At 63.5% G+C, this 112,226-nt stretch carries 108 protein-coding genes and 2 pseudogenes (1 of these 110 running past the window's edge); 56 read left to right on the top strand and 54 right to left on the bottom strand.

The genetic code is table 11. The features are described from left to right. The 3 genes from BLT08_RS20105 to BLT08_RS20095 all read left to right on the top strand — a co-directional run. A protein-coding gene (locus BLT08_RS20105) for a hypothetical protein (RefSeq protein ID WP_090311593.1) crosses the window boundary here: on the top strand, positions 1–91 show its 3' portion. 1,745 nt of this gene lie to the left of the window's left edge; 91 of the gene's 1,836 nt are visible here — the last part of the coding sequence; its start codon lies off the left edge, out of view; it ends in the stop codon at positions 89–91. 15 nt (positions 92–106) lie between these two features. Next, a complete protein-coding gene (locus tag BLT08_RS20100) occupies positions 107–958 on the top strand; it encodes a metallophosphoesterase (RefSeq protein WP_090311591.1) in 852 nt (283 codons plus the stop codon). Between the two features lie 71 nt (positions 959–1,029). Then, on the top strand, positions 1,030–1,269 hold the full coding sequence (locus BLT08_RS20095) for a hypothetical protein (RefSeq protein ID WP_090311589.1): 240 nt from the start codon (positions 1,030–1,032) through the stop codon (positions 1,267–1,269). A 13-nt stretch (positions 1,270–1,282) separates the two neighbouring features. Here the strand turns inward: BLT08_RS20095 and BLT08_RS20090 are convergent, their stop codons facing one another. Beyond that, complete coding sequence (locus BLT08_RS20090) at positions 1,283–1,630, bottom strand: hypothetical protein (protein WP_090311586.1); 348 nt, start codon at positions 1,628–1,630, stop codon at positions 1,283–1,285. A gap of 99 nt (positions 1,631–1,729) precedes the next feature. Continuing rightward, complete coding sequence (locus tag BLT08_RS20085) at positions 1,730–2,098, bottom strand: hypothetical protein (RefSeq protein WP_090311794.1); 369 nt, start codon at positions 2,096–2,098, stop codon at positions 1,730–1,732. A 192-nt stretch (positions 2,099–2,290) separates the two neighbouring features. Here BLT08_RS20085 and BLT08_RS20080 point away from each other — a divergent pair, with 192 nt between their 5' ends. After that, complete coding sequence (locus BLT08_RS20080; protein WP_090311584.1) at positions 2,291–2,524, top strand: MarR family transcriptional regulator; 234 nt, start codon at positions 2,291–2,293, stop codon at positions 2,522–2,524. 211 nt (positions 2,525–2,735) lie between these two features. Here BLT08_RS20080 and glnA read toward each other — a convergent pair whose 3' ends face one another. Then, the gene (glnA, locus tag BLT08_RS20075) at positions 2,736–4,091 is read right to left on the bottom strand and encodes a type I glutamate--ammonia ligase (protein ID WP_090311583.1); all 1,356 of its coding nucleotides are present in this window, start codon (positions 4,089–4,091) and stop codon (positions 2,736–2,738) included. Between the two features lie 267 nt (positions 4,092–4,358). Further along, positions 4,359–4,694 (bottom strand): DUF8106 domain-containing protein, encoded by a 336-nt coding sequence (locus BLT08_RS20070; RefSeq protein WP_090311582.1) that lies wholly within the window; start codon positions 4,692–4,694, stop codon positions 4,359–4,361. A 294-nt stretch (positions 4,695–4,988) separates the two neighbouring features. Here BLT08_RS20070 and BLT08_RS20060 point away from each other — a divergent pair, with 294 nt between their 5' ends. Then, positions 4,989–5,351, top strand: a complete 363-nt coding sequence (locus BLT08_RS20060) for a thioredoxin family protein (RefSeq protein ID WP_090311579.1) — start codon at positions 4,989–4,991, stop codon at positions 5,349–5,351. Between the two features lie 41 nt (positions 5,352–5,392). Here the strand turns inward: BLT08_RS20060 and BLT08_RS20055 are convergent, their stop codons facing one another. From BLT08_RS20055 to BLT08_RS20045, 3 genes and pseudogenes are all read right to left on the bottom strand, one after another. After that, complete coding sequence (locus tag BLT08_RS20055) at positions 5,393–5,683, bottom strand: hypothetical protein (protein WP_090311577.1); 291 nt, start codon at positions 5,681–5,683, stop codon at positions 5,393–5,395. A 227-nt stretch (positions 5,684–5,910) separates the two neighbouring features. Then, positions 5,911–7,259, bottom strand: a pseudogene (locus tag BLT08_RS20050) (RNA-guided endonuclease InsQ/TnpB family protein). A gap of 113 nt (positions 7,260–7,372) precedes the next feature. Then, on the bottom strand, positions 7,373–7,786 hold the full coding sequence (locus BLT08_RS20045; RefSeq protein WP_090311575.1) for a hypothetical protein: 414 nt from the start codon (positions 7,784–7,786) through the stop codon (positions 7,373–7,375). 190 nt (positions 7,787–7,976) lie between these two features. On the opposite strand from BLT08_RS20045, the gene BLT08_RS20040 reads away from it, so the two are divergent. After that, positions 7,977–8,180, top strand: a complete 204-nt coding sequence (locus BLT08_RS20040; RefSeq protein ID WP_090311573.1) for a hypothetical protein — start codon at positions 7,977–7,979, stop codon at positions 8,178–8,180. Positions 8,181–8,220: 40 nt separating this feature from the next. On the opposite strand, the gene BLT08_RS20035 is transcribed toward BLT08_RS20040, so the two are convergent. From BLT08_RS20035 to BLT08_RS20015, 5 genes are read right to left on the bottom strand one after another with little or no spacing between them, the layout of a single operon-like run. After that, positions 8,221–9,276 carry a glycosyltransferase family 2 protein gene (locus BLT08_RS20035; protein ID WP_090311572.1) on the bottom strand — a complete coding sequence of 352 codons (1,056 nt, stop codon included), beginning with the start codon at positions 9,274–9,276 and terminating at the stop codon, positions 8,221–8,223. After that, positions 9,269–10,762, bottom strand: a complete 1,494-nt coding sequence (locus BLT08_RS20030; RefSeq protein WP_245724300.1) for a nucleotide sugar dehydrogenase — start codon at positions 10,760–10,762, stop codon at positions 9,269–9,271. The genes BLT08_RS20035 and BLT08_RS20030 overlap by 8 nt, the downstream gene beginning before the upstream one ends. A 50-nt stretch (positions 10,763–10,812) precedes the next feature. Continuing rightward, positions 10,813–11,802, bottom strand: coding sequence for a Gfo/Idh/MocA family protein (locus BLT08_RS20025; RefSeq protein WP_090311568.1), 990 nt, complete (start codon positions 11,800–11,802; stop codon positions 10,813–10,815). Next, positions 11,799–13,028: a DegT/DnrJ/EryC1/StrS family aminotransferase gene (locus BLT08_RS20020; protein ID WP_090311566.1), complete on the bottom strand. Its 1,230-nt coding sequence runs from the start codon at positions 13,026–13,028 to the stop codon at positions 11,799–11,801. The genes BLT08_RS20025 and BLT08_RS20020 overlap by 4 nt, the downstream gene beginning before the upstream one ends. Further along, positions 13,025–13,603, bottom strand: coding sequence for an acyltransferase (locus BLT08_RS20015; RefSeq protein WP_090311564.1), 579 nt, complete (start codon positions 13,601–13,603; stop codon positions 13,025–13,027). The genes BLT08_RS20020 and BLT08_RS20015 overlap by 4 nt, the downstream gene beginning before the upstream one ends. A gap of 418 nt (positions 13,604–14,021) precedes the next feature. Here BLT08_RS20015 and BLT08_RS20010 point away from each other — a divergent pair, with 418 nt between their 5' ends. Beyond that, positions 14,022–14,549 carry a DUF7344 domain-containing protein gene (locus BLT08_RS20010; RefSeq protein ID WP_090311562.1) on the top strand — a complete coding sequence of 176 codons (528 nt, stop codon included), beginning with the start codon at positions 14,022–14,024 and terminating at the stop codon, positions 14,547–14,549. A 510-nt stretch (positions 14,550–15,059) separates the two neighbouring features. Here BLT08_RS20010 and BLT08_RS20005 read toward each other — a convergent pair. The 3 genes from BLT08_RS20005 to BLT08_RS19995 all read right to left on the bottom strand — a co-directional run bounded on the left by BLT08_RS20005 (position 15,060) and on the right by BLT08_RS19995 (position 17,091). Then, positions 15,060–16,043: a DUF1616 domain-containing protein gene (locus tag BLT08_RS20005; RefSeq protein WP_090311561.1), complete on the bottom strand. Its 984-nt coding sequence runs from the start codon at positions 16,041–16,043 to the stop codon at positions 15,060–15,062. A 212-nt stretch (positions 16,044–16,255) separates the two neighbouring features. Next, the gene (locus BLT08_RS20000) at positions 16,256–16,531 is read right to left on the bottom strand and encodes a PadR family transcriptional regulator (protein ID WP_006091066.1); all 276 of its coding nucleotides are present in this window, start codon (positions 16,529–16,531) and stop codon (positions 16,256–16,258) included. Positions 16,532–16,758: 227 nt separating this feature from the next. Then, positions 16,759–17,091 (bottom strand): winged helix-turn-helix domain-containing protein, encoded by a 333-nt coding sequence (locus tag BLT08_RS19995; RefSeq protein ID WP_090311559.1) that lies wholly within the window; start codon positions 17,089–17,091, stop codon positions 16,759–16,761. A gap of 596 nt (positions 17,092–17,687) precedes the next feature. Between BLT08_RS19995 and BLT08_RS23185 the strand changes: the two genes are divergently transcribed. After that, positions 17,688–17,849, top strand: a complete 162-nt coding sequence (locus BLT08_RS23185; protein WP_175529395.1) for a DUF7563 family protein — start codon at positions 17,688–17,690, stop codon at positions 17,847–17,849. A 368-nt stretch (positions 17,850–18,217) separates the two neighbouring features. Then, positions 18,218–18,721, top strand: a complete 504-nt coding sequence (locus BLT08_RS19990) for a DUF7344 domain-containing protein (RefSeq protein WP_090311557.1) — start codon at positions 18,218–18,220, stop codon at positions 18,719–18,721. 177 nt (positions 18,722–18,898) lie between these two features. On the opposite strand, the gene BLT08_RS19985 is transcribed toward BLT08_RS19990, so the two are convergent. From BLT08_RS19985 to BLT08_RS19970, 4 genes are all read right to left on the bottom strand, one after another. Further along, entirely contained in the window at positions 18,899–20,362 is a 1,464-nt protein-coding gene (locus BLT08_RS19985; protein WP_090311555.1) for a DUF7282 domain-containing protein, read from the bottom strand. A gap of 235 nt (positions 20,363–20,597) precedes the next feature. Then, positions 20,598–21,104: a helix-turn-helix transcriptional regulator gene (locus BLT08_RS19980; RefSeq protein ID WP_090311554.1), complete on the bottom strand. Its 507-nt coding sequence runs from the start codon at positions 21,102–21,104 to the stop codon at positions 20,598–20,600. Positions 21,105–22,312: 1,208 nt separating this feature from the next. Next, positions 22,313–22,666 (bottom strand): hypothetical protein, encoded by a 354-nt coding sequence (locus tag BLT08_RS19975; RefSeq protein WP_090311552.1) that lies wholly within the window; start codon positions 22,664–22,666, stop codon positions 22,313–22,315. 245 nt (positions 22,667–22,911) lie between these two features. Next, complete coding sequence (locus tag BLT08_RS19970; RefSeq protein ID WP_090311551.1) at positions 22,912–23,892, bottom strand: NAD-dependent epimerase/dehydratase family protein; 981 nt, start codon at positions 23,890–23,892, stop codon at positions 22,912–22,914. Between the two features lie 243 nt (positions 23,893–24,135). On the opposite strand from BLT08_RS19970, the gene allB reads away from it, so the two are divergent. Further along, entirely contained in the window at positions 24,136–25,503 is a 1,368-nt protein-coding gene (gene allB / locus BLT08_RS19965; protein WP_090311549.1) for an allantoinase AllB, read from the top strand. 143 nt (positions 25,504–25,646) lie between these two features. Beyond that, positions 25,647–25,877, top strand: coding sequence for a hypothetical protein (locus BLT08_RS19960; RefSeq protein WP_090311548.1), 231 nt, complete (start codon positions 25,647–25,649; stop codon positions 25,875–25,877). Between the two features lie 49 nt (positions 25,878–25,926). Here BLT08_RS19960 and BLT08_RS19955 read toward each other — a convergent pair whose 3' ends face one another. The 7 genes from BLT08_RS19955 to BLT08_RS23510 all read right to left on the bottom strand — a co-directional run bounded on the left by BLT08_RS19955 (position 25,927) and on the right by BLT08_RS23510 (position 32,732). Further along, the gene (locus BLT08_RS19955) at positions 25,927–26,997 is read right to left on the bottom strand and encodes a quinone-dependent dihydroorotate dehydrogenase (protein WP_090311546.1); all 1,071 of its coding nucleotides are present in this window, start codon (positions 26,995–26,997) and stop codon (positions 25,927–25,929) included. A gap of 130 nt (positions 26,998–27,127) precedes the next feature. Next, complete coding sequence (locus tag BLT08_RS19950; protein ID WP_090311544.1) at positions 27,128–28,492, bottom strand: MmgE/PrpD family protein; 1,365 nt, start codon at positions 28,490–28,492, stop codon at positions 27,128–27,130. A 61-nt stretch (positions 28,493–28,553) separates the two neighbouring features. Further along, positions 28,554–29,735 carry a thiolase family protein gene (locus BLT08_RS19945; RefSeq protein ID WP_090311542.1) on the bottom strand — a complete coding sequence of 394 codons (1,182 nt, stop codon included), beginning with the start codon at positions 29,733–29,735 and terminating at the stop codon, positions 28,554–28,556. 108 nt (positions 29,736–29,843) lie between these two features. Beyond that, entirely contained in the window at positions 29,844–30,452 is a 609-nt protein-coding gene (locus BLT08_RS19940) for a MaoC family dehydratase (protein WP_090311540.1), read from the bottom strand. Between the two features lie 5 nt (positions 30,453–30,457). Next, the gene (locus tag BLT08_RS19935) at positions 30,458–32,125 is read right to left on the bottom strand and encodes a class I adenylate-forming enzyme family protein (RefSeq protein WP_090311538.1); all 1,668 of its coding nucleotides are present in this window, start codon (positions 32,123–32,125) and stop codon (positions 30,458–30,460) included. A 58-nt stretch (positions 32,126–32,183) separates the two neighbouring features. Continuing rightward, a complete protein-coding gene (locus tag BLT08_RS19930; protein WP_090311537.1) occupies positions 32,184–32,555 on the bottom strand; it encodes a (2Fe-2S) ferredoxin domain-containing protein in 372 nt (123 codons plus the stop codon). 3 nt (positions 32,556–32,558) lie between these two features. Then, positions 32,559–32,732 (bottom strand): hypothetical protein, encoded by a 174-nt coding sequence (locus BLT08_RS23510; protein ID WP_245724289.1) that lies wholly within the window; start codon positions 32,730–32,732, stop codon positions 32,559–32,561. A 246-nt stretch (positions 32,733–32,978) separates the two neighbouring features. On the opposite strand from BLT08_RS23510, the gene BLT08_RS19925 reads away from it, so the two are divergent. The 9 genes from BLT08_RS19925 to BLT08_RS19885 are packed head-to-tail and all read left to right on the top strand — an operon-like array spanning position 32,979 to position 41,470. Further along, complete coding sequence (locus BLT08_RS19925) at positions 32,979–34,016, top strand: monovalent cation/H+ antiporter subunit E (RefSeq protein WP_090311535.1); 1,038 nt, start codon at positions 32,979–32,981, stop codon at positions 34,014–34,016. Beyond that, a complete protein-coding gene (locus BLT08_RS19920) occupies positions 34,013–34,300 on the top strand; it encodes a cation:proton antiporter (protein WP_090311533.1) in 288 nt (95 codons plus the stop codon). Before BLT08_RS19925 ends, BLT08_RS19920 begins: the two co-directional genes overlap by 4 nt. Then, entirely contained in the window at positions 34,297–34,629 is a 333-nt protein-coding gene (gene mnhG, locus BLT08_RS19915; protein WP_090311531.1) for a monovalent cation/H(+) antiporter subunit G, read from the top strand. The genes BLT08_RS19920 and mnhG overlap by 4 nt, the downstream gene beginning before the upstream one ends. Further along, on the top strand, positions 34,626–35,174 hold the full coding sequence (locus BLT08_RS19910) for a DUF4040 domain-containing protein (protein WP_006091089.1): 549 nt from the start codon (positions 34,626–34,628) through the stop codon (positions 35,172–35,174). Before mnhG ends, BLT08_RS19910 begins: the two co-directional genes overlap by 4 nt. Beyond that, complete coding sequence (locus tag BLT08_RS19905) at positions 35,174–35,680, top strand: MnhB domain-containing protein (protein WP_090311528.1); 507 nt, start codon at positions 35,174–35,176, stop codon at positions 35,678–35,680. Before BLT08_RS19910 ends, BLT08_RS19905 begins: the two co-directional genes overlap by 1 nt. Continuing rightward, the gene (locus tag BLT08_RS19900) at positions 35,673–36,053 is read left to right on the top strand and encodes a cation:proton antiporter subunit C (RefSeq protein ID WP_090311526.1); all 381 of its coding nucleotides are present in this window, start codon (positions 35,673–35,675) and stop codon (positions 36,051–36,053) included. The genes BLT08_RS19905 and BLT08_RS19900 overlap by 8 nt, the downstream gene beginning before the upstream one ends. Continuing rightward, entirely contained in the window at positions 36,046–37,650 is a 1,605-nt protein-coding gene (locus tag BLT08_RS19895) for a proton-conducting transporter transmembrane domain-containing protein (protein WP_090311792.1), read from the top strand. Before BLT08_RS19900 ends, BLT08_RS19895 begins: the two co-directional genes overlap by 8 nt. Further along, a complete protein-coding gene (locus tag BLT08_RS19890; protein ID WP_090311524.1) occupies positions 37,647–39,617 on the top strand; it encodes a proton-conducting transporter transmembrane domain-containing protein in 1,971 nt (656 codons plus the stop codon). The genes BLT08_RS19895 and BLT08_RS19890 overlap by 4 nt, the downstream gene beginning before the upstream one ends. After that, positions 39,614–41,470, top strand: coding sequence for a Na(+)/H(+) antiporter subunit D (locus BLT08_RS19885; protein ID WP_090311522.1), 1,857 nt, complete (start codon positions 39,614–39,616; stop codon positions 41,468–41,470). Before BLT08_RS19890 ends, BLT08_RS19885 begins: the two co-directional genes overlap by 4 nt. A gap of 172 nt (positions 41,471–41,642) precedes the next feature. Here the strand turns inward: BLT08_RS19885 and BLT08_RS19880 are convergent, their stop codons facing one another. After that, on the bottom strand, positions 41,643–42,788 hold the full coding sequence (locus BLT08_RS19880) for a tyrosine-type recombinase/integrase (protein ID WP_090311520.1): 1,146 nt from the start codon (positions 42,786–42,788) through the stop codon (positions 41,643–41,645). A 288-nt stretch (positions 42,789–43,076) separates the two neighbouring features. Here BLT08_RS19880 and BLT08_RS19875 point away from each other — a divergent pair, with 288 nt between their 5' ends. From BLT08_RS19875 to BLT08_RS19860, 4 genes are all read left to right on the top strand, one after another. Further along, on the top strand, positions 43,077–43,907 hold the full coding sequence (locus tag BLT08_RS19875) for a DUF4097 family beta strand repeat-containing protein (RefSeq protein ID WP_090311517.1): 831 nt from the start codon (positions 43,077–43,079) through the stop codon (positions 43,905–43,907). A 263-nt stretch (positions 43,908–44,170) separates the two neighbouring features. After that, a complete protein-coding gene (locus BLT08_RS19870; protein ID WP_090311790.1) occupies positions 44,171–45,811 on the top strand; it encodes a hypothetical protein in 1,641 nt (546 codons plus the stop codon). Positions 45,812–45,814: 3 nt separating this feature from the next. Beyond that, entirely contained in the window at positions 45,815–46,618 is an 804-nt protein-coding gene (locus tag BLT08_RS19865; RefSeq protein WP_090311516.1) for an ABC transporter ATP-binding protein, read from the top strand. A gap of 390 nt (positions 46,619–47,008) precedes the next feature. Beyond that, positions 47,009–48,103 (top strand): tyrosine-type recombinase/integrase, encoded by a 1,095-nt coding sequence (locus BLT08_RS19860; RefSeq protein ID WP_090311514.1) that lies wholly within the window; start codon positions 47,009–47,011, stop codon positions 48,101–48,103. A 43-nt stretch (positions 48,104–48,146) separates the two neighbouring features. On the opposite strand, the gene BLT08_RS19855 is transcribed toward BLT08_RS19860, so the two are convergent. After that, complete coding sequence (locus BLT08_RS19855) at positions 48,147–48,380, bottom strand: hypothetical protein (protein WP_090311512.1); 234 nt, start codon at positions 48,378–48,380, stop codon at positions 48,147–48,149. 183 nt (positions 48,381–48,563) lie between these two features. Here BLT08_RS19855 and BLT08_RS19850 point away from each other — a divergent pair, with 183 nt between their 5' ends. Then, complete coding sequence (locus BLT08_RS19850; protein WP_245724288.1) at positions 48,564–48,881, top strand: hypothetical protein; 318 nt, start codon at positions 48,564–48,566, stop codon at positions 48,879–48,881. Between the two features lie 15 nt (positions 48,882–48,896). Here BLT08_RS19850 and BLT08_RS19845 read toward each other — a convergent pair whose 3' ends face one another. Continuing rightward, a complete protein-coding gene (locus tag BLT08_RS19845; protein ID WP_245724287.1) occupies positions 48,897–49,148 on the bottom strand; it encodes a hypothetical protein in 252 nt (83 codons plus the stop codon). Between the two features lie 144 nt (positions 49,149–49,292). Beyond that, complete coding sequence (locus tag BLT08_RS23180; RefSeq protein WP_175529393.1) at positions 49,293–49,457, bottom strand: hypothetical protein; 165 nt, start codon at positions 49,455–49,457, stop codon at positions 49,293–49,295. A gap of 114 nt (positions 49,458–49,571) precedes the next feature. On the opposite strand from BLT08_RS23180, the gene BLT08_RS19840 reads away from it, so the two are divergent. From BLT08_RS19840 to BLT08_RS19815, 6 genes are all read left to right on the top strand, one after another. Further along, complete coding sequence (locus BLT08_RS19840; RefSeq protein WP_090311509.1) at positions 49,572–50,282, top strand: alpha/beta hydrolase family protein; 711 nt, start codon at positions 49,572–49,574, stop codon at positions 50,280–50,282. 173 nt (positions 50,283–50,455) lie between these two features. Beyond that, a complete protein-coding gene (locus tag BLT08_RS19835; RefSeq protein WP_006091105.1) occupies positions 50,456–50,803 on the top strand; it encodes an ArsR/SmtB family transcription factor in 348 nt (115 codons plus the stop codon). Next, complete coding sequence (locus BLT08_RS19830) at positions 50,800–51,111, top strand: DUF7521 family protein (protein WP_090311506.1); 312 nt, start codon at positions 50,800–50,802, stop codon at positions 51,109–51,111. Before BLT08_RS19835 ends, BLT08_RS19830 begins: the two co-directional genes overlap by 4 nt. A 465-nt stretch (positions 51,112–51,576) precedes the next feature. Next, positions 51,577–51,963: a universal stress protein gene (locus BLT08_RS19825; protein WP_090311504.1), complete on the top strand. Its 387-nt coding sequence runs from the start codon at positions 51,577–51,579 to the stop codon at positions 51,961–51,963. A 147-nt stretch (positions 51,964–52,110) separates the two neighbouring features. After that, entirely contained in the window at positions 52,111–53,286 is a 1,176-nt protein-coding gene (locus BLT08_RS19820; RefSeq protein WP_090311501.1) for a DegT/DnrJ/EryC1/StrS family aminotransferase, read from the top strand. 183 nt (positions 53,287–53,469) lie between these two features. Continuing rightward, the gene (locus BLT08_RS19815; protein WP_139171341.1) at positions 53,470–54,939 is read left to right on the top strand and encodes an NAD-dependent epimerase/dehydratase family protein; all 1,470 of its coding nucleotides are present in this window, start codon (positions 53,470–53,472) and stop codon (positions 54,937–54,939) included. A 77-nt stretch (positions 54,940–55,016) separates the two neighbouring features. Here the strand turns inward: BLT08_RS19815 and BLT08_RS23505 are convergent, their stop codons facing one another. Beyond that, the gene (locus tag BLT08_RS23505) at positions 55,017–55,727 is read right to left on the bottom strand and encodes a hypothetical protein (RefSeq protein ID WP_245724286.1); all 711 of its coding nucleotides are present in this window, start codon (positions 55,725–55,727) and stop codon (positions 55,017–55,019) included. A 409-nt stretch (positions 55,728–56,136) separates the two neighbouring features. Between BLT08_RS23505 and BLT08_RS19805 the strand changes: the two genes are divergently transcribed. Together BLT08_RS19805 and BLT08_RS23665 are read left to right on the top strand one after the other, a co-directional pair. Continuing rightward, positions 56,137–56,376 carry a hypothetical protein gene (locus BLT08_RS19805; RefSeq protein WP_090311498.1) on the top strand — a complete coding sequence of 80 codons (240 nt, stop codon included), beginning with the start codon at positions 56,137–56,139 and terminating at the stop codon, positions 56,374–56,376. Further along, positions 56,373–56,489, top strand: a pseudogene (locus BLT08_RS23665) (type II toxin-antitoxin system PemK/MazF family toxin); the annotation flags it as partial. The gene BLT08_RS19805 and the pseudogene BLT08_RS23665, both read left to right, overlap by 4 nt. A 164-nt stretch (positions 56,490–56,653) precedes the next feature. Here the strand turns inward: BLT08_RS23665 and BLT08_RS19795 are convergent. The 4 genes from BLT08_RS19795 to BLT08_RS19780 form a co-directional block, all read right to left on the bottom strand. Further along, entirely contained in the window at positions 56,654–56,938 is a 285-nt protein-coding gene (locus BLT08_RS19795; RefSeq protein ID WP_090311496.1) for a type II toxin-antitoxin system RelE family toxin, read from the bottom strand. Continuing rightward, positions 56,931–57,215: a ribbon-helix-helix domain-containing protein gene (locus BLT08_RS19790; protein ID WP_090311494.1), complete on the bottom strand. Its 285-nt coding sequence runs from the start codon at positions 57,213–57,215 to the stop codon at positions 56,931–56,933. Before BLT08_RS19790 ends, BLT08_RS19795 begins: the two co-directional genes overlap by 8 nt. Positions 57,216–57,318: 103 nt before the next feature. Beyond that, positions 57,319–57,645, bottom strand: coding sequence for a chorismate mutase (locus BLT08_RS19785; RefSeq protein ID WP_090311492.1), 327 nt, complete (start codon positions 57,643–57,645; stop codon positions 57,319–57,321). After that, positions 57,642–58,514 carry a shikimate kinase gene (locus tag BLT08_RS19780; RefSeq protein WP_090311490.1) on the bottom strand — a complete coding sequence of 291 codons (873 nt, stop codon included), beginning with the start codon at positions 58,512–58,514 and terminating at the stop codon, positions 57,642–57,644. Before BLT08_RS19780 ends, BLT08_RS19785 begins: the two co-directional genes overlap by 4 nt. Positions 58,515–58,683: 169 nt before the next feature. Here BLT08_RS19780 and BLT08_RS19775 point away from each other — a divergent pair, with 169 nt between their 5' ends. Then, positions 58,684–59,205: a DUF5796 family protein gene (locus tag BLT08_RS19775; RefSeq protein WP_090311480.1), complete on the top strand. Its 522-nt coding sequence runs from the start codon at positions 58,684–58,686 to the stop codon at positions 59,203–59,205. 4 nt (positions 59,206–59,209) lie between these two features. After that, a complete protein-coding gene (locus BLT08_RS19770) occupies positions 59,210–59,455 on the top strand; it encodes a DUF7508 domain-containing protein (RefSeq protein ID WP_090311478.1) in 246 nt (81 codons plus the stop codon). A 46-nt stretch (positions 59,456–59,501) separates the two neighbouring features. On the opposite strand, the gene BLT08_RS23660 is transcribed toward BLT08_RS19770, so the two are convergent. Then, entirely contained in the window at positions 59,502–59,636 is a 135-nt protein-coding gene (locus BLT08_RS23660) for a DUF7128 family protein (RefSeq protein ID WP_281245278.1), read from the bottom strand. A 123-nt stretch (positions 59,637–59,759) separates the two neighbouring features. Next, positions 59,760–60,668 carry a ribonucleotide-diphosphate reductase subunit beta gene (locus tag BLT08_RS19765; protein ID WP_090311467.1) on the bottom strand — a complete coding sequence of 303 codons (909 nt, stop codon included), beginning with the start codon at positions 60,666–60,668 and terminating at the stop codon, positions 59,760–59,762. Positions 60,669–60,754: 86 nt separating this feature from the next. Between BLT08_RS19765 and BLT08_RS19760 the strand changes: the two genes are divergently transcribed. From BLT08_RS19760 to BLT08_RS19735, 6 genes are all read left to right on the top strand, one after another. Continuing rightward, positions 60,755–61,390 carry a helix-turn-helix domain-containing protein gene (locus tag BLT08_RS19760; RefSeq protein WP_090311466.1) on the top strand — a complete coding sequence of 212 codons (636 nt, stop codon included), beginning with the start codon at positions 60,755–60,757 and terminating at the stop codon, positions 61,388–61,390. A 65-nt stretch (positions 61,391–61,455) separates the two neighbouring features. Next, positions 61,456–63,702, top strand: a complete 2,247-nt coding sequence (locus BLT08_RS19755) for an AAA family ATPase (RefSeq protein ID WP_090311465.1) — start codon at positions 61,456–61,458, stop codon at positions 63,700–63,702. Between the two features lie 93 nt (positions 63,703–63,795). Beyond that, positions 63,796–64,767, top strand: a complete 972-nt coding sequence (locus tag BLT08_RS19750; protein WP_090311463.1) for a DUF7283 family protein — start codon at positions 63,796–63,798, stop codon at positions 64,765–64,767. Positions 64,768–64,831: 64 nt separating this feature from the next. After that, a complete protein-coding gene (locus BLT08_RS19745; protein WP_090311462.1) occupies positions 64,832–65,791 on the top strand; it encodes a DUF7284 family protein in 960 nt (319 codons plus the stop codon). Next, on the top strand, positions 65,788–68,847 hold the full coding sequence (locus BLT08_RS19740; RefSeq protein ID WP_090311460.1) for a DUF7286 family protein: 3,060 nt from the start codon (positions 65,788–65,790) through the stop codon (positions 68,845–68,847). Before BLT08_RS19745 ends, BLT08_RS19740 begins: the two co-directional genes overlap by 4 nt. 107 nt (positions 68,848–68,954) lie before the next feature. Continuing rightward, a complete protein-coding gene (locus BLT08_RS19735) occupies positions 68,955–70,898 on the top strand; it encodes a DEAD/DEAH box helicase (protein WP_090311459.1) in 1,944 nt (647 codons plus the stop codon). Between the two features lie 19 nt (positions 70,899–70,917). On the opposite strand, the gene BLT08_RS19730 is transcribed toward BLT08_RS19735, so the two are convergent. Together BLT08_RS19730 and BLT08_RS19725 are read right to left on the bottom strand one after the other, a co-directional pair. Then, positions 70,918–71,406, bottom strand: coding sequence for a DUF7970 domain-containing protein (locus BLT08_RS19730; RefSeq protein WP_090311457.1), 489 nt, complete (start codon positions 71,404–71,406; stop codon positions 70,918–70,920). Further along, positions 71,399–72,229 (bottom strand): ParA family protein, encoded by an 831-nt coding sequence (locus BLT08_RS19725; RefSeq protein WP_175529392.1) that lies wholly within the window; start codon positions 72,227–72,229, stop codon positions 71,399–71,401. Before BLT08_RS19725 ends, BLT08_RS19730 begins: the two co-directional genes overlap by 8 nt. Positions 72,230–73,289: 1,060 nt before the next feature. Between BLT08_RS19725 and BLT08_RS19720 the strand changes: the two genes are divergently transcribed. After that, positions 73,290–75,023: an ATP-binding protein gene (locus BLT08_RS19720; protein ID WP_175529391.1), complete on the top strand. Its 1,734-nt coding sequence runs from the start codon at positions 73,290–73,292 to the stop codon at positions 75,021–75,023. Positions 75,024–75,073: 50 nt separating this feature from the next. Here the strand turns inward: BLT08_RS19720 and BLT08_RS19715 are convergent, their stop codons facing one another. Continuing rightward, complete coding sequence (locus tag BLT08_RS19715; RefSeq protein ID WP_090311450.1) at positions 75,074–76,186, bottom strand: DegT/DnrJ/EryC1/StrS family aminotransferase; 1,113 nt, start codon at positions 76,184–76,186, stop codon at positions 75,074–75,076. A 225-nt stretch (positions 76,187–76,411) separates the two neighbouring features. On the opposite strand from BLT08_RS19715, the gene BLT08_RS19710 reads away from it, so the two are divergent. Together BLT08_RS19710 and BLT08_RS19705 are read left to right on the top strand one after the other, a co-directional pair. Then, positions 76,412–78,037, top strand: a complete 1,626-nt coding sequence (locus tag BLT08_RS19710; RefSeq protein WP_090311448.1) for an alkaline phosphatase family protein — start codon at positions 76,412–76,414, stop codon at positions 78,035–78,037. Between the two features lie 2 nt (positions 78,038–78,039). Then, positions 78,040–79,050, top strand: a complete 1,011-nt coding sequence (locus BLT08_RS19705) for a lipid II:glycine glycyltransferase FemX (protein WP_090311446.1) — start codon at positions 78,040–78,042, stop codon at positions 79,048–79,050. A gap of 81 nt (positions 79,051–79,131) precedes the next feature. Here the strand turns inward: BLT08_RS19705 and BLT08_RS23175 are convergent, their stop codons facing one another. Beyond that, on the bottom strand, positions 79,132–79,404 hold the full coding sequence (locus BLT08_RS23175) for an ATP-binding protein (protein WP_175529390.1): 273 nt from the start codon (positions 79,402–79,404) through the stop codon (positions 79,132–79,134). A gap of 624 nt (positions 79,405–80,028) precedes the next feature. After that, on the bottom strand, positions 80,029–80,238 hold the full coding sequence (locus BLT08_RS19690) for a DUF7563 family protein (protein ID WP_006090878.1): 210 nt from the start codon (positions 80,236–80,238) through the stop codon (positions 80,029–80,031). A gap of 391 nt (positions 80,239–80,629) precedes the next feature. Here BLT08_RS19690 and glmU point away from each other — a divergent pair, with 391 nt between their 5' ends. Then, positions 80,630–81,811: a bifunctional sugar-1-phosphate nucleotidylyltransferase/acetyltransferase gene (glmU, locus tag BLT08_RS19685; RefSeq protein WP_090311440.1), complete on the top strand. Its 1,182-nt coding sequence runs from the start codon at positions 80,630–80,632 to the stop codon at positions 81,809–81,811. 432 nt (positions 81,812–82,243) lie between these two features. Here the strand turns inward: glmU and glmS are convergent, their stop codons facing one another. Beyond that, positions 82,244–84,058, bottom strand: a complete 1,815-nt coding sequence (glmS, locus tag BLT08_RS19675) for a glutamine--fructose-6-phosphate transaminase (isomerizing) (RefSeq protein WP_090311435.1) — start codon at positions 84,056–84,058, stop codon at positions 82,244–82,246. Between the two features lie 853 nt (positions 84,059–84,911). On the opposite strand from glmS, the gene BLT08_RS19670 reads away from it, so the two are divergent. Both BLT08_RS19670 and BLT08_RS19665 read left to right on the top strand, forming a co-directional pair. After that, positions 84,912–86,975 carry a cation:proton antiporter gene (locus BLT08_RS19670; RefSeq protein ID WP_090311432.1) on the top strand — a complete coding sequence of 688 codons (2,064 nt, stop codon included), beginning with the start codon at positions 84,912–84,914 and terminating at the stop codon, positions 86,973–86,975. A 248-nt stretch (positions 86,976–87,223) separates the two neighbouring features. Next, on the top strand, positions 87,224–87,415 hold the full coding sequence (locus tag BLT08_RS19665) for a DUF5786 family protein (protein WP_090311430.1): 192 nt from the start codon (positions 87,224–87,226) through the stop codon (positions 87,413–87,415). 201 nt (positions 87,416–87,616) lie between these two features. Here BLT08_RS19665 and BLT08_RS19660 read toward each other — a convergent pair whose 3' ends face one another. The 6 genes from BLT08_RS19660 to BLT08_RS19635 all read right to left on the bottom strand — a co-directional run bounded on the left by BLT08_RS19660 (position 87,617) and on the right by BLT08_RS19635 (position 94,670). Next, positions 87,617–88,330 carry a helix-turn-helix domain-containing protein gene (locus BLT08_RS19660; RefSeq protein WP_245724285.1) on the bottom strand — a complete coding sequence of 238 codons (714 nt, stop codon included), beginning with the start codon at positions 88,328–88,330 and terminating at the stop codon, positions 87,617–87,619. A 272-nt stretch (positions 88,331–88,602) separates the two neighbouring features. Then, the gene (locus BLT08_RS19655) at positions 88,603–91,812 is read right to left on the bottom strand and encodes a bacterio-opsin activator domain-containing protein (protein WP_090311425.1); all 3,210 of its coding nucleotides are present in this window, start codon (positions 91,810–91,812) and stop codon (positions 88,603–88,605) included. A 255-nt stretch (positions 91,813–92,067) separates the two neighbouring features. Continuing rightward, entirely contained in the window at positions 92,068–92,493 is a 426-nt protein-coding gene (locus tag BLT08_RS19650; RefSeq protein WP_090311423.1) for a universal stress protein, read from the bottom strand. Positions 92,494–92,770: 277 nt separating this feature from the next. Further along, positions 92,771–93,151 carry a type II toxin-antitoxin system VapC family toxin gene (locus BLT08_RS19645; RefSeq protein WP_090311421.1) on the bottom strand — a complete coding sequence of 127 codons (381 nt, stop codon included), beginning with the start codon at positions 93,149–93,151 and terminating at the stop codon, positions 92,771–92,773. Between the two features lie 7 nt (positions 93,152–93,158). After that, the gene (locus tag BLT08_RS19640; protein ID WP_090311419.1) at positions 93,159–93,410 is read right to left on the bottom strand and encodes a hypothetical protein; all 252 of its coding nucleotides are present in this window, start codon (positions 93,408–93,410) and stop codon (positions 93,159–93,161) included. 150 nt (positions 93,411–93,560) lie between these two features. Further along, the gene (locus tag BLT08_RS19635; protein WP_090311417.1) at positions 93,561–94,670 is read right to left on the bottom strand and encodes a DUF354 domain-containing protein; all 1,110 of its coding nucleotides are present in this window, start codon (positions 94,668–94,670) and stop codon (positions 93,561–93,563) included. Between the two features lie 481 nt (positions 94,671–95,151). Between BLT08_RS19635 and BLT08_RS19630 the strand changes: the two genes are divergently transcribed. The 3 genes from BLT08_RS19630 to BLT08_RS19620 all read left to right on the top strand — a co-directional run bounded on the left by BLT08_RS19630 (position 95,152) and on the right by BLT08_RS19620 (position 97,224). Continuing rightward, positions 95,152–96,117 (top strand): glycosyltransferase, encoded by a 966-nt coding sequence (locus tag BLT08_RS19630; protein ID WP_090311415.1) that lies wholly within the window; start codon positions 95,152–95,154, stop codon positions 96,115–96,117. 83 nt (positions 96,118–96,200) lie between these two features. Then, positions 96,201–96,794: a DUF7342 family protein gene (locus BLT08_RS19625; protein WP_090311413.1), complete on the top strand. Its 594-nt coding sequence runs from the start codon at positions 96,201–96,203 to the stop codon at positions 96,792–96,794. Next, complete coding sequence (locus BLT08_RS19620) at positions 96,787–97,224, top strand: toxin-antitoxin system TumE family protein (protein WP_090311411.1); 438 nt, start codon at positions 96,787–96,789, stop codon at positions 97,222–97,224. Before BLT08_RS19625 ends, BLT08_RS19620 begins: the two co-directional genes overlap by 8 nt. A gap of 27 nt (positions 97,225–97,251) precedes the next feature. Here the strand turns inward: BLT08_RS19620 and BLT08_RS19615 are convergent, their stop codons facing one another. The 4 genes from BLT08_RS19615 to BLT08_RS19600 form a co-directional block, all read right to left on the bottom strand. Then, the gene (locus tag BLT08_RS19615) at positions 97,252–98,223 is read right to left on the bottom strand and encodes an NAD-dependent epimerase/dehydratase family protein (protein WP_090311410.1); all 972 of its coding nucleotides are present in this window, start codon (positions 98,221–98,223) and stop codon (positions 97,252–97,254) included. Next, positions 98,220–99,161 carry a DUF362 domain-containing protein gene (locus BLT08_RS19610; protein WP_090311408.1) on the bottom strand — a complete coding sequence of 314 codons (942 nt, stop codon included), beginning with the start codon at positions 99,159–99,161 and terminating at the stop codon, positions 98,220–98,222. The genes BLT08_RS19615 and BLT08_RS19610 overlap by 4 nt, the downstream gene beginning before the upstream one ends. Beyond that, a complete protein-coding gene (locus BLT08_RS19605) occupies positions 99,158–100,261 on the bottom strand; it encodes a Gfo/Idh/MocA family protein (protein ID WP_090311406.1) in 1,104 nt (367 codons plus the stop codon). The genes BLT08_RS19610 and BLT08_RS19605 overlap by 4 nt, the downstream gene beginning before the upstream one ends. Positions 100,262–100,419: 158 nt before the next feature. Beyond that, the gene (locus tag BLT08_RS19600) at positions 100,420–101,370 is read right to left on the bottom strand and encodes a polysaccharide deacetylase family protein (RefSeq protein ID WP_090311404.1); all 951 of its coding nucleotides are present in this window, start codon (positions 101,368–101,370) and stop codon (positions 100,420–100,422) included. Between the two features lie 287 nt (positions 101,371–101,657). Here BLT08_RS19600 and BLT08_RS19595 point away from each other — a divergent pair, with 287 nt between their 5' ends. From BLT08_RS19595 to BLT08_RS19580, 4 genes are all read left to right on the top strand, one after another. Beyond that, positions 101,658–103,250: an alkaline phosphatase family protein gene (locus tag BLT08_RS19595; RefSeq protein ID WP_090311402.1), complete on the top strand. Its 1,593-nt coding sequence runs from the start codon at positions 101,658–101,660 to the stop codon at positions 103,248–103,250. Positions 103,251–103,480: 230 nt separating this feature from the next. Then, a complete protein-coding gene (locus BLT08_RS19590) occupies positions 103,481–104,701 on the top strand; it encodes a GNAT family N-acetyltransferase (RefSeq protein ID WP_090311400.1) in 1,221 nt (406 codons plus the stop codon). A gap of 29 nt (positions 104,702–104,730) precedes the next feature. Continuing rightward, on the top strand, positions 104,731–105,936 hold the full coding sequence (locus BLT08_RS19585; RefSeq protein ID WP_090311398.1) for a carboxylate--amine ligase: 1,206 nt from the start codon (positions 104,731–104,733) through the stop codon (positions 105,934–105,936). Between the two features lie 220 nt (positions 105,937–106,156). Beyond that, positions 106,157–106,486 carry a hypothetical protein gene (locus BLT08_RS19580; protein WP_090311396.1) on the top strand — a complete coding sequence of 110 codons (330 nt, stop codon included), beginning with the start codon at positions 106,157–106,159 and terminating at the stop codon, positions 106,484–106,486. A gap of 118 nt (positions 106,487–106,604) precedes the next feature. Here the strand turns inward: BLT08_RS19580 and BLT08_RS19575 are convergent, their stop codons facing one another. Next, positions 106,605–107,909: a hypothetical protein gene (locus tag BLT08_RS19575; RefSeq protein WP_090311393.1), complete on the bottom strand. Its 1,305-nt coding sequence runs from the start codon at positions 107,907–107,909 to the stop codon at positions 106,605–106,607. A gap of 468 nt (positions 107,910–108,377) precedes the next feature. Here BLT08_RS19575 and BLT08_RS19570 point away from each other — a divergent pair, with 468 nt between their 5' ends. After that, the gene (locus tag BLT08_RS19570; protein WP_090311390.1) at positions 108,378–110,168 is read left to right on the top strand and encodes a hypothetical protein; all 1,791 of its coding nucleotides are present in this window, start codon (positions 108,378–108,380) and stop codon (positions 110,166–110,168) included. Positions 110,169–111,074: 906 nt separating this feature from the next. Further along, positions 111,075–112,022: a hypothetical protein gene (locus tag BLT08_RS19560; protein WP_090311386.1), complete on the top strand. Its 948-nt coding sequence runs from the start codon at positions 111,075–111,077 to the stop codon at positions 112,020–112,022. The last annotated feature ends 204 nt before the right edge of the window (positions 112,023–112,226 follow it).

The raw sequence follows: 112,226 nt of genomic DNA, 5'->3' as shown, positions 1-112,226 counted from the left end.
GTCCGAAGACGAGGTCGAAGACGCCATCCAAGACGCGCTGATGGGCGGCCAGTGTTACGAACCGAACGACGAGACGCTGAAGCCGATCTAACGCCTCGAGCCCACGATGTCCGAGGAGTCCCGTCGACCGGCCGCGGCGCGCGTCGAACCGGTTCCCGGCGAACCGGCCGCGGTCGCCACCGTCGGCGCCGAACGCGCGCTGCTCGTCGCCGACTACCACGCGGGCTACGAGGCCGGACTGCGGTACGAACGCGGCGTCGACGTGCCGAGCAAGGCCCCCGAGCGCCGCGAGCGGCTGCTCGACGTACTCGAGGAGTCCGACCCCGACCGACTCGTCGTCCTCGGAGACCTCATGCACTCCATCGGCGACCCGGGCGGGGCCGAACGCGGCGAACTCGAGGTGCTGTTCGAAGCGTTTCCGTCGACGCTCGCCGTCACGGTCGTCAAGGGCAACCACGACGGCGGGATCGAGAGCTGGCTGACCCCCGAAACCCCACGCGAGGCGGCCGCACTCGAGTTCGACACCGACGCTGTAACCGTCGTCCCCGGCAGCGGGATTGCGCTCGGGGATCGGGCCCTCGGTGTCTGTCACGGCCACACCTGGCCCGCGCCGGCCGCGCTCGAGTGTGACGTGCTCTGTCTGGGCCACGAACACCCCTGCGTCCGACTCGAGGACGAGGTCGGCGGGAGTCGCGTCGAACGGGCGTGGCTCCGGGGACGGCTCGATCCGACGCCGTTTCGCGACCGTCCCGAGTACGACGAGGTCTCGTGGCTCGTGAATTCGGACGTCGCGCCGCCACGAGTCGTCGTGATGCCGGCGTTCAACGACCTCGTCGGCGGGACGTGGGTGAATCTCCCGAATCAGTCGTTTCTCTCGCCGTTTCTGCCCGCCGGCCTGGCCGACGGCGAGGCGTATCTGTTAGACGGGACGCGACTCGGTTCGTACGAGTCGGTGTAGGATCGTTCCCAAGCGCCAACGAACGTACGCCGAATCGCCATCCTGTGGAGTCAAGAACGTGACGTGTGACGATGGAAGCCTCCCGTCTCAAGGTGCGCAAAACCGAGACCAGCGGAATCGATGTCGACGTCTTCGATGCGGACGAACTGATCGAGGAATCGACGCGTGTCTTCTCCGAGAACGACGATCTCGAGTCGCGACTCGTGGGCGGAGTTGCCGTCTTCCAGCGAGGAGATCACGGCCGACGAGTGGGATCTGAACTGATAATCGGCGGGTGTCGAGAGGGGCCGACGCTACCCGCCCGTCGGTGACTGGGTCCGGGGGTCAGGGATCGGAGTAATTGAATTTTCGAGCGACGGCGCTTTCGACCCGCTCGGTCAGCGGACTCCGATCGACCGCGAGTCGCTTGTGGAGTCGGTACTGCACGAGACACGGCAGTGCGGAGACGGCGGGCAGCAGTATGCCGGCGGTCCAGACGTTTCCGCCGACGAGAATCCACGCGAGGCTGACGAGTCCGACGACGGACAGCAGGAGCCCCGAGCCGAAATACGCTCGGACGAGTCGTGGCGCTCGGGCCCGCTGCTCGTCGGTGTACGAGCGCGCATCGTACGCACAGACGACACCCCCGAGGACGAACACGAACGCGACCGAGCCGTACAGGGCGCTGAGCATAGCTGACAGTTGTTCGTGCTGTCATATAGCTGTTCTCCATCCGACAGCTCGAGCGGTGGGGTCGACGGTCGATACGGACGATCGATTCGGCCGACGCCGTCACCGTTCGACCGTCTTCGACTCGATCCGGTCGCCGTCGCGCCACTGGTAGTAGTGATAGGTCGTTCCGGCGATCTCCTTGACCGTGACGCTCGCTCGCGCCGGCACGTCCGACGGGTACTCGAGGTCGTCGTCGACACTCGTCTCGGGTTCGTTTTCGTCTCGAGTGATATCCCCGTCTCCAGATTCCGCGTCTGTAGCCGGCCGCCGCTGCTCGTCGGTGTCGGCTGCCTTCCACGCCGCGAGATCCTCGAGGTAGCTACTGACGGCGCGAAGCGTGTCGGCGTCTCGACGCTCGAGTCCGTCCAGCAGGTCGTCGAGCTCTCGATCGATATCGGTCGGGGGCTGGGGTCGATCGCGCGTCGTCATCGTTCGCCCGGCGATTTGGGAGACGGCCTCAAACGTCCACCGGTCCCGTTCGGATCCCGTCTCCACGTCTCGATCGCGTCGCGTTCTCTGGAGGCTGATAGTCCGCCGAATGGCCTACTAGAGCCCTCCGTGAGATATATACACAACCTACGAGGGAATTTATATACGCGACCGAGGACGGTGCTGATGACAATGAATCCACAGCAATACCGTCCGCGGTCAGCGATCGAACCGGTTCCTGACGACCTCGATTCGGCGCAGGCGAAACTCGTCTACGTCTTCCTCGAGTCGACCGGTGGCGCGACCGTCGAGGAGTTGGGCGAGACGCTGGCGCTGAAGAAACTCTCGGTTTTGAGCATCCTGAACACGCTCTCGAGCGCCGGGTTCGTCGATCGACGAGCGAACGAGTACGTCGTCGCGAACTGAAGCGGCGGAGCGAGCAACGGAGTCGGCGGTCGTCGTCACTGTTCCTCGAGAGCCGTTTTTCGCGGACGGGACCGGTTGCCCGATCGGGAAACGACGCAGTGAGTGTTCACGTTGAGTCGTTCGTGGCGGGACGCGTCGTCAGTATTGGGTTCTCGAACCGATCGTTCGCAAAACAAGCGGGACGTTCGCGAAGTGATCGCGCCGGGCGTCGTCAGAACGTCTCGAGGTAGCGGTCCAGTTCCCAGTCCGAGACGTCGACGAGATAGTCCTCGAACTCCTGGCTCTTCGCTTCGACGAACTTTGGCCCGATGTGCTCGCCGAGTGCGTCGTAGACGACTTCGTCCGCCTCTAAGGCGTCGACGGCCTCGCCGAGGTTCGACGGCAGCGTCTCGATGCCGTACTCTTCGCGTTTTTCCTCGTCGAACTCGTAGATGTTTTCCCGAACCGGATCGGGTGCTTCGAGGTCCTTTTCGATGCCCTCGAGACCGGCGTGGATCATGACGGCGAACGCGAGGTAGGGGTTACACGACGGGTCCGGCGAGCGAAGCTCGATTCGCGAGGCGGCCGGGACGCGGGCGGCCGGCTTGCGGACGAGCGCCGAGCGGTTACGGTCGGACCAGGCGACGTAAACGGGCGCTTCGTAGCCCGGAACCAGGCGCTTGTAACTGTTGACCGTCGGGTTCGCGACCGCCGTGATCGCCGGCGCGTGCTCGAGGACGCCGGCGAGGTAAGCGTGAGCGGTGTCGCTGAGGTTGAACTCGTCGTCCTCGTCGTGGAAGGCGTTCTCGCCGTCCTCGGTCATCAGCGACATGTGGGTGTGCATGCCCGAGCCGTTGATTTTCGGGATCGGTTTCGGCATGAACGTCGCGTGCAGGTCGTGTTCGGCCGCGATGGCGCGAACGACGGTGCGGAACGTGCCGACATTGTCCGCCGTCGTCAGCGCGTCGTCGTACTCGAAGTTGATCTCGTACTGCCCGCGAGCAACCTCGTGGTGGCTGGCCTCGATCTCGAAGCCCATGTCCTCGAGGCCGTAGATGATGTCGCGGCGGACGTCGCTGGCGAGGTCTTTCGGTGCGAGGTCGAAGTAGCCGCCGTGGTCGGCGGTCTCGGTCGTTGCGCGACCGTCTTCGTCCTCTTGGAACATGAAGAACTCCGGTTCGGGCGCGAAGTTGATCTCGTAGCCCATCTCGTTGGCGCGCTCGATCGCCTGTTTGAGGACGTAGCGTGGGTCACCTTCGAACGGTTCGCCCGTCGAGGTGTCGTAGACGTCACAAATCATCCGGGCCGAGGCGCCGTCTTCGCGCTGTCTCCACGGGAGGACGGCGAACGTGTTCGGATCCGGAACCAGACGCATGTCCGATTCCTGGATGCGCACGAAGCCTTCGATCGAGGAGCCGTCGAAGTAGATGCCGTCGGTAAACGCCTTCTCGGCCTGCCGTGCCGGCACCGAGACGTTCTTCACTGTTCCCAGGATGTCGGTGAACTGGAGTCGCAGGAAGTCGATATCTTTCGATTCGATCTCGTCCAGCACGTCTTCTTCTGTGGTGGTCAGATTTCCGCTTGTCATCTTTTTCTCGACTCAAACAATGGATTCTACTATTAAAGCTCTGCTGTTGTGGGCGAATATCTCTATGGAGTATAATGAGTGGACGAATGGTGATTAATATAGGTCGTATGAGGGTGTGTGGCTGACAACGACAGGAAAACTGTAGGAAAAATGGATGGTTGTACGCGTCACCGCTCGAGACCGGGTGATCGGGTCCGGTGGGAGAGCAGCATCGCCGCTGGGGTCACTCGCTCTCGAGGTGGTCGGTCGGTGACGACGGACGGCGTCTTACCGACCGTTTCCGATCGGATAGGGGGGCATCGCTGCGACGCTCGAGACGCTGATATCGACGCTCGCGCGCCAAACCCGCATCGTGGCTCGAACTGCTCGGCGCCACGTGACCGACGGCCGTGGCGGTCGGTGATCGCGCGTGACGTCGTCGGGGAGTGGACGTTTTGCGATCGTCGTCTCGCAAACGGGGCAGACGTACTCCTCGTGGCGATCCCGCGTCCAGCGGACCCAGTCGCCGTCGATCGGGCTCGCGTGATCACAGCCCCAGCAGAAGAGGGTGGACTTTTGGGGGACTTGCGTCCGCTCGTCGTGGGTAGTTACGGATCGAGTCATCGCGCCTCCCTACCGTCCCGGGATATAAAGCCACCCGCTATGCTTGTGGGTGGTCCGGTCGAATATACGAACGATTACGGCAGAAACGACGCTCCCGATTCGACTGAGAAGCGGCTTCGATGGGGCGTTTGTCCATCGTTTGGCGACTCGGTTACGGACCGTTCGAACTGGCCGATCAGCCTGACGGTTCAGGTGAGTTCACTCGAGTGGTGTCCCGAGAGGTCGTTCACTGCAGGCGATCTCCCCTCGGTGTGCCAACAGTATCGGTTTTAGGCTTCGGGGGCTACGAGGGGTATGGACGAGACACTCAGACCGACCCGGCTCGAGGACGGTGCCGATCTCGACGCGTTTCTCGAAGACCGTACCGTCGCGCTCGTGGAGTGCTACACCAGCGGCTGTTCGAAGTGCCAGGCGATGGAGCCGGTGTTAGGAAACGTCGCTCGAGCGACCGGGATTCCCGTCGGGTTGGTGAATCCCGGCGACGATCTCTCCCTGGTCGACCGGTTCGAGATCGACTCGGTGCCGACGTTGCTGTGTTTCGAGAACGGACGGGAAGTCGGACGGCTGGCCGAAGGGTTCGTCGGTGCGGACGCCGTCGTCACGTTCCTCGAGGCGACCGTTCCAGGCGCCGTCGACATCGAGGCAGCCGATACGTGATACTCGAATTGGGTGCGTGAGCGTTCGTCGCCGACGGATCGTTACTCGTCGTCGGCCTCGAGCTCGGTCGGATCGATCTCGCCCGCGAGATACTGTTCACCCAGCTCCGTAATGTCGTACATGCCGATCGCTTGCTTCTTCAAAAGTCCACGTTTTGCGAGCTCTCGACAGCGATAGGCGGCGTCCGGAGCGCGACAGACGTCCTCTTCTTCGATGTGGTCTGGGTCGAAGATGTGGTTCTCGGTCATCAACTCGAGGATATCGTCGTCGACGGGGGTCATCCACTCGGCGGGGACGTCCCACTCGTACTCGTCGGGATTCGTGTTGTCCATACTGTCTCTCCGTTCACCAGGGTGGCGTTGTGCGACAGAAGGTCGTCGTGCTACATGATCCTGTTGGATCGACTGCTCGAGCGGTCCCTGCCGATCGTGATCGCATCTACTTGCTGCCGGCGGTGTCGTACGTGACACTGGAGGCGTTATCGTACGTTTCCGCGGCCGACCGGAGTTGTCTCGACTCAGGGTCGTGACTGTTTCGGGGCGGAGTGAACTACCCCACCCTACTCAGCCGCTGACGCGGCTTCCTTGAGGGTGGGGCTTCCTGTTTCCACGACGTTGTCAGACTACGTCTGACAGCCTGTCGAGGTTCCCTCGACAAACGCGCTTTGCAGACACCGAGGTGGTGTCCGTAGGGAGCGCAGTCTTCACAGGCTTGTCTTCGGGCCATCCCAGCCCTAATTCAGAAAAACCGCGTTGCAAGACGTTCATCGCGGCATTCGCGTCACGGTCACACTCGAACCCGCACGAGGGACAGGAGTGTTCCCTAACCCAGATGGGTTTCGCCGTCTCCACGCCACACGACGCGCACTCTTTCGTCGTTCCTCGTGCTTCGACCTGAACGACGTGCGTGCCATACAGGTTGGCTTTGTATTCGAGGAGGGTGATGAACTGTCGCCACGCCGCATCCTGCTTGTTCCGAGCGTTATGCGACTGTTCGAGCATCCCCTTCACGTTCAAGTCCTCGACGAATACCGCGTCGTACTCTTTGACGAGCCACGTCGTGAGTTTGTGCTGGTAGTCCAGCACCTTCCGTCGGATGTGGCGCTTAACCTTCGCAACCTTCTGGCGTTGTTTCTCATAGTTGTTCGAGCGTTGCTCCTTCCGTGAGAGTTTGCGTTGCTCGCGGCGGAGTCGTTCGTACTCGTCTTCGAGGTCGAGCCAATCTACGGTCTTGCCATCAGAAGTGTGGATGTAGTTCAGGATGCCGAGGTCAATCCCGACGCTGTTGGTCGCGTCTAGTGAGTCCACGTTAGGTTTCTCGGGCAAGTCGGCGTCATCAGTTTCCAGCCCGAAGGAGACGAACCAGTCGCCGGTCGTCTCCTTTTTGACCGTGACTTCCTTGATGGCCGCCTTGTCGGGTATTTCGCGGTGATCGCGGATCGGGATGTCGCCGATTTTGGAGAGCCAGAGTGTCGCGTGTCGGCCACTCGTGTTTTTGAGTTTGAAACCGTCATCAGAAATCGAAGATTTCTGATTGCCCATCAGACGTAGTCTGATGACCGGACTGCGAATACGTCATACTCTGGAACTCCCTCGGTGACTTCCACCTGAGTTTTCCGACCTTGCGCCCGTTCTGTTTCTGCTCGGAGAGGCCGTTGAGGTTCTGGTAGAATCGCGTGATGGTTCGTTGCAGAGCCTTCGAATTAACCGCCGAGAAAACGGGAAACTCGTCTTTCCAGCCGGGAAGTCGGGAGTGGTGTTTGTACGCAGAGCCGATATCGTCGCTATCCACGTTTTCGTACTCGTACAGAGTGTAGTTGTACGCTTGGCGATGAACGTCGATATGGTATTCCAGTTGCTCCGCTACCTGTTGTGTCGGGTATGCGGGGTAGCGGTGACTGTACTCCATCGCTATCTATTGGTTCAAAATATATTCATTTAATGGTTTGTATCTCGTACGGCGATTCATCCCCTCCCTACTCGCTCCCATTGGTCGCTCCTTGAGGAAGGGGCATTCTCGCCTCAATTCTGGTAATCCACGTGGACGTTCGGGGCAGCAGCGGGTGACAGACCCGTGATCTCGCGATCGACGAAGGTCACGTCGGTGAGATCGCCGGTGAACTGGAATCTGATGGTTCCGTTCTCGATCGTGCCTTCGACGGTTGATCCCGAGACGACGGTGGCGTTTGTGTCACTGTCGTCCGTGAGCAGTTCGATCTCGCCGTCGACGGTGATCTCGAAACTCGAGGGGGTGTCGCGGCCGATGATCGTCAGCGTGTTGATGCGGGATTCGACGTTCTCGGCCCGGGTCGGTCGCGTCGCTGCGATCGTCGCCATCGGCGTTCCCGCGAGCGTCGGTGAGACGGCTCGATCGACTGCAGCGGCCTGCTCGTCGGATTCAGTCTCGGAATCGACCGTCGCGTTCGTGCGTCCCATATACTGGATGAAGCCGAGTATGACAGTATAAGCCTTCTCACTGAACCAACGGTTAGTTGTCGTGAAATATATCCTCTCGATACACTCTTTGTCAGCACTTTGGCCGGACGCTCGCTCGAGGAGCCGGCTCGAATACTCGATCACGAAACACTTATACCGAGATCGATTGAACAATCGATAAGCCCATTCTATGAGTCTTTCTCGTCTCCTCTCCGGCCTCTTTGCCGACTCGGAACCGAGCACCGAATCACCCGCGACGACACAGAACTCCGGCGAGCCCGAGGAGTCGACGACGGTCGTCCACGAGTGTCGAAACTGCGGAACGAACGTCTCGGAAGAGACGACGTGCTGCCCGGCGTGTGAGTCCGAAGATATCGTCCGCTATTCGATATAAGTCTCAGCTGAAACTGTCCTCTTGGCCTGAAAGCCGTTGACTAGCGGCGATCCGGTAGCTGCTCGCTACTGCTCCGTTCGGTACTGTACTCGTAGCCGGTCACCTCGAGATCTTCGTCCTCGTCCGCGTCGAGCCAGATGCCGATGCCGAGTGCGACGACGCCGACCAGCAGCGTCGCGAACGACGCCATCGCACTGGTGAAGCCGTCCTTTCCGCGAAGGGTTCGGAAGAACGAGCCGGCGATACCGACGGTGCCACCGGCCAGTCCGGCGGAGCCGGCGCCGTAGAAGACGACGCTCGGGTGGAACTCCTGGACGACGAACCGCGTTTTCAGCCGCCAGATAAAACTCCGGAGCAACAGCAATGATACGAACCGAATGAACGGGACATATCGAATGCTGCTCTCTTCCTCGCCGTAGACCGCCGTCATCGGCACATCTGCAACGCGCTGTTCGTTGACGTTGAGGTGGGTGAGGAGGTGGTTGAGGAAGCCGTACTCGTCCGTAACCGAGTCGAGATCGAGTTCTTCGATCGTCTCGCGCGAAATCGCCGTGTAGCCGTTCTGCGGGTCGCTGATCGCCCAGTAGCCCGAGGCGAACTTCGAGAGCCCGGTGAGCATGGCGTTGCCGACGAATCTGAACGTCGACATATCCTGTCGATCCTCGGGATCGAGGAGGCGATTCCCCTTCGCGTAGTCGGCTTCGCCTTCGACGACGGGATCGATGATTCGATGGAGGATATCGGGGTCCATCTGCCCGTCGCCGTTCAGTACGGCGACGACGTCCATCTCGTCTTCGACGGCGTGTCTGTACCCCGTCTTGACCGACGCGCCGTAGCCCCGGTTCTCCTCGTGCTGGATCGGGACGACGCGTCGTCCCTCGCCGCCGTCGGTGACCGCGAGTTCGGGTCTGGGTTCGGCGGTCTCGTTGACTTGCGATGCGACCTGCTGGATCACCGCCCAGCTATCGTCGGGTGACGCGTCGTCGACGGCGTAGATTCGGTCGACGAAGTCGGGAACCGTCTCGATGACGGTTCCGACGAACGCCTCCTCATCGTAGGCCGTGACGACGACGCCGATTCGGTTGCCCTTATACATCGTCTCCTCCGTCGGTTGTCGTGCCGTCGACCGCGTCCGAACCGCTCGCTCGTTCGATCGTGCCGCCGTCCGCGGTCACCGACTGTCCGTCCGTCGACACCGCGTCGCTTCCATCTGCGTCCGTCGGCGGTCGGCCGCTCGCTGCACCGCCGAGTGTGTACGCTCGGTGGTGCGTCTCCGAGAGGTCGACCGCGTCTCGGCCGTCGACGACGACCATCGGCTCGAGATCGGCCCACGGAATCTCGTCGAACTCCTGGTGGGGGGTGACGATCACGGCCGCGTCGAAGGACTCGTCTACGAGGTCGTCGATACTGACCGCTCGAGCGCCGTACTCCTCGGGATCGACGAGCGGGTCGACGCCGGCGACGTTCGCGCCGCGATCGGCTAACTCGTCGATGACGCCGATCGCGGGTGAGGCGCGAGTCTCCTCGACGCCTGGCCGGTACGTGATGCCGAGGACGACCACGGCGGCGTCCGCGAGATCGGTACCGGTGTTCGACAGTTCGTGCTCGAGTCGCTCCACGACGACCGTCGGCATCTCGTCGTTGATCCGTCGGGCGGTCCGCGTGAGATCCATCGGTTCCTCGTTTTGCGAGAGCAGGAAATGTGGGTAGTAAGGGATGCAGTGACCCCCGACGCCCGGTCCCGGGTCGTGGAGCTGACACATCGGCAGATCGTTGGCCGTCTCGATCGCTTCGCGGACCGAAATGCCGAGTTCGTCGGCCAGCCGCCCCAGTTCGTTGGCCAGCCCGATGTTGACGTCGCGGTAGACGCCCTCGAACACCTTGACAGCCTCCGCAGTCGTCGCGTCCGAGACGGGATGGACGTCGTTGTCCGAAAGCTCGTCGTAGACGACCGCGGCGGCTCGCGTACTTTCGTCGTCGATGCCGCCGACGACCTTCGGGTACTGGCCGCGGATGTCACGCAGCGCCGTCCCGGAGGAGGTCCGCTCCGGACAGAACGCGAGGCCGAACTCGTCGGCCGCGAGTCCGCTTTCCTGTTCGAGGTGTGGCTGGATTACGTCTCGGCAGCTCGTCGGCGGCAGTGTCGACTCGGCGATGACCAGGTCGCCGGGCTCGAGACCGGCCGCGATGTCATCGACTACCGACTCGACCGTCGTCAGGTTCGGTTCGTCGTTCTCGTCCAGCAGCGTCGGGACGATGATGACGTGGATCCGGGCGTTCGCGGCCGCTTCGGCGCCGTCGGTCGTCGCCTCGAATCGATCGGTTTCGACCTGCTCGGCGACGAGATCGTCGAGTCCCGGCTCGCCGACGACGTGGCTCTCGCCGCCGTTGATCGTCTCGACGACGTCGGGATCGATGTCGACGCCCGTGACGTTGCCCGTCGTCTCCGCGTAGACGCCCGCGAGCGGGAGTCCCATCTTCCCGAGGCCGTAGACTGCGACCGGGAGCTCGCCCGACGTGAGCAGTTCCCGCTGCCGATCCGGGGAGTCGCTCGAGTCGTAGAGACCGCCGTTCGGGTCGATATCGGTTTCAGCGCCGTCGTCGGACCCCGGCTCACCAGCTGTCTCTCGGTTCACCGGACTTGCACCTCCGTTTTCTTGACGTCCTCCTCGACGAGTGCTTCGATCGTCTGGACCGTCTCGAGGGCCGCGATCCCGTCTTCGGCGGTGACGACCGGTTCGGAGCCGGTCCGAACGGCGTCGATGAACGCCTCGAGTTCGTGGCGCAGGGGTTCGCCGTTGTCGACTCGCGGACGTTCGATGACGCTCTCGTGGCGGTACCGGCGCTTGCCGTCGTCCACGACGTACTCCGGATAGGAGTTCCGGTGGATCAGCACGGACTGCTCGAGGTAGTCGACTTCGACCAGACACTCGCGAGCGGTCACGGTGAGTTTCCGAACCTTCTTCTGGGTCACCCGACTCGCGGTCAGCGAGGCGACGACGTCGTCGTACTGCATCGTTGCTGTGGCGTACTGGCCGTTTTCGGCACTCATTGCGGTCATCGTGTCCGGCTTCGCGTCGAGCACGGAGCCGACGACGTCGATGTCGTGGACCATCAGATCCGAGACGACGTTCCCGAGGGCGTCTCGATCCAGCGGCGGACCGAGGCGTTCGGCCTCGAGGCTGATGACGTCCAGGTCGTCGATCAGGTCGGTTACCGTCTGGACGGCCGGGTTGAACCGTTCGATGTGCCCGACCTGAAGGACGAGCCCTTCTCTGTCCGCCTGTTCCGCCAGCGCTCGCCCTTGCTCGGTCGTTTCGGCGATCGGCTTTTCGACGAGGACGTGGAGGCCCGCCGCCAGACAGTCCGAGACGACGTCGTAGTGGGCTTGCGTCGGGACGGCGACCGTCACGACGTCACAGCGATCGAGGACGGTTTCGAAGTCGACGGCCTCGGTGCCGTACTCGTCCGCGACTCGCTGTGCGATCGCTTCGTCGTGATCGGTGATGCAGGCGAGATCGACGTTTTGTAGTTCGCTATACACGCGCGCGTGGTTTTCGCCCATGGAACCGACGCCGATGACGCCGGCTCGAATCGGTCGTGAGGAGGGTGTTCGACTCATTGGGGGTGGAAGTGGTCCTGTACCGCGTCGACGACGGTTCGCCGATCGCGCTCCGACAGTGACGGATGGACGGGAAGTGAGAGGACCGTCTCGGCCGCCCGTTCTGCGTTTGGCAACGTTTCTGCAGCCGTACTCACTGTCTCGTAGGCCGGCTGACGGTGAATCGGCGTGTCGTAGTAGACGGCGGTGTCGACGCCGTGTTCGTCGAGCGTTGCTGCGAGGGACTCCCGATCCTCCGTCCGAATCGTATACTGGTGGTAGACGTGACGGTACCCTTCGGGAGCCGTCGGCGTCTCGATCGGTAGCTCCGCCAACTGCTCGTCGTAGTAGGCTGCGTTCTCACGACGTTGGCGGTTGAACTCGGGTAGTCGCTCGAGTTGGGCGCGGCCGACCGCGCCGGCCATACTCGTCATTCGGTGGTTGTGGCCCAGCTCAATGTGTTCGTAGCTTGCATCGTCACCGACGTCTCGACCGTGATTGACGTAGCCCGCGGCTCGGTCGGCGACGTCGTTTCGATCGGTGGTGATGATCCCACCTTCGCCGGTCGTCATGTTCTTCGTCGGATAGAACGAGAAGCAGGCCGCGTCGCCGAGGGTGCCGGCGCGGTCGCCGTCGATCTCCGCGCCGTGTGCCTGACAGGCGTCTTCGAGGACGAAGAGGTCGTGTTCGTCCGCGAGATCACCGATCGCTTTCATATCGGCTGCCAGTCCGTAGAGGTGGACCGGCATGATGCCGACGACGTCGTCGCGCTCTGTGAGCACCCGTTCGACGGCGCTCGGATCGAGCGTGTACGTCTCGGGATCGATGTCGGCGAAAACGGGGGTTCCGCCCGCGAGTCTGATCGCGTTCGCGCTCGCGACGAACGAGAACGGGGACGTGATAACGCCCTCGCCGTCCTCGAGACCGAGCGCCTCGAGTGCGGCGTGGAGAGCGGTGGTGCCGTTCGACGTCGCGACGGCCCGCTCGGCGCCGCAGTAGGCGGCGAATTCGTCTTCGAAGGCTCGCACTTCGGGACCGTCGGCGAGCATCCCGCTCTCAAGGACCGACTCGACTCGATCGATGGCGTCCGAACCGATGTCGGGAGCAGCGATCGAGACGGAGCCGCCCGCTTCACCGTCGGCCGCTCCGTTCTTGGCCGGATCGGTTTCCGAGGTGTCGGATTCGGCGACGCCGCCGTCCGTCTCGGCGTCGATGTCTCTCTCGGAATCGGTTTCTGGCTCGGTCATGCGATCTGATTCGCCCCCTCGAGCGGTTTCGGTAGTTCTCGAATCGACGCCGGTGTGCCGACGGCGAGCGTATCGGGCGGGACGTCGTCGGTGACGACCGATCCGGCCGCGACGAAGGCGTTCTCTCCGATCGTGACGCCGGGTAGCAGCGTCGCGTTCGCACCGATCGACGCGCCGTCTTCGATGGTCGGTCCCTCGAGCCCGTCGTCAGTCCTGATCGGGTACTCGTCGTTGGTCAGTGCGGCGCTCGGTCCGATGAAGACGTTGTCCCCGATCGTCGTTTCGGTCGGGATGTAGACGTTCGTCTGCAGACTGACGTGCGAGCCGATCGTCGTTTGGCCGTCGATGACCGTCTTGGTGCCGACGAGGACGTCGTCGCCGATCGTCGTTCCTTCCCTGACGAGTACATCGTGGCCCGTGGTGAACTCGTCACCGATCGTGACGTCCCCGTAGACGATCGATCCGGCTCTGATCGTCGCGCCGTCGCCGACTCGGGTCGGCGCATCGAACTCGCCGTGGCCGACCGTCACGTCGTCGTCGACCGTACAGTCGTCTCCACAGACGAACCGGCTCACCGTGGCTCACCTCCCGAACTGAAACCCGCTACGTGTCGTCGAAATCTTGCGTGTCGTCGTTGATATATCATTGATACCTCGATACCCGTGTGGGCAATCATCCAGATACAGCCGGTAACACGGCTTTGTTATCCCCGGCCTGCGAGACGTGTAGTCAGGAGCTATACTCTCGGCGAACCGAGGTATCCCCGAATTGTGGAGAACCAGCCGTTCACTCCACTGATCGATCGCTCCGGGTCCGTATTCGTGAGGAAATATTGGATTATATGTCGGTCATGGCAACCGACTGGTACAGATACCTTTCGCCAGGGTAGTCGAGTGATAGTAAAGTGCCACAGTCTGGCATTCGTTGTCGTGAGGTATCCGAACATACCCGTGGCACGGGAACGGGAGCCACTTCGGGAACGCGAGGACGCTTATGTCTAAACACGAACTGACGCAAGCAGAACTGTTCGACGTCTTTAGTAACGCCCGGCGACGCCGCGCCGTCCAGTATCTCAAGCGACACGGAGGGAGCTGCGATCTCGCTCCGCTGGTCGAGCAGGTTGCCGCCTGGGAGAACGGTATCGATTCGGACGATGTCACGCGCACGCAGCGACGGCGCGTCTACATCTCCCTGTACCAGACCCATCTGCCGATGCTCGAGGAGCACGGCATCGTCGACTGGGATCCGGACGATCACGCCATCGATCTCCTTCCGGGCGACGATGTCTTCGAACCCTACCTCGATCATCGACTCGAGAATCAGCGCCCCTGGCATCGGCTTTACGCGTCGGTCACGGCGCTGGGCGTGATCGGGGTCGCGTTGTCGTGGCTCTCGATCGGTCCCCTGACGGCGACCGTCGCACCGGCGATCGCACTGGCCCTGTGTCTGCTCGTTCTCGCGGTTTCGGTCGCCCAACACGTCTCGCGGCGTCCCGAATTCGACCTTCAACTGGCGCTGTAACCGAGCGTGCCGTCTCGCTCTGGGTCGACCGAACGTTTCGCTCATCGAGAGCGGTATCTCCGGCTCGAAACCGGTTGCATCACCGACTCAGCTGTCTTGTAACCATCTCCGTTCGTGGTTCGGAGCGGCCGCTCTCACCGAACCGAAACTGTCGGACAAGACAACTTTCGGTCGATAGCGTTGATGACTGTGCGCGTGGGGGCGAACGCGACGCATCAGTTGCACGAGCGTCGATCTCGTTTCCGAGTTGATGCGCGAGTAGTATGGGTGTCTCGAGTCGGCTGTCGACGGAGCGATGCGGACGGGAACTGCCGCTCCCGTTGCCGTGTCCTCGACAATACAATTGGTGGCTCGGGTCGCGAGATTTCGTTGCTGTGTCGAATCGGGACAACTACGCCGCTGTTTCGGCTTGCGACGACTGTCCACCCGCTCCGCCTGGTAGCAACTGTCTACTGTCGGTACGGCTCGGCTTCGTCTCGAAGAGCGGTGGCCCGAAGGCGGCGGCGAACGTTACTCGACCGTCACCCAGAAGAAGGTGTCCTCGTCGGCGTTGTCGTTCGTCGGTTCGTCGGGCGCGTCACCCTCGTACATGAGGACGCTGATACGGACCGTCTCTCCCTCGCTCGCCGTCGGCGTAATCTCCAACTCGCCGGTCCCGGTCGTCCCGTCGTCGAGCGTCGTCTCGAGCTCGTCGAGTTCGGTCCGTTCGACGACCTCACCGTCCTCGATCACCTGCTCCTGGACGACGACCGTGTAGTCGGTCTCCTCGCCCTCCTGGTTGTCGATCGAGACGGTCACCGGAACCGACTCGCCCGGCTCGATCTCGCCGTCGATTCCCCCGGCGACCAGGTCGCCGTTGTCATCCTCGCTGTACAGTGCCAGTTCGCTGAACCCACCCGTCGAGACTGGGGCAAGAAACCCGATGAGAAGGGCCCCCACTGCCAACCCGATCGCGAGGACGAGCAACACGGACGAGACCGTCGCGACGGCGTTTTCGTCCCGCCGAAGTCTCGAGACCGACGCGAGCGGGGAGACGATGAATCGCTCCGGCTTCGGTGTTCGGAGCCGACGAACGGCGCCGAGCTGTGCCAGAACGACGGTGGCGACCACGAGTGCGGCCGCGATCGACCCGGTTGCGAGACCCCACTGCGTAAACGGCAGCGCGATCACGAGCGCGGGAACGATCGCGAGCGACACCGCCAACGACAGTCCGAGTCGTTCGACGACGTCGATTCCGCGAGGCCGCGTTTCGATGGACGCCGATGTCGTTTTCCGCGCGCTACGATCTCCCGCCGGAAAGAGCACCGAGATGAGCGCGTATCCCGGAAGGAACAACGCGAGTGGGAACGTCACGAACAGTCTGAGGACGCTTCCCTCCGGAAACCACGTGGCGACCCCGTACGCTAGTACTGCGGCGACTGAGACGACCGCGAGATCTACCGGATACTCCCGGACGACACCGAATCCCGTCTGTGTACTCGTTTCGTGGCTCATCGATCGACCACTGGACGTTGCTGGTCAGTCATTCGCCTGGCTCGAGCCGACACGAATATCATTCTCGAATCGTTGTCTCAAAGGACTCTCTATTGCTTTGTTATGCCCGGGTTACCGCGAAATCGGCCCCGTTCGGTATCGATGGAATGTCTGTCTTGCGCACGCTCTCGACACCCGTTTGCCGATCGACGATATCCGTCCCGATCGTCCTTCTAGAAGTCGACGTACTGTGCTTCCCACTCGCGACGTTCGTCGATTCGCTCTCGACCGTCGTCCGTAATCGCGTAGTAGTTCGTTCGCCTGTCGAGCTGTCCCTTCTCGACCAACTCCTTATTCACGAGCGTATCGAGGTTCGGATAGAGGCGACCGTGATTGATCTCCGAACTGTAGTACTTCTCGACTTCGTCCTTGACGGTCTGTCCTGAGGGCTGATCGGCACCTGCGATCACGTACAGGAGGTCGCGTTGGAAGCCGGTCAGATCGTGCATTGTTCAATCACAGTGACCATTCCACTGAATAGATATTTGTTATCCGTATCATACAGGAGTGTTAGAACTCCTTTCAAGACATGTTCGACGAACTAAAGTGAATGTTCTCAAGACAGTCTCGAGCACTACTATTCGAACCGATAGAGTCGCTCATTCGGATTGCACGTCCGACGCCGGTTCGTCAGTTCAGTCCGGATCGCATCAGTACTACCGCGATTCGGAACGCGTCAGTCTTCGATCTCCGACACCGAGACGTCGATCCCGTCCCCACCGATCTGGACCTGCAGCGTCTCGATCGTCGCCTCGTACGCCGTCGTGTGCGAGCCGTCGTCGTCGAACCGAACGCACTCCGAGAGGAGATCGCTCTCGAGGAGGTTGTTGATTCGTCGGTACACCGTCGCCGACGAGCTGTCCGTTCGGTTGGTCAGTTCCTTCGCCGTCTTCGGTCCGTCACTCGTTGCGACGAGGATCGTTCGCGCACACTCGTCCCCGAGGACGTCGAGTTGGGCGGACGGTTCTGGCGTCGGTTCGGATCGCGTATTACTCGCTTGCATTGACATCGTCGAAATCACTCAGTTGTGGCGGGTTGGAGCCGTTCACTCTCACGAGCGGGGGATCGAGACGGACCGACCGGGAGTACGGTCCATCCCCATCACGGGCACCAGTATGTTCCAGCACGACGATGAGTAAGCGATAGTGGTATTTTATAACGATGTACCTTATATCTCGAAACAAGATCATTCTTTAGCGAAACTCCTAATTTCTATCTGGAAATGGGAGCTTTCGGACGGTATGGGATAGGTCAATCCGCTGTTTGCCCGTCAAATGCAAGGCAAGCCATCTAAACTCGGTGTGGAAACCGTCTTGTCGAACTGTCGTCATTCGGTGACACACCGCTGTTATCGCAGGGTACAGGGCGGAAACCCTGTATTTCGCGGTTCTCACGGCCGTGCGTCGGGTGAACGGTCGGCGTCCTTTATCCACGTTTGCTCCCCTCGATAGAAGTGATGCCCGGACGACTCCGGCGATGTACCGGTGTCTGTGCCATCGCTGGTCGGTCTCGACGACCGATCGACGTCGGTGACCGACGCCCACTCGCCTCGTCCGAGTACCCCCCCATCCAACCATGAAATCCACCCAACAAGATTGGAAGCCCATGGAATCGTCGACCGCAGGCGCACGATGTCGCAACTGTGGCACCCATGTAACCCAACAGTTCGCACGCGTCTTCGGTGACAACGGAGATATCGTCCACGGCTGTCCGGCCTGTACGACCTATCGCGAGATGCAGTCCGGTAACCATCTGCCGGGTAAGTGAGGGCGACACGATTTTGCGGTCCGATTTCGTCGCGTGACACCCCGATTCGGTGAGTACGAGCGACCGTCCACCGAACGCCACCGATTCCTTCCCAGACCGAAACTGATACTGATTCGTGTTCTCGGCCAGTTCGTCCGCACCGCGCTGGCGAAACGGTCTCGTCAGCGACACCGCCGACCGCCTCGTCGATACGTCGAGAGACGCCTGTGTATCCCAAACTTACTGCTATTCTGGTCGTGCTGGCCGCGTCAGCGGCAGGTCAGGTGGGATCTAGTCTGCAAAAGTTAAAGTTAGTGGTCTGCGAAACGACGATGCGTATGGTAACTGGTGGTGGACTGCTCGTCGACAATATGCGCTCTTCCTGATCGATGTCTGTCCAGACCAATCGTTCCGAGTCACTCGCCGAAAGTGAAGTGTTCCACATCCTCGGGAACGACAGACGGCGGGCTATCGTCCAACTCCTCGCCGAGGAGGCCGGACAGGTCGACGTCTCCGACATCGCATCGGAGATTGCTGCCAACGAAACCGACACCACACCTGTTCCGAACAATCTGTACAAAAGCGTCTACGTCTCCCTCCAGCAGACGCATCTGCCACAGCTCCAGGAGGACGCCGTTATCGAGTACGATTCCGACGCGAAGACGATCCAGCGGGGTCCGAACTTCGACGACGTCCTGCAGTACATCGACGGGCACGGGGAGACCGAGTCGACGGCGCTTCGGTTTCACTTCGCCGTCTGTCTCCTCGGCCTCGCCGTGATCGCGTTCGCCGGACTCGGGATTCCGCTGCTTTCGAGCGTCGATCCCGTTCTCTCGAGCGTCGTCGTGCTGTTGGCCGTTGCTGCGAGCAGCCTGTATCGGCTGCTCGCGTGACGCCACTATCGGCTGTTTTGTGACGCCACTATCGGCTGTTTTGTGACGCCACTATCGTCTTATCGGCTGTTTTGTGACGCTGCTGTCGGTGAGTGACTTTTGCGAACGCGTTTCGGTCTGCGGTTCGATAGCGTCGAGAAAAGCGGCTATTCGACGGGGTGATTCGACGAGCTGTGCCTAGAGCGCGCTTGCGATAGCGGGCTGGGTGTCAGCACCGTCGTCGTCGGCAGCATCGTCGTAGTCGTCGGAATGCTCAGCCGATTCGTCGTCGATTGGGTGGTGTGGTAGCTCACCGAGGTCACCGACGAACACGAAGACGGACGCGTGTTCGATCACGACGTCGTACTCGTCGTGGTCGGCTGCATCGTGTGCGTCGTCAACTGAATCCGCTTCGACGCCGTCCGTTCCGTTGTCGGCGTCGTGGTGGTGTTCGCCGTCAGCGTGGTGGTGACCGCTGTCGGCGTCGTGATGGTGGTCGTCACCGTGGTGATCGTAGATCGGCACGATCGTCACCGTCTCGATAGTGACGTTGAGTTCGATATCGGTGAACGTGTAGCCGAGTTCGTCGAGATCGTACGTCTCGTTCGCACCGTCGCGAGCCGTATCGTCACCGGCAGCCGCATCGGTCTCGGCTGCGTCGCCGTCGATTGCAGCGCCCTCGAGACCGTCGTCAACCTCGACATCGTTCGCGTCGACGTCGACGTGGTGCCCGTCGGCTGGCTTGTCGTGCGGTAGTTCATCGAAGAACACGAAGATCGTCACCTCTTCGATGAGAACGTCGATGGTGTCGTCATCGACCGGTTCGGGTTCCTCTTCAACTGGTTCTTCCTCCACCGGTTCCTTCTCTACGGGCTCCTCGTCACCGTCTACAGGCTCCTCATCAGCGTCTTCGACCTCTTCGTCAACCGGTTCCTCGTCGCCGTCTGCAACCTCTTCGTCAGCCGGCTCCTCCGCTACTGGTTCTTCTTCGACTGCGTCAGGCTCTTCTTCGGGTGGCTCGTCGTCAGCATCGTCAGGGGCCACGTCGGCTGGCTCCTCCTCAACCGGTTCCTCGTCGACATCTACAACCTCTTCGTCAACCGGCTCCTCCGCTACTGGCTCTTCTTCGACCGCTTCAGGGGTTTCTTCGGGCGTTTCCTCCGATTCCGCGTCGACGGTGACGACGGCTTCGTCGGTCACCGGTTCGTCGTCAGCAGTGAGGTACGGACCGTCTTCCGCGCCGTCGGTCTCTACGAAGTCGTACTCCTCGTTGTCGTTCGTGTCGAAGTGCGGCATCGCGATGAGCGTCTCGTCCTCTTCGAGCGGCTCGTCGAGGGTCACTTCGACGTTCTCGTGTGTCCCCTCGTCGAGGTGCTCGGAGACGCCGATGACGCTGTCGAAGACGTTGCCCGCGAGCAGGCTGCTGTCGTGAATCACGACGAAGCCGCCGTCATCGACCGTTACCTCGTCGACGACGACCGTGTCGTTTTCGAGTTCCTGATCGGTGAACGTCACGGTCGCCTCGGCGTCCTCAGGTGGATCCACCTCCTCGTCAGCGTCGTCGGGATCCGTGTCATCTCCGTCCTCGCCCACGTCTGAATCGTTGTACTCGTCCTCGTCGTGCTCGTCGAGGGTCGCGGCCGGCGCCGCACCCGCGACCATCGCCCCGCTCGAGCACACCATCATCAAGGCGGTGAGTACTACGAGTAGCTGATTGCGTGTAGTCATGTCTGTCTGCCGTAAGGCACCGGCTAATGGCTATTAGCCCGCATAAACCGCCACAACCATTGCGGCCGGAAATCGCATCCTACGGCCGGTAGGGTTCGCTTCAGGCAGTGCTTCGCACCACGAAAGCAATAATTGCTGATACGTTTGCGACGGCTGCCAGCGGTGGCCGTCACTCGCTTTTCGGTTTCTCCGGTGACTGTGAGGCCGTCGGCTCGTGACCCGGGAGACAGACCAGGTTCTCCCGCCCCAGACGAAGTTTCGTGACTCGGCCTTCCTCCTCGAGTTCGGCGAGCAGTCGACTGACCTTCGCTTTCGACCAGTCGACGGAGTCGACGATTCTCGATTGCTTCATCCGACCGCCGTTCTCGCGGACGAGTTGTTGGACTCTCTCTCGGTCGGTCAGGAACTCCTCGCTCCGTGGCTCCGACTCGGCGACGAGCGTATCCCGCTCGTCAAATCGGTTACGGGCGGCGAGGACGCCACCGAGGAGCGCGAGTGCCAGAATGCCGACCAGCGCTGCGAGGTGTGGGCTCCACCCGATCTGGGCCGGCTGGCCGTGGCTGGAGACGATAAGTGGGATGAATGTCTCGACGCTCGTGCCGGTGGGGACTGATGCGGTGCTGACCGTACTGAAAGCGGCGACCGCCGCGACGGAGGCTCGGAACTGAATGCTCATGTGGGCTGGGTGTGGCTGGTTTGACTCACGTTTCTCTATACCGTCGTGACCGCTCCTCAAAATGTTTTTTATCAATCATTTATTCGTACGATATCGTATCTCATGGGAGGTGATAGATCGTGCGCTCGAGCGAGTCACCGTCGATGATGCGCGCGCTCGTTTCCTGTCGCGATGTCGTGGACGGACGACAGTTAGATCGCGTACAGTTCGGGTTCGTGCACAGCAGCGCTGTACAGTCGTCGCCCCACACGATCCGCTCGCTCGAAACCCCGTGCCGATTGCGTCGGTTGTGTTCACTGGTGCTTCTCCACCACCGAAGCCGCCGCATTCACCGTGGGAGTTGGTGGCCGCGACGGCGATCACTCGGTGTTGCTCCGACGATACGTAGACCGAGGGTTCGAATAAACTCGGTCGGACGTTCGCAACGACTAGCTCGGATTCCGCTCGATTTAGTCGGTAAGTAAATACTTCCGTGAGTCTCTCGAAATCCGTTCAATTTATCGTTGCCAACGAGTCGGCCGTGGCGGCAGAGAGCGATTCTCTCAGTGGCACGTGGGCCGCGGCTGTCGTTGCTGTTGTGAATCAATCTGTTGCTGCCACCGTCAGTCGTGACCGTCGTCGTCGGTCGCCGAGTGCCAGTCCGTCGGCTCCCTCGAGTGGGGGCAACTGGACGCACGCCATCTCTGGAGCCGGTTCCGTCGAACTGCTGGGGGAGTTCGAGGACAGAAGTCGTTCTCTGCTGTCGCGTTACGGGCCGATGCCCTCCGGAGACGCAGATGAGGAGGGTGCTCGAGCGATCGTGAGCACGCGGTCCGGTGACCTGTGAGCGTGATGGCCCGTCACTGGCAGAATATCAGTTCATTGGCCGGCGTGTCCGTATTGATTCACTGAGGCCGATGGGACATTCGGCCGCAATTCGTCGCTCGCGAACGAGCGAACTGTTCGGTCACTTCGACGGCTACCAACTCCGAGTGATAGCTGCTACCGATCCCGGGTGGTGGCTGCTACCGATACGTCGTCCCTGTTTGCAGTCCAGACTGTGACGACGGTCCCGTTCGACTCGAGCGAGAAGCCACTCCCGGATCGAGGCTGAAGTCGAAGCGACGCTCCGGTCCGAGTTCGTCACGCGGTGCTCTCGTCACGGAAGCCGCGAGAACAGTGTTGTCGAGCGCCCGATTCCTCAGTGACGTGGCTGGCCGTCGCTCGCGTTAGACGCCCGGCACACCGACGGCGTCGAATCCGGTTACGCCGACGAGTGCGAGGACGTAGAGCACGATCAGGACGGAGAGCCAGGCGACGATCGTGATCGCGGCGGCATCGACCCAACCGCCCGGGTATCGGGCGTTGATGATCGCGAGGTAGGCGACGAAGACCAGGAGCGGTCCGAGCAGCGGGATCCAGCCGAAGAAGAACCCGACGACGCCCCAGATGATCGCCCCTAACAGGGCCGTGACGAGTGCGTACGTGTAATCTTCGGAGTCGACGATCACCTTTGCACCGGCGTAGATGCCGATAGCGCCGATGAGTAGGCTCACTACGAATACGACGAGACTTTCGATCATACATCCTCTTGAGGCCGCGGATACCGTTAGTTATCTTTCACCTACACTCATGAAAGCCGTGTTGTACGGCCTCAGGAGTCGGTTTTCGAGACACTCATCGGTTATTTGATCCCAACACGATATCGGCCGTGGCTCCGCCGTCACGGATCGGATCCCGATGGCTGTCGGCCTTCCCGTCGCTCCAAAACGAGTTTCGTCCCCCCTCACACAGCCGTCGTGCGATCGGACGGACGATCGCGCGGCTGTTAGCGACTGTTCGTCGCCGACTCGAGGAGGGTCTCGGTGTCGTCGTCGACCGGTGCGAGCCGCGTTCCGTCGACGAGCGATTGAATCCCGCACTCGAGGCCTACTCGCGGCTCGAACCCGAGCGTGCGTTTTGCCCTGGTGACGTCCGCCCCGCTGTGTCTGATATCTCCAGGGCGAGGGTCGCGATGGACGATCGACGACGACGAGTCGGTCGCGTCTCGAATCGTCTCGGCTAACTCCTCGATCGAGATTCGGGTCCCCGTCCCGATGTTGTACGCTTCGCCGACGTCGTCGGTGGTCGCCGCGTAGAGGTTCGCCCGGACGATATCGCTTACGTGAACGAAATCGCGGGTCTGCTCGCCGTCGCCCTCGATCGTGATCGGGTCGTCCGCACGCGCCTGCTCGAGAAACGTCGAGATGACGCCGCTGTAGGGCCCCTGCTGGCGTGGTCCGTAGGCGTTGAAGTACCGCAGGGCCACCGTCTCGAGACCGTACAGGTCTTCGTAGAGTCGGGTGTACTGATCGAGCGCGAGCTTTTGAATGCCGTACGGCGACGACGGTTCGGTCGACGCCGTCTCCGAAACCGGGAGTTCGTCTGGATGGCCGTAAACCGCCGCACTCGAGGCGACGATTACCCGTGCGTCCTCCTGGCGGGCTTGCTCTAAGACGAGCAAACTCGCGTCGAGATTCGTCTCGTTGCTCTGGCGGGGGGCGTCGACGCTTTGGGAGACGCTGACGACGGCGGCGTGGTGGAAGATGATGTCGACGCCGCGGGCCGCCTGCTGCAGGGCGATCGGATCGCGGATATCTCCCTCGACGATCGTTACGTCCTCGGGAAGGTTCGTCCGGTCGCCCGACGAGAAGTTGTCGAGTACCCGGACCTCGTTGTGCGGGGCCAGGGCCTCGACGAGGTGACTGCCGATGAAGCCCGCCCCACCGGTCACGAGCACCGTCTTGTCACGAATCGCTGGCGAATCCATCTACTTTCCGTCCCATCTCCCCGCCGTTTAGTATAGCACTCGTACCCCATCGTATTCGGTGCCTACACGGGCTAGTTCACCACTAAGACAGGCTCGTTTAACGGTCCCACAGGCGAGCAGCGCTGCCCCCCCACCGATTCGGATCGGTCGCGCCGACTCGAGCGATTGGCAAACTCGGGAAGACAAGCCGCGATCTGATCGCCCAACAGAAGCTATATGCGCCGCGCTCGGCAACTCCCGGCAATGATCGTCGACCTCGTCGTACGCAACTGTACCGTGGTGACTCCCGCCGGGCGGACGCCGAACTCGGGCGTCGCCGTCGAGGACGGTGAGATCGTCGCCGTCGGTCGGAGCGACCGTCTGCCCGACGCGGATCGCGTCGTCGACGGCGACGGACACGTCCTCGTGCCGGGGATCGTCGACTGCCACATACACAACCGCGAACCCGGCCTCGAGTACAAGGAAGACTGGGAGTCCGCGACGCGGGCGGCAGCCGCCGGCGGCGTGACGACCGTCGTCGGGATGCCCAACACGGACCCCGTCATCGACCGTCCCGAGCACCTCGAGTTGAAGTTCGAGCGCGGCGAGGCCTCTGCACACGTCGACTTCCAGAGCTACGTCGTCGTCACGAGCGAAAATATCGATCTGATCCCGGCCATCGACGATGCCGGTGCGCTCGGCTACAAGATTTTCCTCGGCTCGACGGTGGGGGACGTCCCGCCGCCGAACGACGGTGAAATCCTCGAGGCCATGGAGAAGATTCGGGAGACGGGCAAGCGCCTCGGCTTCCACGAGGAAAACGGGGAGATCATCGACCACTACACGGAAAAGTTCCAGGCCGAAGGGCGGAACGAACCGATCGATCACTCCCACTCCCGACCCGTGATCGCCGAGCGCGAGGCCGTCGAACGGATGATCACATTCGCCGAGGAGACCGGCGCGAAGATCCACATGTACCACGTCTCTTCCGGCTCGGCAGCCGAGGCCGTCGCTCGCGGGAAAGACCGCGGGGTGGACGTGACCGCCGAGACGACCCCCCACTACCTCTGGTTCACCGAGGACGTTATGCGTGAGAAGGGGAATCCAGCGCGGATCCAGCCGCCCATTCGGAACGCCGCGGAACGCGAGAAACTCTGGGAGGTCGGGATCGACGACGGTGCGATCGACTGTATCGCAACCGATCACGCACCTCACACGCCGGAGGAGAAGAAAGTCGACGATCCCTTCGGCAACACCTGGGAGGCCATTTCGGGGTTCGTCGGCCTCGAGACCGAAGTTCCGGTCATGCTCTCGTTCGTCGATCAGGGTCGCCTCACGCTCGAGGAGTGGGTCCGCCGGCACTCGACCCGACCGGCCCAGGTCTGGGGCATGTACCCCCAGAAGGGATCGTTACAGGTCGGCACCGACGCCGACTTTACGATCGTCGATCCCGAGCGGGAGTGGACGCTCGAGGATAGCAACGAGCTCCACTCGAAGAATTGCGTCACGCCGTTCGTGGGCGAGTCGTTCACCGGAAACGTGGTGTCGACGGTCGTCCGCGGCGAGGTCGTCTACGAGGACGGCGACGTGGTCGGCGAATCGGGTTACGGAACGCGTGTCGACGTCGACTGAGAACTACGGCTTCGTTCCCGTTTGATCGATCGTTCTGCCGAACACCTACTCGATATCGTTTGTCGATGATTTTCACTTTCTGAAAGCGACGGTGGATTTATATTCGCACCTGGTGCCACCGGAATCGATGAGGATCACGAACGATGACAGATGCCGACTCCGAGACGGACGAATCCCGTGAGGTGGATAGGACGGAACAGCTTCGGTCGGTCTACCTCTCCGTGACCGACGGCGACGCGGAACCCGTCGTCGAATCCCAGCAGGAGGACTCCGGCAGTCGTGAGATTCGCGAGGACCGTACGGACGAAACCGTCGGTCCTGCGGAAATGCACGGACTCGACGACGCGATCGACGACCCCGAACCGGCGGACTGATCGACGGTGTCGTGCGGACGACCCCTACTGATGGTTCCTAGACGCGGCCCTAGTCGAGGCCCGCCCCCACGGCCTCCTCGACCGAGGCGAACCCGTCCCGCTCGAGTAGCTGTACCAGCCCTCGATTGATCCGTTTCGCCGTCGACGGCCCCTCGTAGACGAATCCGGTGTACAGCTGGACGAGCGAGGCGCCGGCCAGAATCTTCTCGTAGGCGCTGCCCGGCGAGTCGACGCCACCGACGCCGACGATCGGGAGATCGCCGTCCGTGTACTCGGCGACCGTCCGAATCACGTCCGTCGATCGGTCCTGGAGCGGATTGCCGCTGAGGCCACCCCACTCCTCCCGGTTCGGTGACTCGAGCCCCTCGCGACTCGTGGAGGTGTTCGTCGCGACGATACCGTCGAGATCGAACTCCTGGACGATGTCGACGAGATCGAGTACGGACGCCTCGGGCTCGTCGGGACCGATCTTGACCAGCATCGGCACGTCCGCGTCGTTTTCGTCCTCGAGCGTCTCGAAGATCTCTCGCAGGTGGTCGGGGGAGGCCTCGTCGAACTCGTCGGGCGTGTTCGGACAGGAGACGTTGACGACGACGTAGTCGGCGAACGGCGAGAGCCGATCGAAGACGCGTCGGTAATCTTCGATCGCCTCCCGTTCGTTCGAGGAGTTCATCTTGCCGATGTTCACGCCGAGCGGGAAGCCGGGCGTGCCGTCGCGCTCGAGTCGCGACTTCACGCGCTCCATCCCCTGCCCGTTGAATCCCATCCGGTTGACCATCGCCTCGTCTTCTTGCAGACGGAACAGCCGCGGTCGCTCGTTCCCAGACTGGGGGTACGGCGTCACGGTGCCGATCTCGACGAAGCCGAAGCCGAGCGCCTCGAGGGCGTGGGTCACTTCGGCGTTCTTGTCGAACCCCGCGGCGACGCCGACGGGGTTCGGAAACGTGGTGTCGAACAGGTCGACCTCGAGGGCCGGATGCTCGTACTGATATGCAGCTGAGATGGCCGTTCGCGTGGGCCACGTCGACTGGGCCGTCCGGAGCGTCCGCTTGCCGAGGTCGTGGGCCGTCTCGGCTGGAAGTTTGAACGCGAGGGGACGAACCCGCGAGTACAGCGTCATTAGCAACCGTTCCGAACGGCTGCTACCTAAACGTCTCGAAGGCTTCGAAGGGCTGGCCGGTCTCGGTACGGGTTCGGATACGATGTCGACGCAATTACGGCACGGTCTCGGTCGTCGGTCCGTGGGTGAGCTAGAGCCGCTCGAGCAGCGTCCTCACGTCCGATACCGTTCGAAGCGAGTCGAGCGACTCTACGGCGCCGTCGACGTCGACGGTCCCCGGCGCGCGCTCGGCGCACATCCGGAACTTCTCGTGGAGTTCGTCGTCCGAGAGCGGCTCGTCGTGCGTGCCCGGCGGTCGCCGCTGAGTGCGTTCGTACGTCTCGCCGTCGCGCGCCGTGATCTCGACGCGCGCCTCGTTCGAGTCGTACGGCAGTTCGTCGTCGACCGTCAGCCGCACCCGTTCGCGGACGAACTGCACTGCTGGTTCGTCGAGCTGCTCCGCGTCGAACGCGGCCAGATCGACGTGCTCCCGGGCGATGGCGCTCGCGATCAGAAACGGCATCGAGAACTTCGCCTCGAGTCCGGTGTCCGGATCGTCGTACTCGAGCGCGTCCGCGGCTCCCTGTGAGGCCGTCACGGCGACCTCGTCGATCGTTCCGGCCTCGAGACCGTGTGCGTCCGCCAGTTCGCTCGCGGCGTAGATCGCGGCGTGGGTGTAGTAACAGCAAGGGTACTTCTTGACGTCGATGCCGTCCTCGAGCAGCGACCACCGGGTTCCCAACGCCGGCAGTCGGCCGAAGTTCGGCCGTTCGTCGCCGCAGTACAGGTCGAAGAAGCCGCCCTCGCCGTCGACCGCGCTCGGATCCGCCGTCGCTCCCTCGGCCGCGAGCAGCGCCGCGGTCGTCCCCGAACGGGCCGCCTGTCCGGCGTGGATCGGCTTGGTCGTCGAGCCGAAGTTCCGCTTGAGTCCGGCCGGCATCGAGGCGGCGATCGCAAGCGCGTGCTCGGCGCGCTCGGGGGAGAGTTCGAGCAACCGGCTCACGGCCGCGGCGGCGCCGAAGACGCCGATCGTGGACGTCGCGTGCCAGCCGCCTTCGTAGTGACCGGGACTGATCGGTCGCGAGAGGTAGTTCTGAGTTTCGAATCCCGCGACGAAGGCCGTCAGCAGCTCGCTTCCGCTCGCACCTTCACGTTCGCCGACCGCCAGCAGGGCTGGAACCATCGGAACGCTCGGATGGCCGTCCATCGCGGCGAGCGCGACGTCGTCGAAATCGAGGGCGTGTCCCGCAGTCGCGTTCGCGAACACGGTATCCGCGAGGGGGAGGCTTTCGTCGCGTCCGAGTACGGTCGCCGTCCCGTCTCCGTCGCTCAGCGCGGCCGCGGCAATCTCACCGGCGTCGTCGCCCGCACCTGCCAGCGTCACGCCGACGGTGTCGAGAACCGCTCGCTCGGCCAGCCGGAGCGCGTCTTCGGGGACGTCTTCGCTCGAGAGCGATGCCACGAACGCCGCGAGATCCGCGGTCGTCCGCTCGGCCGCCGGGCTCGTACTCGTCATGCCCGTACCGTGCGGAGTAAGCGGTATAGGTTTTCTCTCTGATACTGATCGCCGGACGCGCTCACCGCTCCTCGAGCAGCGCCATGATCGCGCCGCCGCCACCGATGCTCATGCCGACGAAGCCGCGGGAGACGTCCGGATCGTCACGGAATTGGTAGGCGAGGCTGGCCGCGAGCATCCCGCCGGAGGCGCCGATCGGATGGCCGAAGGCGACCGCCCCGCCGTTCGGGTTCACGCGTTCACGGGGAATGCCGATTCGATCCATCACGTACACCGCCTGGGCGGCGAACGCCTCGTTGATCCAGTAGGCGTCGACGTCGTCGACGGCGAGATCGTTTCGATCGAGTAGATCCTCGACGACGTCGCCGACGGCCTCGTTGAACCGATCGGGGTCCCGGTAGGCGGTCGCGTAGTCGACGACGCGCGCCATCGGCTCGAGCCCGCGGTCTTCGGCTGCGGCCTCGTCGGCCAGCAACACCGTGCCCGCGCCGTCGCTGAGCTTCGAAGCGTTTCCGGGGGTGATCGTACCGCCCTCCGCGAACGGCGTCGGCAGTTCGGCCAGGTCCTCCAACGTCGAGTCGGGTCGCGGTCCCTGGTCGGTGTCGACCGTCTCCCCGTTCGTCTCGACGGGGACGATTTCGTCGTCGAACGTGCCGGAGTCGATCGCTTCGGCGGCGCGCTGGTGGCTCTCGAGGGCGTACTCGTCCTGTGCTTCGCGCGAAACCTCCTCGCGGTCGACCAGCCCCTCGGTGATCTCGCCCATGTGGACGTCGAGGTTCACGTCCCACAGCGAGTCGAGCAGCATCGAGTCCTCGAGTTCGACGTTGCCGTAGCGACGCCCCTTCCGGTAGTCCGGCAGGATCCACGGGGCGTTCGACATGGACTCGAAGCCGCCGGCGACCGCGAACTCGGCCCGACCGGCCGCGATTCGGTCCGCCGCGAGCGAGATGGCGCTCACCCCCGATCCCGAGGCCTCGTTGATCGTCGTCGCGCGCGTCTCGTTCGGCAGTTCGGATTTCACGACGACCTGCCGACCGGGCACCTGGCCGATTCCGGCCTGGATGGCGTTGCCGAGGGCCACCCAGTCGACGTCCGTGTCGTCGATAGAAACTCGCTCGAGGAGGCCGTCTACGGCTATGCGGCCTAACTCGACCGGTTCGACGTTCGCGAGCGATCCGAGTAACGTTCCGTGTGGCGTTCGTGCGCCGTCGACGAGGACGACGTCGGTATCTGGCTCAGTCATAGTCGTTCTGTCGACACGAAACGGGATCAAACTTGACCCAGGTTCTGCGGCGTGGCGACGGCGCCGCTCCGATTCGGTTCTCGCTCGAGCGCTCGGGTGATCGTCCGGCTACAGTTCCTCGGGTTGCGTCCCGATCCCTTCGAGCCACCCCGGCGGCGTCGCGGCCGACGGCTCGGCGTGCTCGCGTTTCAACACCATCGGCGTGCGCTCGAGTGTCAACACGTGCTCCCCGTCTTGGTTGTACGCCCGGAGTTCGGTTTCGACGATGCCGACGTGGTCGCGGGACTCGAGTTCCCGCTTGCTCAGCACTTCGCTCTCGGCGTAGATGGTGTCACCGTGGAAGACGGGTGCGTGATGCCGAATGTTGTCGTAGCCGAGGTTTGCGGTCGCGTTCACGGAGATGTCGATGACGCTCATCCCGACCGCGAGCGCGATGACGAAGGTGCCGTCGACGAGGCGCTCGCCGAACTCCGTCTCGGCGGCGTACGCCTCGTTGAAGTGCATCGGGTTGAGGTTCATCGTCACGTTCGTCATCCAGACGTTGTCCGTCTCGGTGACGGTGCGTCCGAACGGGTGTTTGTAGATATCTCCCACCTGAAAGTCCTCGTAGTAGCGGCCGTGCCACCCGCTGACGAGGCGTTTATCGGTCGATTCGTCGTCTGGGCTGTGTGTTTCGTTCAGTTCGTCTCCTTCGTCCGTCTCTGTGGTGTCGGTCATATTTTTCACTCGGTGAATCGATCCTGCACCCGATCTCGCAATAGCGTTTTCTGTACCTTCTCGCCGTTTGGTCCCTCCGTCGTCGGGAACTCGTCGACGAACTCGAACGCGGCGGGCACCTTGTAGTCGGCCACGCGGTCGTCGAGGAACGACTCGAGATCCGCTGCGGACACGTTGAAACCTCTGTCATCGGCTGCGACGACGAACGCGACCGGCACCTCACCGTGACGAGGATGGGGTGCGCCGACGACTTCGCAGGAGCGAACGGCCGGGTGCTCCTCAACGGTAGCCGCGATCTCTCGAGGTGCGACGAGAAACCCACGCGTTCGGAGCGCGTCGTCGAGTCTCGAGCGGTAGTAGACGTAACCGTCGTCGTCCATCGTACAGAGATCGCCGGTGTAGAACCAGCCCGACTCGTCGAAGGCTTCGGCAGTCGCTTCGGGGTTGCCGAGATAGCCGTCCGCGAGCAGGTAGCCCCGGAGGGCGAGTTCGCCCTCCTCGCCGGTCGGTAGCTCCTCCCGCGTCTCGGGATCGACGATCGTCGCGTCGATCGCCGGATGGATCGGTGGCCCGCCGACGCGCTTCCGTCGGGACATCGAGTCGGCCGGATCGCCGACGAAGATCTGGCTGTTCGCCTCGGAGAGCCCGTAGGGCTGGACGACGGGAAAGCCGAACGTCTCCTCGATGCGCTCGAACAGCGCCTCGTCGAACCCCTTACTGACGAATCCGACGACGCCGCGTTCGATCGTCCCCACGCGCGACCGCGCGAAGGACTCGTGCTCGAGCAGCCGTTCGAACATCACGCCGAGTCCCGTGAGGGCGGTCGCGTCGTACTCGTCGACCAACTCGAGGGTCGCCTCGGGATCGAAGTGCGTCTTCGCGACGAGTGTCGCGCCGGTCGCGAGGTGGCTGAACAGGGTGTTGTACCCCCAGATCCCGCAGAACGGGAGCGTTGCGACGCCAACATCCTCGTCGGTGACGCCCAGATGATCCGCGACGTGAGCGGAGTGGTTCAGCAGCGACCGATTCGACTGCAGACAGCCCTTCGGATCGCTCGTCGTGCCACTCGTGTAGAAGATGGCTGCCGGGGCGGTCGGATCGGACGCCGGCTCGAGCGAGTTTCGTCCGTCGTTCCGTCGCTCACCCCCAAGTCGATCACGTCCCGTCTCGAGGACGCTCTCGTACCCGCGCAGTGCCGACAGGTTCGACGGCGAGTCGAGGCTGACGACGCCCTCGAGTGCGGGAATCGAGCCGGGAGCGAACGAGTCGGGTGATTGCGTCGCGAGTTCGGGAACGGCGGTCTCGAGCATCTCGTGGTAGTTCCGGCCGAGCAGTGACTCCTCGGTGACGAGTACGCTCGCTACCGAATCGGTGAGCATGTACTCGAGTTCGTGGGTTCGGTAGCGCGTGTTGACGGCGACCATCGCCGCGCCGAGGAACGACGTCGCGAGCTGACTGACGATCCACTCCGGCCGGTTCCCGAGCCAGACGGCGACGACGTCGCCCGCCGAGACGCCCAGATCGGCGAGTCCGTGAGCGAGCGCGCGGCTCTCCTCGAGCAGTTCCGCGTAGCTCCAATCGGTTCCTCGAAAGACGACGGCCGTCCGGTCCGGTCGATCCGACGCGACCGACGCCACGCCCTCGTAGATGGTTTTCTCCGGCCAGGCGAGCATTATCGTACGCGATCAGTCGGAATCGGACGACAAAACCGTTGTGCCGTGTGCCCGTTTCTCACTCGGCGGCTGTGTGCTCGCCGCCATCGGCGTGCTCGCTGTACGCCTCGCCCACGCGGTCGGCGTTCGGCCCGAACTCGCGCTCGAGGAGTTCGGGGACGTCTTCGGGCTGAACGTCGGAGTACCACCGGTTTCGCGGCTGGATGGCGATGGCCGTCCCCGCCTCGCTGCAGAGGCCCAAACAGGCGGTTTCGGTCACCGAGATCGGGCTCCAGAACGCGTTGCGCTCGCGGAGCCAGGATTTGACCGCCTCGAGGGTCTCCTGCCCGCCGACGTCGGCACAGCAGGCGTACTCCGAGTCGCGGTCGTTCGTACAGACGAACACCTGTGCGGCGAGCCGGTCGCGCTGTTTTTCGGTTCGGTTTTGCATTGGTTATGGACTGACCGTGAGACACTCGTGTGTGCCGTCGGCGTCTGTGGACGGGCCCGCGCGACGTCGGACGGGGGTAAACGACCCGACGAACGGGAGTCCGGTCGTGACCTGGAACGGCGTCAGATCGGTGTGGGCGGTTTCGAATCGGCTGTGGACGGCGTCGCTCGTCTCCATGGAGAAAGTCAATTTGAAGTAGTGAAAACATGGTTGTAAAAGTATCGGTCGGTCAGCCGCCCCGCTCTCGGACGCGTTACCGAGTCGGCGAAAAACGTCCCACGTTGTCACGATTCGCCCGATACAATTCGCTGAACCGTCAGTTCGTCTGGCGGATAACGAAATCGTTTTCCTACGGCTACCGCTTGACTCGACTAACGACGAGTGACATGAATATCTATCGACTGTCTCGAGGAGGGACGCGCCGTGGCGGCTGAACGAGTGCTCGTACCGCTGTCGGATACGGTGACCGTTCGACAGACGGTCGGCTACGCGGTTCAGTCCGGTCTCGAACGAGCGGACGAACTCGAGGTCCATCTGGTGGTCGCGTTACCCCACGAGGCGGACCTCATCGAGGGCCAACAGGAGACCGAGGCGGCCAAAGAGCTCCTCTCGAAAGCGGCCAACTGGGTTCGAGAGGACGCCGGCAGTGGGCCGATCACGGTCGAGACGACGCTGCTCGGCACCGACGAGTATCTCTTCGGTCCCCGCGACTTTGCCAGTGCGTTCGACGACTACGCGCGCGAACACGACATCGAACTGGTCGTGCTCGACCCGGAGTATCAGCCGGGTGCGACGGCCCAGATGCTCCAGTCGATCGAACGCGAACTCGACGCCGTCGGGTTGGCGTACGACGAGGCACCGGTCGAACGACCGGCGCGCCACGAGCGACTGGTCGGCGACGGGACCGAACGCTTCGACCGCCTGTTCGCCCTATTCTGGATCTCCTACGGTTTCTATCTGATTCTCGGGGACCCGACCTACTGGTTCGATCTCGTGACGGGCGCGGCGGTCGCCGGCATCGTCTCCGTCTCGCTCGCACACATCACGTTCACGTTCCCGCTCGATCGGATCCAGTCGCCGATTCGAACGCTCCGATTCGGCCTCTACGTCCCGTATCTCATCTGGGAGATCGTCAAGGCCAACCTCGCGATTTCGATCGTGATCCTGCGGCCGTCGCTGCCGATCGATCCCACGATGACTCGTCTCAACGCCCGAGTCAGGGGCGGACTCCCGCTGCTCGCGCTCGCGAACAGTATCACGCTCACGCCGGGGACGCTCGTGGTCCGCGGCGACGACCAACGGCTGATCGTGCACACGCTGATCCCGTCGGCCCGCGAGGATCTCTTCGACGGGTCGCTCGAGCGCGCCGTCAGATTCGTCTTCCACGGCCGCGAAGCGGCTGCGATCGCGTCGCCTCGCGAACGCGGGGATACCGAGATTCTCGGAGGTGACGAGCAGTGATTCCGAGCGGCGTGACGGTCGAGGAGGTCTTCCTCGGCGCGGCGGCGCTGTTCGTCGTTCTCGCGATCATGATGTTCTATCGGGCCGTCGCGGGGCCGACGACGCAGGACCGCTTGCTCGCCGTCAACGTGCTCGGGACGAACACGGTCGTCATCCTGGCCTTGCTGGCTGCGGGGCTCGACGAGCCGTGGTTCCTCGACATCGCGTTGATCTACGCCCTGCTCAACTTCTTGATGGCGGTCGCCATCTCGAAGTTCACCGTCGAGCGAGGTGGTGTGCTGTGATCGAGTCGATCCGATTCTGGGCGATCATCGTCCTCATCGCTTTCGGACTGTTCTTCACGTTCGTTTCGGCGATGGGCGTGCTTCGATTGCCCGACGTCTACGCCCGCGCACACACCGCATCCCAGGCGGACACGCTCGGTGCGGGGCTCGCACTCGCAGCCGTCGCACTCGCGCTCGGCTGGCAGCACGCGACGGTGTACACCGTCTTGTTGCTGTTTTTCGTCTTCATCACGAATCCGACCGCGGCCCACGCGATCGCTCGCTCGGCCGCAGAGAGCGGTATCGACCCGTGGACGAAAGAGTCGGAGGAGGAGGGTGAGACCAAATGAGCCCGTTCGCCCTCACCCTCGCCGTCTTCATCCTGCTGACCGCGATCGCCACGGCCCTGTTCCGTGACGTCCTCTCGGCGATCGTCGTCTTCGGCGCCTACAGCCTCGGCATGGCGATCCTCTACACGTACCTGCTCGCGCCCGACGTCGCGATGACCGAGGCCGCGATCGGCGCCGGGGTGACGACGATTCTGCTCCTCTTGACTATCGCGCGGACGAGTCGTCCGCCGACCGATCAACTGTTCGAACGAGTGAGCGTGCCCGCCGTCGTCGCCGTGGGCGCGTTCGTCCTCGTGACGCTGACGCTGCTTCCGGATATGTACGCGGTCGGCACCGAAGACGCGCCGATCTGGGGCGGCGGCGTGCTCGAGCAGACGCCCTCGCTGTACTACCTGCAGGAAACGTACGCCGACACCGGCGCGCAGAACGCGGTTAGCGCAGTGTTGGCCTCCTACCGTGGGTTCGACACCTTCGGCGAGGCGGTCGTCGTCTTCGCCGCCGGCGTCGCCGTTCTCCTCGTTCTCAAACGGGAGGTGTTCACCTAATGTCTCAGACCGACTCCTACGACGATACCTACACCGAGAGTCAGGTGATCATGACGACGGTCAAGATCATCGCACCGTTTACGCTCACCTACGGCATGTTCATGAGCCTCCACGGGGCCGACACGCCCGGTGGGAGCTTCCAGGGCGGCGCGATCATCGGCGTCACCGTGCTCATGCTCGCCTTCGCGTTCGGAATCGAACCCACCCGTCAGTGGCTGAAGAACTCCTTCGTCGTCGGACTCGTCACCGGTGGTGTCACCATCTTCATCGCAACCGGTCTCGCCACCATGGCGCTCGGGGGGAACTTCCTCGAGTACGACGCCTTCAGCGAGACGTTCGGCATCGCCCACTACTGGGGGATGGAAGCGATCGAGGTCGGCGGCGTCGCACTGATCGTCGCCGGCGTCGTCATCACGCTGTTCTTCGCGACGGCCGCGGGCTTTACGCCCGAACGCCGCAGTCGCGGAACCGACTCTCTCGATCGGGAGGTGAGCGACGATGATTGAGGGGACACTCGACGTCCTCACGACGCGGTACGCCTACGCACTGATGTTCGTCCTGATGGGCATCGGGATCTACATGATCATCGCCAACGAGAACCTCGTGAAGAAGCTGATCGGGGTCAATCTCTTCCAGACCGCGATCTTCCTGTTTTTCGTCGCGGTCGCCTACGTCGAAGGCGGAAACGCGCCGATCGTTCCGTCGGATGGAAGCGATCCCGGTCTCATGGCGAGTCCGCTCCCGCACGTGATCGTGCTGACTGCAATTGTCGTCGGGATCGCGCTGACGGCCGTCGGTCTCGCGCTCATCGTCCGCATCTACGCGGAGTACGGAACCCTCCGCGAAGACACGCTCCGGGAGGTGCGTGCCGATGAGTAGTCTCGCCGAGATGCTGCCGGCCCTGCTGGTCGCCGTGCCGATCCTGCTGGCGGCCGTACCGATCGTCCTCGGCCTCCGGTTCGAGCGCACGGGCTGGTCCGTCGCCGCGCTGACGACCACCGCGTTGACCGCGGCTACGGTCTACCTCGCGGCCGCCGTCTACGAGACCGGCCGTGTCGTCCACGTCCTCGGCGGGTGGGGCGAGACGGCAGACCGACCGCAGGGGGTCGGCATCGAACTCGTCGCCGACGAGTTCTCCGTGTTGATCGCCCTGCTCGTCACCGTCACCGCCGCGGGTGTCCTCGCGTACACGCGCGTAGGCGGGCCGCGCGGGAACACGTTCTACACCGGCTACCTGCTGCTCATCGGTGGCCTGCTCGGGCTCTCGCTGACCGGCGACGTGTTCAACATGTTCGTCTTCCTCGAGATCGTCGGGCTGGCGACCTACGCCATGATCGCCGCCGGCGACGGTCCCGAATCCGCGGTTGCAGCACTGAAGTACCTCATCCTCGGAACGATGGGGGCCTCGCTGTACCTCATCGGCGTCGGCTTCCTCTTCATGGCGACCGGCGCCCTGAACATGGACGTTCTCGGCGAGGCGATTCCGCTGGTCGCCGAGGAGGGCGGCAGCGATCTCACGCTGCTCCGTGCGGCGTTCGCCTTCATCTTCATCGGCTTCGCGCTGAAGGTGGCCCAGTGGCCCCTGCACACGTGGCAGCCCGATGCCTACCAGCACGCCCCCGACGGCGTGACGCCGGTGATCGCGGCGCTCGTCTCGACAGTTTCGGCGTACGCGCTCGGCCGAATCATGTACAACGTCTTCGGCCCCGAGTTCCTCACCGCGACGCCGTATCTGACCGAGATCGTCGTCACGGTCGGCTGCGTGAGCGTCCTCGCCGGCAGCACCCTCGCGGTGATCCAGCGAGACGTCAAGCGGATGTTCGCGTACTCTTCGGTCGCGCAGTTCGGTCTCATCGTCGCGGCCTACGGGCTCGTCACGCAGACGGCGTTCGTCGGCGCGGTGATCCACCTGATCGGCCACGGCGTCATCAAGGCCGGGCTGTTCGTCGCCGCCGGCGTCGTCGCGCTCGGCTACGGCGCCCGGACCGTCGACGGCTACGCCGGCCTCGCCGAACACAGGCCGTACACCGCCGGCTCGATCGCAATCTTACTGATCGCGCTGATCGGCATCCCGCCGTCGGCCGGCTTCATCGGTAAGTGGTACGTCGCCGTCGGCGCGGTCGAAGCAGAGGTCTGGCCCGTCGCCGTCGTCATCTTCCTCAGCACCATGCTTACGCTAGCCTACTCGGCCCGGCTGCTCGAGAAGATGTACTTCACGCCGGCGATACCGGTTGAATCGCCACACTCACCAGGACCGGTCGCGGCTGACGGTGGAACTGATACTGGCGCCGACGACCACGACGGCGCCACGGCCCTCGGTCGCGATTCGTTCCGCCGAGGATCCCCCGACGCCGTCTCGATCGGCATGCTCGGAATCCTCGTCGTCATCGCCGTCGCCGCCGTCTTGCTCGGCTTCGCCGGTGGTGCGTTCTTCGAGTGGCTCGAGCCGTTTACGTCGGAGGTGTTTACTGAATGACTGAAGTTGCAGACCCACGTCCGTTAGCCGCCGTCCTCGTCTCGGCGCTCGCGATGTGTCTGATCATCGCGTCGTATCGCTATCCGAACGTCCGCGAGAGCTGGTCGGTCGTCGCCGCACTGGCGAAGTTCGGAATCATCCTCAGCATGCTCCCCGGTGTGATGGACGGCACCGTCTACGAGTGGAGTCTCGCGGACTCCCTCGGCGTCGAGTTCCTCGCGGGAATCGACTTCGTGTTGCGTGCCGATCCGCTGGGACTGCTGTTCGCCTTGCTCGCGAGTTTCCTCTGGATCTTCACCTCCTTTTACGCCGCGGGCTACATGCGAGGGCTCGACGAACACGCTCAGACGCGCTTTTTCGCCTCCTTCGCGGCCAGTCTCTCGACGGCGATCGGGATCGCCTTCGCCGGCAACCTGGTGACGATCTTCATCTTCTACGAGCTACTGAGCCTCGTCACCTACCCGCTGGTCGCCCACAACGAGGACAACGAGGCCCGAATCGCGGGGCGGAAGTACCTCGCGTACACGTTCTTCGGCGGCGGGGTCTTCCTGCTGGCCGGGACCGTGCTGGTCTACTGGCTCACCAGTAGCGCCGATCCAGCGGGCGAGGCGCATCTGGCCTTCGAATCCGGCGGTATCGGGATGCTCGCCGAGGCCGCACAGGCCGACCCCGTCTTCGCTCAGGCCGCCTTCTACCTGCTGATCGCCGGCTTCGGAGTCAAGGCCGCGGTGATGCCGCTTCACTCCTGGCTGGCCGACGCGATGGTCGCGCCGACGCCGGTTTCGGGACTGCTCCACGCAGTGGCGGTCGTCAAATCCGGCGCGTTCGGGGTGGCACGCGTTATCCTCGACGTCTTCGGTCCGGGACTCATCTACGATCTGCCGTTGAGCGTTCCCGGAGTCGGGGAGGTAGGGCTGAATATCCCGCTCGCGATACTGGCCGCGTTCACGCTTACGGCGGCGAGTATCATCGCCCTGCGAAAGGATCACCTGAAACGCCGGCTCGCGTTCTCGACGACGGCACAGCTGTCCTACATCGTACTGGGGCTCTCGATGCTCCATCCGCTCGCGATCCTCGGGGCACTGTTCCACATCCCTGCCCACGCGTTCGGGAAGCTCACCCTGTTCTTCTGTGCGGGGGCGGTCCACGTCGAGACCCACACCGACTACGTCAGCGAGATGGCCGGCATCGGCAAGCGGATGCCGCTGACGATGTCCGCGTTCGCCATCGGCGCGGCCGGAATGGCCGGCATGCCGCTGATCGCCGGCTTCGTCAGCAAGTTCTACATGTTGATCGGCTCCGGCTCGGTCGGTGGCGGCTACTGGCTCTTCGCCACCGCGCTGATCGTCTCCGGGATCCTCAACATCGCCTACCTCTGGCCGGTCGTCTACACGGCCTTCTTCGAGAGCGAGGATCGCCACGACGCGAAACCGCTGCTCGAGTTCCCGCCGGGCGGCAAACGCGAGTCGTACTTCGAAGACGATGCGGCGGTCGCGACCGACGGTGGCGATCGATCCGACGAGAAGCCCGAAAGCGGCCAACCGCAGCCTGCGGACGAACGGGACGACGAAACAGAGGCCAAAGGCGCCGGCACGCCCGAGACAGTCAACGACGAAGACGAGCCCGAATATGCTGTCGACAAGTATCCGAGCGACCACACCGTTCCCGAGGATGCAGAGACCCACGACGACCACGCCGAAGACCATCACGATCACGGCGACCACCACCACGGCGGCCCGCCGGCCGGCGGCTGGGAACGCCACTCGCCGTTCACCGAGAGCACGTGGCTCATGATCTTCCCGATCAGCGTCATCGCGACCGGCGCGGTCACGCTCGGCGTGATCCCCGACTACGCCGTCTTCCTCGACCTCGCGATGTACATCGTCGAGGGCGTCTTCGGCGTCGACTCGTTTAACGAGTTACACGATCTCTCGCTCGAGGAGGCGATGGAGGTGATCGATCGATGATCGAAGCAGACCTACTGACGATGGCCTACCCGCCGCTGATCGTCTTCGCGGCGGCCCTGCTCGTGCTCGTCCTGCCGCGCATCCTCGGCTTCGCGATCGGTGCGCTCAGCCTCGCTGCTGTGGTGGCCATTGCAGTCTTCGCTCCAGAGGGTGCCCACCTCACGGGGACCTTCCTCGGATTCTCCGATATTCGGCCGTTCTACATCGACGAGTTCACCCGAATGATGGGGATCGCCCTCGGCTTCCTCGGCACGTTCGCCGTGATCTACGCGTACTCGAGTGAAGCCACCAAAACGATGGCCGCGTTCGCGCTGGCGTACGTCGCGAGCGCGTTCGGCGTGGCTTTCGCAGGCGACTGGCTCGTCCTCGTCTTCATGTGGGAGATCATGGCGCTGACGAGCACCGTCCTGGTCTGGCACTACGGCGGCGACGCCGTCCGCGCGGGCTATCGGTACGCGATCGCCCACGGTATCGGCGGCAGCCTCGTGCTGTTCGCGGTGATCGCCCACTACGCGCAGGTCGGGACGTTCGTCTTCGGCGAGGGCGTCGACTATCCGAACGCCCTGCTGGCGGGCGGGTTCGCGGAGGGGCTGCCGATGTTGCTCGCGATCCTCGGGATCGGCGTCAACGTCGCGTTCGTCGGCTTCCACACCTGGCTGCCGGACACCTATCCGCGGCCCCATTTCGCCGCGTCGGTGTTCCTCGCAGCCTTTACCACGAAGACGAGCGCGTACGTCCTCCTGCGTGCGGTTCCGGAGGGGAACATCTACCTCGCCTACATGGGCGGGCTGATGGCCGTCTACGGCGTCGTCTTCGCGCTGCTCCAGCACGATATGCGCGCGCTGCTGTCCTACCACATCCAGGCCCAGCTGGGCTACATGGTGGCCGGGATCGGTATCGGGACCACGATCGGTGCCGCCGGCGCGATGGGGCACCTGTTCAACAACGTGCTCTACAAGAGCCTGCTGTTCATGGCCGTCGGGGTCGTCATCTACCGCACGCGGGAGAACGACCTCTACAAACTCGGCGGACTCTGGCGGGAGATGCCGCTGACCGCGATCGCCTTCTTCATCGGCGCGCTCTCGATTACCGCCGTCCCCGGCTTCAGCGGCTTCATCAGCAAGGGGATGGTCCTCGACGCCGCCGATCCGCACTACTACGGCGGATCCGAGTATCAGGCCCTGTACTGGCTGCTCTTCATCGGTGCGATCGGGACCTTCCTCTCGTTCATCAAGCTCGGCTTCTACGTCTTCTTCCACGGCGAGAGCGATCGGGAGGTCAGAGACGCAAAAACTGGCCAGATCACGGCGATGTTCTCCGTCGGTGGCGCGTGTGTCGTCCTCGGGCTGCCGGTGATCGGTTGGCCGGTCTTCACCGATCTGTTGCCGTTGATCGACGGGACGGAGTTCCTCGGCCCCGGCGGCGAAGGTCAGACGCTGACCCCCTACAGCATCGGGCACTTGCAGGACGCGGCTATCCTGATCGCCGTCTCGGCTGTCGGCTTCAAGCTCATCCGCAAGCCGCTCTCGAAGCTCGACTACTCCGACCCGGCGTTGATCGTCAACCCCATCACCTACCACGTCGGTCGCGGAACGATGCGAGCGACCACGGGGACGTACGCCGCGGTCGACAACGCGGTCGTCAGCTTCGTCAAACGCTGTTACTGGGTTGGGAACAACCCCGTGCTGGCCGTCGACGCGGCCGCTCGTCGGCTTCCGATGGTCGACGCCGAGGAGCGCCGGCCGGCCGACGGCGGCCGTCCGTCGACGATTCACCTTCGGATTAGCATCGGCACGACCGTCCTGTTGCTCACGATCGTACTCACGGTCGTCCTCTGGCTGCTCATCAGCTGAAATTCGCCTCGGACGAGTTCCTGCTTTCCGTCTCCGCCGAACTGATTCACCACCCCCGAGAACCGTCAGTCAACGTTCGACGGCTGTCGCTCGAGAGACCACTCACGTATCAAACCCACGTCGGACAGTCTTTCCTGTCGAAAACCGCACTCATCTGGGCTCCGCTATCGTCTCAGTCCTGTTCCGACTGCTCGTCACGGTCGCTCGAGCCGACGTCGATGATCGAAGGCGGCGATTCCGGGACGGCGATCGTTCGCTCGAGGACCGACGCGCGGAGCGCGGGCTTCGACGTCGTCGCTTCGCGCCGGTACAGATCGCTGTCTCCGTCGGCGGTCTCCCGGACTCCTCGCGGCGTCAGGTAGTCGCCGTCGATGTTGACGTCCGCGTCCTCACAGAGCCGTTTCAGGACCGAACGAGCACCTTCGGTAGTGATCGCCGGTGGCGCGATCGAACGCTCGCGAGCGAGTCGGGTCGCCGTCGTCTCCGCGAGAAGCGCGTCGATTTCGGGCTCGGTGTGGCCCCGGTCCGCCAGTACGCTCCTGACGCGACGGGCGATCGATGGCGCGTGACGCGTCGGAAACAGCGGCCAGTCGTTCGACGGCGGATCGAGAACGACCCGGTAGCGTCGCAGCGGCGTCCGGGCGGATGCCGGCAGTGGCACGTCCTCGAGTCGCTGTGATTTCCCGAGCACGCGGATCGTTCCCGTATAGAAGTCGACGTCGTCCCAGGTCGCCCCCGTGCGCCGTTCGTCGTCGGGGACGCGAAACAGTTCGGAGCCGCGAACCCCGGAGTGAGCCAGGAGGGCGACCATCGCGTACTCTCGCAGTCGGCTGCAGCGTTCCTCCCGGTCGAGTTCGCCTGCCGAGGCCTCGAGTGCGCGTTCGCGGACGTGCGTCCGGAGCCGTCGGCGCTGCGCGGCCGTCCAGAACTCGTCGCTGGATCGATCGTCTCCGGCGGGGAGGGCGGATTCGGCAGCGTCGGCCGCGGCCGGGTTCGACTCGAGAATGCCGCCGCGGACGCACCACGAGAGAAACGCTCGGACGACCGCGTAGTAGGTCCCGGCGGTCGACGCCGCGTACTCGCCGCGGTCGGCCCGAGACCGCAACTCGACGGCGTACGCCCGCATCTGTTCGGTCTCGAGGGAAAACAGCGAGACGACGCCGTGTTCGGTCTCGAGCCAGTCGCCCCAGCGCCGCAGAATCGACTCGGCGTTCGACGCGTAGGTTCCGGCACCGGGACCGTCGGGGTCGCCGACGGCCTTCCGCTGGAGGTAGGCGTCGACCGCGTCGACGACGGTGACGCCGTCGGCGTTGCTCACGGTTCGATCACCCGCTCGACGAACGGCTCGATATGTGAGGGCTGTTCCTGAGTCATACCGTTTCGGGACGTCGTTCGCTCGCGGCTGCCGAGGACACGGCGAGCGCAGCCGGTGGAATCGACGCCGCGAATCATCTGTTCGTACGGTACTGGTCCACCACCCTAAATCTGTGTTTCGGTCTCACGCCTCCGGAAAGAAACGAGATCAATCGAACGAACTGTCGGTCCGAACGGACTCTCGCTTCTCGTGACGGTCGCCATTATGGCCGCTGACGGCGTACGCCACCCTATGACACGTCAGGCGTCACGCCGCTCCGTGCTGGCCGGCGCCGCCGGTGGGGTCCTCTGCGGCGTCGCCGGCTGTCTCTCGAGGAGCCGAGGCGTCGAGCAAACGGTAACGAAGACACACACCACGGACGAACTGCGGGCGGTAACGGTCTCGACGACGCTCGGCGACGTCGACGTTCGCGCGACACCGACGGACGCGATCGACATCGAGGGACAGAAGGCGGCCGTCAGCCGCGACGACCTCGAGTCGGTCGGCCTGTCGACGACGGCCGCCGACGGCGTCCTCGATATTTCGGTCGACCGAGACGACGCACGGACCGTCTTCGGGCTCCGTCCCGATCCGGTGCTCGACCTCTCGGTCGCCGTTCCGGACCGACTCGAGGTGCGACGGATCGAATCGAAGGCGGGGGATCTCGACGTGAATGACGTCGTAGGAAACCTTCAGATAACCTCCGAAACGGGAGATCTGAGTGCAACGGCCGTCGAAGGGATCGTCTCGGCCGCGACGGAGACCGGCGACCTCGCTGTCGAGGATCCCACGTCGATCGACCGACTCGTCACCGACACCGGCGACGTGGACGTCTCGCTGTCCGGGATCGACGACGACGCAACCATCGAGTCGTCGACGGGTTCTATCGATCTGCGCGTTCCCGACGAACTCGATTTAACGCTCGAGATCACGACCGAGACGGGCCAGATCGAAGTTACCGACGTGGAAGACCTCCCGGAGATGTCCGGCGATTCGTTGATCGAAGCCGTCGTCGGTGACGGAGCGACGCGACTCGAGGTTTCGACGGAAACGGGAGACGTGACGGTGAGGGGCCGGGAGTAGTGATCGTCCCGGTGGGTACCGGGGCCGTTCACGGTCGATAGCTGTCGATTGAGTGTGAAAATCAAAATATATTTAGTAATACGGATTGATTTTTTGACCGTAACTACTACATTGCACGCTCGTTCGAAGATGAAACGACGGCGGCGAACTCCTGAAGGGACGACTCGGTCGAGACGCGGTCAGTTACTCGTTTGGCCGAACCGTTCACGTCGGGGGGACGCGATCCGGAACGACGAGCAATCGAGTGCGTGTACCGAGTCACGATGATACCACGGTGGCTCCAGCAGAGTTTCGCGATTGCCCGTGCCGAACGGCGGCGCTACCGCCGTGAGTTCGGTCGGCAGGGAATCGGACCTGGAATCGTTCGCGGCGTGTTACTGATCGTTGCGGTCGTCTCGGGGATGCTAGCCTACTCGGCCGGCCGGGACCTCGCTTCCGAGCGGGCGATACCGCTCGAGGCCCTCTGGATTCTCGTCGTCGTGCTGTTCGGCTGGTTGGTGTGGCGGAGTGCAACATTGACGCACATGCGATTCGAGCGCCTGGCTCCCGACATGCTTCTCACTACCGTTCCGACCCGAGCCGCCGCCACGGGAGTACTCCTGTTCGTCTATGCCCGAGTAGTCGCGGTGATCGCCCTGCCAACGGTCGGCGTCGGAGTCGGGGCCGCGTTCGGGCTCCGGTCGCCGGCGGTTGCGGTGACGATCGTAGCGGCGACCCTCGGCGTCACGGCTCTCGCCGTCGGCGTCGGCGTTGCGGCCAGGCTCACCGTCTATCTCGTTGGAACGCGGCTAACCCGAGGAGGGTTCTACAGGGACTTGCTCGTCGTGTTCGGCTGGGTGCCGCTACTCGCCGGATGGTTGTTGCTCCAGGAGGCGTCGCTGTCGGTCGCTCCGCTGCGCTCCGCCCTCGAGTCACAACCGCTCGCGTGGTTCGTCGACCTCGCGCTCCTCGGTGCAGGTGATCTGCCGGCTATCGAGACCCATCGTGGGCTGGGTGCACTCGGACTCGTCGTCCTCACGGTGCCGCCCGCCGTGGCCGTAACCGTCGCGGTCGCCCGTCGGATCTGGGAGTCCGAACCGGCCAGTTCGAGCGGCTCTCACGGCTCACGCACACTTACTGCGGACGGCTGGCTCGATCGCCTTCTCGGAGACTACGTCTCGCGGCCCGTCCGTACCATCGCTCGAGAGCGCTGGCTCATGGAACGACGCGTTCCACGAGGGCTGCTGTCGACGGGGTACGTACTCCTGTTTGCAGCGCTGGTCCTCCTCCCGACGTTCAGTATCGCCGGGGGGCCGAACGGGCTGCTGTTGTTCCTGACGATATCGCTCGGACTCGCGGCTGGCATCGCCTTCGGGACCGATCCGTTCGGGATCGAGTACCGAACGCTGCCGATGCTGTTGACCACGGTCGGTGGACGGCAGTTCGTCGGCGGCTACCTCCTGGCTGCACTTACCGTCGGGGTCGTCGTCGTCACGGCAGTCGTCTTTCCGCTCGGACTCGTGGCTCCCGTCGGTATCGCGGAGACGATCCTGCTCGTCCTCGTCGGTATCGCCATCTGCGCGGCTACCGCCTCGGTCGGCGTCGCGATCGGAACCGGTGTTGAGCGCCACGAGTTCGTTCCCGCTCCGTTTTTCTTCACCGACGTTCCGGTGTATACCGAAATGGGGCTGGTTCCGTTCCTCAGGCTCGGGGGGGTCTTCGTGATCGTGTCACTCGTGGGACTGCCAGCCTTTCTGGGGAACTCTCCACCGGTGTACGAACGGCTCGCAGTACTCGGTCTGTCGACCGGCGTCGTTCGACTCGGTGCGCTCTTCGCCACGATACTCGTTGCTGCTGGCGTTTCGAAAGCGGCGTCCCGAATCGCTATCGATCGATACCGTCGGTACCGAATCAGACGAGGCTAATCCATGACAGACAGAACGAACGACACGAACGCAAAGACACGGTCGATCGATCCCGAGCGGCGCGATCAACTCGCCGTCGCCACGGACGGACTGACGAAACAGTACGGTGCGACGACGGCCGTCGACGACCTGACTCTCGAGATCGAACCCGGCACGGTGTACGGCTTTCTCGGACCCAATGGCGCGGGCAAAACGACTACGATCCGGATGCTGACGTCGTTGCTGCCACCGACCACCGGCACCGGTCACGTCGCCGGAGCGCCGATCACCGACCGGGAGGCGGTCGTCGACCACATCGGATACCTGCCCGAATCACCGCCGATACACGAGGAGTTCACGGCTCGCGAGCAACTCGAGTACCACGGCGGACTACGAGATATGAGCCCGGACGAACTCGACGTCCGCATCGAGACGTTGCTCGACCGCTTCGAGCTCACCGACGATGCCGACGATCGGATCGTGACCTACTCGAAGGGGATGCGCAAGAAGACCGGCCTGATTCAGGCCATTCTGCACGAACCGGACGTCGTTTTCTTGGACGAGCCGACGGGTGGGCTCGATCCGCACGCCAGACGAACCGTTCGTGAGGTGTTGAGCGAGCTCGCGGCAAACGGAACGACCGTTTTTCTGTCGACACACATCCTGCCAGTGGTCGAACGAATCGCAACCGAGGTAGGGATTCTCTACGAGGGACGACTCGTCGAAGAAGGTGCGCCCGGCGTGCTCGTCGATCGGATGGAATCCGGTGACGAATCGACGCTCGAAGCAGTGTTTCTCGACGTAACGACGGACCCGGAGTCCGAGTGACTCGTCGGGCTGCCAGTACTCTCGGCGTTCGGTTACCAGAACTGTGGGATACTGCACTCGCGTGTGCACGCTACCGCAGCGCTGGCACCGACGCACACGGCACACGGTGCACAGGTGTAGGGAGTCGGTGCCGACGCACACGGTACACACGTTCGAATTTCTTCCAATGAAAATCACTGAGGAGATTCCACGACCCCGACTCCCAAAACGATAGAGAATTGATATACCATCATAGGATTTACACACTTCGGTAAGCAGAGCAATACCCCCGAATATTGCACAGCTGGGCATTCATACCGCTATACAACTTGCTTTGCGAGTGCACAGTACATTAGCCCAATAATGTACGGTGGATTTAGGAGGGTTGCTTCCGTCTCCGAAGTTGAGTCGATGGTAGATACCGAATCCGGGGGTTCGTCCGGGGAAACGCCGCTCGAGGCGGCGACAGCCGAGTTCGTCGCCGAGCGCGACGGCAACTACGCACAGAACCTCGAGTACAGTCTCGAGAGCTGGATCGACTGGTGTGCCGACCGGGACGTCGACACGCTCGAGGGGGTGTCGCCACTGACGATGCGGAACTACGCGTCGCACCTCAAGCGTCGGGCACACGCCGATGCGATTAACGCCTCGACTGCACAAACGTACTACAACTACGTCTCGGCGCTGTTGGCCCGATCCGTCGAAGTGGGCGTCCTCGGGGAGAACCCCGCCGAGAAACGCGAAGCGAGAAAACCGCTTCCGGTGGCGACGACCGACAGCGGCGACCAGCAGTTCTGGCATCCTGAACAACGAACGGCGATCATCGAATACGTCGACGAACGTGCTCGAGCGGCGGTCGACGAACAGGGCAGCGACGCCGTCGAAGCGGTTCGCGATCGCGCACTGATCACCGTCCTCGCGTACACGGGCGTCCGCGGATCGGAGGTGGTAGCCGATTCACGACACGACCGCCGAAACGGACTGCGGTGGTCCGACGTCGACCTCGAGAACGGTGTTATCCAGGTCTTCGGCAAGAGCCAGGATCGGGAGGAGGTCGGACTGACGGGTCAGACGATCGACCCGCTGTGCCGACTTCGGTCGCTCGTCGACCCGCCTGCCGAGTCGTGGCCGGTGTTCCCCTCGAGACATCCGCCGTCGTTGTACGAGCGTATTCGAAATGCGGGATACGACGTCTCCGACGCTGACCCGTGGACGTTCGTTCTCGAGAACGCGATCGAACCGCCGTCGGTGACCATCTCCGGGACGCGAACGCTGTTGAAACGACTGTCGGACGAAGCTGACGTACCCGGACTCGCGGACGGCGAGTATCTGACCCTCCACGGCGCTCGACGGGGGGTCGGTGAAACGTTGTACAGGGAACACGGCGCACAGCGGGCCCAGCGAACCCTTCGCCACGCCGATCCGAAGACGACGTCGACGATGTACTCCCACATCGAAGCGAGCGAGTTGGGTGCGGACAATACCGAAGTGTTCGACGACGAGTGATCGTCCGTTGCTTCGGCATTTCTCGCTCGAATACGGTCCGTCTTCAGTCGGTGCGTTCGGTCGCGAACCCAGCGATCGCTTCGAGTGACGTGAGAACTGCCAGGAACACCAACAATCCGATACCGATCGATTCCAGATGGAGGAAGGCGACGGCGCCCCACAGCACGGAGGCAGCGGCCGCGGCTCCGCCTGGCGAACCCGGCGGTGCCAATCTATCTCTTTCAGACGTTTCCGATCGATCTGAACCGCCGTTGTCCTGACGTCGCTCGTCGGTCATATTCGCGCGATACGACCTGCCGATACAACTACCTGTGCACGTGACTGAACCCGATATAACTCTCGGCCAAATGCAGGCGACAATGGATCGCGATTCGGTTGTTCGTGTTCACGCAAAGGCGGTCACGAGTACCGATGTACATTCGGAAGTCGAATTTCGCCGTCCCATCGAGGAGAGAGACGGATGGGTGACGCGACGCTCCAGCGACGTGGCTGGCTCGTCTCCGCGACCTGCCTCGTTCTCTGGGCCGCGAGCACGCTCTCGTTCGCCTGGTACGCCTTCGTCGTGGGTCTCTCGGCGGCTCAACGGCAAGCGCTCGAGCAGTTCCTCTCCCGCCCTTTCGAAACGACGATCGAACCGCTGGTCGCGTTATTGGCCTCGACCATCGTACTGGGAGTTCTCACCGGCTTCTCGCTGGTCTACTACGGATACGTGCAGTGGCGATACGCACGACAGCGTCGGCTCGCTCTCGAGTACGAACTCGAGGCCGACCGTCAGTAACGATCTTCGACGTACTCAGTTATCGTCGTCTTCATCGGGAGCGCCGCCCGTCGGCTCCGCCGCGTCATCGGCACCGGCGTCGCCCTCGTCGCCGACTTCGTCGGGATGCTCGGCCTGCTCGTCGTCGCCGTTGTCACCGTTCCCCCCATCGCCGTCGTTCTCGTCCGGTTCGCCGTCGTCCGGCTCCTCGTCACCGGGGCCCTCGTCGCTGCACCCGGCGAGCAGGGTTATCGAGCCGACTGCAGCGAGTCCCGTCAGTTCGAGCATGCGCCTACGGTTGCGATCCATCGTGTACGTTGGTTGTTTCCCCTCCGAGACATATCGGCGGTGCTTGCGATGCCGTGTGCGAACCGCGTCGAACAGTGCCGAACCGGCACGCGACGCCCCTTTCGATTGGACCGGGGACGGGGATCAGGACGGATGCTGGTGGCGGACCTTCTCGGCGATCTGTCCCGGAACGGGCGTCCCGCAGTCCGTACACTTCCAGCTCCGCGTCGTGATCCCGGACTCCTTCTCGAGATCCTGTGCGAACTTCAACAGCGCGCCGCAGGTGCATCGATAGGTCGTGCGGGTCATACCGAGGCAGTCGCCACGCCGGTGCGTAAACGGTGTGCCAGCGATGGAAGCCGCACGGTGCTAATCCACCACGAACGACAACGCCTACGGTCGTAAGTCTCGAGAGGACACACAATGGCCGAAACGGACCATCGTATCCCGGTCGGCGACGGCGAATCCGTCGCCGCCGTCCACCACGAGGCGACCGGAGACGACTGGCTGGTCTTCTGTCACGGCTTCCTGAGCGACAAATCGGGGAGCTACGAGCGACGCTGTCGTCGAGCGGTCGAACGGGGGTACAACGCCGTTCGGTTCGACTTTCGGGGCTGTGGCGAGTCCGACGGCGCGTTCGTCGACCAGACGCTCAGTTCGAAGCTCGCAGATCTGGCGGCCGTCGTCGAGTGGTTCGAACCACCGTCGTACGCGCTGTTCGGCTCGAGTTTCGGCGGCAAGGTCGCGTTCCACGCTGCTGCCGAGGACGAGCGTCTCGAGGCAATCGTTACGCGGGCCCCCGTGACCTACAACCCCACGTTCGACGCGTACCGAACGGTCGTCGAGGGCGAGGGTGCGTGTCAGTTCGACACCGGTGATCGGATCGATCAGCGGTTCTTCGCGGACTTCGACGACTACGCGTTCGACGACGTCGCGGACTCGATCGACGTTCCGGTCGCTATCTTCCACGGCCGGCAGGACGACTCCGTCGACGTTTCCCACAGCATCGAGGCCACGGCTGCACTCGAGACGAATCTCCTCCTCGAGACGTTCGCCGAGGAAGGCCACCTGTTCTCGTCAGAAGCGGAAGAACGGCTGCTCGAGCGGACGTTTCACTGGCTCGAGACGCAGTGATCGCCTCGCCACGATAAATCGCATATCGATATATCATTCTTCTCGGCCGCTCGAACCGATTTTCAAGTATCGACAGCAGTCCCAAATCGCCACCGGTCGGCCTCGAGAGCGGATTCTCTCGGTCAGAAAAACCGGACCGTTTTTCATAGCGTTGCCGGAACGAACAGGTAGCAGTGAGTGAGGATACCGATCTGTCGACAGTACTCGCGGTGCTCGACGACGAGTACGCACGCAAAATCCTCACCCATACGAGCATCGAACCCATGTCTGCCAGTACCCTGAGTGACCGGTGTGATGCGTCCCTACCGACGATTTATCGTCGACTCGACCGCCTCGAGGAGTGCCAGCTTGTCACCGAAGAGACGGAGCTCGCACCCGACGGAAATCACTACAGCGTCTACAGCGCGAACCTCGAACATCTCGAGCTCTCCCTCGAGGACGGCTCGTTCGAACTCGAGGTAACGTATCGCGAGGAAGACGTCGCCGACAAGTTCACCCGTCTGTGGGAGGGGATGCGATGAGCCAGGACATCGTCCGGATCGACGAAGCACCGTTGTTCGAACTCTTGACCGTAGCGACGCTCTTTCTCGTCGCGCTGTTCGGTACGGTCATCGCCTATCAGGCCTACCGCGGCTACCGTCGCAACGACGCGGGATCGATGCTCTATCTCGCCACTGGATTGCTCTTGTTAACGCTTTGTCCGTTCCTGATCAACGTCACGGTCACGACGATTGCCAGCCCGGGACAGGTCGTCACGGTCTTTCTCGAGAACGTGAGTCGACTTCTCGGACTGGTCGCGATCATGTACTCGCTGTACGGCCACCACTGAGACGGGCTGCTGTAACTGGTTACTGGACGACCGCAAGATGGCTCGCTGATGCTCTGGAGATGACTTACCGTATGGGTCGAGCACGCTGGGTCCTACTGGCTGCAAAACTGAGACGAGTGTCGGGTTCGTGGGGCCGAAGCGGAGGCGGGGACTGGGGGACCACTTTGTCGGGGAGACCGTCCGGACAACCGTGGTCCGGCACGTGATCGTCCGCCGGGGGCAGCAGTTCGTCAGCGGAGTGGCACCGTTGGGCCGTTGGGATGATCGGGTCCGACGACACACGCCGTTCGGAGGGAAGGACCCTCCCGCTCCCTCCTTTCGACTAGCACGTAATAGTGATACGAGCGAATTTTCTGAGTCGGAAAATCCTCACGACGGATCGACTCGGTTGCGTCGCGTTCGACCAAGTCGTGATCGAGACGCGAGTGTCAACACGTTCTTCGTGTCGCTCTTCGAGGATTCGATATGCACTTTCTCGTCGGCACGGCGTCCGTGCACACGACGGCAGCGATCTGTGACTACCTCGACGAGCGCGCGACGAGCGACGACGACGCCACGGTCGTCGCCGTTGCACCGGCGGACGACGCGACGGCACGGCGGGACGCACAGGAGGCGTTGAACGTCGCTCCCGTCAGGTTGGCTGCGCTCGGCGACGTTGAAACGGAGCTACGAACCGGCGAGGAGCCGGTCCAAACGCTCCTCGAGACCGCGACGGAAGTCGACGCGGACGAGATACTGATCGCCGCTCACGACGGGCTCGCCGACGAGTCGACATCCGTCGGGTCGACCACGCGGCGGCTGCTCGAGACGGCGTCGCTGCCGGTCGTCGTCGTGCCAGTCCCGGACGCGTAACGAGTTCGAGGAGCGTCGAAATTACCCTGGAAGCTCGAGAGAACCGTGCTGATAACGACTGTGCAGGAAGTTGCAAGCATCAAAATAGTCAAATTTTTGTCGGTAGCGAACGGCTACTTAATCGGCAGTCCGGTGAATCACCGCTCGATGAGTGACGAGATTCCGTTGTTCGAAATCCCGTGGGACGAAGACGACGTTTCGAACGCCGTCGACTCGATCACGCGGGGTTCGTACTGGGCGAACGGGCCGTACATCGAGGAGTTCGAGAATGGACTCGAGGGGTATCTGGGGGTCGAACACGCTGTGACCGTCAACTCGGGGACGACGGCGCTGGTCGCCGCGCTGACGGCGTACGGTATCGGCGAGGGTGATGAAGTGATCGTCCCTTCGTTTACGTTTATCGCGACCGCGAACGCCGTTCGACTCGTCGGTGCCACCCCGGTGTTCGCCGATATCGAGCGGGAGACGTACGGCCTCGATCCCGAACGCGTCGAGGCGCGGATAACTGACGACACCGCGGCGATTTTACCGATCCATCCCTACGGCGCCGCCTGCGAGATCGGTCCACTCGAGGAGATCGCTGCCGACGCGGGCGTCCCGTTGATCGAGGACGTCGCCGAATCGTTCGGGGCCGATTATCACGGCAGGGCGCTAGGAACGATCGGTGACGCGGCGATACTCAGTTTCTGCCAGAACAAGGTTCTGCCGACGGGTGAGGGTGGTGCCATCGTTACCGACGACGACGACCTCGCTCGCCGTCTCGAGCGGTACCGCTCGCACGGTCGCGCCTCGTCGGAGTACTTCGACTCGCCCGATAGCGGCGAGTACACCAGCGTCGGGACGAACGTCCGGATGTCGGACCTCGTGGCGAGTATCGGCTGTGCGCAACTCGGGAAAGTCGAAGATCACATCTCGAACCGCCGACGCGTGGCGTCACGCCTGTCCGACGGTCTCGCTGCTGTCGACGGTGTCGATCCCCACGGAGCTGCCGGTCGTGGACGCCACGTCTACCAGCTGTACACGGTCACGCTCGACGAACAGGTCGACCGAGACGCCGTTATCGATACCCTAACCGAGCGAGGGATTGCGTCGAAGGTGTACTGGGATCCGAGCGTTCACCTCACGCGAGCGTACCGCAACGAGTACGGCTACGAGTCGGGTTCGCTTCCCGTCACCGAAGAGATCGCAGGACGGGTCCTCTCGCTTCCAATTCATCCGGGACTACGCGACGACGAGATCGATCGGATCACAACCGGCGTCAGAGACGGTCTCGAGCGTGACAGGGCTGCCGGTGGGGCCCAGTCGAATACGATACAGAGCTGATATTTTCCAGGCCTGACGCAGTCGACGAAATCCGTCACACGTCACGACAACCTTCTATCAATATTAGTTGACTATCAATCCAACCGACCCATAACAAAGGGGAACGCTCTGGGTTGAGTGAATAGGCCGCGTCGGCGTCGGTACCGAGCCGACATCAGCGGCAGTTGGAGTCGATACGTAATCATGAGATGGCCAGTCACAGCCGATTCGCGGATGTCGATCCGGACCGCACTTTCACGGATCGATCGATCCGAAGCAGGGGGTATCGTTGTCGTCGACGACGGGAACCAACTCGTTGGGACCGCGACCGACGAGCGACTCAGGCAAAAACTATTCGAGGGGGTTACACCAGATACGCCGATTTCGGACGTAGTGAACGACGATCCCATCGTCGTCGATACGAGCGGGAGTATCCGAACAGTGGAAGGGGCATCGGACGCTCTCGAGGGCAACGATCGAGCACAGCAGACGACCATCGCGCCCGTGGTCGACGGCGACGAACGAGTCACCGACGTCACGACGATCGAGTTGATCGACGACGTGACCCGAGAAGTCGAACCGAATTCGAACGCCGTCGACACGGTTCTCGTCGTCGGTGGAGCTGGATATCTCGGCTCGGTGCTCTGCCGACAACTTCTCGAGGACGGGTTCGACGTTCGCGTGCTCGATCCGTTGATGTACGGCGACGCGGGCATCAGCGGGCTCCGCGACGACGATCGGTTCACCTTGTATCGAGGCGATGCCCGATCGATCGATACCGTTCTCGAGGCGATCGACGGGGTCGACGCCGTCGTCCACCTCGGCGGCATCGTCGGCGATCCGGCCTCCGAGATCGATCCGGAGAAGACCCTCGAGTACAACCTCCACTCGACGCAGCTGCTGGCGTCGATTTGTAAGTACCACGGCATCAACCGCTTCGTTTTCGCTTCGACCTGCAGCGTTTACGGACGCTCCGAGACCGAAGCCGAGCGCCTCTCCGAGGAATCGCCACGAAATCCGGTCTCGCTGTACGCTCGGCTGAAGATTCAGTCCGAGCGCGTGCTCCACGACCTCGCCGACGAGCACTTCTCCCCGACGATCCTCCGGATGGCAACGATCTACGGCCAGTCGCCGCGGATGCGATTCGATCTCGTCGGAAACATCCTGCCGGCCAAGGCCCATACTGAGGGAACGATCCCGGTGTTCGGCGGCGATCAGTACCGACCGAACGTCCACGTCGCAGACGCCGCTCGGGCGTACGTCGACTGCCTAACCGCGCCGATCGATGACGTTGCCGACACCGTGTACAACGTCGGGTCGAACCAGCAGAACTACCGGATCGACGAACTCGCGACCATCGTCGCCGACTGCTTCCCCGACGCTTCGATCGAGTACCACGACGAACTCACCGACGAACGGAGCTATCGCGTGGAGTTCGAGAAGATCCGGACGGAACTAGGATTCGAGCCCGAACGGACGGTTCGCGACCACTGTCTCGAGTTGAACGAACAGTTCAACTCCAACGCGTACGCCGATTATACGGCGACCAGATACAACAACTACGAGACGCTCGAACGAGCGCCGAGCTACGAGAACGCGGCCGCTATCCTCGACAGTCACGACCCGGTCTCGCGTGAGCAGGCGCGTGAGACGCTTTCCTCGAAAGAAGTGTAGTTCTGAGTCCCAAATCGCATAATCGACCATCCCCGACGCCGATAGCCCGTGCAGTCGAGTTTTCGTCTCGAACCCGATCAGGAACGTTCGGGTGGACTCTCGTCCAGTTCGTCGGGCCCGTCGTACGCGTCGCGGATCGACGTTGCGCACGACTCGGCGTCCGGATTTCGAACCGACACGTCTCCGCCACCTGGAACCGTCGGCGTTCCGGCGTCGAAGAGTTCGACTCCCGTGATAACCGGGCCGTAGGCGAACGTTCCAAACTCCGTCGTCGCCGAAATCGTTCGCTCCTCTTCGACACTACCGACCGGTTCGGTGATCGTTCCGAGCTGTCCCCGCTCGTCCCACCAGAATAACGAAAGGAGCACCTCGGCTGCGGGTTCGGTGACCCGAACCGTCTCGCAGTCGAGGAACTCCGCATACGGCGACGACCCCAAGCCACCGTTTTCGCCGTCCACGCGCTCGAGATAACAGTCCTCGAACTGCGGATTTTCGACCCGTACGTCTCCGAGCCCCGGGATTGCAGCCTCGCTCTCGAACAGTTCGGCGTACTCGATGACCGTCGACTCCGGCGAGAGGTCGAATTCGACGGCCGAGTCGATCGTTCGTTCACCGTCGACGCCGCCGACCGAATCGACGACAGTACCCGTCTCTCCGTCGTCAGAGACGAAGGTTACACCGAGAAGGACGTCCTCGTACGTGCCAGTGATTTGGACCCGCGTGCAGTCCTGGAACTCGACTCCGGGCTGTGCCACTCCCTCGTCTCTGGCGTCAGGATCAGTTTGCATCTCGATTCCCCTTCTCGAGCGCGTTCCGAGTCGCTCTCCGCTCGTCGTCTGTTTCTTCGATCGACCGATTTACCGTCATTACAACTGCAGTTGGGTCAGTTCGTACGCGTGTACCTATCGACGATAGGCTCCGTCGTCGGTCGAATTCGGACATACGCTCACATTCTCGACCATATCAATCAACCATTTGCCAGTTATTGATGAGTGTCAGTACATTCGAGACGAACGAGCCACCAGTCGTTCACTCGTGAAGGAGGCGTTCGATTACGTTCCGTACGTGGCAAGCGTTCTCCAACTCGTTCCTGTGCAGAGAGTGTACCGTACCGCCTCTATGGCACGACTCGCGGAAAATATCGGTTGCGGGTAATAGTGGTCAAGGCCCATTCAGTAGTAGAATCTAGTTGGGAACATGATGAAGGTGGATGCGCGAGACCTCCAAACCAACGAGACTGATGACCGAAGGCGAATCAATCTCGGAATGGAGTACGCGAACAAGCGCGTAACCGTCGCCGTCGGCGAGGTAGAATCCGACCATCCCGACGAGGACGAACTGGCAGCCGCCTCCCGCGAGACGTCTGAGAGTGCAGAAGAACTTGTAAAAGATTGGGACGCCGCGTCGGACGAAGCGTGGAGCGAGCTGGATAAATGAGCGAGGGTACGAAGGTTCGTCGCGGTGGCGTCGTTGTCGTTCGATTTGGTCCTGCGGAAGGGCACGAGATGAAGAAAACCCGCCCTGCGGTAGTCGTCCAGAACGACGTTGGGTGACCTTTGCGCTGCGATCAGTGTGGTAAAGAGACGTATTATCTACTGATTCGGTCGGTTCGTACGCGTAGTGCTTGCTACCGATTTTCGCGCTGTTCAACCTTGTTCAGGTCTCTGACTGATGTTACAGAGTTCGTCTACTTTGCCGGTTCTGGTACATCTACTCAGTCGTCGTCAGCGGTATACGCGCCTCCACGACGCTTGATTCGAGCAACGACCATTCGGCGTTCGTCTCTGTGGAAAGTGACCGCGAGACGGAACTCACCGATACGTACCTTACGGCGTGGACTGTTCTGGAGCGGTTCGCCATAGTCTGGTGGGTCGCGCCACGGGGAATCGACGATTTCGTCGAGTTTGTCGATAATTCGTTGCTGCTCGTTCGGATTGAGTGCATGGAGGTCGTCCTGTGCTTTCGATGCGAGTTCCCACACCCACCCGTCGTCACTCATTCGTGTCGTCGGTGCCGAATCGTTCGCGCGCTTCTTCGGCGCTCATCGTCCGTTCTTCACGGACATCTTCTTCGGCTTGGAGGAGTGCAACGAGTTCATCGCGGTCGAACGTGGGATGTTCGACGGCATCGCGTAAGGTATACCGAATAAATTCGCTACGGCTGTTGAATCCTCGTCCTTGCCACGTGTCTTCGATTTCGTCGAGAAACGACCGTTTGACTTTAAAGTTCACCGTGACGATCTCGTCGTCGCCGTTGTTCGTGGCCGCTTCGGACATACGAGTGTATTACCCACGTGTTACCGTAGGTGTTTCGCCGTCCGAGCGCTGAAGCTATTGACGAAGAGAAACGATAGTAGGGACGTGAAACGCGTGTTGCTTGCTACCGGTTCTCACGCTGCTCAACTTTGTTCAGTTCGATCAACAGTCGGAAGATCGCCTTTACAAGATTGTCGTCGACGTCGAACTGTTTTGCGTTGGCTCCCGCGCGCTCCATCACCTGCTGTTCTTGCTTCTCGTCGGTCGTCGGCAGATTCTGCTCGTCTTTGACCTGTGCGATCGTATCCGCGACGTACGTTCGCTGCGCGATCAGTTCGACGATCTCGCGATCGATCGTCTGGATCTCCTCGCGCAGTTCGTCGAGGCTCATCTCGTCCGGTGTTCGCTCCGTCTCGCCGCCGTCCGTGGCTGTCTCTGGGTCTCGAGTCATATCACTTGTGCTCCGTCTGTCCGCGTCCGCAGTAATCGTGTCGTTCCATCCCGTTCCGCCCACCGTTCACGAACCGTCTCGAGCGTGTCCTGGTCGCCGACGGCGACGTAACTCGGCCCGGTTCCCGACAGCGAGACGCCCGTGACGTCGGGCAGGGCGTCGATCATCGGGCCGGTCGAGAACTCGAGGGCGCCACAGAAGGCAAAGCCGTTGACGGTCATGGCCTCGCCGTAGCGACCGTCGAGCGCGAGTTCCGCGACGAGATCCGCCATCGGGGCGATCCGCTCGCAGGCCGAGACGTCGGCGTCGGCGCTGAACGACTGTTCTGGCGGGATGTACACCAACGCCGACCAGTCGATTTCCTCGCGAGCGAGCAACTCATCGCCCAAGTTGTCGGTGACCGTCACGCCGCCGAGCATGCTCGCGCTGGCGTCGTCGAACGCACCCGTAACCGTGACGCCGGCGTCGCGGGCCGCACGGACACCCAGTCGACAGGCGTCAATTCGCTCGACCGTGCCGACGATCTCGAGGGCATCGAGTGTCGCGAGCACGGTCGCGTTCGCCGCGGCGCTCGAGCTCTTCAGCCCCGACGCCATCGGCACCTCGCTCTCGGTTCGGACGCGAGCGCCGACGGCCGAAGCGTCCAGTCCTGCGATCTCGGCGTACTCGTCGATCGTCAGTTCAGCACAGCGCTCGACGAGCACCGTATCTGCGTCGGGTTGGCCGGCGATTTCGGCGTCGATACTCCCGTCGGTCGTGAGTTCGACGGTGGCTGTCGTCTCGAGGTCAATCGCGAACGCAGCGCCGGTCCCGGTTGCGAGGGCGTTGAGAACCGTTCCGGCTGCTGGGGCGACGGCGCGGCCGTCCATACGACAACCGACTCAGAGCGCGTATTTACGGCTGACGGTCTCGACGATTCTCTCCGCGGACGACCGCTCGACTGAGACGGTAGACTCGAGTCAATTACCGGCCGATCCGAACGAACGAACGGACGGCAGAACGGACCGTTTTTCCGGGATCCGACCCAATGGACGAGTAATGAGCGTTCGCAGCAACGTCGCACCCAGTACGATCGGGGTCGACTTCGTCGAGGGTGGCGTCGTCGTCGAGTATCTCGACGGCCGGGACGTCTTCTACCACGGCCCGCCGAAACCCGTCGAGGAATCGATCAAGACCCCGCCGGGCAAGGAGGTCCACGTCCTCGTCACCGACCCCGACGGAATCGAGGGCGTCATGACCTACGTCAACGACCACAACACCCACGACGACATCCTCGAGACGACCGGCGTCGGCCGCGTGATGCTCGAGGGGGACGACGAGGAGGTCCTGTTTCCGGGGGTGACCGTCTCGACGGAAGCGTACTCGATTCGCGTCGATGCCGACCTCTCGCTGGTCGACGGCCGCGTGTTCGTCTTCGCCGAGGACGAACTCAGCGAGCACGCCTACGAACTCGTCGCCCACGCCGAGCGCGTCGATAGCGAGGGCGAACGTGCCGGCGCCGATACCGAGCGCGATGAACCGGACGAGAGTGCCGAGACCGACGGCACCGAGTGGGGATAACGCGATGCCGCTACAGAAACCCTGGCGCGACCTCGACCGCGGGACGGTCGCCAGCGCACCCGACCGACCTGGCGTGTACGAACTCGCCGATTCGTCGGGGACGGTTCAGTCGGTCGGACACGGCGTCCTCCGGGACGAACTCAAGACGGCGCTCGCCTACGGCGACGGCGAGCGCGTGCGGTGGACGGAAACCCACACGCTCGAGCAGGCTCAGGAACTAGCTGTCGATCACCGCGAGCGACTCGAGTGATCGTCGGTCGATCCGCCGAACGACACGCTATCGCTGTGGGGTCGAGCTATTGAATGTACGACGGTTCGCTGTCGTCACACCGCTGCTCGTGCTCCGAGGCGTCCGCCTTTTCGTCGAACAGTAGCCCGCAGGTCTCACACTCCCACCACGTGGCGTCGTCCCGCTCGGTCTGGACTACCATACCCGACAGTTCACGACGAACGACAAAGGCGTTTCTTCGAGGTGACTAGGTGTTCGACGCGGTGAGGCGACGAGCGAGAACGTGGTTTGAATCCGCAGACGGCCCCGCTGGAGCGGGGGACGCTCAGGCGTCGAGCTCCGTGAGTTCCTCGACTTCCGGAATTTTCTCGCTGGCGGTGGTGATCTGTTGCATTCGCTGTTCGTGTTTGTGATAGGCGTACTCGGAGAGATCGGACGGGCTCGGACCGGGACCGCCTTCGGAGCTGGCACCGTCGTCGCTGGTCAGACTCTCCTGGACGAGCGGGACCAGTTCGCCGACCGTCTCGCGGAGGAGGTCGGCCTCGACGTCGCCGTCGATAACGAGCGACTTGAGTTGTGCCATTCCGAACCCGACGTGGCGTCCCTCGTCGCTGCGGATCAGTTTGAGCCCCTCGACCAGTCCCGGTAGGTCGGGGAGGTCGGGTTCGTTCTCGCCGTAGGCGAGCGTGAGTCCGTAGTAGCCCGTTTGCGCCAGAATGCCCTCGATCGTCAGGTGGTAGTGACAGTGAGCTTTCGCACGGTTTTCGGGCGAATCGTCCTCGAGGAGGCGATCCATCGCCCGCTCGTTGCGCTCGAACAGTTCGTCGTAGGGCTCGTTGAACCACTTCTCGTCGGTCGGCGAAGACAGCTCCTGACCGCGCCGTTTCTCTTCGGCGTGAACCACCTCGCGCCAGTAGCGGTCGAAGAAATCCGTGTGTTTCGACTCCTCGTAGAGCTGGGTGGTGAGGAACATCTGGTCGCCGATATCGTCCAGGACGACCGCGAGCGGCGCGAGATCCTCCGTCACCGACTCCTCGCCGGCGCCGAACAGTGCGAGCGACTGTTTGAGCCCTTCGAACGCCGGTTCCGGAAGTTCGGCAGCGCCTTCGAGATCGGCCTCGAGGTCGATCTCGTGGGGATCCCAGTGTTTCTCGACGGCGTTGCGGTAGTAGTTGTGCGAACGCACCGTCGTGTCGAGTTGCGTTTCGGGTTGTGGCCGGCTATCGGTTGCCATCGTTGGACGGACCTACCGGCAGAACCCACATGAATTTGTATCTCACAGAGTAGGGTGTTTAAGTATCTAAAGCTGAATCTGGTGCCATGGGACTCATCGCAGAGTTTCGGGTGACGTCACTCGACCTCCCGTTGACGAACGCAGTAGCGGCCGTTCCGTCGGTCACGGTCTACATCGAACGGATCCTCGTCATCGACCCCGACCGTCCCGTGGCGCTCTGTCGAGTCGTCGACGAGCCCGACGACGAATTTCGCGACGCACTGGCGGACGATGCTACGGTCGCAGGGGCCATGACGCTGGACGAATACGACGGGAACGCCCTGTATCGGATCGAACTCCGTGATCCACCGGTGCCGATATACCGGAAATTCATCGAGTTGGGCACCACGCCGCTCGGCAGCATCGTGACCGTCGACGGTTGGTGGAGTCGGTCCCGGTTTCCGGATCGAGAGGCGCTCGCGGAGTACCGCGAGTTCTGTGTCGAGCGCGGCGCCACGTTCCAACTCGAGCGACTGACTCGGGAATCGACGGCCGACGATCCGCCGTTCGGACTCACTCACGAGCAGTACGAAGCGCTGACCGCGGCCCGCGATGCAGGCTACTTCGCGGTCCCGCGAGAGGTGTCGACCGCGGAGATCGGGGACGAACTGGGGATTTCGGGGCCGTCGGCGTCCGAACGGATTCGACGAGGGATCGATCGAGTGCTCGAGAACGGGCTGTAAGTGACTCGATTTCGGAACCGACTGACAGGACAATTCTCAAGACGGCCCGTGCGAAAGGAACGGGTATGAGCCAGTCGGATTCGGACGGCGTTTCGCTGACGGTTCGGGCCGCCGAGAAGCGAGACGCGGGGCGAGGGGTCGCACGGATCCCGGAGATCGCACGTCGGCAACTCGGCGTGTTGAGCGGCGACACCGTCGTCATCGAGGGCGAGAAGACGACCGTCGCGAAAATGTGGCCGGCGGACTCGTCGGTTCCGGAGAACGTCATCCAGATCGACGGCGACACCCGGGCGAACGCCGGCGCACACGTCGGTGATACGGTGGCCGTTCGAACGAAAGACACGTCGACGATCGCCGAAGCGAACCGAGTCACACTCGCCGCACCGTCGTCGTTCACCGACACCCAGCGTGGCAGTGCGGAGCGAGAGGCGGCCAAGACGCTTCGAAACCGCCCGGTTCGGGCGGGCGAGCAGATTCGAATCGAGGGGCTCGGACAGGAGCCGTTCAGAGTCACCGACACCGACCCCGGCGGCGACGTTCGGATCACGAGTACGACCACGATTCGAATCGCCGGCGGCGGTTCGAACACGGCTCGGAAGGGATCCTCGAGCACCAGCCGAAGCGCCGACGGGAGTGCCGCCAGTGCGAGCGAAAGCGGCAGTAGCGGCGGAGCGAGCGGAGCGGCGGACGGTCAGCCACCCGGAACCACCGAGGCGGAACCCACCTCCGGAGTCACGTACGAGGACATCGGCGGACTGGATGAAGAGCTCGAACTCGTCCGCGAGATGATCGAACTCCCCCTCTCGGAGCCGGAACTGTTCCGACGGCTCGGCGTCGAACCGCCTTCCGGCGTCTTACTCTACGGGCCGCCGGGAACCGGGAAGACGCTGATCGCTCGCGCGGTCGCAAACGAGGTCGACGCCAACTTCGAGACGATCTCCGGCCCGGAGATCATGTCGAAGTACAAAGGTGAGTCCGAGGAGCGACTCCGAGAGGTGTTCGAACAGGCCGAGGCGAACGCGCCGACGATCATCTTCTTCGACGAGATCGACTCCATCGCGGGCCAGCGAGACGACGACGGCGACGCCGAAAACCGGATCGTCGGCCAGCTCCTGACGCTGATGGACGGGCTCGACGCTCGCGGCGAGGTGATCGTCATCGGCGCGACGAACCGGGTCGATGTGATAGATCCCGCACTCCGTCGCGGCGGGCGCTTCGATCGCGAGATCCAGGTCGGCGTTCCGGACGTGGAGGGACGGAAAGAGATTCTCGAGGTCCACACTCGCGGGATGCCGCTCGACGACGACGTGAGCGTCGACGCTATCGCTCGGCGAACGCACGGGTTCGTCGGGGCCGACCTCGACGCCGTCGCGAGCGAGGCCGCGATGGCTGCGATTCGGGACCGACCGACCGAATCCGACGAGCGCGACGAGTGGAACGAGAGTCCGACGGTGACGAAATCCCACTTCGACAGCGCGCTCGCCGCCGTCGAACCCTCGGCGATGCGCGAGTACGTCGCCGAATCGCCGAACACGGACTTCTCGAACGTCGGCGGGCTCGAGGACGCCAAACAGATCCTCCGGGAGTCCGTCGAGTGGCCGCTGACGTACGATCGGCTGTTCGAGGAGACGAACACCGACCCTCCCTCCGGCGTCTTGCTCTACGGCCCACCCGGGACGGGGAAGACGTTGCTCGCACGCGCGCTCGCGGGAGAGACCGACGTCAACTTCGTCCGCGTGGACGGTCCGGAGATCATCGACCGCTACGTCGGCGAGAGCGAGAAGGCGATCCGCGAGGTGTTCGAGCGAGCCCGACAGTCCGCGCCGTCGATCGTCTTCTTCGACGAGATCGACGCGATCACGGCCGCGCGCGGCGAGGGCCACGAGGTGACCGAACGCGTCGTCTCACAGCTCCTGACCGAACTCGACGGGATGCGAGAGAACCCGAATCTGGTGGTGCTCGCGGCGACGAACCGCAAGGATCAGATCGATCCCGCCCTGCTTCGTCCGGGACGGCTGGACACGCACGTTCTGGTCGGTGAACCCGACCAGGCGGCCCGCGAGAAGATTCTCGAGGTCCACACCCGCGGGAAGCCGCTGGACGACGAGATCGATCTCTCGGCGCTGGCCGCCGAGTTGGAGGGGTATACGGGTGCGGACCTCGAGGCGCTCGTTCGGACGGCCTCGATGAAGGCGATCCGCGAGGTGGCCAGCAAGTACGATCCCGACGAGGCGAACGAGAAGGCGGACGAGGTGGTCATCGAGCGACGGCATCTGAAGGCGGCGCGGGAGAACGGGAAGCCGACTCGGTGAAAATCGGGTAATCCGACGGAGCGCAGCACAGAGGAACCACACACCACTCCATCGCTACTGAGGTTTAAATACGAATAGTCGGCCAGTGGCCGCATGGATTGGGAGACTCCGGCCGACGCGTGGTACGTCTGGCTGGCCGTCAGCATCGTCAGTGTGGGGCTCGCCGGTCTCGTACTCGGGCTCCCGACGGGCCCGCCGCCGGACGCGAATCAGGCCGCGAACACGATCGACCGCGTTGCCGGGACCACGCACGACGCCAGCGCGACGTACGGCCACGACGCCGCGGAAGTCAAATTCGAGGGACCCACCGTCTCGCTGCGAAACGAACACGGAACCGCCCGCTCGAGTCTCGCGTACGGAACCGTCGTTCCCGTCGTGGGGAACGAACGACTCGAGGCGGTCGCTCGCGGCGCGTCGCTCGAGTCTGCCTACGGCGACGCCGTCGAGACCGATCGACAGGACGTCGAGGGCGAGTTCCTGGCCGATCTCGTCGAGGCTCACGAGGAAAGCGACGGTGAGTGGAACCTCGCAGACGGCGAACTGGCCGTTCGAACGCTCGAAGTCGAGGCGGAAGCGGGAACAACGGTCGAGACCGCCGGCTCTATCGATCGGGCCGAGAACGTCTCCAGAAGTTTCGAGTCCACGGCTGCCACCGAAGCGACGGTTCGCTACACGGCTGCATCGGGAGCCGAGATCGAAGTCGTGCTCACCGGATTCGAGTACGCCGGTCACGGAAACCGAGATTTCGACGACGTCGAACACGGCGGCGACAACGAGCTGTTGGTGACCAAGAGCGAGACGGATACCGCAGACGGCTCGCAAACCGATTTCGAGGTACCGATTCTCTCCGAAACCGGCGAAAACCAGAACGCGTTCGTCTACCCCATCGCCGTCGGGGTTTACACCGACGGCTCCCTCGAGTGCGAAGGTCGGCTCGAGAGCAGTCACGGGTTCGCTGACATTTGCGAGGGTGGATCGATCACGGCCGACATCGCCAGCGACGCCGCGGAGATAGCGCAGGACGCCCAATCGGGTGAGTACCGTGTCACGCTCGTCACCGCGTAGGGATCGAAGCACACGACGTAACCGGCACACCGAACGGGGTGTCAGCACGGTCGTAGACGTCGCGATGGCACTGCTGCTCGTCAGCGCGAGCGTCCTCCTGCTCGGCGCCTATCTCCACGCGGCGGACGACGACCGCGACGAAACCCGGCCCGACAGAACGGTGGAGACGCTGGCTGCAGTGACGCTCAGCGTCGAGTACGATCTCGGGGCTGCCGACCCCGTCGACGAGCGCGACGGCAACTACACCCGAACCGACTTCGGCTCGGCGACCGGGCTGCTCGCCGACGCGGCAGTCACGAACCTCCACATCGACGGCGACCAGATACTGCCGTACGCCGACGACTTCGAAGACGCCGTCGACGCCTCCACTAAGAGTGCCCTCCTCGGCGCGAACCACGAGTTCTACGTCGTCGCCGAATGGGAACCGTACAATGGCGCGGCGATCAACGGCACGGCGACGGCTGGCGAGCGACCGCCGCCGGACGAGGACGTCTCGAGTCGCACGATCACGGCCTCGAGCGATCTTCCGGCCGTCGACGAAGCCGATCTATCCGTCGGGTCCGACGACGACGCACTCGAGGTCGCCGGAGCAGCCATCGGTGCGGCGATTATCGAAGGCTACCTTCCGGCAGACTCGGTCCAGCGAACGCTCGAGAGTCAGGGACTCTCGCGAGAACTCACGGTCTACCACTACGAACGACTGGTCGCCCCGCTAGAATACGAGTTCGGCGAGGAGACGAATGCCGACGACGAGCGCCCGCTCAACCGAAGCGATGCGGATGCGCTCGAGGCGAACGAGCGCGTGCTCTACGGCTCCGACGGCGAAAGCGAATCCGACTCCGAAGCGAGGGGACTCGCAGACTGGATCGCAAACGACCTGGAAACCGCCTTCGCGGACGAACTCGAGGCGATCGACGAGGACTCCGACGACGATGCCGAGCGAGAGGAGGCGGTCGCGGCGCTGCTCGCCGAGGAGGTATCGACCGACGACGTGACGATCACCGTCCAGACGTGGCAGCCATGAGCGGGCGACCGCGGACCGTCTCACTCGCGTCGGACGATCGAGCGCGAATCCCGTTCGCGCTGCTCGCAGTTCTCCTGCTCGTCAGCAGTATCGCGATCGTCGCCGTACTCGAGTCCAGAGACCGCCCGGAGGTCGACGTCGATCAGGGGCTCGCGGTCGACAGAGCCGAATCGATCGCGACCGGAGAAATTCGTCACGCGGTCGTCCGTGCGACGGACGACGCCGCCAAGGAACCGGTCAGTTCGACGGACGGCGCCGACACGGCGTTCGCCGATGCGGTCGATTCCGACGACGTGTTCGAGCAGTATCTCGCGCTCCGTATCTACCGCGACGTCGCGGTGTCACTCGCCAGCGCCGAACAGGAGATCGGTCACGACCGAACCGCGGTCGCGTCGGTCGAACGGCTCGACTGGGACGACGGCGACGACCTCGAGAGTGCCATCGATCGGATCGATCTCGAGCAAACGGACGACGACGTGCTCACCGCGACGGTCGAAGACGTCGAACTCACCGTCGAGCACGACGGCGAGGAGACCGTCAGCGAGCGGCGTGATATCACGGTCTCGGTGGGAACGAACGCCCTCGAGTTACGCGATCGGACGAGCGAGTTCGAGGAACAACTCGAGACCGGCTTCTTCGAGGCCGACGAGTTCTACGACGGGTTCGGTCGCTACTTCGCGGCGCGAATGTACCCCTACGTCTGGGGGAAGGCGTACTACGATCGCCTCGTGAGCAACGATCGAACGTTTCACAACCTCACGCCGAACGAGCACACCGAGGTGATGGCGAACGACGCCGTCTTCGCGCTGCAAGAGGCCTCGTTCGGAACGGCAGATCCGTACGAGCATCACGCGACGTTCCTGCCGACGATCTGCATGGCGAACGATCTCGCATCGGAAGCGGGCGATATCGACCTCGACGAACTCCTGGGCGAGCAACTCGAGGACGAGATCAACGAGTCGGATGGACTCTGTGAGAGCGACTTCATCGACACCGAAGGAGAGATCGACTATCCGGAGCCGCCGACGATCCAGGAAATCGTCCTCACGCTCCTCGAGGACAACGTCGACACCGACGTCGAAATTCAGGCCCACCCGTTCGCCGACATCGCGTACATGGAGCTGGTCGCGGGGCTCGCGATGGACGACGTCGAATCCGAGTTCAACGACTCGCTCGAAGGCCACGAGCGGTTCAGCGGCGTCTATCTGGAGGACTACTTCGCCGACGAGCCGGCGAATCAGGACGCGGCGGACGCCATCGACGGGCTCGGCGAGCAACTGGCCGATCTCGAGGAACTAATCGACGAGACCGCACCCATGAGCGATCTGACAGACGACAGCATGGAGAGCGTCTACGACGTCGAGATCGACACGAGCGAAACGGGACCGACCAAACACGATCAGCTGCCGGAGACGGAGCGGCCGGGTGAAAACTGGTCTCGAATCGATCGCAGCTATACGACCAGCGGCGGCGACGCCAGCGTTTCGATCGACGTCGTCTCCGACGATGGGGCCGGGTTCGACGATCGGGAGCTCACGGAGGTCGAACTCGCGTACGAGACCGACGTCGGTGTGATCGAGACGTGGCGACACGACAACGAGACGTTCCTCGATCCGATAACGAACGTGACGGTCCCCCTCGAACAGGTTCGAACGGACTGGAAACGGCCGGTAACGTACAGCGCGAGCTACGAGATCGACGCTGATCTCGCGGAAAACATCGACGTCGAACGCGAACGAGGACTCGAGTCTCCGTTCGGTACCGATTCGTGGAACGAGTCGTACGGTTTCGTCGGCAACTTCGACGGTATCGAAACGGATGCCGCCGGCGAAACGTTCGATCTCGATGCGACGTCGGTGGGTGCACAGGAACGCGAACTCGAGGACGAGATCGAAGGCTCGAGCCGGTCGATCGTCACCGAGAGCGACCTCGAGCGCGCGATTCCGTACTCGAGCGATCCGGACGTCGACGTCGAGCCGCGGGACAGAACCCTGCTCTACGACTGGGTGATCGGCGAACTCAACCGAACGCACGAAGCGGTCGTCACGTCGGTCGCACCCCACGAGACCAATCTCTGGAGTATGCTCGAGCAACCGAGTCCGCTCGGCGAGGTCGAAGACAACGTCCGAAGCGTCGAGAACGAACTCGTCTACGAGAACACGACGGGAAGCTACGAGAACACCGCCGACCTACTTCGGGCCGAAGTCCGGAAACAGTACTTCGAGGCGATCTACGAGCACATCGAGACGGTCGAAAGTTATCACGAGGAGACGATCGACGGCGGGGCCGGGATGATCGACGACCTGCTCGGTGGGTTGCTCGACGCGGGCAACGACCTGCTCGGCGCGCCGTTGGAGTTCGTCGAATCGATGCTCGATCCCGAGAGCCAACCCGAAGACGCACGGGCGCCAGCTCCGGACTCGGAGCTACTAGAAGCGACCAGCTATCAGGTCGAAGCCTCGCCGACGTACCTCTCGCTCGAGCCCGTCAACCGAAGCGACGTCCCTGCGGTCCGTCCGGAAGGCGGAACGCTACTCGAGGCCGATCCGACGAGCGAACACGCCTCGATGGGGGCGGGCTACTTCAACGCCGTCGGCTTCCCGGGACTGCCGCTCCTCCCCGTTCCGTCGCTGTCGTTCCTGCAACTCGACGTCTACTCTCTCGAAGTGCAGGGCGAGTACGCCCGCTTCGAGGTTCGGGCGAACAGCGGTGACCCCGCGGCCAGCGACGAGACGACGTACGTTCGCCAAGACACGCGGGTCTCCCTCGAGACGCCCCCGTGGGCCGATCAGGACGAACTCGCGGTCGGCTCCGTCGAGCCCATCGGCTTCGAGAACCGCCTCGTCGTCCCGGTCGTCGTCCCGAGTCCCCAGTTGCTCCCGCGAGGGACGCCCGGCGTCGGCGATATGTGGCAGTCGACGACTCTCGACGTCCCTCGCGAGGAGTGTTCGACGGCGTGGAACGACGTGGGTGCGAGCTTCGAGCCGGACGAACAGGGCGAATCGGACGAGTGCATTTCGGACGAGACCGAGCTCGAGCTACCGGTTGGCGGATGAATCGGCTGAAGACGACCGGACCCCAACGAAGTCACTGAGACACAATCGGGCGCGAACACGCTTGCCGAGCGAAATCGGTTTACCCGCACCGCCGCTACGACCCGCCAGTGACCGACGAACGTGCTTCGGAGGCGACTGATGGCGAACGCCACCAACCCGACGCTCCAGCGGCCCCAGCAGATGACGAGGCCGTCGAAGAGACCGAACACGAGCAGGATGACGACCAGTTCACGCTCGCGGAGTTCCACGATGCATCGCAGGAAGCGGGTCGGCCCGTCCTCACCGCTGCAGCCGTCGCTCGGACGCTCGAAATCCCGACCGAAGCTGCACGCGAGGCGCTCACGAATCTCGCCGATCGCGGCGACGTCGAACGCCTCGCCGTTGAGACAGATCCCATCGTTTGGTATCCGAGCGAACTCGAGGATCTCACCGATCGCGAGCGGGTCGTCGTCTTCCCGAAGCGTCGCGAAATCGTCGTCGATCGACCGGACCAGTTTACCCGCGCACAGCTCTCCCAGTTCGCCCACCTCGCGGACGGCAACGGCGAGCAGGGGTACCGATACGTCGTCAGGCCGGAGGACGTCTGGCAGGCCCCCCACGATTCGTTCGACACCCTCGCGCGAACGATGCGACAGGCGCTCGGCCAGCGCTCGGAGGCCCTCGAGGACTGGGTCCACAGCCAGTGGGATCGCGCCCACCAATTCAGGCTGACGACTCACGAGGAAGGGTACACCGTCCTCGAGGCGAAGAGTCCGGAGATCATGGGCAACGTCGCCCGCCAGAAACTCGACGAGGAACACGTCCACGCGCCGATTTCAGACACCGAAGACTGGGTTCGCGAGGGGTCGGAAGCCGCCATCAAGCGGCTTCTCTACGAGGCCGGCTACCCGGTGCAGGACCATCGTGACCTCGAGTCCGGCGAGGACCTACCGATCGATCTCGAGATTTCGCTGCGCGACTACCAGCGGACGTGGGTCGATCGCTTCGCGGAGGGCGGCGAAGGCGTCTTCGTCGGTCCGCCGGGGAGCGGAAAGACCATCGCCGCGATGGGCGCGATGGCCCACGTGGGCGGCGAAACGCTCGTGCTCGTCCCGAGTCGGGATCTGGCGAGACAGTGGGCCGACGCGATCGAGGAGTACACCTCGCTCGAGCCCCACCAGATCGGCCAGTACCACGGGGGTCGCAAGGAAGTCCGGCCGGTAACGATCGCGACCTACCAGATCGCGGGAATGGACCGCCACCGCTCGCTGTTCGACGACCGCGAGTGGGGACTCGTGGTGTTCGACGAGTGCCAGCACGTCCCCTCGGACGTCTACCGACGGAGTACCCACCTGCAGTCCCGTCATCGACTGGGGCTCAGCGCCAGCCCCATCCGGGAAGACGACCGTCAAACCGAAATTTTCACGCTCGTCGGGCCACCCATCGGCACCGACTGGGAGGCGCTGTTCGAGGCCGGCTTCGTCGCCGAACCCGAACTCGAGATTCGATACGTCCCGTGGGGCGACGAGGAACAGCGAAACGCCTACGCCTCCGCGGACGGCCAAGAGCGCTACCGAATCGCCGCGAAAAACCGGGGAAAAGTCGACGACGTCCGCTACCTGCTCTCGGCTCACCCCGACGCGAAGGCGCTCGTCTTCGTGGACTACTTGGAGCAAGGACGCGACATCGCCGCCGCGCTGGACGTCCCCTTCCTCAGCGGCGAGACGCCCCACCACGAGCGACGACGGCTGCTCGAGGAGTTCCGGCGGAACGAACGTGACTTGCTGGTCATCTCCCGCGTTGGCGACGAAGGGATCGACCTCCCCACTGCGGACCTCGCCATCGTCGCCTCTGGGCTTGGCGGCTCTCGCCGGCAGGGCACCCAGCGCGCGGGCCGAACGATGCGGCCCGCCGGCGGGGCGCTCGTCTACGTGCTCGCCACTCGCGGCACGCGCGAGGAAGATTTCGCCCGCAAACAGCTCCAGCATCTCGGCCGCAAGGGGATGACGATTCGCGAGCAGACGGTCGAACCGAGCGATGGGAACGACGAATCCGAGGCTGACGACGAGTAACAGAACAACCGGTGGCTGACTACTCCTCGCGGGCCTCGAGAATCTCGTCGATCAACCCGTCCGTATCGGCGGCCGCGAGTCGAAACGCGGCGTCGTAGAACTCCCGGCCGGTCAAGTCGCGGACGTCGTGTTCGGTCCGCAGCTGTGCGTCCACGAGCGCGCGGGCGTCCTCGAGTCCGTCGAGCGTTTCGGGCCGGACGTACACCGTCTTCTTCTCGGTCGCATCGAAGGGGAACGCGGTCGGATCGTCGGCGTCACCGTCGGCCGAGTCGTCGGAATCTGGTCCCGTCTCGCTCTGCTCGGTATCTTCGCCTGCTTCGGCGTCCGCCTCGACTGACTCGTACGCTACTTCGGTAGTCGGTTCGTCGACCTCACTCGAGTCGTCGGTGGTCGACGATTCGGCATCGAGAGCCGGGTCTGCTGACTGCTCGTCCTCCGATTCCTCGTTCTCCGGCTCCTCGTCCTCGACGGCATCGCTCAGTCCCGCGAACCGGTTGTCCTCAGGCATCGGTAACACCTCCGCGCTCGACGACTGCAGCCAGTTCATCCAGCCGGTCCAGCATGTCGTTTTCGGGGTCGTACTCGGCGAGCGGGACGCCCTCGCGCCACGCTCGCTTGAAGGCGATCCGTTCTCGAATCCCCGGCCCGGGCGAGTCCGAATCGTCGAAGTGGGCCGAACGGGCGAACGCCGGGAGGTAGTCGCCGAACTGGGACTCCTCCAAGTCGCCGATGATCCGCTTTTCCTCGTTGTCGCCGGCCAGAGAGTTGGGGACGATCGCGAGGATGTCGAGGTCGATCTCCTTGCGGATCGGGCCGATCTGCTGGGTGTACATCCGCTCGAATCCGCTCACGCTGGGTTCGCTCATCCGCAGCGGAACGATGACGTTCTGTGTCGAGATGAGTGAGGCGTCGGCGAGCGGGCCGAGGTTCGGCGGCGAGTCGACGACGACGTAGTCGTACTCGTCGCCGAGCACTGGATCGACGATCTCGTTTCTGATCCAGAGCTCGCCGAAGGTCGCGCTACGGATGCTGTTCTCGACGCTATCGAGATCCTCGTGGGCGGGAAGGACGTCGAACGAACTGGTCGAGTGGATCACGTCCTCGAGCGTCGTGTCGGTCCCGTCCTCGAGGACGTCACCGATGTGGACGTCGCTCGAGTAGGCATCACTCAGACCGACGCCTTCGGTGGCGTTGCCCTGCTGGTCCAGATCGACGAGCAGGACGTCGTTGTCTCGGTTGGAGAGTCGTTCGGCGAGGTTGATCGCGAGGGTCGTCTTGCCGACGCCGCCTTTCTGGAGGGCGACGCTGACGGCGCGTGGGGTTTTCGTCATTCGTGGGTACACCTCCGTCGCCGTGTCGACCGTTTCGACGGTCGAGACCGTCCGAACGTCGAAGGCCGTTTTCGAGGTCCGAACAGTCTGCACCGTGCACACAGTGTGAAATTTGCAGACGGTTCACGGTAGTTGGACGCTCGAGCGAGCGCCCGAATCGACACGGAATCGGAACGCGACCGTGATGGCGGCAGCGACCCGTCGGGGTTCGACCATCCCGAACGTCTTGGACTGTCCAAACCGTTTGGAATGTCCACACAGTGTGAGCGTTCCAGACGGTCGAGTCGAGGCTCTGACCTCCGGTCGTCCGGTCGGTTCTCGAGTCCTGTACCGTCCACAACGTTACACAGTGTAGACATCGTGCGATGTTCAGTGGTTATCGGTTCGATCGGACACGGCGAGTGTCACGTCGATCATCCGAGTGGCATGACTTAACAGTAGCGGAAACAGTTCACACGGTTCGAACCGTCAAGACATTGTACCTGATGTGTGAATCTAGCACGGTGTACACTGTTTAGGATGTGTACACTGTAGTAGCGAATCGTCCCGGGTTTCGTGTGATCTGCCGAGAGAGAAGAAATTACACAGTCTGAGCAGTTTAGACCTCTTACACCGTGCGAACGGTTCCAACAGTCCAGAATTCGGAGTCAGTCGTCGAGAGTCAGCGAGCACCGGCCGGAGGAACGGAACGACCGACGACTGGTCCACACAGTGTGCGATGTTTACAAATTGTACACTGTGTTACCCGATAGCGGGGGCGTCAGAAGCGCACTCCCCCGAACTGCTAGAGTGGCCGCTACCGCAACGCCAGTGGACGGGGTAGCGAAGCGAGGGTCGGACAGAATGTGGAGACTGTGGAGACAGTGGAAGAGTGGGTACACCCTACACGCTCCGAACCGTTTACACATTCTACACAGTCTACACGCCTGAACTCCGCGAGGGATCGAGAACCCTCGCGACGTATCGAACGGCGAGACACGAGTCGAGGCCAATATTCAAGGTGTCGTGTTCGAACTGTACGACGTATGAACACGTCGCGCGCGAACGAGGTGGTGGGGCGGTGAGCGATCAACGCGAGATTCTGGTCGGCGAACGCGACGACGGGACAGATCTGTACCTCCCCGTCGTCGAACTGCTGACCGGCCGCGGGTTCGTAACCGGGAAGTCGGGATCCGGCAAGTCGAACACGGCCTCGGTGATCGCCGAGGAGTTACTCGAGTCCGGCTTCCCCCTCCTGATCGTCGACACGGACGGCGAGTACTACGGGCTCAAAGAGGAGTACGAGATGCTCCACGCCGGGGCCGACGAGGAGTGCGACATCCAGATCGGGCCGGAACACGCAGAACAGATGGCCTCGCTCGCACTCGAGGAGAACGTCCCAGTCATTCTCGACGTCTCGGGCTACCTCGACGAGGAGGTGGCCGACGAGTTGCTTCGGAAGATCGCCCGACAGCTGTTCGTCAAAGAGAAGAAGTTGAAGAAGCCGTTCCTGCTCGTCGTCGAGGAGGTCCACGAGTACATTCCGGAAGGCGGCGGAATGGGCGAGACGGGCCGGTTGCTGATCAAGATCAGCAAGCGCGGGCGCAAACACGGGCTGGGAATTCTGGGAATCAGCCAGCGCCCGGCCGACGTCAAGAAGGACTTCATCACGCAGGCGAACTGGCTCGTCTGGCACCGACTGACCTGGGACAACGACACGAACGTCGTCGGGCGGATCATCGACACCGAGTACTCGGAGCTCGTCTCGGAGCTGAACGATGGTCAGGGGTTCGTCCAGACCGACTGGATGGACGTCGACGTTCGCAAGGTACAGTTCCGACGCAAGCGCACGTTCGACGCGGGCGCGACGCCCGGACTCGACGACTTCGAACGACCCGAACTCAAATCCGTCTCCGACGCCCTCGTCGGCGACCTCCAGGATATTTCGGAGCGAAAGGACCGCGAGGAGAGTCGCATCCTCGAGCTCGAGAACGAACTCGAGAAGAAAGAGAAACGTATCGAAACCTTAGAGGACGAACTCGAATCGGCGCGGGACGTCTCGAACGCGGCCAAGCAGATGGCCGATGCGCTGACGCGAAAGGAGACCCTCCAGACGAAACTCGGCGGCGGTGACGACGAGGAACTGCGTCGGCTCCACGACGAGATCGTCGATCTCGAGACCGAGCGGGACGACCTCGAGGACGAACGCGACGAGTTGCAAGCCAAACTCGACGAGCGGACGAATCGGATCGAAACGCTCGAGGGAAAACTGTCGTCACGAACGGAGACGGTGGACCGACTGCGCGAGGAAAACGAGCGGTTGCGCGACCGCGTGCGAGATCTCGAGACGGCAGTGGAGACGGAAGAAGTAGAAGAGTCGAACGCGGAGTCGACCGACGAGACCGAGATCCTCCAGGCTGGCGGCGACGACGTCGAGTTCGGGTTTACGTCGGTGGAGTGGCCGAGTCAGACCGAGTCCGACGCCGACGAGTCCGAGGAGATCACCACCGCGCCGGAGCCGAAACCGCCGGAGGCGGTCTTCGAAGGCGAGTGGATCGACGACCGTCTCGAGCGCGCGGCTGAACAGTCCCAGTGTACGGCGTCGACGGCCCGGCGCGCACTCGTCGTCCTGGCTCGAGACGGACCGCTCGAGTCGGCCGCCATCGCCGACGCGGTCGGTCGGTCGACCGTCGCGGTACAGGGGCTGTGCTCGGAGCTGCTGACCGAGGGTGTGGTCGAGCGCCCGGTCGCACGGACGTACACGCTGAGCGACGACGTCCGATCGAAGCTGGACGCGATGGCGAGCGCGGAGTAGTCGAGGACAGTGCTGGCGGTGCGTGTGCGACGGCGGCGGAGCGTCGGGCGTCACCATTCCAAGCGCTCGCCGACCGCGTCGATCGACGAGGAGTCGAGATCCTGGTGGACGGGAAGAACGACGATCTCTCGAGCCAGCCGCGTCGCGACGTCGTAGGTCGAGTTATCGCGGACGACACCGGGAAGTCGCGGCCAGGTGTGAGCACCACCCACGCCACACGCCTCGAGTTCGGCGAGCAATCGCTGTGGTGTCGACGTTCGAACCGGAAACACCTGTGGACAGATCCCCGGCGGCAGTGACTCGTAGAGCACGTCGGCGTTCGATCGACCGTCGAAGACCCGTCGCCACGCGCGGTAGTTGTCCCGACGTGTGGCTCGAATCGAGATCGGATCCGCGTCGTCGACGACGTACGCGGACAATCTCGACATCGATCCTTTGCCGTTCTCGTATCGCGCGTAGGGACCCACACTCCCGGCCGACTGCCCGGCGACGAAGTCGTCGACCGACTGGCGGACCGCCGCGTTTCTGTCGAGCAGATCCGAGAGGAGGGATTTGCAGATGAACCGGTAATCGGCGAGCCGAAACTGATCGTCGATGCCGGCCAGCGACGACGGTTCGAACGCCTCGGCGATGGCGTCGTCGTTGCAGTAGAGGATCGCTCCGTTCGGAATCGGCAGCAGCTTCCAGAGGCTCGTGACGCCGATGTCGCCGCGAGTACCGAGTAACGTCCCATTGTCCACGCTGAGCGGGGCGTGGGCGTTGTCATCGATGTGATAGCAGTCGTACTCGTCGACGAGCGCCGTGAACTCTCGAAGGCCGGGCTGTGGAAAACCGAAGTAGTTGACTGACATGATCGCCGCCGTCTCCTCGTCGATCCGGCGCTCGACGTCGACCAGGTCCGGCGCGAGATGCTCTTCGAGGCGGTAGTACCGGGCCTCGAGACCGAGTTCGTGAAACGGTTCGACGACCGCATCGGGAAGATAAGCGGGGAGGAGGACGTTTTCACCGGGGTCGACGAGCCCCGCGAGACCGTCACGAAGTGCCGTCTTGCTGGAGCCGTAGAACGTAACGGACGCGGTGTATTGCTCGAAGAAGGATTCCATACCGGCCGGTCGCGGCTCGGATATCGACCAGCCGAACAGCGACGGACTCTCACTGATCATACGAGATGTGGTTTCGACGGACGTGAGGAGCGACACGGCCGGACGAATAGAACCTAGTCGAACGTCGTTTTAGTGATTGGGACGGTACTGTCGGATGATAGTACCACAGGCACCGCTTACAGGAAATCGGCACTAGAGACTATGACCCATTGTCCGAAGGACAGTCCAGGCTTACACGAACCCAACAGTCAAATAACAAAAACGGGGTGGGTGGCATAGTTGCACATGGAAGGTTCGACCGACGAAACCGACGTTCGGTTGCTGGTGGTTGGTCTCGATGCTGGCTGTCGTTCAGTTCTCGAGCCGCTGTTCGAGGCGGGCGAAGTGCCTACGCTCGAACGGCTGATAGAGAGCGGCACCAGCGGGCCCCTCGAGTCACAGATCCCACCGTGGACGGCCAGCGCCTGGCCGTCGATGTACACGGGGAAGAATCCCGGGAAACACGGCGTCTACGACTTTCTGTCGTTCGACGGCTACGACTGGAACGTCGTGAACTCGACGTACGTTCGGGAACGACCGCTGTGGGAGTTGCTGAGCGATCACGGAATCTCGAGCGTCGTCGTCAACGTTCCCGTCACGCATCCACCGCGAGCGTTCGACGGCGCGTTAATTCCCGGGATGACTGCTCCGGAAGATCCGCCCTGCCACCCCGAGGGGATTCTGGAGGACGTGAAACTGGCCTGTGGCGACTATCACGTCTACCCGCAGAGTACGGACGCGCCCGACCAGTCCATCGAGGGGTACGAACGGACGGTCGAGTGCCGTGGAGAGGCGTTTCGATACCTCTGTCGGCGAGTCGCCCCCGAAATGGGCTTCCTGCAGTTCCAGCAGACGGACACCGTCTTCCACGAGCGACCAGGCGACAAAGAGGCGATCGAAGCCGTCTACCGCGCGGTCGACCGCCAACTCGCCGAGACGCTCGAGGCGGTCGATCCGGACAACGTCCTGCTCGTCAGCGATCACGGAATGGGGAAGGTAACGGGCCACGAGTTCCGAGTCAACGAGTTCCTCCGAGACCGGGGCTACCTCGAGGTCAAAAGCGGCGGCGAAGGAATGCCCGACTGGTCGGCGGCGTGGGAGAACGACCTGCTCGAGGGCGACGGCGCCAGCGAGCGTGACGAGGGCGTCCTCGAACGAGCCATGAACGTCGCCGCGAAAGTCGGCATCACGACGCAACGAGTCGCGAGCGTCCTGGATAGGGTCGGATTAACGGAGCCGATCGGGAGCCGGGTACCCAACGGGATGATTCGAGCGGCGAGCGAGCAGGTCGACTTCCCCGAGTCGAAAGCCTACCTCCGGTCGAAAAGCGAACTCGGCGTCCGGATCAACCTCGAGGGACGGGAGCCGAACGGGCAGGTTCCCGCAGACGAGTACGAGACCGTTCGGGACGAACTGATCGAACAGCTATCCGCCGTCGACACGCCCGACGGCGAGCCGATGTTCGAGGTCGTCGCACCTCGAGAAGCGTACTTCGACGGACCCCACGTCGAGCAGGGCCCGGACATCGTGACCGTCCCCGCCGGATTCAACAACGCGATCGTCGCCGACGTCGGCACCGACCAGTTCGGCGAGCCGATGGAGCCGTGGAACCACAAGCAGACCGGGATCGTCGCGGCCACGGGAGACGCGTTCGACGACGGGGCCGGAGTCGAGGGAGCGACGATCCTCGACGTCGCACCGACGGTCTGTACGCTGTTCGACGTGCCGGTCGACACCGCCATGGACGGGACGACCCTCCCCATCGTCGACGGCACCACGGAGGCGGAGTACCCGGACTACGAGGCCGACCCGATCAGCGCGACCGACGACACCGCCGTCGAAGATCGACTCTCCGATCTGGGGTACCTCTAACGATGACCATCGAAGTCACCACGCTCGACGCCGACACGGACGCCGACGAGTGGAATCGCTACGTCGAACGATCGGACGGAACGAACCCGTTCTTCCGCGCCGAGGCGCTGCAGTTACAGGCGGAGGACACCGGTTCGACGGCGCATCTGCTGGCCGGTTTTAAGGGACAGGAAGCCGTCGGTCTCTTCCCCGTCTTCGAGTACAAGAAGGGGCCGATCACCGGCGCGTTCTCGCCGGCCCCACACTCGTGGTCGTGTTACCTCGGGCCGTCGCTGTTGAACGTCAACAAACTCAAACAACGAAAGGCCGATCGCCGGACGAAACGTTTCCTCGAGGGCTGTCTCGAGTGGATCGATCGGGAGATCTCGCCGCTGTACACCAAGTTCGTCGCCGCCGAGTTCGACGACGTGCGGCCGTTCATCTGGAACGGTTACGACGTCGAGCCGGGGTATACGTACGTCGTCGACCTCGAGGGGTCCGAAGACGAGTTGTTGAAGCGGTTCAGCAGCGACGCGCGGAGTAACGTTCGGAACGCCGACGAGGATGCATACGTGATCGAGGAGGGGACCAACGGCGACGTCGAGCGCATCGTCGAACAGGTCGCAAACCGATACGAAAGCCAGGGGAAATCGTTCGAGTTGAGCCCGGAGTTCGCGCGAGCGGTCCACGAACGGCTCCCGGACGGCTCGATCCGTCCCTACGTCTGTCGCGTCGACGACGAGTTCCTCGGCGGCATCCTCGTCGTCGACTCCGAGCGGACTCGATACCGATGGCAGGGCGGTGTCAAACCGGATACCGGGATCGACCTGCCGATCAACGACCTCCTCGACTGGCACGTCATGCGCGACGGCCTCCGAGACGGCGTCGAGACGTACGATCTCGTCGGCGCCGGCGTGCCGAGCATCAACCGCTACAAGGCGAAGTTCAACCCGCGTCTCGAGACGCACTACCAGATCACGTCGGGCGCCTTCGGACTCGATCTCCTGGTCGATCGGTACCAGAAACACAGATAGCGGCCCCGACTGTGCCGCGGTGGCGGCCCGGCGACCCCGTCGCCAGTCGACTGTCGGACAGTCGACGACTCAGGAAGTGAGTTACTCGACGATCCGATACTTCGACTGTCGTGCGTCTTCGAGATAGACACGACTGGTGACCAACTCCTCGTCCTCGAGTTTTCCGAGCGCGTACCGGACGGTGCGCGAACAGAGCCTCGACTCGCCGGCGATCTCCTCCTGGGTCATCGACCCCTCGTACTCGAGAACCTTGTAGACGAGTTTCGAACTCGGCGGGAGTTCGGTTAGCGACCCGACGGCGTCCGCGTCGACGTCGTCCGCATCGACCTCGGCGTCGGGTTCGGTCGCGCTCATCGCAGCCCCCGCGTGTCGGCGTGGGCGGTTCGTGCTGCGCCGCCGCGCTGTTCGTCTGGAGGCGACGCGTTTCGCGTTCGTTCGAACGTGGTTGGGCAGGCCGAAGCAGACCATCGGCTGTGAGACGGTGACGCTGAATGCATTCTCGTATGCGTCCAACGCGAGTGGGTCGTATATACGCTGACGACAGTTCAAAAATATAGGGAGACACTAACGGCGTCGTAACCGGTGTTCAAGCCGTACCGTCCGACTGTCGTCGCTCGTCGGAGCAATCCGATGCGGAACGGACACGGGAGTCTGTAGGCCGCCACGGACGATACAGTCAACGAGGCGATCGGCTGGCGGTTCACACCCGACACATGCAGCCCCGTGTCGATGGCAACGTAACCGTCTAGGAACTGCATAGAACAGTCAGTTGCGACCGACGCAAGCAAGTGGAAGTAGGGAATCCGCCGACGGATCGATGGGCGCCACGAGAGACGGAACGGTACTCGGGCGAGCCGCTATCGAACGGCCGTCGACCGCTCGAGTGGATATCGACCGTCGGTAGCGGCGAGAGAAGCGACCGCCCCGCGTACTGATCGACGACGACACGCGGACGAACGAGACGTCTACAAGAAACCGTTATCGCTGTTCCTTCGGAATGAAATCGGACGTTTTCATCTCACGGTACGTCGCGCAGTCGGGACAGGCGTGGACGACGTCGCGATTGTCCCCGAAGACGCGAGCGAACTGCCGGGTGACCTGGTTTCCACAGTTGACACAACGGGGGGCAGTCGTTTGCTGGCCGGACGTCATCGGCGTCCACTTCGTGTCGGTTGGTTCCGTCGACATCAACAACTCGTAGCCACAGAACGGTATTTACTATAGACAGCATAATTCCGTGTCGGGCACGGTCACGCTGAATCCAGCCGGATTATTCATCGAACGAAGACTGTTCGGAGAACGGCAGTGTCACACCCTCACTCGGCAGAAATTCAATATTTCTATCCAGTAATGGACCGTTTTATCGGGTGGTGACCGCCGCTGGGCGGGGTGTAACCCGCTCGCAGAATCAACGGGACCAACGAGACGACCGACTCGCCGCAAGCGCTCGGAACGGACGTCCTCGAGACGACGGGACGAAGGGGATTTCCAGGCGGTAATAGACCGATTCCACCCGGGAAAACGGGTGAGGGCAGTAGCAGCCGTATAATTATCCACGAAATCGAGGTAGGAAGACGACATGCAAGCCGTTGTGCTTACCGCGGGCGAAGGAACGCGGATCAGGCCGCTCTCCGCGGCACTGCCGAAACCCATGTTGCCCGTCGCCGATAGACCGCTCGCCGCCCACACAGTCGACGCCGCCGTCGACGCCGGCGCGGACGAGATCGTTCTCGTCGTCGGCTACGAAGCCGAGACCGTCCGCGACTATTTCGGTTCGGCGTATCGCGGCGTCCCCGTCAGCTACGCCGTCCAGACCGAACAGGCCGGCACGGCCCACGCCGTCGACACCGCACGCAAGCATCTCGACGGGCCGTTCGCCGTCCTCAACGGCGACAATCTCTACGATCCCGCGGCGATCGATCGACTCTTCGATACCTGTCCGGCCGTCTGCGCGGTCGTGGTCGACGATCCCCGTAACTACGGTGTTCTCAGTACCGACGATGGCACCGTCGTCGACATCGTCGAGAAACCGACCGATCCGCCGACGAACCTCGCCAACGCTGGGGCCTACGCCTTCCCCGAAGCGGCACAGAAGTGGCTCGAGGTCCCCGAAAGCGACCGCGGTGAACACGAGATCACCGACGTGCTCGCCTCGGTCGTCGACCGGTTCGCGGTGACGCCGGTCACTCTCGAGCGTTGGCTCGACGTCGGCCGACCCTGGGAACTGCTCGAGGCCAACGAGTGGAAACTCGCGGCGCTCGAGCGCCGGATCGACGGCGACGTGAGCGACAGCGCCCACCTCTCGGGTGACATCGTCGTCGAGTCGGGTGCGACGGTGAAACCCGGAGCCGTCATCGACGGACCGGTGCTGATCCGCTCGGGCGCGACCGTCGGGACGAACGCGTCCGTCCGCGGGGCGACCCTGATCGGCGAGGGCGTGTCGGTCGGCGACGGAGCCGAGGTCGAAAACAGCGTGATCTCGCGTGGGACGTCGATCGATCACCGCTCGTCCGTCGCCGACAGCATCCTCGGCCGTAACGTCACCGTCGGCGCGGGAACGAGCGTCGAGAACCGCCGTCACGATGGTGCGGACGTCGAGGTAACCGTCAAAGGCGAAGTGATCTCGACCGGCCGACGGCGGTTCGGTGTCGTGGCCGGCGACGGCGCGAAGACGGGGATCGATACCAGCCTGACGCCGGGAGTCAAACTGACGAGCGGCGCGACGACGCGACCCGGAGAAACCGTCGAGCGGGATCGATAGCTCGAGACCGGCTGTTTTCGCCGATGTAGACGGAGAGCACGGCACTCGATCGAACCGTCCATCGCAAGTATGAGCTTTATCAGATTGCGAATTGCTATCACACGTGGAGGGGTCGAACGACGATACGACCGAGGTACCCTCCAGGACGGTTCCGACTCGACCGAGTGCGGGTCACGGGTCGGTGCCCGAAGAGGCCGTGTGGACCCGAGACTATGGGGGTGGTTTCGGTTCCGGCGGCGTCGACGACTCGTACTCGTTTCCGTCGACATCACTGCACACCGTGCGTCGAGCGATGTGATCGGAGCGGTCGAGCAGGCGACGCGACCGCTCCTTCTCGATACGGACGCCAGCCGTGAGAAAACGCATTCGTCCGCAAACGCCGGATGAAAAAAGCAGCGACCGCACAGGCCATCAGACCCGATTTTCGAGCGCTTACTCGACCGTGACGCTCTTCGCTAAGTTCCGCGGCTTGTCGATCGGCCGGTCTAAGAGATCGGCCGCGTAGTAGGAGACGAGCTGGAGCTGGACGTTCGCGAGCAGTCCCGCGAGATCGGGTTCGGTTTCGGGAATCGCGAGGTGTGCGTCGGCGATGTCGACGGCTCGATGCCCGTCCGGACAGACCGCGACGACGGGTGCGCCGCGAGTCTGGGCCTCCTCGGCGTTCTTGAGCGTCTTCTCGTCTTCGACCCCGTTGAAGACCGCGAACACCGGTGTATCGGGCGTCACCAGGGCGAGCGGTCCGTGTTTGAGCTCGCCCGAGGCGAAGCCTTCGGCGTGCTCGTAGGTGATCTCCTTGAACTTCAGCGCGCCCTCGAGCGCGACCGGGAAGCCGAGTCCGCGGCCGATGAAGAAGTACGACTGACTGTTCTCATACCGTTCGGCGATGGCTTCCGCGTCGGACTGTTCGAGCAACGCCTCGAGCGAATCGGGCATCGCCTCGAGTTCCGGCAGGAGCGACTCGAGGTTCGCGGGCACCTCTCCCTGCAGGTCCGCGGCGATACGCTGCCCGAGCAGCGTGAGCATGACGGCCTGCGAGGAGAACGTCTTCGTGGCGGCGACGCCGATCTCCGGGCCGGCGCGGATGAACAGCGCTTCGTCGGCCTCGCGGGCGGCCGTCGAGCCGACGACGTTCGTGACGGTGACCGTCGACGCACCCTCGGCTTTCGCGTGTCGCATCGCGTTCAGCGTGTCCGCCGTCTCGCCGCTCTGGGTGACCGCGACGACCAACGTGTCGTCGCCGATCGGCGGCGCGGAGACGCTGTACTCGTTGGCGAGCAGCGCCGTCGACTGCACGCCGGCCTGTTTCAGCGCGAGCGAGCCGTACAGCGCCGCGTGGTAGGACGTCCCGCAGGCGACGAACTGGACGCTGCTGATATCCGCGAAGGTCCCCGGCTCGAAGTTCTCGAGGGCTATCCGTCCGTTTTCGGGATCGATTCGCCCCTCGAGCGCCTGGGCCAGCGCGGTCGGCTGCTCGTAGATTTCCTTGAGCATGAAGTGGTCGTACTCGCCTTTCCCAGCCTGCTCGGGGTCCCACTCGACCGTCTCGGGCTCGCGCGTGACGGGATTACCCTCGAGGTCGGTGTACTCGACGCCGTCGTCGTCGACGATGACGACGTCGCCGTCCTCGAGGTAGACCACGCTGTCGGTGTACTCGAGGAACGCCGGGACGTCGCTGGCGAGGAAGTACTCGCCGTCTTCGATACCGACGACCAGCGGCGAGCCCTGCCGGGCGGCGTAGAGGACGTGCTCGCCGGAGAGCATGGCCGTGACGGCGTAGCTCCCCTCGAGTTCGTCGATCGCTCGGCGGAACGCCGCCTCGTTGTCCATACCCTCGTCGAGATAGAACTGGATGAGATGCGGAATGACCTCGGTGTCGGTGTCGCTGGTGAACGTGTGCCCGTAGTCGGACAGCTCCGATTTGAGTTCAGCGTAGTTCTCGATGATCCCGTTGTGGACGACGGCGACGTCTTTCGTCTCGTCCGTGTGGGGATGGGCGTTCTCGTCGGTCGGCGGGCCGTGCGTACTCCAGCGCGTGTGGCCGATACCGACCTCGCCCTCGAGCACCGTATCACCGATCGATTCTCGCAGTTCGTCGACCTTCCCCGACCGCTTCTGGACGTCGATACCGGCACCGTTCTGGACGGCGATCCCGGCTGAATCGTAGCCGCGGTACTCGAGGTTCTCGAGCCCGGTCAACAGCGGTTCGAGCGCGTTTCCATCTCCGACTCGGCCGATTATTCCACACATTAGAAACTCACCATTCGGACGGCTGCCCGGGGAGAGCCGCTCCCTCGGACGACGGTTCGGTTTGCACAGTAGACGGGACGACGGTTCGGTCTGCACGCGTTGACAGCGGACGAACGCTGGCGGGCGCTCGAGCGCCCGCCCGTGACAATCGTGATCGTGTCATCGGGAGTCGTTCGTCCACGAAGACTATTCGAGAGCGGGGACGGTGCACGGACATGATACAGACCTACCCACCAGCACCCATTACTATAGACGGGCTACTAGTCCCAGTAGCGAGGGGGTAACGGCCAGTGACGGATATCCACCCCCAGAAGTCAGTTCTCGATACACTAACGTGCTCGAAGTGATTTTTGAAATATTCGTCCAGTTCTCGGTATCAGTACGAAGATAGTTCGTTCGATGCCCCCTCCGAGAACCAGTATGTCAAGCGAACAGCGCCACAGTACTCGAGTATGAACGAGCGACGAAACGGTATCGATGGCCAAACAACACAGTATGGAGAGAAAAATCGTGCCAGCTTTGGTCTCGATATTGTCTAGCAATAGCACAAGTAGACGACGACCCACGTCGAGCCGAACAAACGTGAATTGATCGTAGAAAATGCCGTAGAAACCACTCACTGAGGCAGTTTCGCGTCCCCGATCCGGGAACAAATTGAACGCTTATCCGTATCCGTCGTCCCAAGTAGGACATTTTATTACCTATCCGGCCATTTTCTCGCGACGATTACGCTGCTCCGAGCCGAAACCACACGAAAGGCGCATCGTTTGCCGGAACCGTCGCCCGACACGCCGTCGGCGCCACCTCGATGCAGGCGGACTCAAATCCGTGAATACGAACTCTCGAACCATCGATGAACACGCCACTCGTCGTCGACGCGCTCGGTCTCCCGCTCGATCAGCCGGTGCTGGTCTTTACGATCGCGATGGCGATCTTTCTCGTCGGCCCACTGCTGGTCAAACGGCTCGGCCAGCCCGGAATCGTCGGCATCGTCATCTTCGGCGCAGCCGTCGGACCGGGCGCGCTCGAACTCGTCGAGCACTCGGACGCGATCGAGTTGCTCGGCGAAGTCGGACTGATCTATCTGCTGTTTACCGTCGGTCTCGAACTCGACATCCAGGGGTTCAAGGAGGCTCCGGAGAACGCCGCCCTGTTCGGACTGGCGAGCTTTTTCATCCCGTTTATTATCGGTACCGTCGCGACGTACACCCTCCTCTTCCCCGATAACCTGTGGGCCGCACTGTTGCTCTCGTCGGTGTTCGCCTCGCACACGCTGCTCGCCTACCCGGTCGTCAACCGCCTCGGCGTGACGAAGAATCGGGCCGTCACGGCCGTCTTCGGCGGGATTCTCTTCACCGACACGCTCGCGCTCGTCGTGCTCGCGATCGTCACCGGAGCCGTCGAGGGCGAACTCACCGCCTGGCTGTTCGCGCAGGTGTTCTTCGCGCTCGTCGTGCTCTTCGGGGCCGCCTGGTTCGTCATCCCGCCGATCTCGCGGTGGTTCTTCCAGAGTTTCAGCGAGGAGAGCTACTTCGAGTTCCTGTTCGTCATGGTCGCGATCTTCGCCGCGGCCAGTCTCGCCGAGATCCTCGAACTCGCGCCCATCCTCGGCGCGTTCGTCGCCGGAATCGCGCTCAATCAGCTCATTCCGGAGGGCGGCACGCTGATGAACCGCGTCGAGTTCGTCGGGAACGCCTTCTTCATCCCCTTCTTCCTGTTGCACGTCGGCATGCTCGTCGACCCGAGCGTTATTCTCGACGGGCCGGAGACGCTACAGATCACCGCGCTCATCGTCGTCGTCATGGTGGTCACGAAAGGCGGCGCAGCCTGGCTCGTCGCCACGATCCAGGGATACACACCCAACGAGCGAAACGTCATCTTCGGGCTTTCGGTCGGACAGGCCGCCGCCGCGCTGGCGATCACGCTCATCGGGTTCGAAGCCGGGCTGTTCGGCTCCGAAGTGCTCAACGCCGTCGTCCTGATGTTGCTCATCACGGCCCTGATCAGTCCGTGGCTGACCGAACGGGCCGCGACGAGCCTCGCCCTCGAGCGCGAGGTCGGCGAGGGCGACGACAGCGCGAAGGATCCCAACATCCTGCTCCCGCTGTCTCGCAACGCCGAGCTCCAGCAACGACTGCTCGAGCTCGCGTTCGTGATCAAAGGCGAGCGCGGCTCCAGCCCGGTGCACGTGATGACGGTGGTCCAGCCCAGCGACGATCGGACGACCGAAACCGAAGTCGCGAGGGTCAACGACGAACTCGAGGAGCTCGCCGCCGTGGGAAGTGCGGCCGAGGTCCCCATCGAGACCGAGACGCGCGTCAACCACAACGTCGCCTCCGGAATCGTACAGGGATCGGTCGAGATCGAAGCGAACCAGATCATCATGGGTTGGGACGCCGCCTCGACGTTCCGGCACCGAATCTTTGGGAGCATCATCGATCAGGTGCTCAAACGGACCACCCTGCCCGTCCTGATCTCCCGGCTGGGCCACCCGATCAACACGACCAAACGGATCTTCGTCGTCGTCCCGATCGGCGCCGACCACCACGAGGGGTTCTACGAGGCCGTCCACATCGTCAAACGGATCGCCGCGAGCCTGGGCGCAGAGCTTCACGTGATCGTCGTCGAGGGCTCCGCCCACCAGTTCGAGCAGCTGTTCGAACTCGTCGAAGAGGACGCCACGGCCGAGTTCAGCGAGCTCCGCGACTGGGGCGACCTCCTCCCGACGCTCGAGAGCGAATCCGAGGACGACGACCTCATCGTGACCATCTCGCCGCGTCGCGGCGACGTCGGCTGGCACAACGAACTCGAGGACCTGCCGGCCCGACTGGCCGAGATGCCGCCGGAGTCGTTCATCACCATTCACCCGCGCCAGGGCGAACCGGAGTACGATCGACAGTACCTGCGGCTGAAGTGACAGCCAGTCCGAGGAACGAAGCGGTCGGATTGGCTTCGAATCTGATCGGTTTTCGTCGAGACGCGAATCGATTCCGGACTCGAACACACCACGGTTCCGGTCCAGACCGCACGCGGGAACGACCTCGGGGGTGGGTCCGGAAACGACGTCGGCTCGGGCCGAGACGCATATATCAAATTCGAAGACAATATGTCGGAAAACGGCCAGCGAACCGGCACACCTTTGACAGTCACTGAGAGAGCTAGGGTATGGGTTTTGGTAGCTACGACGAATCCGAACAACAGCAGCAGACGGCCGACGACGAAGACGACGTAGAAGCCGTCAACGTTCACGAGAACGATCACGACGGGAAAATGTCGTTCGAGTCCGACGCCTCGACCGACGAGCTCGTCTCCCAGCTCGACGCGATGAAAGACGACCCGGACGAGGAAGACGAGTAACCGGCCGGCAGCGGACGGATGCGTAGCCGTCCGCGAACCGGATTCGACGCCGTCCGCAAAACGGCTCGAGCGGTCCGTACCGATGCATCTCGATCTTTTTACGTACGAACCAAACCGACGCAGAGTCGAACCGATAGTCGACGAACGCAGAGTCGGGCTGACAATCAACGGGGGAGTCGAACTACCGCCGAACTGCGACGCTCAGCACAGTTTCGACGCGCAGAGTTCGCCGATCGCTCGACGAAGTCGCTGGGAGACGGCCGACTTCGAAACGCCGAGCCGATCGGCCAGTTCGTCCTGAGAAATCCCGCGAGGAACGTCGAAGTACCCCTCCTCGTAGGCGACCGCGAGCAGTTCCTGCTGTTTCTCCGTCAGGGCGACGACGCCGTCGTCCTCGTCGTCCGACACGCGCAGGTGATCGACCGTCACCGAGATGTCGTGCTCGCGGCAGTAGTCGTTGAACGCGACGAGATTGTCCCGACTGGGGAACTGAAGCTGGACGAGCCAGCCGTCGCGCGAACTCGAGAGTTCGAGTAGTCGACCGTCGGACTCCGCCGTCTGGGCGATGAAGGGTATCGCTCGGCTGGTGAGTTCGACGCGGTAGACGCGTCGGTCGGGGTAGCGGTCGGCGAGAATCGGCTCGCTGATCGTCGGGTCAATCTCGAGGGCGCTCTCGAAGCCGTCGAACGAGTCGCCGAAGACGCTACAGAAGACGAGGGTTCGACCCGTTCCGACGGTCGTCCAGTACTCCGGTTCGACGGTGACATCGGGCGCGCGACGAAGCGTCGGACGCAGGAACAGCGACGAGTGATCGAGACGGAGCTGGGTGACGATCCCCCCGTCGGCTTGCGAGCGGACGCCGGTCCGCTCGTGTTCGAACTCCGTACTCTCGATGCTCACAGGTGAATCCCCCATCCGGGTAGATGGCGGCTGTAATTCCTCGTTACCACGAACTCGCTCATTGAATGCCAAATTCGACCGCGAGTACATGGTGGTAGACGCTATATAGGAAATCGACGCGCCACCGAGACGCTATACCTATTCACGCGTCGTTCATCCAGAGTGTTTACCACCGATAGAAACACCTCCTTACACACGTATTCGCCGACGGCCCAGCGTGGTAATCAGCCACTACTCGGCGCGAGCGGGCGAAATCGCGTTCGTACCGTCGGCTCGAGCGAGCGAGATTACCCCTCGTCGTCACCGTCGCGCTCGTCGAACAGCAGCGCGAACAGCTTGTCCTGGGCGAGTCGGAGATGGCGGCTGAACGTCGGCTGTGAGACGCCCAGCGATTCGGCCACCGCCTCCCCGGTGCTCTCGCGGGGCCACTCGAAGAAGCCGCTGTAGTAGGCCGTCTCGAGGGTCCGGAGCTGGCGCTCCGAGAGCCGGTTACGGAGTTCGGCGTCGAACGGGCGAGCGGAACGGGTGGATCGGTCGCGCTCACGTCGGGCGACCAGTTCCGCCCCGGCGTACCGCCGCTCGACCATGCTGACGAACGAGCGAACGTCGACGGTGCTGGGAAGTTCGACCACGAGCCGGGTCCGATCGTCGACCGGGAGAACCGACCGCAACGTCCCGCCGTGGTTCGCGAACGGCTCCGCGACAGACGGCGCCGTGAGGACGAACTCGAGGAGCGACTCCTCGGCCCGGTCGCCGACGAGTCGCCCGGATTCGACCCCTGAGACGTCGGCGGCGGCCGCCCGAATCGACTCCTCGTCGGTCGCCGGGACGGTGCAGTACAGCGTCGATCCGCCCGACGACCGAGGAATCACCGCCTGCACGTCGAGCCGTCGATCGAGTCGATGGGCGATCGCAGACAGGGGCTCGTCGTCCTCTCGGAGGAGGAGTTCGAGTTCGGTCAGTCGCTCGGCCAGTAGCGCCCGTTTCCGTTCGGCGGCCGAGATCGCGTGGCTGGCGACCGTCGCGAGATGGGTACAGATCTCCCGCGTGACGTCGTCGAACGCGGACGGCCGGTCGGCGAACACGGTGAGTATGCCGTAACAGAACTCGTCGGTCACGAGCGGGACGGCCAGTACGGACCGAAAGCCACGCTCGATCGCCCGTCGACGCCACTCCGGACCGTTCCGTGCGGTGTCCTCGTCGCCGATATCGGCGACGGTCGCCGGTTCGAGCGTCGCGGCCGCCACCGCCGTCGGATGGTCCGGCTCCGCGGCCGCCATCGACACCGAGACCGACTCGAGGTACGCGCCGTTCTCACCCGCCCACGTATCCGGCGTGATCCGTTCGGAGCCGGTATCGACGTGACCGATCCAGGCCAGGTCGATCGATTCCGGCGTCTCCGCGAACGGAAGCGAGACCAGCGCGTCACAGAGCGACTGCTCGATCTCGCTGCGGGTCTCGCTATCGAGTACCGTTCGCTCGATCTCTCGTAAGCGCCGGCAGCGAGCCACGACGCCCTCGAGGCGCTCGAGTTCCGCTCGAGACGACCGAACTGTCGAGCCGCGTTCGAGCGACTCGAGCGTGATCGACGCCGCCCGCGAAACGACCGCGAGCGGCGTTCGACCGTCCCCTTCGAAGGCCATCGGATCGGTGCTGGTGGCGAGGACGACGCCACGACCGTCGATCGGAATCGCGAGGATTCGCTCGGCACGAATTCCCGTCTTCGCGAAGAGCGACTCGAGTTCAGATCGGTCGAGAACGGTCGTCACGCGCTCCCCGTTCGCGTCCGCGTCGGCGTCCGTCCCGTCTGCCGGATCGATTCGGTCGATCAGGTCGCGACCGATCGGCGGGAGTTCGACCGACGAACTCGCGGCCGTCGTCGCGACTGCTGCCGGCCTGAACAGATCGTCCTCGAGGCGGTACCAGCCCGCGAGGTCGGCGCCGGTATACGCGAGGACCGCGTCGACGGCTGCCTGCCGAACAGCGGGACGGCTCTCGGCGTCGGCCATCGTCGCGATCGATCGGTCGATCGCCGACAGCGCGCCGGCAGCGGATCGGTCCCTGTCTCGGACGACGCAGAGCGTTCGGTCGTCGTCCGGCAGCGGGGTGACGAAGACGTCGACGGCTCGCGGCTCGTCAGCGGCCGTGATCGTCCCAGTGACGGGCTCCATCCACCGGACGACCGACGAACGGGCACGCTCCCGAATCGTCGCCGCGAGGTCGTCGTCGAAAACGTCGTCCAGTTCCCGACCGACGAGCGTCGCCGCACCGGTGGCCTCGAGCAGCGCCGCGTTGGCGAACCGAATCGTCGATTTCTCGAGGACGGCGACCCCGTCGTCGAGTCCGTCGACGACCGACTCGAGCAGATCGAATCGCTCTCTGTCGATAGCGGCGGCTCCGGGATCGGGTGCCTCGCGCGCGTACACCGTGACACCGTCGTCGCCGGGGTAGACTGAGACCGCGAGCCGCGTCTCGAGCGACGGGTACGGAGTCTCGAACTCGACGGCCGACTCCGACGCGGCGGCCTCGAGGAAGCGCTCGTAGAACACCCCCCGAACGCGCTCGTCGAGGAGATCCCAGACGACGGTCCCGGGCGACGAAGAACCGTCCGCGTCGAACAGCTGTTCGGCGGCCGCGTTCGCGTACCGAAGCTCCCACTGTGGTCCGAGCGCGAACAGCGGCTCCGCGAGGCGCTCGAGCGCCGGCCGAACACCGCTGTCGGCCCCGACGTCGGCGGCCGAGGTCTCCGAAAGCGTCAGCACGACGCCGCCGACCAGCGGATCCGCGAGGCGATTGCTGCACGTCAGCTCGTAGGCGTGCCAGGTGCCGTCGACGTGACCGATCCGAACGGCGACGCGGTCGGTCGTTCCGAACGGGGCCGCCGAGACTGCCTCGAACACCTCGGTGAGCGTCTCGCGGTCGTCCGGATGGACGAGTTGGGTGAGCGGCGTTCGCTCGAGTTCGGCCGGCGTGTACCCTAGCCGCGGCTCGACGGCCGCGCTGGTGTACTCGATCGTCGCCGACTCGTCGACCACCCAGACGAGCGCCTCCGAGCGCTCGAGGATCGATCGATCGCGGCGGACGGACGCGGTCTCGAGCCGGTAACGCTCGGCTGCGTTCCTGACGCGGGCGGCGACGAGCGACTGGGGGTCATCGGCGTCGAAGACGTCGATGGCGCCCGCCTCGAGTGCGCGCTCGATCGCGTCGGTATCGGTCTCTCCCGCCTCGATGACCGCGATGACCGGCAGCTCGCTGTCCCTGTTGCGAATTTTCTCGATCGCTACCCCGTTCGAACCGCTCTCGAGCGGAGCGACGACGCAGTGAATATCGAGGTGCGTCAGCCGGTCGAGCCCGCTCGAGACCGAGCGCTCCCTGACGAGCGAGATCGAGTCGAACTGCGAGGAGAGCGCGTCCATCGCCGCGTCGACCGGCCGCGAGTCGCCGACCACGAGCACCCGGAGGACGTCGCCGACGACGGCTGTAGCACCGTCGCTCACCGGAGATCCACCTCCACACGGGACGAAGTCGCGGATGCGAGCCGGGAGATGGACGACGAGCGATGACGAAGTCGACCGGTCGCCGGCCGACGGTGGGTCGTCGTGAACCGACGGAACACGATAGGACGGCTATCGGTCGCTCGGCGGTTAATTATCGATCGCGTATCGGACGCTAGTGATTGATTAGGGCGGGGCTTCGGGAGCGTGGCGGTTCGTCCGTCGTCCGGCGGAGACGCCCGACGGGGCGATCGAGCCTTACTCCGTCTGATCGCGGACCGTGACGACCGGAACCGGCGCGTTTCGGACGATCTCCTCGGCGACGCTGCCGACGACCAGATGATCGAGTCCAGTTCGACCCTCGGTTCCCACGACGATCATATCGATCGCGTTCACCTCGGCGACGTCGACGATCTCCTCCTGGGGGACGCCGTGACGGACCGTCGTCGTCACCTCGAGGTCGCGCTGGGCCGCGGCCCGTTCGGCCTCCTCTAGGGCCTCCGCGGCCTCGCCCTCGGGGTCCGAGCGCATCGCGTCCTGTTTTTCGCTACTGTGCGGGCCGTCCTCCGACACCGAGACGATGTGGAGCGTGGCCCCGAGACGGTCGGCCAGTTCGATCGCGTGCTCGGTCGCCTGTCGAGCGCCGTCGCTGCCGTCGGTCGCGAGCAACAGATCCTGATACATGACCTGAACGTTCACCGGACGGACGGAAACATATCGCACTTGCCGTTGCCGGGAATCTATCCAACAGTCGAGAGGGGGACTCGAGTGGCGAGGGAATCGACGGAGTCAGTGTCGCGGTGGACGGTCGCTCGAGGCGGGGACGTGCGAGGAAAACGAGGTCGAAATTTGCGGGACGGCCGAGAGCAACGTTCGGCGAATCGCCACGTTCGGGCGGGGACCTCTCGAAACACCGAAAGGGACAGCGGCGCACGAACGATCGACCTCGTTCGAGTTTCGATTACTCCGCGCTATGCTCTTCGATTGCGATACGATCGTCCGTAATATCGTCGAACGATTTGTCCGACGAAACGATCGGGTCTTCGTCCGCGTAGGCGGCGTGGTATGCATCGAACGCGGTGAGTCCGTCCTGTTCCATGTAGTCCGCTGCCTGAAACAGAACGTCTTCGTCTTCGGGGACCGCTGCGAGTTCGAGTGCGTAGGCGAGCGCCTCCATCCGATCGAACTCGAACCGATTCGAAATCATCAGCAGTTCGAGCAACGTTGCCCGAGAAGTGTAGATTTCTCCCTCGTTCTCGAGCGCGATCTCGGCCGCGCTGCACTGGAGCCAATCGTCGTCTTTCACCAGCGCGATAAAGAAATCCGTATCAGCGTAGATCATCGCGATCTCACTCAGTTACGTCGTCGATAGCGTTTTCTCGAGCGGTCTCGCGCGACTCGCGCTTGATTTCCTCGATCGATTTGTCGTCGAACGCGTCACCGACGGCATCCCGGAGCCCCTCGATCGGATCATCTTCGAGCGGGATCAGCTCGACCCGGTTTTTGAGTTCGACGACACGATATCGATCACCGTGTTTTTCCCGAATCTCGTGTGGGATGACGATTCGGCCTCTATCGTCAGCCTCAGCCGTTTTGCTCATTGTACTCACTACTACTGTGGGAGCAATCAAAAATATTCCCACAGGCACCGATGTTCTCCCTCTTCCCGTCGCCGCACGGTTTCGAAAGGCGCTACACGTCTTTCGTGAGTGGACGGAACGAAGTTCTACGAGGTCGGCAACAGACAGCCGTTATAGTTGGGGCTGCTCGCGTCCTTTCGCCTGCAACGATCCCCGAATCGACGAACTGAGCCGATCGACGGCGCCGCGGGACTCCGCAACTTCAACCAGCAGATCGGAAAGGTTCACCAGGTCCGCGACGTACTCCTCGCGTCGGCGCTGCCAACGAGCCGCGGCGTCGTCGTCCGTGACGACCTCGAGCGAGCGCTCGCGAACCGTCTCGTACTCGTCGAACTGTTCGGCGAGGCCGGCACGCTCGAGTTCCTGGAACTCGCCGTACTCGTGATCGTCGGTGCCGCGATACCGGAAGGCGGGCGTTCCCAGCAGCGCTGCCTCGGTGGCCATCGTCCCCGTATCTGCGACGAGCAGCGACGCTTCGGCCATCGCGTCGTGAATCAGCGCCGGGTGAAGATCGTACGACCGAGCGGGCAGGTCCGTGAGGTCCATGTCGTCTCCCTCGTCCGAGACGAAGACGGTCGCGTGCTCACTCAGCCGTTCGATCAGGTCGCGGCGCTGCTCCGGTCTGAATCCCTCGAGGGTGGCGTCGTGAAGCGCGTCGAGCGCGTTGAACCGGACGAGCACGTACGGTTCGTCCGACTCGACGCCGAGATACTCGCGGACGCCCTCGTCGCGCTCGAAGACGTCGGGGTGGAGATAGGCGCACTCCTTGAACCCCTCGAAGGTGTAGTGGGCGTCGCCGAGGTCCCGGCGGGTGACCGCCGGCGAGAGAATGCAGTCGGCGAAGGGGCGCGAAACGGCGTAGTTGAAGTCGCCCGGCTCGTCGTCGAGGACGAGGACGACCGGCGTGCGCGTGAGCGTGCCCGCGTAGGCCGCGTACGGCCCGCGGCCGAAGACGACGTCCGGATCGAACCGACGGGCCTCGCGACCGATCGTCGCCACCTGCCCGACGAGTTCGCGGGCGAACCGGAGCTTCGAGTAGCGGTCGGTCCCGTGGCCGCCGTAGACCCGGTACGGCATGTCGAAGAACTCGAGTAGGTCCGTGGTACAGGCGTACTCCCGCGTCAGCACGCGGACGTCGTGTCCCGCGTCCTCGAGGCGGTCGACGGTATGTCGATACAGGTGGACGTGTGCAGGCGTATTGGCGAAGACGAGGATCCGCATCAACAGACTGTATCCGAGGCTGAACCTTTGTAATCGTACAGCTACCCGATATGATCGCCTGTGGAGAAATTCAGCGCCGATAGACGGCGGTCGCGACGAGAGAGAAACGACCCGAAAACGGAAATCAGAAATTCGCTACTTCCGACGGACGACAGCAGGACGCGGTTCAGTCACCGAATACCGGCGCCGGGACGAGCGAGTCACGCGTCGGCGAGTTGATCCAGCGACGCGACAGCAGCGATACAGCGGACAGCAAGCGGGTACGTAACCAACGTGCCGGTCGATCGAAGCGACCGAACGGATCGGTTCGGAGTGTCCGCCGACGTATAAGAGTACGTGAAGAAAAACTCGAGCATCGCCCTCTGACGGCGCCGTTCTCAGCAACTGAAACGAAGATAGTCACCGATTGCGTCTCGTCGTTCGCAGGCTGTTCGCTCTATAACAAAACGCCGCCCGCTGGTAGCGGACGATCAACCGGCTAATGCACGTCCTCACCCTCACGAACAGCGCGGACGCACCGTTCATGAACCAGCAGATGGCCGAACTCGAGCGCCGCGGCGTCTCTTTTACGACGGTGTCGGTCTCCGGCGACGTGGACGCGACGACCGCGCGCGGACCGACGGACTACCTTCGGACCGTCCCGAAGGTCATCAGCGAGTCGAGCAACGGCTACGATCTGATCCACGCCCACTACGGGCTGATGGCTCCGATGGCGCTCGCCCAGCTCGGAACGCCGGTGGTCCTGTCGCTGTGGGGTTCGGACGTACACGGACCCGTCAAGCCCGTCAGCAGCCTCTGTGCGCCGCTGTGTGAGGAAGTCGTCGTCATGTCCGAGGAGATGCGCGAGGAACTCGGTCGCGATGCGCGGGTGATCCCCGACGGGGTCGATCTCGAGCGGTTCCAACCGGGATCACAGGACCGCGCACGCGAGAGGGTCGGCTGGGACGACGCCGGCGACGCTTACCAGGTGCTGTTTCCCTACCCGCCCGAACGCGAGGTGAAGAACTACCCGCGAGCGCGCCGGATCGTCACCGCGGCCGACAACTTACTCGACCGACCGGTCGAACTCCGGACCGTCCACGGCGTCGACCACGACACCGTGCCGGACTACATGAACGCCGCGGACGCCCTCCTGTTGACCTCCCACAGCGAGGGATCGCCGAACTCGGTCAAGGAGGCGATGGCCTGCAACCTGCCCGTCGTTGCCGTCGACGTCGGCGACGTGCGGGAACGGTTGGCCCGCGTCGAACCGTCGTGGGTCGGAACCAGCGACGAGGAACTGATTACGGGGCTGATGGACGTCCTCAAACGTGGCGAGCGCTCGAACGGTCGGGAGGCCGCAAAAGAGGTGAGCATCGAACGGACGACGGAGCAGATACTCGAGATCTACGAGCAGGTCGCCGGGGAAACGACCCAACAGGTTCGGGACGCGCCGCAGATCGAGTGATCGCTCGAGGGTGACGGACGCCACGTAGGCAAAGTATATTTCCCGCCCCAAAAACTATTTTTCCACAGCGCGTCGGGGTTCGTATGGACCGGAGCGACCCGCAGGTGTCCGACGTCGATCCGTTTCCGGAGACGGGCGCCCAGGGTGACGTAAACGACGCCGCCGAACGGGAGTGGAAAGCCGCGACGACGGCGTTCGAACGCGTCGACGCGGTGCTCGGGCGGACGACCGAGTGGCAGAGTGCGAGCGAGATTGCGAATCGAGCCCGCGTCTCGGAGCCGACCGCTCGAAAACATCTCCTCGCCCTGGCCGAGTCCGGACGCGCGTCGACGAACGAGACCGGGAACGCCACGCAGTTTCGACGCGATCCCGATCAGCGACGGCTCGAGCGCGTCCAACAGCTCGCTAACGAGCACTCGCGGACGGAACTCGAGCGTTCAATCCGAGAGATGAAAACGCGGGTCCGGGAGTTCGAAGACGAGTACGGAGCGACGAGTCCGGAAGAGCTCGTCGACGGTTTAGAGCCGGACGACGAGGCAGGATGGGACGACCGCTCGCGGTGGAAGACGACGCGCCGAAACCTCGCGTTCGCGAAGACGGCGCTCTCGTTCAAGGAGACGCGATTCGTCGATGCGATGAGCACCGGTGAAGACGGCGCCGTCGAAAAGAATGCCTGAGGAACGCGGTCCGATCGACTGGGATGCGTTGCAAACCGTCGAACGCGTCTTCCGCGATCGGCTGGACGGACTGGTGACGGCCACGGAGTACGTGCCGAACGCTATCGACCCAGTCGAGTTACGCCTCTCGATCGGCACCGGATTCGACGCGGACAGCAGCCGGTTCGACGTTCAGTGGTGGACCAACCACGGCTACAAGTACCACTACGGCGAGCGCGACCTCGAGTTCCGATTCGGCTGGGAGATCCGTCCAACGTCGCGGTATCCGGAGAAACACTTCCACCCGCCCGAGAACCCGTCCGCTCATCGCGAGTCGTGCATCGCGCACGAGGAGCCCGAACTGGTCACGCTCGCCGTACTCGCGTGCTGGTGGAACGCCCTCGAGGCGGACGATCCGTCGATCCTGAACGCGACCGAAAATCCGCCGTGAGAAGCCGGTTTAGAACGACGTTCGACGCTACTGCACGTCCGCCCGATACCACGCCATCGTCTCCGGTAAGTGGGCCTCGATCGGCTGGTACTCGTAGCCGAGTTCGCGCTCCGCCTTTCTCGAGGTGTAGAACATCCGCTTGGTCGCGAGTTTGGCCATCTGTCGGTCGAAGGGGAACACGCGGACGTCGGCGACGGCGCTGGCGGCTTCGGCGACCGGCCCGGCCGCGTGAATCGCCATCGCCGGGACCGGAATCCGGGCCGGCGAGCCGTCGGTCGCGTGGGCGATCCGGGAGACCGCCTGATCGAACGTCAGGTTCTCGCCGCCGAGGATGTAGTGTTCGCCGCTGGTTCCCCGTTCGTCGGCCAGGAGCAGGCCGTCGACGACGTCCGAGACGCCGACGATGCTCAGCCCGCCGGGCAGGTACGCCGGCATCGTGGGCTCGAGTCCCATCGCCAGCAACTGGGCGGTGAACTCCTCGTCGCCGGGACCGAAGATCGAGGTCGGGTGAACGGTAACGGCGTCGCCACCCGTCACGGCGTACTCGTCGACCAGTCGCTCGGCCTCCGCCTTCGATTCCTGGTAGGCGCCGATCGGCTCCGCGACGTCCGTCTCGTCGGCAAAGTCGTCGTCGCCCGACGGTCGGCGCGTGCCGGACGTGCTGGTGAAGACGAGTCGGCCGACGTCGCTGTCGCGGCAGGCCTCGAGGACCCGCTCGGTGCCGTCAGCATTGACCCGATGGACGGTCTCGGGGCCGGCGCTCCAGAGCCCGATGCCGGCGAGGTGGAAGACGGTGTCCGCGCCGTCGACCAGTTCGCGCAGCGTCTCGTCGTCGAAGAGATCGCCGACGTACCAGTCGATCTCCTCGAGATCCGGCCGATCCGACGTGGGGCGGCTGAGCCCGCGGACCTCCCAGCCCTCCTCGAGCAGGCGCTCACAGAGCGCCGAGCCGAGAAAGCCCGTCGCGCCGGTGACGGCTGCGGTTCGCTTCCCGGTCATCGTCCACTCTCGAGTTGTGGCGGGACGGCGTCGCCGGCCACCCGCGCGTAGAGTCGGTACGCGAGCGTCACGGCGGGATGCGTCTCGTCCCGCGGCGGGAGCGCCCCATTCGGGAGCCGGCGTCTGAGCGTCGTGAGATCGACGTCGGGACCGGACCCGCCGGCGTTTTCGACCGTGATCGACGGCTCTTCCACGCCGAACGCCGCGCGGAGCACCGGATCCTCATCGATGGATCGCTCGAGTAACGACGAGGCGAGCGCGTCGACCTGCTGTGTCGGCCCGGCAAACAGGGTGTCCGCCGCGATCGGATCGCCGGCGAACGCGGTCGTCGCGTCCAGCACCGAAAGGGCGGGTTCGACCGTTCGCGTCGCCGCGACCGCAGTCGACTCCGCGTCGGCCGCACTCGAGACGAGCCGGCCGAGCGCTCGCATCCCGCCGGCGACGGGGCCGGATTCGGTCGGGCGCAGCGTCGGGACGACCACGACGGTGCTGTCGAGGAGTCGCTCCGGTACCGAGACCGACACCTGCTCGTCGTCGACGGTGACGACGCTGTTGCGCCGCGACTCGTCCGCGAGGTCGACGATCTCGGCGCCGAAGCGCTCGACGATGTCGGGGTAGCTCAGATACTCGGCGGTCCGGTCGAACGCGATGCGGTCGTCGCTCGCTCCGGCGACGGCGACGTCGGCCTCCGTCCAGCCCGCGAGGTGATCGGCGATCGAGCCGACGACGGCGGGGTCGGTGACCATCCCCGTGGAGGGGTGGAACGGGTAGTGAGCGTCGGGGACGATCGTGATTCGATCCGCCGCGGTGAGCGAACTGACGTAGGGCTCGAGGACGGACCGAGCCGGCGACTCGAACGACGCGAGTCGCGCGTCGGTGTCGGCGATCCACCCGCCGCGTCGGTCTGCGGCGTCGATACCGGCGACGTGAACGCTCACGTCATCACCTCCGGCGGCTCGAGCTCCGCACCGTCGCCTTCGGCTGCGAGTTCGTACGCGGTTTCGGCCAACTCGAGCGTTCGCAGGCCGAGTTCGCCGCCGACCGGCGGTTCTTCGTCGTTCCGAACCGCGTCGCAGAAGTCTTCTAGCGCGTCGTAGTGGGCCTGCAGGTAGAACGTCGGCCCGAAGACGTCCGGCTCGCCGCCGGTGAATCGACTCGCGACGTTCGAGAGTGCAGCCTTGGCCGCGCCCGCGTAGAAGTTTCCTGGCATGTGCTCCTTGTTACTGATCGTCCCCGTGACACCCTCGAGTCGGAGTCGGGTGTTAACCTCGGGGAGCTGTTCCCACTGGTAGGTCCCGCAGTGGAGGTTGATCGTCGTCTCCGTCTCCGGCGCGCGAAGTAACACCGTCGCGGCGTCCTCGGCCGGAATGTTGAGCGTTTTCCCCATCGTCGCGTCCTGGACCTCGAGGTCGCCGAACAGCCACTCGAGGAGATCGAAGCAGTGGACGCCGAGTTCGATGAGCGAGCCGCCGCCGGCGGCGTCGGGATCCATCGGCCAGGCCGGCGGGGCCTCGTCGGCGGGCGGCTTTCCGAGCGGGTGATCGTTGAGTCGCGTGATCGAGGCGTAGGGGACGTGTCCGACGCTGCCCTCGTCGTACGCCTCCTTGACGCCCGTCATGTCCGGCTGGTAGCGGAGCGTGTGGTCGACGCCGAGCGCGATGTTCGCCTCGCGTGCGGTCTCGATCATCGCCTCGGCCTCCGCGGCCGTTCGAGCGAGCGGTTTCTCGACGAAGACGTCGACGCCGGCCTCGGCGGCGCACTCGACCGCGTCGGCGTGGAGGAACGGCGGCAACGCGACCACCGCCGCGTCGAGGTCCTCCTGTTCGAGCAGCGTCGTGTAATCGTCGTACGTTCGGGTCGCGCCGGCGCTAGCGGCCTTGTCGCGGTTCGCCGGCATCGCGTCGGCGGCCGCGACGACGTCGACGCCGGGCATCGCGAGCGCGGACTTCAGATGTACCATGCCGATGTTTCCGACACCGAGAACGCCGAGTTGCAGCGCGCTCGAGTCGGACCACCGGTCGAGAAAGGGTGGAGCCATTCGGTCGAAAACGGACCAGCAGCGGGCTTTGTTATCGTCGCCATACCGACGAGAGCTGGCGGGTAGCACCTGCATTCGTTCCGCCGGTGGGCGCTCGAGGTGCCGGGACGGCGGGCGGTTCAGCTGAGAACAACCGTCACTGGCGGGAACGATAGCCGTCAGTTACCGCTCGCCGGAATCTGTCCGTCGATCCGCTCCGTGACGTCGGTTCCCGCAAACCCCTGAACCCGTCGAGCGACGTCCGCCATCGTTTCGACCGTGAGATCCGTCTCGGCGCGTCGCCGCTCGAGGTACGCGAGGATCGCTCGCATCCGACGGTCATCCCGTTCGCTCGTCAGGTTGTTCGGGTGCAGCCACATGTGGAAGACGCCGTCGGCGTCGACCGCGTCGTCGATGCCCTGCCGAGCGAGTTCGAGCATGGGATCGGTCCAAATCGACTCGGCGACGGTCCGCGCCGGCCCCTCGAACCCGAAGAGGAACATCGAGGCCGGGACGTTGACGAGCCCGTACTCGTCGACTTCGGGCTCGACGATCATCGACTGATCCCGGAGCGTCGTGTCGACGACGCCGCGGACGCCGTCTCTGGTCGGAGATTTGCCGCGGTAGGCCGAGAGTCCGTGATCCGCGAGGACGTCCCGGTGGCCCACGTCGTTGCGCGGGTAGACGAACGAGTCGATCGACTGATCCCAGATGTCGGCGATCTCGATCGCCCGCTCGAGTTCGGCGTCGGCCAGTTCGTGATCCGTCTCCTCACCGCCGAAGAGAACGTGGGAGAACGAGTGGCTCGCGAACTCGTGGTCGGCGTCGGCCCGGAGAATATCGGTGACGAGGTCTGGAGCGAACCGAAGGTCCTCGCGGTCGCGCCACGAGCCGCGTTCGCGATCGAACCAGCCCGGCGGGGCCGGGTGGTCGGCGTGGCGACCGTCACAGTCCTCGAGCATGAGGTGGCCGACGACGGCCCACGTCGCGGGGACGTCGAACTCGTCTAAGAGTTCGAGCATGACGTTCCAGCCGCGGCGGCCCGATTCGACGCGGTCGTCCGGCGGGTCCTCGAGATCGTGAAAGCCCCAGCCGAGTTCCGCGTCGAGGGAGATAACGACGCTACCCACGGCAGTCACCACCAGGATACGGCGGGTGAATCCGTCTCATACGTCACAGCTACCCGACGAATAGTTTTGTTATGGGTGGCCTGTTACGGGCGACGGGGTTCTCGCTGACGTATAGTGGCCGGATATAGGCGTGGTATATTGGAACACGATAGGGAGCGACATTCGACAACAAATCGAGCAAATTCGCCGGCCATCGTCCGGACGGTGGATGAAATCTCCCCATAACAAAGCCGACAACCAGTAACTTCCAGCACAGCAGACGTCCCCAACGTCTCAGATATCCAATCATGAGCAGGTCTTCCCAGACAGCCGAGCGCGCATTCGTGCTCGGATTCGACGGCGTACCGTGGAGACTCATCGAACAATGGAGCGACGAGGGCGAGCTCCCGAACTTCGCCCGGATGCGCGAAGAGGGCGCCTCCGGCACCCTCGAGAGCACCCAGCCGGCGACGACGCCGCTGGCGTGGCCGACCATCGCGACGGGCGTCTGGCCCGACAAGCACGGTCTCTACGGCTTCCAGAACCTCTCGTCGAACTATACGCACGAGATGTACACCAGCTACGATATGCAACAACCGACGCTCTGGGAGCAGCTCTCGCCAGCCCACGTCGGCAACGTCCCGATGACGTATCCGGCCAAAGCCATCGACGGGACGATGGTCACCGGCATGATGACCCCATCGACCGAGAAGGAGTACACGCACCCGCCCGAGCTAAAAGACGAGATCGAGTCCCGAATCCCCGACTACGAGATCAGCCTGGATTACCCCGACTACGCGGACCGACTCGACGAGTTCGAGGTCGCGGTCGACGACATGCTCGAGAACCGGCGCGAACTGATGCAGCTCCAGATGGAGAAAGCCGGCGACGACTGGGGGCTGTTCTTTTTCGTCTTCACCGCGCCCGACCGATTCCAGCACCTCATCTGGGATATGGACCGGCTGCTGGATCACTACAAGAAACTCGACGACATCCTCGGCGAGGTGATGGACTACACGGACGAGCACGACGCCGACCTCTACACCGTCTCCGACCACGGCTTCGGGCCGATCGAGGAACTGGTTTACGTCAACCACATCCTCGAACAGGACGGCTACCTCTTCCGAGAGGAAGACGAGGGGACCCGCGGCGCGCTCTCGAGTCTCGGCATCTCCCGGGACCGGATCACGGACGCGCTCGAGCGGGTCGGCATCTCAGAGGAGAAGATCGTCTCGACGCTGCCCCGGTCGATCGTCGACACCGTTGCCGAGCAGATCCCGGGCGATCACGCCCTCTACGACGTCGACTACGAGAAGACCGTCGCGTTCGTCCACGGCGCCGGCTGCCTGTACGTCAACGACACCGAACGCTTCGACAGCGGGGTCGTCGATCCGAGCCAGGTGCCGGCGATCAAAGACGAACTCACCGACCTCTTTGAGTCGGTGACCGACGACGACGGCGAGCCGATGCTCAAGGTGTTCGACGGCGACGAACTGTTCCCGACCGACGACGACTCGCCCGACCTGATCGTCAACGGACGGGGCGTCTACGAGGCCCGAAACGCGCTCACCGACGAGCCGACCGGCGACACCGGCAACTACGACGCGAGCCACCGCAAGGAGGGGATCGTCCTCTGTCGCGGACCGTCGATCGACGCCGGGGCGGAGCTTCGCGGGGCGCGCGTCGTCGACATCGCGCCAACACTGCTTCACGGCATCGGCAAACCGGTCCCGAAGAACGCAGACGGTCGCGTCCTCTTCGACGCGTTCGACGAGGAGACGACTCCCGCATCGACGAAGGTCGAACGGACGGGCGTCTCACAGGGCGGCACCGACGAGGAGGTCGACGACGACTTCGGAGAGGTCGAGGATCGGCTGAAGGGCCTCGGCTACATGGAGTGATCGGGGGGCATACGATCGGTCTCGACTAGTCACTCAAGTTGCGTTTTCGGCTATAGCGATACTCGAGTGAGAGCGTATCAGCACTCGTCCGTAGTCGATGCTGTACCGAACCGTCTCTCGGCCGACGCTCCGTGTTCGGCCCGGGTCCGTTTGATTCCCGGAGGGAACGAACGCCATCGACGCGAACCGAACGACCGACCGCCATCAGGCTGGCAGCACGAGACTTCGCTATGGGAGAATCCACATCACCGGCGACGCAACCGTCGTATACGGTCCGCTCGTTCGAATCCAGCGACCGCGACGCGCTGTTGTCGCTGTACGAGACCGTCTTCGAGAAAGAGCGCGGCGCGGACTGGTTCCGCTGGAAGTACGCAGAGAATCCGTACGCCGACCACGTACCGATCGTCGTCGCCGACGCCGGCGGCGAACTCGTCGGCTGTCGGGCCTTCTTCGCCCTCGAGATGCGCGTCGGCGACGACCGGCCGATCGCGTTCCAGCCCTGCGATACGATGGTCCACCCCGAACACCGGGACCGGGGCCTGTTCAGCCGCATGAACGAGTACGCGCTCGAGCGATACGCCGACGGTCCACCGTCTCTGTGCTTTAACTTCCCCAACGAGAGCGCCAAGCCGGGGAACCTCAAACACGGCTGGAAAGAGATCGGAACGATCCCGACGTACTACCGGCCACAAGACCCAGTCGAGAGCGTAAAGAAGGTGGTAGACGACGGCGACGGAGACGAGTCGGAGGCGAGCGACGAGACAGCGGCGAGCGGCGATGGATCGGACGGATGGGTGTATCGCGATCTTCCGCCCGAGGACGACACCGGCGACCTCATCGGCGAGAACGACGGTTCGGACGACGGCGTGGCCGAGGTCCTCTCCGACGTCATCACGAGCTCGCAGCTCGCGGGCGATAAGCTGGTGACGCAGGCCGATTCGGAGATCGCCGCGATCCGGTTCGAGACGCCGCCCGCGGAGGTTCTCGAGTCGGTATACCGGCGGTCGATTCCCGACGGCATTCACACGAATCGAACCGCCGAGTTCTACCGGTGGCGCCTCGAGAATCCCGCGCGGAGCTACACGACCTACGTTGCGACGCGCGACGGCGAAACGCCGATCGCGGCGCTGGTCTGTTCTCGCGTCGACGACCACCTCCGGATCGTCGAGAGCCTTCCACGAGAGATTACGTCAGCGCAGGACGCGATCAATCAGCTACTAGCGGCAGCACTGGCCGATTGTCCGGATCGAAACTACGTCACCGCGTTCGGGGAGACGCTGCCGACGCCGATCCGGTACCGGTTCTATCCCGACACACGGTTTCCGCTCTCGACGTTGGAGCGGCCGACTGCGCTGACGCTCCTCGCTCGTGACCTCGATCGGGAAACCGAATTCGAGGAGACGACGAGGGACGAGTGGACGCTCTCGGGCCTCGATGTAGACACGTCATAACATTTCTATTCCGGACGGGAACTGGACGTATGGAGACTGCTGGTCGGGGCGGGACGAAATCGGTCGTCGTTCCGGGAGTCGTCGCACCGAGTTCCGTCGCCTGCGTCAGGTCGCTCGGTCGCCGCGGCATCCGGACCATCGTCGTCTCGAGCGACGAATCGACGCCGGCGTTCGCGTCGAAGTACTGCGACGAGGCGGTCCACGCCCCGTCCCCGCACGAGGATCTCGTGGCGTACAAGGACGTCCTGTGCTCGCTCGCGAAGCGGTCCGACGTCCAGACGATTATTCCCGTCCGAGAGCCGGATATCTACGTGCTGTCGAAGTACAGAGACGAATTCGCCGAGCACGTGAGTACCCCCTGGCCGACGTTCGAAACGCTGTCGCGCACCCAAGATCGGGTACAGCTGTTCGAGGCCGCCGCCGCGGCAGGGGTCGCCGCGCCGGAGACGACCCTCTTTACCGCGACCCCCGACAGGGAACGCGAGTGGATCGTCAAGCCGCGGTATACGATTCTGGGCGACGAGTACCTCGAGGAGTATGCGCCCGAACGGTGCGTTGCACCGCCGTCGACCCAGTATCTCGAGTCGAATCCCGCCAGGAGTACCGAGGACGTCCGGACCGAGATGGAACACGTCCCGCTGGTTCAGGAGTACGTCTCGACGACCGAGGAGTACGGCTTCTTCGCCCTCTACGACGAGGGCGAGCCGGTCGCGACGTTTCAACACCGACAGCGACGGGGGTACAGCTACGCCGGCGGCCCCAGCGCGTTTCGGGAATCGGTCGACATTCCGGCGCTGGAGGAGGCCGGACTGGCGCTGCTCGACGAACTCGAGTGGCACGGGCTCGCGATGGTCGAGTTCCTGCGCGACGACGAGACCGGCGAGTTCAAACTCATGGAGGTCAACCCCCGGTTCTGGTCGTCGCTGCCGTTTTCGGTACAGGCCGGCGCGGACTTTCCGTACTACTACTGGCTGTTGGCGAACGGAATGCGAGACCGAATCGATCACAGCTATCAGCCGGGCATCGGCGGCCACCTCCTCCGCGGCGAACTGTTATATCTCCACTCCGTCCTCACCGACGAGATCGATCTGGTCGAGAAGCCGGGGCTGGCTGAGGCCGTCCTCGATATCGGTCGCTCGCTCCTCGAGCAGCCGCGGTTCGACTATCTCTCTCGCGACGATCCACAGCCGTTCGTTCGGGATCTCGTGAACACGCTCTCGTCGATCCGGCAGTAGCGTGATCGGTTCCGATGTCCGAGCGTAGCGAGGATCGGCCGAACCAGTCGGGCAGTCGTGGACCGTCCGACGGATCCGCCACCGGCCGTGGCTGTCCAGTTCTCGTCAGCAACGAGATGGCGGTTCACCGCAGTGTCAGTATCCAACTGAGTGTATTTCCAAAACAGCTACCATTAATTCGACAGGAAAGCTTATACCGGGATACTCGGGTTACCACAGTATGGCACGTGACACTCCGGTACAGAACGAAGCTGCCACGACCGACGCTGAACCACTCCCGAACCTCGTAACGATCGTTGGACGCGGCGTTCCCTCGAGTTTCGAGATCACCGTCGACGGTGAGATCGAGATGGACACGGACGATCCCGTCGAGGAAGCGACCATCGTTTCGGGCAGCGTCGCGGAAGGGTCGATCGACGTCGGCGTCCAGCGATTCCGATTCGACGGCCAGGTAACGAACGTCCACCTCGTCGACTGGAACGGCGTCCCCGCGCCGGAATCCGCGAGCGTTCCGAACGTGCACGTCGACTACGGCGTTCCCGAACGGTAGACGCGCAGCGTCCAGGTAGGGGTTCGATTTTTCAGATGTCGGTCGGTACGGAGCGATGCGTCGAGCGCGGCGAGGGTAGGGTACTGCCACACGGGAACCGGTTGCGGCCGCCACGTCGTCAGCGACTTCGCACGCGCTGCAGTCCGGACTTCGCGCTCCGCCAGGCCGGGTAGACGGTGTTGTAGACGCGGGCCGGCGTGTTTCTCGCGCCCGCGTGAAGGATTCGGTGCGAGAGCGGCGACCTCGATTCGGAGACGAGTTCGTCGAGGTCGGCGTCGTCGAGCCACGCGAAAAAGGCCGCCTCGTCGGGCGACGACGGCTCCGTCTCGCGCGCGCGATCGCGGATGTCCTCCCACATGTAGCGTTCGTCCTGTCCGAGGACCCACCGGCCCTCCTCGAGTGCGGTCCGGATCTCCCGGTAGTCCTCGTGTTCGAACTGATAGCCGTGGTCCGTCGGCTCGAGTCCCGAGAGACGCAGGCCGACGGCGGTCCGGTAACACTTCTCACACTCGCCGCAGTTGCCGTCCATCCGGACGTTACAGGTCTGTAACTGGAGCGCCGGCGCTTCCGCCTCGATGTAGTCGGCGATGGCGTCGAGTCGCTCCTGTCGAGTCAAGTCGTAGGAGTCGTGGTGACACTGGGTACCGGCCCAGCGGACGTGGTCGTCGATATCGGGCCGTGAACCCCACTCGAGGTCGATCCCCTCCCAGTGGGTGGCGGCGACGTAGAGGTCGTCCATGCCGCGCGCGTAGGCCATCGGCGCACAGAGACCGAGTAATCCGAGCCCGTGGCCGACGGAGCTGTACCAGGCGCCGTCGACGTGGCGCTTGTAGTGAGCCAGCAACATCGGGTGGGCGAGAAACGAGAGCATGTTCGACTCGACGAACGCGGTCTCGAGACCGTGATCGTCGGCGAACGACGAGGCCCGAGAACGAAGGTGGTCCCACTTGTCGTCGTCGGCGGCGTCGGGCGTAATCGTCCAGCCGCGGATGCTGATCAGCGTCGGCTCCTCCTCGCGGTGGCGAACGTACGAGCAGGTCGAGTCGACGCCGCCGGTAAAGAGCAGGCCGCTCTCGCCGCCCGCCTCCCGTTGGACGTCGACGGTCTCTTTCGCGTAGAGCGTGCCGCCCTCGAGGAAGTCGTGCATCGAGCACAGCGACGCCTGAACGTCGTCTAACGCCGCGGCAAACGTTGCGTCGACCTCGTCGACGTAGACGTCGGCACCGTTCGCCCACGCGACGGGACAGACCTGTGCGAGAACGGGGATTACGAGGACTGCGTCGGGAACGTCCTCGATCGGAACGTCGTACTCGGTTCGAAACGATTCGCCGGAGAAGAACCGCTCGAGCGCCGGAGACGTCCGGACGTCACACTCGAGGGTCGTACCATCTGCGCTGACGTGGTCGATGACGATTGATGACATAGTTAGGTCGAGATCGCGCCACAGTGTCGGTTGCGCACTGTTCGCTGTCGAGTCAACGGAGTACAAACGGGTACAAAAAGCATCAGAACCGTTGATCGTCTCGAATTCGGGAATGCAATCCATATCGACGGGTTGGAATCGGTAATGAGTGCATACTTCAGAGCGAGAGCAGTTCCGACCGGGGTAGGCAGGACCGGTTGGAGAACGATCGGTGCCGAGCCGCGCAATAGAAAGGGACACCAGCGGGGCGTGAGCGGTTTCGAACTGGGATGAGAAGGGAGCTAACCCGACCGGATTGGCCTTCGAGAGCTGTCGACCGGCTGTAACGACGTCACAGCGGCCGAGCAACCGACGCCTTCTCCGTGCGCAGAACCGATAGGAGCCGTATAACAAACGTCGCTATCGATGACCATCCGTCCAACACATGCGTATCGCCACTGGACCGGACAGCGCCACTTCTGAGAGCACATGAAACGGTCGACACTCAACGTCACGTTCGCCGTGGGCTTCCTCGCGATTGCGATCGCAATTCTCGTCGCGAGAGCCAACCCCGCAACCAGCTACGAAGCGTCGATCTATACCGGGACGCCGACGGTTACGTGGATCGCGTTCGCGTTCGCGCTCGCGATCGCCGCCAGCACGGCGCTCACCTGCCGTGGTCGCGAACAGGGCTACGGAATCGCACTCGGCGGAACGGCGGTGACGGCGATTGTGGGCCTTCCGGTGATCAGGAACTACCGATTCTCCGGAAAGGGCGACGCGCTCACCCACCTCGGTTGGACCCGGGACATCATCGACGGGTCACTGGCCCCACACGAACTGTTCTATCCCGGGTTTCACGCGATCTCGACGGTCTTTCACTACGTCGGCGGCGTTCCGATCGAGCGCGGAATGCTGTTCGTCGTTGCGATCGCCTTCCTCCCGTTCGTGCTGTTCGTACCGCTCGTCGTCCGAGAGATGGGCGGTAACGGAATGGCGATCGGCGTCGCCGCGATCGTCTCCTGGATGGTGCTTCCCATCAATAACATCGCGACGCACATGGGTATCCACACGAACTCGAACGCGCTCTTCCTGGTGCCCGTCGTCATCTTCGCGTTCCTCGCGTACCTCCGTCGGCGCGCGACGATCGAGCGGCTGCCGTTCGGGCTCTCGCCCTTCAGCCTGCTCATCTACGTCACCGGTATCGGGCTGCTGTTCATGCACCCCCAACAGATGATCAACGTCGTCGTCCTCATCGCTGCGGTCACCGGCGTTCAGTATCTCGCCCGACGACGGTACGACGACCATCCGATGCTCGATCATCCGACGACGTACGCCCACACCACCGTTCTCGGCGTCATCTTCACCGTCTGGGCGGCGAGTAACGCACGGTTCAGAGGAGCCGTCGAAGGGCTCGTCAGCGGCGTCTTCGCAGAAGACGTGGGCGGGAGTGCCGAAGTCGACCAGGCCGAAGCCTCGCTCGGCGAAGTCGGCGGGAGCCTCGGCGAACTGTTCGTGACGATGTTCCTCGACCTCGCACTGATCTCGCTCGCCGTGGGGCTGTTCATCCTGCTGGTGTGGCTCGGCCGGACCAGACTCGATCCCGAGACGAAGTCGTTCGTCAACTACTTCGCGATCGCGCTGATCCCGCTGACGGGGATGTTCTTCATCTACTTCGTCGGCACGCCGACGATGGCGTTCCGCCAGATCGGGTTCATCGCGATCATCCTGACGATCCTGGCGGGAGTCGGGATCGCACGCGCCATCGATGCGCTCTCCGGCGTGATCACGGTCCCAGGTGGGACAGCCGTCGCAGCGCTCTTGCTCGGTGCCTGTCTCGTGCTCGGGCTGATGACGGTGTTCGCCTCACCGATCATCTACAACCCCGGTCAGCACATCACCGACCAGCAGTTCAACGGCTACGAGACCACTATGGAGCACGGGGACGAGGACGTCCCCCTCGTCGGGCTGGGGTACGACCCGTACCGATACGACCACGGCATCAACGGCGTCGAGGGACAGGAGAGTCTCAGCGCAGCAACGACTGCCAGCGGCACCGTCGAGCCCGATGAATTCGAAGAGGGCAACTTTAGCGGCGCATATGGAGGGGTGGACTACAACTTCATCGTGACGGAGTTCGACACCACCCGCGAACTCGAGGTCTACCAGGAGCTCCACCACAGCGAAGCCGCACTCGAGGCCCTCGAGAAGGACTCGAGTACGAACAAAGTAATCTCGAACGACGAGTTCCGGATGTACAACGTCCAGGGCGACGACTAACTCGGCTCAGTCGTAGCTGGTTGTTCTTTGCGCGCGCGTAGAAGTGCGAACGTCGTGCCGTCGGGCTCGAGACGGTGTCCGATCGTCACCGTTTCCGCGGCCCACTCCGACCGTCGCTGACTCCCTTCTGTAGTTCGGCCGAACGCGACGTGAGCTATCGCGCAGATCGGTAACTCGAGCAGTCGCCGGCGGGGACCAGCAAACGAAGGTCCAAACACGACCGCGCTCGAGCCAGCACTCGCAACCGACGACCGACCGACCATGCCGTAGAACCGTGTCGCACGCGAGCGAGAGAACGGGCGTACTGCGACTGAGTGGGGACTTCGGTGAGCGAGCGGCCTCTACGCGTCACCCGTCGGGAGCCGTGGCTTCCCGCAATCGTCAACCCGCGCCACTCGAGACGCGCCCGACGAGTCGCTCGCGAGAATCGACCTCACGAACGAGCCGCGACGGTTGGGAGGAGCGAGGTCGAAGAGCTGTTTCGGGACGACGTGCGAGCGAGTCGTCGCAGACAGCCCGTCCGTCTTCGACCGATCGGAACCGTCCGTCGTACGCGTTCGCCCTACTGGTTTTGCTGCGTACACAGCAGACGGGGACGAGTCGACGGGCGCTTCGACCGTAACGCGCCGATCGTTCACGTCGTTTCGAACCCGTCCGTGAACGATCAGAACGATCGACCGTCGATTCGAAAAACAGGCAGTACACCGGCTCTGAAGCGCAGTAATCATCTATTTCTGCCGAAAACAGTGGCTAACGGACGCCGTATTCCCGCACGTACGTTCACAATTTCTTAGTAGAATAATCACGAATTCTGCTACAATATGAAATGGTAGAAAGACATTCTGTAAATTGAGGCTATATTTCCAAGGAAAAGTTTATGAGTGTAAGCCCAGGTTACGAGAGTGTATGGCGCAGAACCCCCGCTCGTCCGAGACGGACACTACGCCGACTGCAGACCGTAACAGTGGCTTACATCGCCGCACCTACGTGCGTTCGCTCGCAGCGGTCGTGACCGCCGCCACCTCGCTCGGTGCGGCCGGCACGGCCGCCGCGCAGGACGAGGACGACTACGAAGTCATCGAAGCCGCAAACCAGGAGATCACCATCGAGGACGGTGAGACCTGGGAGAACAAACTCTTCGACATGACCACCGGGCAGGACGTGACGATCACGACCCTCGGGAGCGACTGGACCATCCGCAACATCGGGTTCGAGGGCGAGAACACCTCCGGAGCCGGCTCCGCAACGTTCGGTATCTCCGACGCCGGCGGCTCGAGTACGATCGAGAACGTCTACCTCGGTGACGGCTCCGACGACCGCAACGGCAGTTCGACCGGTCACGGACAGACCGCGTTCTGGGTCAACCCCGACCACGCGGGCCACATCGACATGCAGAACGTCAACATTCAGGGCTTCGCGGACAACGCGGTCTACGGCTCCGCACCCGGAAACAGCGGCGGCGGAACGATCCACATCGACAGCTGTTTCGCGGCCAACTGTCACGTCTCCCACTTCCGTCTCGCGACAGAGGGGAGTAAGGTGACGAACTCCGCCATCCTGGTCGACGAAGACGGCTACGCGGGCCGCGGCATCTGGGCCTGGGCCCCCGGAACGATCGAGATCGAGGACTGCCAGATCGAGATGAACGGCAACCACACCGCGATCGACGCCGGCGCCAACGGACAGGGAACCGAGGTCCTCGTGCGCGACACCGACTACGACGACCAGGCCGGCATCGTCGAACACGCCGGCTCGTCGGTCCAACTCGAGGACGACTCGGGAACCGATCCCGAGGCGTTCATCCCCGAGGGCACCCCGACCAGCGCCGAAGACGCTGCTGCCGGTGACGCCTGATCGAGGATACTCGACACCGCGCTGACGCCAGCACCGAACGATCCCCCTCCACCCCCGCTGACGACTCACCCCTCCACCCCGCCGACGACTCGACCCCCATCCCCGCTGACGACTCACCCCTCCACCCCCTCCATCGACCGAGTCCACATCCCCGCTGACGACGTCCTCCTTCATTCTCACTGCGACTCACCCCTCCACCCCCTC

Origin of the sequence: Natronorubrum texcoconense, from assembly GCF_900100335.1 — an archaeon.
GTDB lineage: Archaea > Halobacteriota > Halobacteria > Halobacteriales > Natrialbaceae > Natronorubrum > Natronorubrum texcoconense.
The sequence above is the reverse complement of the archived record's forward strand: the minus strand, read 5'-3'. Positions and strand labels throughout refer to the sequence as shown.

What these genes read in the sequence shown, in the direction of transcription:
- BLT08_RS23505 (WP_245724286.1), bottom strand. Translation starts at nt 55,727, where the DNA reads ATGCAAACTGATCCTGACGCCAGAGACGAGGGAGTGGCACAGCCCGGA.
- BLT08_RS19950 (WP_090311544.1), bottom strand. Translation starts at nt 28,492, where the DNA reads ATGACGAGTACGAGCCCGGCGGCCGAGCGGACGACCGCGGATCTCGCG.
- BLT08_RS19910 (WP_006091089.1), top strand. Translation starts at nt 34,626, where the DNA reads ATGAGCCCGTTCGCCCTCACCCTCGCCGTCTTCATCCTGCTGACCGCG.
- BLT08_RS20095 (WP_090311589.1), top strand. Translation starts at nt 1,030, where the DNA reads ATGGAAGCCTCCCGTCTCAAGGTGCGCAAAACCGAGACCAGCGGAATC.
- BLT08_RS19640 (WP_090311419.1), bottom strand. Translation starts at nt 93,410, where the DNA reads ATGAGCAAAACGGCTGAGGCTGACGATAGAGGCCGAATCGTCATCCCA.
- BLT08_RS19690 (WP_006090878.1), bottom strand. Translation starts at nt 80,238, where the DNA reads ATGTCGACGGAACCAACCGACACGAAGTGGACGCCGATGACGTCCGGC.
- BLT08_RS20045 (WP_090311575.1), bottom strand. Translation starts at nt 7,786, where the DNA reads ATGGGACGCACGAACGCGACGGTCGATTCCGAGACTGAATCCGACGAG.
- BLT08_RS19730 (WP_090311457.1), bottom strand. Translation starts at nt 71,406, where the DNA reads ATGCCTGAGGACAACCGGTTCGCGGGACTGAGCGATGCCGTCGAGGAC.
- glmS (WP_090311435.1), bottom strand. Translation starts at nt 84,058, where the DNA reads ATGTGTGGAATAATCGGCCGAGTCGGAGATGGAAACGCGCTCGAACCG.
- BLT08_RS19850 (WP_245724288.1), top strand. Translation starts at nt 48,564, where the DNA reads ATGGGTGACGCGACGCTCCAGCGACGTGGCTGGCTCGTCTCCGCGACC.
- BLT08_RS19590 (WP_090311400.1), top strand. Translation starts at nt 103,481, where the DNA reads ATGGGAGAATCCACATCACCGGCGACGCAACCGTCGTATACGGTCCGC.
- BLT08_RS19865 (WP_090311516.1), top strand. Translation starts at nt 45,815, where the DNA reads ATGACAGACAGAACGAACGACACGAACGCAAAGACACGGTCGATCGAT.
- BLT08_RS19580 (WP_090311396.1), top strand. Translation starts at nt 106,157, where the DNA reads ATGGCACGTGACACTCCGGTACAGAACGAAGCTGCCACGACCGACGCT.
- BLT08_RS19595 (WP_090311402.1), top strand. Translation starts at nt 101,658, where the DNA reads ATGAGCAGGTCTTCCCAGACAGCCGAGCGCGCATTCGTGCTCGGATTC.
- BLT08_RS19770 (WP_090311478.1), top strand. Translation starts at nt 59,210, where the DNA reads ATGCCGCTACAGAAACCCTGGCGCGACCTCGACCGCGGGACGGTCGCC.
- BLT08_RS19710 (WP_090311448.1), top strand. Translation starts at nt 76,412, where the DNA reads ATGGAAGGTTCGACCGACGAAACCGACGTTCGGTTGCTGGTGGTTGGT.
- BLT08_RS20020 (WP_090311566.1), bottom strand. Translation starts at nt 13,028, where the DNA reads ATGACCGAGCCAGAAACCGATTCCGAGAGAGACATCGACGCCGAGACG.
- BLT08_RS19895 (WP_090311792.1), top strand. Translation starts at nt 36,046, where the DNA reads ATGAGTAGTCTCGCCGAGATGCTGCCGGCCCTGCTGGTCGCCGTGCCG.
- BLT08_RS19635 (WP_090311417.1), bottom strand. Translation starts at nt 94,670, where the DNA reads ATGCGGATCCTCGTCTTCGCCAATACGCCTGCACACGTCCACCTGTAT.
- BLT08_RS19860 (WP_090311514.1), top strand. Translation starts at nt 47,009, where the DNA reads ATGGTAGATACCGAATCCGGGGGTTCGTCCGGGGAAACGCCGCTCGAG.
- BLT08_RS20060 (WP_090311579.1), top strand. Translation starts at nt 4,989, where the DNA reads ATGGACGAGACACTCAGACCGACCCGGCTCGAGGACGGTGCCGATCTC.
- BLT08_RS19825 (WP_090311504.1), top strand. Translation starts at nt 51,577, where the DNA reads ATGCACTTTCTCGTCGGCACGGCGTCCGTGCACACGACGGCAGCGATC.
- BLT08_RS19955 (WP_090311546.1), bottom strand. Translation starts at nt 26,997, where the DNA reads ATGACGCTGTACTCGCGGGTTCGTCCCCTCGCGTTCAAACTTCCAGCC.
- BLT08_RS20085 (WP_090311794.1), bottom strand. Translation starts at nt 2,098, where the DNA reads ATGACGACGCGCGATCGACCCCAGCCCCCGACCGATATCGATCGAGAG.
- BLT08_RS19795 (WP_090311496.1), bottom strand. Translation starts at nt 56,938, where the DNA reads ATGAGTGACGACGGGTGGGTGTGGGAACTCGCATCGAAAGCACAGGAC.
- BLT08_RS19620 (WP_090311411.1), top strand. Translation starts at nt 96,787, where the DNA reads ATGCCTGAGGAACGCGGTCCGATCGACTGGGATGCGTTGCAAACCGTC.
- BLT08_RS20005 (WP_090311561.1), bottom strand. Translation starts at nt 16,043, where the DNA reads ATGAGCCACGAAACGAGTACACAGACGGGATTCGGTGTCGTCCGGGAG.
- BLT08_RS19615 (WP_090311410.1), bottom strand. Translation starts at nt 98,223, where the DNA reads ATGACCGGGAAGCGAACCGCAGCCGTCACCGGCGCGACGGGCTTTCTC.
- BLT08_RS19740 (WP_090311460.1), top strand. Translation starts at nt 65,788, where the DNA reads ATGAGCGGGCGACCGCGGACCGTCTCACTCGCGTCGGACGATCGAGCG.
- BLT08_RS19900 (WP_090311526.1), top strand. Translation starts at nt 35,673, where the DNA reads ATGATTGAGGGGACACTCGACGTCCTCACGACGCGGTACGCCTACGCA.
- BLT08_RS23185 (WP_175529395.1), top strand. Translation starts at nt 17,688, where the DNA reads ATGGAATCGTCGACCGCAGGCGCACGATGTCGCAACTGTGGCACCCAT.
- BLT08_RS19945 (WP_090311542.1), bottom strand. Translation starts at nt 29,735, where the DNA reads ATGACTGAGCCAGATACCGACGTCGTCCTCGTCGACGGCGCACGAACG.
- BLT08_RS19830 (WP_090311506.1), top strand. Translation starts at nt 50,800, where the DNA reads ATGAGCCAGGACATCGTCCGGATCGACGAAGCACCGTTGTTCGAACTC.
- BLT08_RS19645 (WP_090311421.1), bottom strand. Translation starts at nt 93,151, where the DNA reads ATGATCTACGCTGATACGGATTTCTTTATCGCGCTGGTGAAAGACGAC.
- BLT08_RS20040 (WP_090311573.1), top strand. Translation starts at nt 7,977, where the DNA reads ATGAGTCTTTCTCGTCTCCTCTCCGGCCTCTTTGCCGACTCGGAACCG.
- BLT08_RS23660 (WP_281245278.1), bottom strand. Translation starts at nt 59,636, where the DNA reads ATGGTAGTCCAGACCGAGCGGGACGACGCCACGTGGTGGGAGTGTGAG.
- BLT08_RS19785 (WP_090311492.1), bottom strand. Translation starts at nt 57,645, where the DNA reads ATGACTCGAGACCCAGAGACAGCCACGGACGGCGGCGAGACGGAGCGA.
- BLT08_RS20080 (WP_090311584.1), top strand. Translation starts at nt 2,291, where the DNA reads ATGAATCCACAGCAATACCGTCCGCGGTCAGCGATCGAACCGGTTCCT.
- BLT08_RS19780 (WP_090311490.1), bottom strand. Translation starts at nt 58,514, where the DNA reads ATGGACGGCCGCGCCGTCGCCCCAGCAGCCGGAACGGTTCTCAACGCC.
- BLT08_RS19750 (WP_090311463.1), top strand. Translation starts at nt 63,796, where the DNA reads ATGGATTGGGAGACTCCGGCCGACGCGTGGTACGTCTGGCTGGCCGTC.
- BLT08_RS19980 (WP_090311554.1), bottom strand. Translation starts at nt 21,104, where the DNA reads ATGAGCATTCAGTTCCGAGCCTCCGTCGCGGCGGTCGCCGCTTTCAGT.
- BLT08_RS23180 (WP_175529393.1), bottom strand. Translation starts at nt 49,457, where the DNA reads ATGACCCGCACGACCTATCGATGCACCTGCGGCGCGCTGTTGAAGTTC.
- BLT08_RS19845 (WP_245724287.1), bottom strand. Translation starts at nt 49,148, where the DNA reads ATGCTCGAACTGACGGGACTCGCTGCAGTCGGCTCGATAACCCTGCTC.
- BLT08_RS19935 (WP_090311538.1), bottom strand. Translation starts at nt 32,125, where the DNA reads ATGCTCGCCTGGCCGGAGAAAACCATCTACGAGGGCGTGGCGTCGGTC.
- BLT08_RS19630 (WP_090311415.1), top strand. Translation starts at nt 95,152, where the DNA reads ATGCACGTCCTCACCCTCACGAACAGCGCGGACGCACCGTTCATGAAC.
- BLT08_RS23510 (WP_245724289.1), bottom strand. Translation starts at nt 32,732, where the DNA reads ATGGAGACGAGCGACGCCGTCCACAGCCGATTCGAAACCGCCCACACC.
- BLT08_RS19975 (WP_090311552.1), bottom strand. Translation starts at nt 22,666, where the DNA reads ATGATCGAAAGTCTCGTCGTATTCGTAGTGAGCCTACTCATCGGCGCT.
- BLT08_RS19960 (WP_090311548.1), top strand. Translation starts at nt 25,647, where the DNA reads ATGACAGATGCCGACTCCGAGACGGACGAATCCCGTGAGGTGGATAGG.
- BLT08_RS19715 (WP_090311450.1), bottom strand. Translation starts at nt 76,186, where the DNA reads ATGATCAGTGAGAGTCCGTCGCTGTTCGGCTGGTCGATATCCGAGCCG.
- BLT08_RS19575 (WP_090311393.1), bottom strand. Translation starts at nt 107,909, where the DNA reads ATGTCATCAATCGTCATCGACCACGTCAGCGCAGATGGTACGACCCTC.
- BLT08_RS19995 (WP_090311559.1), bottom strand. Translation starts at nt 17,091, where the DNA reads ATGTCAATGCAAGCGAGTAATACGCGATCCGAACCGACGCCAGAACCG.
- BLT08_RS23175 (WP_175529390.1), bottom strand. Translation starts at nt 79,404, where the DNA reads ATGAGCGCGACCGAACCCGACGCCGAGGTCGATGCGGACGACGTCGAC.
- BLT08_RS19855 (WP_090311512.1), bottom strand. Translation starts at nt 48,380, where the DNA reads ATGACCGACGAGCGACGTCAGGACAACGGCGGTTCAGATCGATCGGAA.
- BLT08_RS19560 (WP_090311386.1), top strand. Translation starts at nt 111,075, where the DNA reads ATGGCGCAGAACCCCCGCTCGTCCGAGACGGACACTACGCCGACTGCA.
- BLT08_RS19775 (WP_090311480.1), top strand. Translation starts at nt 58,684, where the DNA reads ATGAGCGTTCGCAGCAACGTCGCACCCAGTACGATCGGGGTCGACTTC.
- BLT08_RS19760 (WP_090311466.1), top strand. Translation starts at nt 60,755, where the DNA reads ATGGGACTCATCGCAGAGTTTCGGGTGACGTCACTCGACCTCCCGTTG.
- BLT08_RS19665 (WP_090311430.1), top strand. Translation starts at nt 87,224, where the DNA reads ATGGGTTTTGGTAGCTACGACGAATCCGAACAACAGCAGCAGACGGCC.
- allB (WP_090311549.1), top strand. Translation starts at nt 24,136, where the DNA reads ATGATCGTCGACCTCGTCGTACGCAACTGTACCGTGGTGACTCCCGCC.
- BLT08_RS20100 (WP_090311591.1), top strand. Translation starts at nt 107, where the DNA reads ATGTCCGAGGAGTCCCGTCGACCGGCCGCGGCGCGCGTCGAACCGGTT.
- BLT08_RS19625 (WP_090311413.1), top strand. Translation starts at nt 96,201, where the DNA reads ATGGACCGGAGCGACCCGCAGGTGTCCGACGTCGATCCGTTTCCGGAG.
- BLT08_RS19605 (WP_090311406.1), bottom strand. Translation starts at nt 100,261, where the DNA reads ATGGCTCCACCCTTTCTCGACCGGTGGTCCGACTCGAGCGCGCTGCAA.
- BLT08_RS19815 (WP_139171341.1), top strand. Translation starts at nt 53,470, where the DNA reads ATGAGATGGCCAGTCACAGCCGATTCGCGGATGTCGATCCGGACCGCA.
- glmU (WP_090311440.1), top strand. Translation starts at nt 80,630, where the DNA reads ATGCAAGCCGTTGTGCTTACCGCGGGCGAAGGAACGCGGATCAGGCCG.
- BLT08_RS20070 (WP_090311582.1), bottom strand. Translation starts at nt 4,694, where the DNA reads ATGACTCGATCCGTAACTACCCACGACGAGCGGACGCAAGTCCCCCAA.
- BLT08_RS19940 (WP_090311540.1), bottom strand. Translation starts at nt 30,452, where the DNA reads ATGACCGACACCACAGAGACGGACGAAGGAGACGAACTGAACGAAACA.
- BLT08_RS19970 (WP_090311551.1), bottom strand. Translation starts at nt 23,892, where the DNA reads ATGGATTCGCCAGCGATTCGTGACAAGACGGTGCTCGTGACCGGTGGG.
- BLT08_RS19745 (WP_090311462.1), top strand. Translation starts at nt 64,832, where the DNA reads ATGGCACTGCTGCTCGTCAGCGCGAGCGTCCTCCTGCTCGGCGCCTAT.
- BLT08_RS19905 (WP_090311528.1), top strand. Translation starts at nt 35,174, where the DNA reads ATGTCTCAGACCGACTCCTACGACGATACCTACACCGAGAGTCAGGTG.
- BLT08_RS19670 (WP_090311432.1), top strand. Translation starts at nt 84,912, where the DNA reads ATGAACACGCCACTCGTCGTCGACGCGCTCGGTCTCCCGCTCGATCAG.
- BLT08_RS19890 (WP_090311524.1), top strand. Translation starts at nt 37,647, where the DNA reads ATGACTGAAGTTGCAGACCCACGTCCGTTAGCCGCCGTCCTCGTCTCG.
- BLT08_RS20000 (WP_006091066.1), bottom strand. Translation starts at nt 16,531, where the DNA reads ATGCACGATCTGACCGGCTTCCAACGCGACCTCCTGTACGTGATCGCA.
- BLT08_RS19885 (WP_090311522.1), top strand. Translation starts at nt 39,614, where the DNA reads ATGATCGAAGCAGACCTACTGACGATGGCCTACCCGCCGCTGATCGTC.
- BLT08_RS19820 (WP_090311501.1), top strand. Translation starts at nt 52,111, where the DNA reads ATGAGTGACGAGATTCCGTTGTTCGAAATCCCGTGGGACGAAGACGAC.
- BLT08_RS19930 (WP_090311537.1), bottom strand. Translation starts at nt 32,555, where the DNA reads ATGCAAAACCGAACCGAAAAACAGCGCGACCGGCTCGCCGCACAGGTG.
- BLT08_RS19570 (WP_090311390.1), top strand. Translation starts at nt 108,378, where the DNA reads ATGAAACGGTCGACACTCAACGTCACGTTCGCCGTGGGCTTCCTCGCG.
- BLT08_RS20055 (WP_090311577.1), bottom strand. Translation starts at nt 5,683, where the DNA reads ATGGACAACACGAATCCCGACGAGTACGAGTGGGACGTCCCCGCCGAG.
- BLT08_RS19705 (WP_090311446.1), top strand. Translation starts at nt 78,040, where the DNA reads ATGACCATCGAAGTCACCACGCTCGACGCCGACACGGACGCCGACGAG.
- BLT08_RS19790 (WP_090311494.1), bottom strand. Translation starts at nt 57,215, where the DNA reads ATGTCCGAAGCGGCCACGAACAACGGCGACGACGAGATCGTCACGGTG.
- glnA (WP_090311583.1), bottom strand. Translation starts at nt 4,091, where the DNA reads ATGACAAGCGGAAATCTGACCACCACAGAAGAAGACGTGCTGGACGAG.
- BLT08_RS19875 (WP_090311517.1), top strand. Translation starts at nt 43,077, where the DNA reads ATGACACGTCAGGCGTCACGCCGCTCCGTGCTGGCCGGCGCCGCCGGT.
- BLT08_RS19840 (WP_090311509.1), top strand. Translation starts at nt 49,572, where the DNA reads ATGGCCGAAACGGACCATCGTATCCCGGTCGGCGACGGCGAATCCGTC.
- BLT08_RS19755 (WP_090311465.1), top strand. Translation starts at nt 61,456, where the DNA reads ATGAGCCAGTCGGATTCGGACGGCGTTTCGCTGACGGTTCGGGCCGCC.
- BLT08_RS19725 (WP_175529392.1), bottom strand. Translation starts at nt 72,229, where the DNA reads ATGACGAAAACCCCACGCGCCGTCAGCGTCGCCCTCCAGAAAGGCGGC.
- BLT08_RS20025 (WP_090311568.1), bottom strand. Translation starts at nt 11,802, where the DNA reads ATGAGTCGAACACCCTCCTCACGACCGATTCGAGCCGGCGTCATCGGC.
- BLT08_RS19805 (WP_090311498.1), top strand. Translation starts at nt 56,137, where the DNA reads ATGATGAAGGTGGATGCGCGAGACCTCCAAACCAACGAGACTGATGAC.
- BLT08_RS20010 (WP_090311562.1), top strand. Translation starts at nt 14,022, where the DNA reads ATGTCTAAACACGAACTGACGCAAGCAGAACTGTTCGACGTCTTTAGT.
- BLT08_RS19585 (WP_090311398.1), top strand. Translation starts at nt 104,731, where the DNA reads ATGGAGACTGCTGGTCGGGGCGGGACGAAATCGGTCGTCGTTCCGGGA.
- BLT08_RS20090 (WP_090311586.1), bottom strand. Translation starts at nt 1,630, where the DNA reads ATGCTCAGCGCCCTGTACGGCTCGGTCGCGTTCGTGTTCGTCCTCGGG.
- BLT08_RS19985 (WP_090311555.1), bottom strand. Translation starts at nt 20,362, where the DNA reads ATGGTCGCGGGTGCGGCGCCGGCCGCGACCCTCGACGAGCACGACGAG.
- BLT08_RS19990 (WP_090311557.1), top strand. Translation starts at nt 18,218, where the DNA reads ATGTCTGTCCAGACCAATCGTTCCGAGTCACTCGCCGAAAGTGAAGTG.
- BLT08_RS19660 (WP_245724285.1), bottom strand. Translation starts at nt 88,330, where the DNA reads ATGGGGGATTCACCTGTGAGCATCGAGAGTACGGAGTTCGAACACGAG.
- BLT08_RS19650 (WP_090311423.1), bottom strand. Translation starts at nt 92,493, where the DNA reads ATGTATCAGGATCTGTTGCTCGCGACCGACGGCAGCGACGGCGCTCGA.
- BLT08_RS19765 (WP_090311467.1), bottom strand. Translation starts at nt 60,668, where the DNA reads ATGGCAACCGATAGCCGGCCACAACCCGAAACGCAACTCGACACGACG.
- BLT08_RS20035 (WP_090311572.1), bottom strand. Translation starts at nt 9,276, where the DNA reads ATGTATAAGGGCAACCGAATCGGCGTCGTCGTCACGGCCTACGATGAG.
- BLT08_RS19870 (WP_090311790.1), top strand. Translation starts at nt 44,171, where the DNA reads ATGATACCACGGTGGCTCCAGCAGAGTTTCGCGATTGCCCGTGCCGAA.